Origin of the sequence: Pseudomonas sp. EL_65y_Pfl2_R95, from assembly GCF_963971045.1 — a bacterium.
Taxonomy (GTDB): Bacteria; Pseudomonadota; Gammaproteobacteria; order Pseudomonadales; family Pseudomonadaceae; genus Aquipseudomonas.
In genome coordinates this window covers 459,601-571,484 of the sequence record NZ_CAXAOV010000001.1, presented here as the reverse complement: position 1 = coordinate 571,484, position 111,884 = coordinate 459,601, and the positions used below count along the sequence as shown (strand labels likewise).

General features: G+C 55.3%; 109 protein-coding genes, 11 tRNA genes and 1 pseudogene (2 of these 121 only partly in view). 93 read left to right on the top strand and 28 right to left on the bottom strand.

Annotated features, from left to right (window positions below; all coding sequences use genetic code 11):
* From AACY09_RS02740 to AACY09_RS02720, 5 genes are all read left to right on the top strand, one after another.
* Nucleotides 1-982, top strand: the 3' portion of a protein-coding gene (locus AACY09_RS02740) for an aspartate kinase (RefSeq protein WP_339485914.1). The gene continues 254 nt to the left of window position 1, outside the view; only the last 982 of its 1,236 coding nucleotides appear in the window; the start codon falls outside the window, past its left edge; its stop codon occupies nt 980-982.
* Between the two features lie 188 nt (nt 983-1,170).
* On the top strand, nt 1,171-1,356 hold the full coding sequence (gene csrA, locus AACY09_RS02735; protein ID WP_010490393.1) for a carbon storage regulator CsrA: 186 nt from the start codon (nt 1,171-1,173) through the stop codon (nt 1,354-1,356).
* 61 nt (nt 1,357-1,417) lie between these two features.
* Nucleotides 1,418-1,508: transfer RNA gene (locus AACY09_RS02730), tRNA-Ser, on the top strand.
* A gap of 107 nt (nt 1,509-1,615) precedes the next feature.
* Nucleotides 1,616-1,692: transfer RNA gene (locus AACY09_RS02725), tRNA-Arg, on the top strand.
* Between the two features lie 73 nt (nt 1,693-1,765).
* A tRNA-Arg gene (locus AACY09_RS02720) sits at nt 1,766-1,842 on the top strand.
* 108 nt (nt 1,843-1,950) lie between these two features.
* Here the strand turns inward: AACY09_RS02720 and AACY09_RS02715 are convergent.
* Nucleotides 1,951-2,427, bottom strand: a complete 477-nt coding sequence (locus tag AACY09_RS02715; RefSeq protein WP_339485912.1) for a DUF4124 domain-containing protein — start codon at nt 2,425-2,427, stop codon at nt 1,951-1,953.
* A 439-nt stretch (nt 2,428-2,866) separates the two neighbouring features.
* Between AACY09_RS02715 and mgtE the strand changes: the two genes are divergently transcribed.
* The 4 genes from mgtE (at nt 2,867) to AACY09_RS02695 (ending at nt 7,798) form a co-directional block, all read left to right on the top strand.
* On the top strand, nt 2,867-4,309 hold the full coding sequence (gene mgtE, locus AACY09_RS02710; protein ID WP_339485911.1) for a magnesium transporter: 1,443 nt from the start codon (nt 2,867-2,869) through the stop codon (nt 4,307-4,309).
* A gap of 281 nt (nt 4,310-4,590) precedes the next feature.
* A complete protein-coding gene (locus tag AACY09_RS02705) occupies nt 4,591-4,845 on the top strand; it encodes an OadG family protein (protein WP_339485910.1) in 255 nt (84 codons plus the stop codon).
* 16 nt (nt 4,846-4,861) lie between these two features.
* Nucleotides 4,862-6,652 carry a sodium-extruding oxaloacetate decarboxylase subunit alpha gene (oadA, locus tag AACY09_RS02700; RefSeq protein WP_339485909.1) on the top strand — a complete coding sequence of 597 codons (1,791 nt, stop codon included), beginning with the start codon at nt 4,862-4,864 and terminating at the stop codon, nt 6,650-6,652.
* A 9-nt stretch (nt 6,653-6,661) separates the two neighbouring features.
* Nucleotides 6,662-7,798: a sodium ion-translocating decarboxylase subunit beta gene (locus AACY09_RS02695; RefSeq protein ID WP_339485908.1), complete on the top strand. Its 1,137-nt coding sequence runs from the start codon at nt 6,662-6,664 to the stop codon at nt 7,796-7,798.
* Nucleotides 7,799-7,874: 76 nt separating this feature from the next.
* Here AACY09_RS02695 and AACY09_RS02690 read toward each other — a convergent pair whose 3' ends face one another.
* Complete coding sequence (locus AACY09_RS02690; RefSeq protein WP_339485907.1) at nt 7,875-8,201, bottom strand: Arc family DNA-binding protein; 327 nt, start codon at nt 8,199-8,201, stop codon at nt 7,875-7,877.
* A gap of 507 nt (nt 8,202-8,708) precedes the next feature.
* Here AACY09_RS02690 and phnH point away from each other — a divergent pair.
* Complete coding sequence (gene phnH, locus AACY09_RS02685; protein WP_339485905.1) at nt 8,709-9,347, top strand: phosphonate C-P lyase system protein PhnH; 639 nt, start codon at nt 8,709-8,711, stop codon at nt 9,345-9,347.
* Nucleotides 9,348-9,470: 123 nt separating this feature from the next.
* Nucleotides 9,471-10,037 carry a phosphonate metabolism protein/1,5-bisphosphokinase (PRPP-forming) PhnN gene (gene phnN, locus AACY09_RS02680; RefSeq protein ID WP_339485904.1) on the top strand — a complete coding sequence of 189 codons (567 nt, stop codon included), beginning with the start codon at nt 9,471-9,473 and terminating at the stop codon, nt 10,035-10,037.
* Between the two features lie 3 nt (nt 10,038-10,040).
* Here the strand turns inward: phnN and AACY09_RS02675 are convergent, their stop codons facing one another.
* Nucleotides 10,041-10,508: an Lrp/AsnC family transcriptional regulator gene (locus AACY09_RS02675; protein ID WP_339485903.1), complete on the bottom strand. Its 468-nt coding sequence runs from the start codon at nt 10,506-10,508 to the stop codon at nt 10,041-10,043.
* A gap of 196 nt (nt 10,509-10,704) precedes the next feature.
* Between AACY09_RS02675 and AACY09_RS02670 the strand changes: the two are divergent.
* The 3 genes and pseudogenes from AACY09_RS02670 to AACY09_RS02660 all read left to right on the top strand — a co-directional run.
* Nucleotides 10,705-14,074, top strand: a pseudogene (locus AACY09_RS02670) (indolepyruvate ferredoxin oxidoreductase family protein); the annotation flags it as partial.
* 196 nt (nt 14,075-14,270) lie between these two features.
* Complete coding sequence (locus AACY09_RS02665) at nt 14,271-15,326, top strand: Glu/Leu/Phe/Val dehydrogenase dimerization domain-containing protein (protein ID WP_339485901.1); 1,056 nt, start codon at nt 14,271-14,273, stop codon at nt 15,324-15,326.
* Between the two features lie 130 nt (nt 15,327-15,456).
* Nucleotides 15,457-15,531: transfer RNA gene (locus AACY09_RS02660), tRNA-Arg, on the top strand.
* 82 nt (nt 15,532-15,613) lie between these two features.
* On the opposite strand, the gene sstT is transcribed toward AACY09_RS02660, so the two are convergent.
* The gene (gene sstT / locus AACY09_RS02655; protein ID WP_339485900.1) at nt 15,614-16,840 is read right to left on the bottom strand and encodes a serine/threonine transporter SstT; all 1,227 of its coding nucleotides are present in this window, start codon (nt 16,838-16,840) and stop codon (nt 15,614-15,616) included.
* Nucleotides 16,841-17,158: 318 nt separating this feature from the next.
* Between sstT and AACY09_RS02650 the strand changes: the two genes are divergently transcribed.
* Nucleotides 17,159-17,824 carry a YceH family protein gene (locus AACY09_RS02650; RefSeq protein WP_339485899.1) on the top strand — a complete coding sequence of 222 codons (666 nt, stop codon included), beginning with the start codon at nt 17,159-17,161 and terminating at the stop codon, nt 17,822-17,824.
* A gap of 85 nt (nt 17,825-17,909) precedes the next feature.
* On the opposite strand, the gene AACY09_RS02645 is transcribed toward AACY09_RS02650, so the two are convergent.
* Nucleotides 17,910-18,368, bottom strand: a complete 459-nt coding sequence (locus tag AACY09_RS02645) for a phage infection protein (protein ID WP_339485898.1) — start codon at nt 18,366-18,368, stop codon at nt 17,910-17,912.
* Between the two features lie 443 nt (nt 18,369-18,811).
* Between AACY09_RS02645 and AACY09_RS02640 the strand changes: the two genes are divergently transcribed.
* The 4 genes from AACY09_RS02640 (at nt 18,812) to AACY09_RS02625 (ending at nt 23,237) form a co-directional block, all read left to right on the top strand.
* The gene (locus AACY09_RS02640; protein ID WP_339487062.1) at nt 18,812-20,053 is read left to right on the top strand and encodes a glutamine synthetase family protein; all 1,242 of its coding nucleotides are present in this window, start codon (nt 18,812-18,814) and stop codon (nt 20,051-20,053) included.
* Nucleotides 20,054-20,401: 348 nt separating this feature from the next.
* Nucleotides 20,402-21,937, top strand: coding sequence for an MFS transporter (locus AACY09_RS02635; protein ID WP_339485897.1), 1,536 nt, complete (start codon nt 20,402-20,404; stop codon nt 21,935-21,937).
* Nucleotides 21,934-22,626: a TIGR04283 family arsenosugar biosynthesis glycosyltransferase gene (locus tag AACY09_RS02630; protein ID WP_339485896.1), complete on the top strand. Its 693-nt coding sequence runs from the start codon at nt 21,934-21,936 to the stop codon at nt 22,624-22,626. Before AACY09_RS02635 ends, AACY09_RS02630 begins: the two co-directional genes overlap by 4 nt.
* Nucleotides 22,623-23,237: a TIGR04282 family arsenosugar biosynthesis glycosyltransferase gene (locus AACY09_RS02625; RefSeq protein ID WP_339485895.1), complete on the top strand. Its 615-nt coding sequence runs from the start codon at nt 22,623-22,625 to the stop codon at nt 23,235-23,237. Before AACY09_RS02630 ends, AACY09_RS02625 begins: the two co-directional genes overlap by 4 nt.
* Nucleotides 23,238-23,299: 62 nt before the next feature.
* On the opposite strand, the gene AACY09_RS02620 is transcribed toward AACY09_RS02625, so the two are convergent.
* The 4 genes from AACY09_RS02620 to flgA form a co-directional block, all read right to left on the bottom strand.
* Entirely contained in the window at nt 23,300-24,049 is a 750-nt protein-coding gene (locus AACY09_RS02620; protein WP_339485894.1) for a flagellar brake protein, read from the bottom strand.
* A gap of 87 nt (nt 24,050-24,136) precedes the next feature.
* The gene (locus AACY09_RS02615) at nt 24,137-24,604 is read right to left on the bottom strand and encodes a flagella synthesis protein FlgN (protein WP_339485893.1); all 468 of its coding nucleotides are present in this window, start codon (nt 24,602-24,604) and stop codon (nt 24,137-24,139) included.
* A 71-nt stretch (nt 24,605-24,675) separates the two neighbouring features.
* Entirely contained in the window at nt 24,676-25,017 is a 342-nt protein-coding gene (gene flgM, locus AACY09_RS02610; RefSeq protein WP_339485892.1) for a flagellar biosynthesis anti-sigma factor FlgM, read from the bottom strand.
* A gap of 234 nt (nt 25,018-25,251) precedes the next feature.
* A complete protein-coding gene (gene flgA, locus AACY09_RS02605; protein ID WP_339485891.1) occupies nt 25,252-26,010 on the bottom strand; it encodes a flagellar basal body P-ring formation chaperone FlgA in 759 nt (252 codons plus the stop codon).
* 72 nt (nt 26,011-26,082) lie between these two features.
* Between flgA and AACY09_RS02600 the strand changes: the two genes are divergently transcribed.
* Both AACY09_RS02600 and cheR read left to right on the top strand, forming a co-directional pair.
* Nucleotides 26,083-27,018 carry a chemotaxis protein CheV gene (locus tag AACY09_RS02600; protein WP_339485890.1) on the top strand — a complete coding sequence of 312 codons (936 nt, stop codon included), beginning with the start codon at nt 26,083-26,085 and terminating at the stop codon, nt 27,016-27,018.
* A 145-nt stretch (nt 27,019-27,163) separates the two neighbouring features.
* The gene (gene cheR, locus AACY09_RS02595) at nt 27,164-27,997 is read left to right on the top strand and encodes a protein-glutamate O-methyltransferase CheR (protein WP_445323762.1); all 834 of its coding nucleotides are present in this window, start codon (nt 27,164-27,166) and stop codon (nt 27,995-27,997) included.
* A gap of 124 nt (nt 27,998-28,121) precedes the next feature.
* Here the strand turns inward: cheR and AACY09_RS02590 are convergent, their stop codons facing one another.
* Nucleotides 28,122-28,271 (bottom strand): hypothetical protein, encoded by a 150-nt coding sequence (locus tag AACY09_RS02590; protein WP_339485888.1) that lies wholly within the window; start codon nt 28,269-28,271, stop codon nt 28,122-28,124.
* Between the two features lie 228 nt (nt 28,272-28,499).
* On the opposite strand from AACY09_RS02590, the gene flgB reads away from it, so the two are divergent.
* The 51 genes from flgB to AACY09_RS02335 all read left to right on the top strand — a co-directional run bounded on the left by flgB (nt 28,500) and on the right by AACY09_RS02335 (nt 77,990).
* Nucleotides 28,500-28,907, top strand: a complete 408-nt coding sequence (gene flgB / locus AACY09_RS02585; RefSeq protein WP_339485887.1) for a flagellar basal body rod protein FlgB — start codon at nt 28,500-28,502, stop codon at nt 28,905-28,907.
* Between the two features lie 14 nt (nt 28,908-28,921).
* Nucleotides 28,922-29,365 carry a flagellar basal body rod protein FlgC gene (gene flgC / locus AACY09_RS02580; protein ID WP_339485886.1) on the top strand — a complete coding sequence of 148 codons (444 nt, stop codon included), beginning with the start codon at nt 28,922-28,924 and terminating at the stop codon, nt 29,363-29,365.
* 21 nt (nt 29,366-29,386) lie between these two features.
* Complete coding sequence (gene flgD / locus AACY09_RS02575; RefSeq protein WP_339485885.1) at nt 29,387-30,064, top strand: flagellar hook assembly protein FlgD; 678 nt, start codon at nt 29,387-29,389, stop codon at nt 30,062-30,064.
* 44 nt (nt 30,065-30,108) lie between these two features.
* A complete protein-coding gene (gene flgE, locus AACY09_RS02570; protein WP_339485884.1) occupies nt 30,109-31,416 on the top strand; it encodes a flagellar hook protein FlgE in 1,308 nt (435 codons plus the stop codon).
* Nucleotides 31,417-31,601: 185 nt separating this feature from the next.
* Nucleotides 31,602-32,342 (top strand): flagellar basal body rod protein FlgF, encoded by a 741-nt coding sequence (locus tag AACY09_RS02565; RefSeq protein ID WP_339485883.1) that lies wholly within the window; start codon nt 31,602-31,604, stop codon nt 32,340-32,342.
* Nucleotides 32,343-32,388: 46 nt separating this feature from the next.
* The gene (gene flgG, locus AACY09_RS02560; protein WP_339485882.1) at nt 32,389-33,174 is read left to right on the top strand and encodes a flagellar basal-body rod protein FlgG; all 786 of its coding nucleotides are present in this window, start codon (nt 32,389-32,391) and stop codon (nt 33,172-33,174) included.
* A gap of 61 nt (nt 33,175-33,235) precedes the next feature.
* Nucleotides 33,236-33,931 (top strand): flagellar basal body L-ring protein FlgH, encoded by a 696-nt coding sequence (gene flgH, locus AACY09_RS02555; RefSeq protein ID WP_339485881.1) that lies wholly within the window; start codon nt 33,236-33,238, stop codon nt 33,929-33,931.
* An 11-nt stretch (nt 33,932-33,942) separates the two neighbouring features.
* Entirely contained in the window at nt 33,943-35,046 is a 1,104-nt protein-coding gene (locus AACY09_RS02550) for a flagellar basal body P-ring protein FlgI (RefSeq protein WP_339485880.1), read from the top strand.
* Nucleotides 35,047-35,057: 11 nt separating this feature from the next.
* On the top strand, nt 35,058-36,281 hold the full coding sequence (gene flgJ / locus AACY09_RS02545; protein ID WP_339485878.1) for a flagellar assembly peptidoglycan hydrolase FlgJ: 1,224 nt from the start codon (nt 35,058-35,060) through the stop codon (nt 36,279-36,281).
* A gap of 8 nt (nt 36,282-36,289) precedes the next feature.
* Nucleotides 36,290-38,326, top strand: coding sequence for a flagellar hook-associated protein FlgK (gene flgK / locus AACY09_RS02540; RefSeq protein ID WP_339485877.1), 2,037 nt, complete (start codon nt 36,290-36,292; stop codon nt 38,324-38,326).
* A gap of 77 nt (nt 38,327-38,403) precedes the next feature.
* The gene (gene flgL / locus AACY09_RS02535; protein ID WP_339485876.1) at nt 38,404-39,651 is read left to right on the top strand and encodes a flagellar hook-associated protein FlgL; all 1,248 of its coding nucleotides are present in this window, start codon (nt 38,404-38,406) and stop codon (nt 39,649-39,651) included.
* A gap of 322 nt (nt 39,652-39,973) precedes the next feature.
* Nucleotides 39,974-41,140 carry a flagellin gene (locus AACY09_RS02530; RefSeq protein ID WP_339485875.1) on the top strand — a complete coding sequence of 389 codons (1,167 nt, stop codon included), beginning with the start codon at nt 39,974-39,976 and terminating at the stop codon, nt 41,138-41,140.
* Nucleotides 41,141-41,218: 78 nt separating this feature from the next.
* Nucleotides 41,219-41,593, top strand: a complete 375-nt coding sequence (locus AACY09_RS02525; RefSeq protein WP_339485874.1) for a flagellar protein FlaG — start codon at nt 41,219-41,221, stop codon at nt 41,591-41,593.
* A gap of 97 nt (nt 41,594-41,690) precedes the next feature.
* Complete coding sequence (fliD, locus tag AACY09_RS02520) at nt 41,691-43,103, top strand: flagellar filament capping protein FliD (protein ID WP_339485873.1); 1,413 nt, start codon at nt 41,691-41,693, stop codon at nt 43,101-43,103.
* A 3-nt stretch (nt 43,104-43,106) separates the two neighbouring features.
* Nucleotides 43,107-43,490: a flagellar export chaperone FliS gene (fliS, locus tag AACY09_RS02515; protein ID WP_339485872.1), complete on the top strand. Its 384-nt coding sequence runs from the start codon at nt 43,107-43,109 to the stop codon at nt 43,488-43,490.
* 224 nt (nt 43,491-43,714) lie between these two features.
* Entirely contained in the window at nt 43,715-44,092 is a 378-nt protein-coding gene (gene fliS, locus AACY09_RS02510) for a flagellar export chaperone FliS (protein ID WP_339485871.1), read from the top strand.
* Between the two features lie 16 nt (nt 44,093-44,108).
* Nucleotides 44,109-44,405, top strand: coding sequence for a flagellar protein FliT (gene fliT, locus AACY09_RS02505; RefSeq protein ID WP_339485870.1), 297 nt, complete (start codon nt 44,109-44,111; stop codon nt 44,403-44,405).
* A gap of 272 nt (nt 44,406-44,677) precedes the next feature.
* On the top strand, nt 44,678-46,150 hold the full coding sequence (locus AACY09_RS02500) for a sigma-54 dependent transcriptional regulator (protein WP_339485869.1): 1,473 nt from the start codon (nt 44,678-44,680) through the stop codon (nt 46,148-46,150).
* A gap of 198 nt (nt 46,151-46,348) precedes the next feature.
* Complete coding sequence (locus AACY09_RS02495; RefSeq protein WP_445323761.1) at nt 46,349-47,563, top strand: sensor histidine kinase; 1,215 nt, start codon at nt 46,349-46,351, stop codon at nt 47,561-47,563.
* A gap of 5 nt (nt 47,564-47,568) precedes the next feature.
* Entirely contained in the window at nt 47,569-48,984 is a 1,416-nt protein-coding gene (locus tag AACY09_RS02490; protein ID WP_339485868.1) for a sigma-54-dependent transcriptional regulator, read from the top strand.
* Between the two features lie 416 nt (nt 48,985-49,400).
* Nucleotides 49,401-49,730: a flagellar hook-basal body complex protein FliE gene (gene fliE / locus AACY09_RS02485; protein ID WP_339485867.1), complete on the top strand. Its 330-nt coding sequence runs from the start codon at nt 49,401-49,403 to the stop codon at nt 49,728-49,730.
* Nucleotides 49,731-49,746: 16 nt separating this feature from the next.
* Nucleotides 49,747-51,543 carry a flagellar basal-body MS-ring/collar protein FliF gene (fliF, locus tag AACY09_RS02480; protein WP_339485865.1) on the top strand — a complete coding sequence of 599 codons (1,797 nt, stop codon included), beginning with the start codon at nt 49,747-49,749 and terminating at the stop codon, nt 51,541-51,543.
* Nucleotides 51,536-52,552 carry a flagellar motor switch protein FliG gene (gene fliG, locus AACY09_RS02475; RefSeq protein WP_339485864.1) on the top strand — a complete coding sequence of 339 codons (1,017 nt, stop codon included), beginning with the start codon at nt 51,536-51,538 and terminating at the stop codon, nt 52,550-52,552. Before fliF ends, fliG begins: the two co-directional genes overlap by 8 nt.
* 6 nt (nt 52,553-52,558) lie before the next feature.
* The gene (gene fliH, locus AACY09_RS02470; RefSeq protein WP_339485863.1) at nt 52,559-53,359 is read left to right on the top strand and encodes a flagellar assembly protein FliH; all 801 of its coding nucleotides are present in this window, start codon (nt 52,559-52,561) and stop codon (nt 53,357-53,359) included.
* Nucleotides 53,349-54,710: a flagellar protein export ATPase FliI gene (gene fliI, locus AACY09_RS02465; protein ID WP_339485862.1), complete on the top strand. Its 1,362-nt coding sequence runs from the start codon at nt 53,349-53,351 to the stop codon at nt 54,708-54,710. Before fliH ends, fliI begins: the two co-directional genes overlap by 11 nt.
* A gap of 2 nt (nt 54,711-54,712) precedes the next feature.
* The gene (gene fliJ, locus AACY09_RS02460; protein WP_339485861.1) at nt 54,713-55,162 is read left to right on the top strand and encodes a flagellar export protein FliJ; all 450 of its coding nucleotides are present in this window, start codon (nt 54,713-54,715) and stop codon (nt 55,160-55,162) included.
* Nucleotides 55,163-55,267: 105 nt separating this feature from the next.
* Nucleotides 55,268-55,618, top strand: a complete 351-nt coding sequence (locus AACY09_RS02455) for an Hpt domain-containing protein (RefSeq protein ID WP_339485859.1) — start codon at nt 55,268-55,270, stop codon at nt 55,616-55,618.
* A gap of 112 nt (nt 55,619-55,730) precedes the next feature.
* Nucleotides 55,731-57,026, top strand: a complete 1,296-nt coding sequence (locus AACY09_RS02450) for a flagellar hook-length control protein FliK (protein ID WP_339485858.1) — start codon at nt 55,731-55,733, stop codon at nt 57,024-57,026.
* Between the two features lie 341 nt (nt 57,027-57,367).
* On the top strand, nt 57,368-57,889 hold the full coding sequence (fliL, locus tag AACY09_RS02445) for a flagellar basal body-associated protein FliL (RefSeq protein WP_339485856.1): 522 nt from the start codon (nt 57,368-57,370) through the stop codon (nt 57,887-57,889).
* Nucleotides 57,890-57,902: 13 nt separating this feature from the next.
* Complete coding sequence (gene fliM, locus AACY09_RS02440; RefSeq protein ID WP_339485855.1) at nt 57,903-58,874, top strand: flagellar motor switch protein FliM; 972 nt, start codon at nt 57,903-57,905, stop codon at nt 58,872-58,874.
* A gap of 121 nt (nt 58,875-58,995) precedes the next feature.
* Nucleotides 58,996-59,475: a flagellar motor switch protein FliN gene (fliN, locus tag AACY09_RS02435; RefSeq protein ID WP_339485854.1), complete on the top strand. Its 480-nt coding sequence runs from the start codon at nt 58,996-58,998 to the stop codon at nt 59,473-59,475.
* Between the two features lies 1 nt (nt 59,476).
* Nucleotides 59,477-59,905: a flagellar biosynthetic protein FliO gene (fliO, locus tag AACY09_RS02430; RefSeq protein WP_339485853.1), complete on the top strand. Its 429-nt coding sequence runs from the start codon at nt 59,477-59,479 to the stop codon at nt 59,903-59,905.
* Nucleotides 59,906-59,934: 29 nt separating this feature from the next.
* Nucleotides 59,935-60,660 carry a flagellar type III secretion system pore protein FliP gene (gene fliP / locus AACY09_RS02425; protein WP_339487060.1) on the top strand — a complete coding sequence of 242 codons (726 nt, stop codon included), beginning with the start codon at nt 59,935-59,937 and terminating at the stop codon, nt 60,658-60,660.
* 2 nt (nt 60,661-60,662) lie between these two features.
* Nucleotides 60,663-60,932 carry a flagellar biosynthesis protein FliQ gene (fliQ, locus tag AACY09_RS02420; RefSeq protein ID WP_339485852.1) on the top strand — a complete coding sequence of 90 codons (270 nt, stop codon included), beginning with the start codon at nt 60,663-60,665 and terminating at the stop codon, nt 60,930-60,932.
* Between the two features lie 2 nt (nt 60,933-60,934).
* The gene (fliR, locus tag AACY09_RS02415) at nt 60,935-61,711 is read left to right on the top strand and encodes a flagellar biosynthetic protein FliR (RefSeq protein WP_339485850.1); all 777 of its coding nucleotides are present in this window, start codon (nt 60,935-60,937) and stop codon (nt 61,709-61,711) included.
* Between the two features lie 9 nt (nt 61,712-61,720).
* Entirely contained in the window at nt 61,721-62,857 is a 1,137-nt protein-coding gene (gene flhB / locus AACY09_RS02410; RefSeq protein ID WP_339485848.1) for a flagellar biosynthesis protein FlhB, read from the top strand.
* Between the two features lie 129 nt (nt 62,858-62,986).
* Nucleotides 62,987-65,116 carry a flagellar biosynthesis protein FlhA gene (gene flhA / locus AACY09_RS02405; RefSeq protein WP_339485847.1) on the top strand — a complete coding sequence of 710 codons (2,130 nt, stop codon included), beginning with the start codon at nt 62,987-62,989 and terminating at the stop codon, nt 65,114-65,116.
* Nucleotides 65,117-65,170: 54 nt separating this feature from the next.
* On the top strand, nt 65,171-66,475 hold the full coding sequence (flhF, locus tag AACY09_RS02400) for a flagellar biosynthesis protein FlhF (protein ID WP_339485845.1): 1,305 nt from the start codon (nt 65,171-65,173) through the stop codon (nt 66,473-66,475).
* 113 nt (nt 66,476-66,588) lie between these two features.
* Nucleotides 66,589-67,419 carry a flagellar synthesis regulator FleN gene (gene fleN, locus AACY09_RS02395; protein ID WP_339485843.1) on the top strand — a complete coding sequence of 277 codons (831 nt, stop codon included), beginning with the start codon at nt 66,589-66,591 and terminating at the stop codon, nt 67,417-67,419.
* A complete protein-coding gene (gene fliA, locus AACY09_RS02390; RefSeq protein WP_339485842.1) occupies nt 67,416-68,162 on the top strand; it encodes an RNA polymerase sigma factor FliA in 747 nt (248 codons plus the stop codon). The genes fleN and fliA overlap by 4 nt, the downstream gene beginning before the upstream one ends.
* Nucleotides 68,163-68,291: 129 nt before the next feature.
* On the top strand, nt 68,292-68,666 hold the full coding sequence (locus tag AACY09_RS02385; RefSeq protein WP_339485840.1) for a chemotaxis response regulator CheY: 375 nt from the start codon (nt 68,292-68,294) through the stop codon (nt 68,664-68,666).
* A 19-nt stretch (nt 68,667-68,685) separates the two neighbouring features.
* Complete coding sequence (locus AACY09_RS02380; protein ID WP_339485838.1) at nt 68,686-69,474, top strand: protein phosphatase CheZ; 789 nt, start codon at nt 68,686-68,688, stop codon at nt 69,472-69,474.
* 12 nt (nt 69,475-69,486) lie between these two features.
* Nucleotides 69,487-71,688, top strand: coding sequence for a chemotaxis protein CheA (locus tag AACY09_RS02375; RefSeq protein WP_339485837.1), 2,202 nt, complete (start codon nt 69,487-69,489; stop codon nt 71,686-71,688).
* A gap of 44 nt (nt 71,689-71,732) precedes the next feature.
* Nucleotides 71,733-72,899 carry a protein-glutamate methylesterase/protein-glutamine glutaminase gene (locus tag AACY09_RS02370; RefSeq protein ID WP_339485835.1) on the top strand — a complete coding sequence of 389 codons (1,167 nt, stop codon included), beginning with the start codon at nt 71,733-71,735 and terminating at the stop codon, nt 72,897-72,899.
* A complete protein-coding gene (locus tag AACY09_RS02365) occupies nt 72,899-73,639 on the top strand; it encodes a flagellar motor protein (protein ID WP_339485833.1) in 741 nt (246 codons plus the stop codon). Before AACY09_RS02370 ends, AACY09_RS02365 begins: the two co-directional genes overlap by 1 nt.
* An 11-nt stretch (nt 73,640-73,650) precedes the next feature.
* A complete protein-coding gene (gene motD / locus AACY09_RS02360) occupies nt 73,651-74,517 on the top strand; it encodes a flagellar motor protein MotD (protein WP_339485832.1) in 867 nt (288 codons plus the stop codon).
* A 54-nt stretch (nt 74,518-74,571) separates the two neighbouring features.
* On the top strand, nt 74,572-75,360 hold the full coding sequence (locus AACY09_RS02355; RefSeq protein WP_339485830.1) for a ParA family protein: 789 nt from the start codon (nt 74,572-74,574) through the stop codon (nt 75,358-75,360).
* Nucleotides 75,361-75,447: 87 nt separating this feature from the next.
* The gene (locus AACY09_RS02350; protein ID WP_339485828.1) at nt 75,448-76,281 is read left to right on the top strand and encodes a CheW domain-containing protein; all 834 of its coding nucleotides are present in this window, start codon (nt 75,448-75,450) and stop codon (nt 76,279-76,281) included.
* A 54-nt stretch (nt 76,282-76,335) separates the two neighbouring features.
* Entirely contained in the window at nt 76,336-76,815 is a 480-nt protein-coding gene (locus tag AACY09_RS02345) for a chemotaxis protein CheW (protein ID WP_339485826.1), read from the top strand.
* The gene (locus AACY09_RS02340) at nt 76,816-77,223 is read left to right on the top strand and encodes a DUF2802 domain-containing protein (protein ID WP_339485824.1); all 408 of its coding nucleotides are present in this window, start codon (nt 76,816-76,818) and stop codon (nt 77,221-77,223) included.
* Nucleotides 77,224-77,528: 305 nt separating this feature from the next.
* Entirely contained in the window at nt 77,529-77,990 is a 462-nt protein-coding gene (locus tag AACY09_RS02335; protein ID WP_339485822.1) for a rhodanese-like domain-containing protein, read from the top strand.
* On the opposite strand, the gene AACY09_RS02330 is transcribed toward AACY09_RS02335, so the two are convergent.
* A complete protein-coding gene (locus AACY09_RS02330) occupies nt 77,987-78,295 on the bottom strand; it encodes an EscU/YscU/HrcU family type III secretion system export apparatus switch protein (RefSeq protein ID WP_339485820.1) in 309 nt (102 codons plus the stop codon). The genes AACY09_RS02335 and AACY09_RS02330 overlap by 4 nt on opposite strands.
* Entirely contained in the window at nt 78,292-79,836 is a 1,545-nt protein-coding gene (gene fliK / locus AACY09_RS02325) for a flagellar hook-length control protein FliK (RefSeq protein ID WP_339485819.1), read from the bottom strand. Before fliK ends, AACY09_RS02330 begins: the two co-directional genes overlap by 4 nt.
* 159 nt (nt 79,837-79,995) lie before the next feature.
* Between fliK and ccmA the strand changes: the two genes are divergently transcribed.
* From ccmA to AACY09_RS02275, 10 genes are all read left to right on the top strand, one after another.
* Nucleotides 79,996-80,625, top strand: a complete 630-nt coding sequence (gene ccmA / locus AACY09_RS02320; RefSeq protein WP_339487059.1) for a cytochrome c biogenesis heme-transporting ATPase CcmA — start codon at nt 79,996-79,998, stop codon at nt 80,623-80,625.
* Nucleotides 80,622-81,293 carry a heme exporter protein CcmB gene (gene ccmB, locus AACY09_RS02315; RefSeq protein WP_339485818.1) on the top strand — a complete coding sequence of 224 codons (672 nt, stop codon included), beginning with the start codon at nt 80,622-80,624 and terminating at the stop codon, nt 81,291-81,293. The genes ccmA and ccmB overlap by 4 nt, the downstream gene beginning before the upstream one ends.
* Before the next feature lie 89 nt (nt 81,294-81,382).
* A complete protein-coding gene (locus AACY09_RS02310) occupies nt 81,383-82,141 on the top strand; it encodes a heme ABC transporter permease (protein ID WP_339487058.1) in 759 nt (252 codons plus the stop codon).
* On the top strand, nt 82,138-82,314 hold the full coding sequence (gene ccmD / locus AACY09_RS02305) for a heme exporter protein CcmD (RefSeq protein ID WP_339485817.1): 177 nt from the start codon (nt 82,138-82,140) through the stop codon (nt 82,312-82,314). Before AACY09_RS02310 ends, ccmD begins: the two co-directional genes overlap by 4 nt.
* Nucleotides 82,311-82,769, top strand: coding sequence for a cytochrome c maturation protein CcmE (gene ccmE / locus AACY09_RS02300; RefSeq protein ID WP_339485816.1), 459 nt, complete (start codon nt 82,311-82,313; stop codon nt 82,767-82,769). Before ccmD ends, ccmE begins: the two co-directional genes overlap by 4 nt.
* A gap of 11 nt (nt 82,770-82,780) precedes the next feature.
* Nucleotides 82,781-84,754: a heme lyase CcmF/NrfE family subunit gene (locus tag AACY09_RS02295; RefSeq protein WP_339487057.1), complete on the top strand. Its 1,974-nt coding sequence runs from the start codon at nt 82,781-82,783 to the stop codon at nt 84,752-84,754.
* Nucleotides 84,751-85,287 carry a DsbE family thiol:disulfide interchange protein gene (locus AACY09_RS02290; RefSeq protein ID WP_339485814.1) on the top strand — a complete coding sequence of 179 codons (537 nt, stop codon included), beginning with the start codon at nt 84,751-84,753 and terminating at the stop codon, nt 85,285-85,287. Before AACY09_RS02295 ends, AACY09_RS02290 begins: the two co-directional genes overlap by 4 nt.
* Before the next feature lie 11 nt (nt 85,288-85,298).
* The gene (locus tag AACY09_RS02285; RefSeq protein WP_339487056.1) at nt 85,299-85,781 is read left to right on the top strand and encodes a cytochrome c-type biogenesis protein; all 483 of its coding nucleotides are present in this window, start codon (nt 85,299-85,301) and stop codon (nt 85,779-85,781) included.
* Nucleotides 85,781-87,007, top strand: a complete 1,227-nt coding sequence (gene ccmI / locus AACY09_RS02280; RefSeq protein WP_339485812.1) for a c-type cytochrome biogenesis protein CcmI — start codon at nt 85,781-85,783, stop codon at nt 87,005-87,007. Before AACY09_RS02285 ends, ccmI begins: the two co-directional genes overlap by 1 nt.
* Nucleotides 87,004-87,324, top strand: coding sequence for a hypothetical protein (locus AACY09_RS02275; protein ID WP_339485810.1), 321 nt, complete (start codon nt 87,004-87,006; stop codon nt 87,322-87,324). The genes ccmI and AACY09_RS02275 overlap by 4 nt, the downstream gene beginning before the upstream one ends.
* Before the next feature lie 101 nt (nt 87,325-87,425).
* Here AACY09_RS02275 and AACY09_RS02270 read toward each other — a convergent pair whose 3' ends face one another.
* From AACY09_RS02270 to AACY09_RS02255, 4 genes are all read right to left on the bottom strand, one after another.
* Nucleotides 87,426-88,280 carry a pirin family protein gene (locus AACY09_RS02270; RefSeq protein ID WP_339485808.1) on the bottom strand — a complete coding sequence of 285 codons (855 nt, stop codon included), beginning with the start codon at nt 88,278-88,280 and terminating at the stop codon, nt 87,426-87,428.
* 174 nt (nt 88,281-88,454) lie between these two features.
* The gene (locus tag AACY09_RS02265) at nt 88,455-89,234 is read right to left on the bottom strand and encodes an MlaA family lipoprotein (RefSeq protein ID WP_445323759.1); all 780 of its coding nucleotides are present in this window, start codon (nt 89,232-89,234) and stop codon (nt 88,455-88,457) included.
* Nucleotides 89,227-90,525 carry a serine/threonine protein kinase gene (locus AACY09_RS02260; RefSeq protein ID WP_339485807.1) on the bottom strand — a complete coding sequence of 433 codons (1,299 nt, stop codon included), beginning with the start codon at nt 90,523-90,525 and terminating at the stop codon, nt 89,227-89,229. Before AACY09_RS02260 ends, AACY09_RS02265 begins: the two co-directional genes overlap by 8 nt.
* Nucleotides 90,526-90,585: 60 nt before the next feature.
* Nucleotides 90,586-91,089, bottom strand: a complete 504-nt coding sequence (locus AACY09_RS02255) for a GNAT family N-acetyltransferase (RefSeq protein WP_339487054.1) — start codon at nt 91,087-91,089, stop codon at nt 90,586-90,588.
* A gap of 121 nt (nt 91,090-91,210) precedes the next feature.
* Here AACY09_RS02255 and AACY09_RS02250 point away from each other — a divergent pair, with 121 nt between their 5' ends.
* A complete protein-coding gene (locus tag AACY09_RS02250) occupies nt 91,211-91,603 on the top strand; it encodes a hypothetical protein (RefSeq protein WP_339485805.1) in 393 nt (130 codons plus the stop codon).
* 106 nt (nt 91,604-91,709) lie between these two features.
* Here the strand turns inward: AACY09_RS02250 and AACY09_RS02245 are convergent, their stop codons facing one another.
* Nucleotides 91,710-93,269, bottom strand: a complete 1,560-nt coding sequence (locus AACY09_RS02245) for a glycoside hydrolase family 17 protein (protein WP_339485803.1) — start codon at nt 93,267-93,269, stop codon at nt 91,710-91,712.
* A gap of 207 nt (nt 93,270-93,476) precedes the next feature.
* Between AACY09_RS02245 and AACY09_RS02240 the strand changes: the two genes are divergently transcribed.
* Nucleotides 93,477-93,788 carry a ComEA family DNA-binding protein gene (locus AACY09_RS02240; protein ID WP_339485802.1) on the top strand — a complete coding sequence of 104 codons (312 nt, stop codon included), beginning with the start codon at nt 93,477-93,479 and terminating at the stop codon, nt 93,786-93,788.
* Nucleotides 93,789-93,921: 133 nt separating this feature from the next.
* On the opposite strand, the gene AACY09_RS02235 is transcribed toward AACY09_RS02240, so the two are convergent.
* The 4 genes from AACY09_RS02235 to AACY09_RS02220 form a co-directional block, all read right to left on the bottom strand.
* Nucleotides 93,922-93,997 (bottom strand) — tRNA-Lys (locus AACY09_RS02235).
* Between the two features lie 6 nt (nt 93,998-94,003).
* Nucleotides 94,004-94,080 (bottom strand) — tRNA-Pro (locus AACY09_RS02230).
* A 19-nt stretch (nt 94,081-94,099) separates the two neighbouring features.
* Nucleotides 94,100-94,175 (bottom strand) — tRNA-Asn (locus AACY09_RS02225).
* A 65-nt stretch (nt 94,176-94,240) separates the two neighbouring features.
* The gene (locus AACY09_RS02220) at nt 94,241-95,437 is read right to left on the bottom strand and encodes an amino acid aminotransferase (protein ID WP_339485801.1); all 1,197 of its coding nucleotides are present in this window, start codon (nt 95,435-95,437) and stop codon (nt 94,241-94,243) included.
* 173 nt (nt 95,438-95,610) lie between these two features.
* On the opposite strand from AACY09_RS02220, the gene uvrB reads away from it, so the two are divergent.
* On the top strand, nt 95,611-97,626 hold the full coding sequence (gene uvrB / locus AACY09_RS02215) for an excinuclease ABC subunit UvrB (protein ID WP_339485800.1): 2,016 nt from the start codon (nt 95,611-95,613) through the stop codon (nt 97,624-97,626).
* Nucleotides 97,627-97,783: 157 nt separating this feature from the next.
* On the opposite strand, the gene AACY09_RS02210 is transcribed toward uvrB, so the two are convergent.
* The 3 genes from AACY09_RS02210 to AACY09_RS02200 all read right to left on the bottom strand — a co-directional run bounded on the left by AACY09_RS02210 (nt 97,784) and on the right by AACY09_RS02200 (nt 101,360).
* Nucleotides 97,784-98,683 carry an EamA family transporter gene (locus AACY09_RS02210; protein ID WP_339485798.1) on the bottom strand — a complete coding sequence of 300 codons (900 nt, stop codon included), beginning with the start codon at nt 98,681-98,683 and terminating at the stop codon, nt 97,784-97,786.
* A gap of 81 nt (nt 98,684-98,764) precedes the next feature.
* Complete coding sequence (locus AACY09_RS02205; protein ID WP_339485797.1) at nt 98,765-100,321, bottom strand: MDR family MFS transporter; 1,557 nt, start codon at nt 100,319-100,321, stop codon at nt 98,765-98,767.
* Nucleotides 100,311-101,360, bottom strand: a complete 1,050-nt coding sequence (locus tag AACY09_RS02200; protein WP_339485795.1) for an HlyD family secretion protein — start codon at nt 101,358-101,360, stop codon at nt 100,311-100,313. The genes AACY09_RS02205 and AACY09_RS02200 overlap by 11 nt, the downstream gene beginning before the upstream one ends.
* A 107-nt stretch (nt 101,361-101,467) precedes the next feature.
* On the opposite strand from AACY09_RS02200, the gene AACY09_RS02195 reads away from it, so the two are divergent.
* The 7 genes from AACY09_RS02195 (at nt 101,468) to AACY09_RS02165 (ending at nt 105,390) form a co-directional block, all read left to right on the top strand.
* Nucleotides 101,468-102,388 carry a LysR family transcriptional regulator gene (locus AACY09_RS02195; protein ID WP_339485793.1) on the top strand — a complete coding sequence of 307 codons (921 nt, stop codon included), beginning with the start codon at nt 101,468-101,470 and terminating at the stop codon, nt 102,386-102,388.
* Between the two features lie 77 nt (nt 102,389-102,465).
* On the top strand, nt 102,466-103,947 hold the full coding sequence (gltX, locus tag AACY09_RS02190; protein WP_339485792.1) for a glutamate--tRNA ligase: 1,482 nt from the start codon (nt 102,466-102,468) through the stop codon (nt 103,945-103,947).
* A 144-nt stretch (nt 103,948-104,091) separates the two neighbouring features.
* A tRNA-Ala gene (locus AACY09_RS02185) sits at nt 104,092-104,167 on the top strand.
* 70 nt (nt 104,168-104,237) lie between these two features.
* A tRNA-Glu gene (locus tag AACY09_RS02180) sits at nt 104,238-104,313 on the top strand.
* A 51-nt stretch (nt 104,314-104,364) separates the two neighbouring features.
* Nucleotides 104,365-104,440, top strand: a tRNA-Ala gene (locus AACY09_RS02175).
* 75 nt (nt 104,441-104,515) lie between these two features.
* A tRNA-Glu gene (locus AACY09_RS02170) sits at nt 104,516-104,591 on the top strand.
* A 349-nt stretch (nt 104,592-104,940) separates the two neighbouring features.
* A complete protein-coding gene (locus tag AACY09_RS02165; protein WP_339485790.1) occupies nt 104,941-105,390 on the top strand; it encodes an acyl-CoA thioesterase in 450 nt (149 codons plus the stop codon).
* On the opposite strand, the gene AACY09_RS02160 is transcribed toward AACY09_RS02165, so the two are convergent.
* Nucleotides 105,387-105,797 carry a hypothetical protein gene (locus tag AACY09_RS02160; protein ID WP_339485789.1) on the bottom strand — a complete coding sequence of 137 codons (411 nt, stop codon included), beginning with the start codon at nt 105,795-105,797 and terminating at the stop codon, nt 105,387-105,389. The genes AACY09_RS02165 and AACY09_RS02160 overlap by 4 nt on opposite strands.
* Before the next feature lie 143 nt (nt 105,798-105,940).
* On the opposite strand from AACY09_RS02160, the gene AACY09_RS02155 reads away from it, so the two are divergent.
* On the top strand, nt 105,941-106,912 hold the full coding sequence (locus AACY09_RS02155; protein WP_339485788.1) for a tRNA dihydrouridine synthase: 972 nt from the start codon (nt 105,941-105,943) through the stop codon (nt 106,910-106,912).
* 220 nt (nt 106,913-107,132) lie between these two features.
* Here the strand turns inward: AACY09_RS02155 and AACY09_RS02150 are convergent, their stop codons facing one another.
* From AACY09_RS02150 to AACY09_RS02140, 3 genes are all read right to left on the bottom strand, one after another.
* Complete coding sequence (locus AACY09_RS02150; protein WP_339485787.1) at nt 107,133-107,879, bottom strand: SDR family oxidoreductase; 747 nt, start codon at nt 107,877-107,879, stop codon at nt 107,133-107,135.
* Between the two features lie 25 nt (nt 107,880-107,904).
* Nucleotides 107,905-111,576, bottom strand: a complete 3,672-nt coding sequence (locus AACY09_RS02145) for a PAS domain S-box protein (RefSeq protein WP_339485786.1) — start codon at nt 111,574-111,576, stop codon at nt 107,905-107,907.
* 85 nt (nt 111,577-111,661) lie between these two features.
* Nucleotides 111,662-111,884 carry the 3' end of a LysR family transcriptional regulator gene (locus tag AACY09_RS02140; protein ID WP_339485785.1) on the bottom strand. It continues 671 nt past the right edge of the window, so only the last 223 of its 894 coding nucleotides appear in the window; the start codon falls outside the window, past its right edge; the stop codon is at nt 111,662-111,664.

The following is a 111,884-nucleotide window of genomic DNA, read 5'->3' as shown; positions in this document are numbered from 1 at the left end:
GATTAAGCGCGGCGTTCCGGCCATTTCGTACACCGGTAATCAGGTACGAATCTTGACCGATAGCGCGCATAATAAAGCGCGAATTCTACAGATCGACGACCACAAGTTGCGCACAGACTTGAAAGAAGGGCGTGTGGTTGTGGTTGCTGGTTTCCAGGGTGTGGATGAGCACGGCAACATCACGACTTTGGGTCGTGGCGGTTCGGACACCACAGGTGTGGCCTTGGCTGCAGCGCTGAAAGCTGACGAATGCCAGATCTACACCGATGTTGATGGTGTTTACACCACCGACCCAAGGGTTGTCGCCAAGGCTCAGCGTCTGGACAAGATTACCTTTGAAGAAATGCTTGAAATGGCCAGCTTGGGTTCAAAGGTGCTGCAGATTCGCGCCGTTGAGTTCGCGGGCAAGTACAACGTTCCGCTGCGCGTTCTGCACAGCTTTCAAGAGGGGCCAGGCACCCTCATTACCATTGATGAAGAGGAAACCATGGAACAGCCGATCATCTCCGGCATCGCTTTCAACCGCGACGAAGCCAAGCTGACAATCCGTGGAGTACCGGATGTTCCGGGCGTTGCTTTCAAGATTCTCGGGCCGATCAGTGCGGCAAACATTGAAGTGGATATGATCGTGCAGAACATTGCGCACGATAACACCACCGACTTTACGTTCACTGTTCACCGCAACGATTATCAAAGTGCTCAGCAGGTGTTGGAAAACACTTCTCGTGAACTTGGGGCGCGTGAGGTGGTGGGTGACACCAACATCGCCAAGGTTTCGATCGTTGGCGTGGGTATGCGTTCGCATGCGGGGGTTGCCAGCCAGATGTTTGAGGCCTTGGCCAAAGAAAATATCAACATCCAGATGATTTCGACTTCTGAGATCAAGGTGTCAGTCGTCATCGAAGAGAAGTATCTGGAGTTGGCGGTACGTGCATTGCACACAGCTTTTGATTTAGATGCCCCGGCTCGCCAGGGCGACTAAATTGCACTATTCAAAAGGCGCTGCGTAAAACCAGCGCCTTTTGTCTTTTTTGACCGCGAGGGCAGGAACTTTCTTTCCTGCATTACTGGTCAATACTTGGGTGAAGGCTTTACTTGTAATTCGTAGTCGCCGACACCATTTTATATTTGCAGACTGTTGTCCCGTTAAATTTCCATGAGGTGAAAGGAATGCTGATTCTGACTCGTAGGGTCGGAGAGACCCTAATGGTGGGTGATGAAGTCACCGTCACCGTACTTGGCGTCAAAGGTAATCAGGTGCGCATTGGGGTTAACGCCCCTAAAGAAGTAGCCGTGCACCGGGAAGAAATTTACCAGCGAATCCAAAAAGAGAAAGACGAAGAACCAAGCCATTAATTTAATTGAAATTTTGGCTTTGCAAACGGGGAAAACATGGTTATCATGCGCCCCGTGTTGCGGAGAGGTGGCCGAGTGGCCGAAGGCGCTCCCCTGCTAAGGGAGTACATCTCAAAAGGGTGTCGGGGGTTCGAATCCCCCCTTCTCCGCCATATTTTGCAGTATAGGGTTGGTCATCGTTGGTTTGATAAGTTGTTGAAATTATTAAATTTAGCGGTTGAAATAAGTTGTAGATTCCCTATAATGCGCACGCTTTAGTGCACTCATAGCTCAGCTGGATAGAGTACTCGGCTACGAACCGAGCGGTCGGAGGTTCGAATCCTCCTGAGTGCACCATATTCATAGACGTCTTGCTTGAGTAAGACGCCTAGTTTAACCAGAGGTGAACTGGTCTAAAAAAGCACTAAATGCACTCATAGCTCAGCTGGATAGAGTACTCGGCTACGAACCGAGCGGTCGGAGGTTCGAATCCTCCTGAGTGCACCATATAGCGGTAAAGAAAAGGGCCTGCAGCGATGCAGGCCCTTTTTTGTTGCGCGTGTTTTTTGGTTCACCCAGCCGAGTCGGGTTTAAAGGTCGGCGCTTGCCGCACATTTACCGACCGCTGACGCAGCCGGCTTGATCGAAGCTGACTTTGCTCTTGTTGCCCTGTAAATCCTGATAGTAGTACGTGACCCGGCCATTGCTGCGAGCAACCCTGTTAGGCGAGCCCAGCGCGCTTTCTACATCGGTCTGGGTCATTCCGGCCAGTATCTGTTTTTTTATGATCGCACTGCGCCGCTGACGGCCTGTTACGCGATTACCGCAACCGTCTTGGCGCTCACCTACAACCGTTGCCGGTGCTTGGCTTGGTTCGTGGCGGGGTTTAGGCGTTGCCATTGGAGTTGGAGCGCCACTGCTCGGGGTCAAATTTCGCGGGTTCTCGCGCTGTTGCCTATGATCAGTAGGGCAGCCATGGCTGGTGAAGGTTAGATTGCCTTGGGCGTCCTCGCAGCGAAAAACAGTGGCTGCAAAAATACCCGGTGGCGGTGTAAGCAGTGTGCACAGAGCTAAGGTTGCCAGGTAGCGCATGGGGTCGTCCTCCTTGACGGCGCGCAATGCGCGTGAATTGCTGGGTTGTTTGGTCCTGCTAGTGCCTTGCTGGGCAGGTCGTGCGTCGCATTGCTGGGCCTATGCTATTTACCCTGAACAAGGCTCGGCTCGGCAGCCTAACGAATGGGCAGGGCGGGTGAGTCAGAAGCGGGCGATGCAGGTTTAGTGGGGGTGATTGGATACATGTTGACGAGCTTTAGCCGTCTTGAGGTTTTCCCTGTAACCATTTGTTCTTGGAAACTTTTGTAACGTGCAATGCGTCTTAGCAGTGTTATCATCGTTGCGTCAGCCTCGCCGAGGCTTGTGGAATACCACCATGGACTTACCCAGTAGTTACACCGAATTTCGATTGTGCAATCACGGACTGACTGATTGATCCCCTTTGGCGTGCACCGTCGCTGGGGATGGAGTGCGCCACATGACTGAAGTAGAAGCTAAAAAGCCACAAGAAAGCCTGCAGGATCGCCTGGCTCAGGTGGTTGAGCTGTTGCATAAGCAAAAGCTTGTTGAAGACCTGGCGCATCGCCAAGAAGGCCATCACCGGGACCTGGTTGAAAACCTGGTACACCGGCAAAACCTCGCAGAGCTCCAGCGTAAACTCGATGAGTTGCACTCGGCTGACGTTGCTCACATCCTTGAAGCCTTGCCGCTGCCGGACCGTCTGACCATTTGGCAGTTGGTGAAAGCCGAGCGTGACGGCGATATCCTCCTTGAAGTGTCTGACGCGGTTCGTGAAACCTTGCTCGCAGACATGGAGGATCACGAGATCCTTGCAGCGGCAATGGAGATGGACGCCGACGAACTGGCTGACCTGGCCTCTGAGTTGCCGCGTGACATCGTTCACGAGCTGATGGAAACCCTCGATGCACAACAGCGTGAGCGCGTACGCTCCGCTTTGTCCTATGAAGAGGAGCAAGTCGGTGCGTTGATGGACTTCGAGATGGTGACTATCCGTGAGGACGTGTCCCTTGAAGTTGTTTTGCGTTACCTGCGCCGCCTGAAAGAACTGCCAGGGCACACCGATAAACTATTCGTAGTCGACCACGACGGTGTGCTCAAAGGTGTTTTGCCGGTTAAGCGTTTGCTGGTCAATGACCCGGAAAAAATAGTTCGTGACGTAATGGCGACGGACCCGGTGAGCTTTCACCCGGACGAAGATGCCTATGATGCCGCGCAAGCATTTGAACGTTACGACCTTATTTCGACCCCGGTGGTGGATAAGAACGGCAAGCTGATTGGCCGTTTGACCATCGATGAAATGGTCGACCTGATCCGTGAGGAAAGCGAAAGCGAAGTCCTCAACATGGCGGGTCTGCGAGAAGAGGAAGATATCTTTGCCTCGGTTTGGAAATCACTGCGCAACCGTTGGGCATGGCTGGCGATCAACCTGATTACTGCTTTTATGGCGTCTCGGGTTATCGGTCTTTTTGAAGGTTCCATTGAGAAGCTTGTGGCGCTGGCGGCATTGATGCCGATTGTTGCGGGTATCGGCGGTAACTCTGGGAACCAAACCATCACCATGATTGTGCGGGCCATGGCGCTGGACCAGGTCAGCACTGGCAATACCTCACGCTTGCTGCGTAAAGAGTTGGCCGTGTCGCTGATCAATGGTGTGGTCTGGGGCGGGGTGATTGGTATCGTGGCGTGGATTCTCTATGACAGTTATTCGCTGGGCATAGTGATGACGGCTGCAATGACCCTGAACTTGTTGCTGGCTGCCTTGATGGGCGTGCTGATTCCAATGACCTTGGTGCGCATGGGGCGCGACCCTGCGTTGGGCGCAAGCGTGATGATTACTGCTGTGACTGACAGTGGTGGTTTCTTTATCTTCCTTGGCTTGGCTTCACTCTTTCTTATCTAGGGCCTGTTCTGGTCCTGGTCTTTCATTCGGGGTCCGGCCGGACCTCGAAGCCGCTACGTCCCTGGCACTTCTGTTTCGCCATACTCCGCATCCTTGGTCCTGGTTCTGTGGTTCCTGCATTGGCTGGGCTTCGAGCTGGCAGCTTATGGGCGCCTATTTGCCAATACTAAGTGGTTTGCTCAAGCGCTTGTTTCAAGCTAAGGTTCGGCAACTTTGCTGGGCGTTAGAGTGGGTGCCTGTGCAGGCAAGATGGGCGTAATTTGTTGCTAAAAGGACTGATCATGGCTTCAACTAATCTTGTGCTCGAGGGTGTCGAGCTCATGCTGTTTGGGATGGGCTCAGTGTTTGTTTTCCTGACGCTGCTGGTGTTTTCAATCCGCATAATGGCGCGGCTGTTAGCGCGCTTTGGTCCAGTGCCCGAACCTGCTGAAGTGAAGGCTCCGGTTGCCTCGCTCAGTGCTGCTCAACAGCCACCAGTGGAAGTACTGGAAGCCATTCAGGCTGCTATCCATCAGCATCGCGCACGCCGCGCTTGACCCAGGGAGTTTAGGGATGTCGGTTAACAATACTGTGAGTCAACGTGTGTTAGGTATTACCGATGTGGTGTTGCGTGATGGGCATCAGTCGATCTTGGCAACACGCATGCGCCTTGAGGACATGCTGCCGATCGCGGCCAAGCTCGACAAGGTTGGTTTCTGGTCGGTTGAGTCGTGGGGTGGCGCAACCTTTGATGCCTGTATCCGTTATCTGGGTGAAGACCCGTGGGAGCGCATTCGCCAGCTCAAGCAGGCCATGCCCAATACGCGCCAGCAAATGCTTTTGCGTGGACAGAACTTGCTCGGCTATCGCCACTATGCCGACGATGTAGTCGAGAAATTTGTCGAGCGTGCTGCGGTCAACGGGGTTGATGTATTTCGCGTGTTTGATGCGATGAATGATCCGCGCAACCTGGCAACGGCGCTCAACGCTGTTAAGCGGCAAGGCAAGCACGCGCAAGGCACCATTTCCTATACCACCAGCCCAGTGCATACCTTGGATAAATGGTTGGACCTGTCCAAGCAGATTGAAGACATGGGCGCCGACTCCATTGCCATCAAGGACATGGCTGGCATTCTTACACCCTATACCGCGTTTGAGCTGGTGACCCGGATGAAAGCCAGTCTGTCGATCCCTATTCATATGCAGTGTCATGCCACTGCTGGCCTGTCCAGTGTGGCCATTCTCAAGGCTGTTGAAGCTGGGATCGATAACGTCGATACCTCTATCTCATCCTTGTCGATGACCTATGGCCATTCGCCAACCGAGTCAGTGGTGGCGATGTTTCAAGGAACTGAGCGCGATACCGGGCTCGACTTGTCGTTGCTTGAAGAAATCGCGGCCTACTTTCGAGAGGTGCGGAAAAAATACGCCAAGTTTGAAGGCAGCCTGAAAGGTATCGATTCGCGAATTCTGGTCGCACAGGTACCGGGCGGCATGTTGACGAACATGGAGAGCCAGCTCAAGGAGCAGGGTGCTCAAGACAAGTTTGACCAAGTGTTGGCCGAGATCCCGCGAGTGCGCGAGGATCTGGGCTTTATCCCGCTGGTTACACCGACGTCGCAAATTGTCGGTACCCAGGCGGTGATCAATATCCTGACGGGCGAGCGCTACAAATCGATCACCAAAGAAGCAGCCGGCATTCTCAAAGGCGAATACGGTTCGGCTCCAGCACCCTTTAATCAGCAGTTGCAGGCCCGTGTTCTCGACGGTGCGCAGGCGATTACCTGTCGTCCTGCTGATCTGATCGAGGATGAAATGGACAAGCTCAGTGCAGAACTTGCAGCCCTTGCCAAGGAGCAAGGCTTTGCCTTGGCGGAGGATGCGGTTGACGACGTGCTGACCTATGCATTGTTCCCGCAGATTGGCCTGAAATTTCTGCAGAATCGGGGTGATCCAGCCGCATTCGAGCCGGTGCCTGATGGCCAGCCATTGGTGCAAGCTGAGCCCGGCAAGGCTGCGGTATACACCGTTGCGGTCAAGGGCCAAAACTACTTGGTCGAGGTCAATGAGGGCGGCGATATTACCGGTCTCAAGTCACTTAGCGACGCTCCGGGCACAAGTGCTCCGCCAGCCACTGCGCCTGCAGTTGACGGTGAGCCTCAAGTCGCTCCTTTGGCGGGTAATATTTTCAAGGTCTTGGTTAAGCCGGGTGATGTGGTTGAGGCGGGTCAGTTAGTGATCATCCTTGAGGCCATGAAGATGGAAACCGAGATTCGTGCATTCAAGGCGGGCACCATCGGTGCAGTCAATATCAAGGTCGGTGACTCCGTAGCAGTGGGCGATAGCTTGCTGACTATCGGCTAGGGGAGACTTATGGAAAAGCTCCATAAATTATGGCAAAGCACGGGTTTGTATCATCTGGAGGCGGGTCAGGCCCTGATGATAGTGATTTGCCTGCTGCTGATTTATCTGGCGATCAGGAAGGGCTTTGAGCCTCTGCTGTTGATTCCCATTGGTTTTGGTGGATTGCTGGCGAATATCCCTGTGGCTGGTATGGCTGAAGGCAGTGGGATTTTGCACCTGTTCTACGAAGTTGGCCTGCCAACCAGTGTGTTCCCGCTGCTGATTTTTATGGGCGTCGGGGCCATGACTGATTTTGGCCCGATGCTGGCGAACCCCAAAACCTTGTTTCTCGGTGCTGCAGCGCAGTTTGGTATTTTTGCAACGCTGATTGGCGCGCTGGCGTTAGCGTCGCTGGGCATTCCTGGGCTTGAATTTACCCTGCGCGAAGCCGCGTCCATTGCGATTATCGGCGGGGCAGATGGCCCTACCTCAATTTTCGTAACCTCCAAGCTGGCGCCAGACTTGTTGGGTCCGATTGCCGTCGCTGCCTATTCCTACATGGCTTTGGTGCCGCTGATTCAGCCGCCGATCATGCGCGCGCTGACTACTAAAGAGGAGCGCGCAATCGTCATGCAGCAACTGCGGCCTGTGGGGCAGGCAGAGAAGATCATCTTTCCGTTGATCCTGTGTTTGCTGGTGGGCATGTTATTGCCGGATGCGGCCCCGCTGGTGGGTATGTTTGCCTTTGGTAACCTGTTGCGTGAAGCGGGCGTGGTTGAACGCTTAGCGGATACATCGCGCAATGCGCTGATTAACATTGTCACCATCTGCTTGGGGCTGACCGTAGGTTCCAAGCTATCGTCTGAATCCTTTCTGCAGCTTAAGACCCTGGGCATTTTGTCCTTGGGTATGCTGGCTTTTTGCGGGGGAACAGCGGCGGGGGTGCTGATGGCCAAAGCCATGAACCTGTTTAGCAGCAACAAGATCAATCCGCTTATTGGTTCGGCTGGGGTTTCGGCAGTGCCAATGGCTGCACGGGTGTCAAACAAGGTAGGTTTGGAGGCTAATCCGCAGAACTTCCTGTTGATGCACGCCATGGGGCCAAACGTGGCAGGGGTGATCGGTTCCGCAGTGGCGGCGGGTGTATTGCTCAGTTTTGTGGGTTAGGCTGGCGACGGCACTATCTTGCCCAATAAAAAAACCGGCTGATGCCGGTTTTTTTATTGGGTTGCTTAGGTGCTGCTTATGCTTGTTCAGCCGCCATTTCAGCGTCGTGGGCAATCAGTGCCACAAGGGCGTTTTGTTGCCGGCGAGTGAGTTGGCGAAAACGCTGAAGTAGTTCGCGTTCATGCAGCGACAGTTCTGGGCTGTCGAGGCGCACATTGAGTTCAGCATCCAAACTGCCTTCCTGGAGCATGCTCTGCTCTAGGCGGGCAATAATCTCGGAATTCATGCTGCGATGGTGATTGCGCGCTACATCCGCAATACGCTCGCGCATACCGTCAGGTAGACGAACAACAAATTTGTCAGCGGTGCGGCTGGAGTAGGTAGCTTGTGTCATAGGTCGCATACTTTAGAAACCGGTTAGTCAGAGAGTCGATGCGTGCTTTGCGCTGCATAATTGTCACCGGTTAAGACCATCATTCTGCCTAGCCGTTCAGCTAGAAATGTAATCCATATCATTTAAGATGCAGTGGAAACTTAGGTGACTTTTTGACGCCAATTATATGTCGCTATTTTCAACCAATCTGCAAATTATTGCCAGTGAAGCATTAGTTTATTGAGCTTTGCTCGGCATAAAAAAATAATCGCCCCACTTTTCGCCTGTGAACACTGACTAAAACAGGTTTTTTGTCGGCTATTGAGGGGTCATTTCATTGACACCTGCGACTGTTAGTTTTGCTCGAAACATCGGCGATTACCTGCACGAATTGTGCATTTACCAATAGTTCTATTTTGACATCATTTTGGCTTTTGGCGAGTGCAGGCCAGCTAAAAGCAGCGGGCTACTGACCAGCGGTGTATTGCGGCTCAAATCAAACTGGCTAGTGTTAAAGGTGAAGAGGGAGGCAGGCTGATGAGTGCAGCACTCGGTGCGATCTTTGCGCAGCACGAATTTAACGCTCCATTGCAGAAAATGCCGGCCAGTTACCTGGCGCTTGCGCGACAGGCGATGGCTTCGCCTGGGCAGATTCAATACCTTGGCTGGGAACATCAACAGGCGCCTTTGGATGAGGCGACATTTGCCTTGTGCCTGGCCTTGTTGGATGAGTGTTCACGGGTGTGGCTGGGGCCGAGCATGGATACGCCAAGCGTGCGGGCGGCTTTAGCCCTGCATTGCGGCTGTTCAATTGTTGAGCGGCGGCAAGTGGCATGTTTTGCCTTATTGGGAGGCGCCGAGCTGGATGATTTGGCGGACTTCGACACGGGGTCTGATGGCTGCCCGGGCAATGCCTGCACCTTGATTATTCAGATAGGCAGTCTTTCCAGCGGGCCAGTATTGCGTTGGCGTGGTCCAGGGATCAGGCAGGCAACGTGCAAGGGGCTAGTTGACGTCCGGCGCGTAAGCTTGCCGCTGACGAAGACGTTCTGGCAGCAGCGCAGTGCTCGGAACCATTTCCCTCAGGGGCTGGATATATATTTTTCTGCCGGTCAGCAGGTGCTGGCTTTGCCACGTAGCGCTCATGTACTGGGTGATGAGGCCGATACGGGTTAGGAGGCTGATACGCCAGGCGTGGTGTTAAATCGTCCGGACGGTCGCTGTAGGGGTGTTGGTTGGGTCTGACAAGGCCTATCATTCCCACTCGGTAGTCAGTGTTTTTAGCATTAAGGTGTTTTGATGGCGGGTAGGTTGATCTATCTCATTGGCCCTTCTGGGTCTGGCAAGGACAGCCTATTAAATGCTGCACGCGAACAACTGGCGGAAATGGGTTGTCGCATTGCACGACGAGTAATCACCCGCTCTGCTGAGGCGCTGGGTGAGGATGCAGTATCGCTGTCGCCCACTGCTTTCGATGAGCAGAAGTGGGTCGGCGCATTTGCCATGAGTTGGCAGGCGAATGGTCTGGCTTATGGCATCCCTCGGCAAATAAATAGTTGGTTGGCTGCTGGCGATAATGTGTTGGTCAACGGCTCGCGCGCCTATTTAGCTGAGGCCCGGGCGCGGTACCCGGATATGCTCGCGGTATTGCTCAGGGTTGATGAGGCAGTATTGCGTGAGCGTCTGCTGGCCCGTGGCCGCGAAACAGAGCCGGAGATTGAACTGCGATTGGCGCGCAATGCGCAATTCAGCAATAAGGTGGCAGCCAGCGATGAGCAATTCGTGGTGTTGGACAACTCCAGCAATTTCGAGCAAACGGTTGCCGACTTGATCAATCTGATTGGGCCTAAGCGCGCCTGCGCCTAGCGCTTAATCCAAGGGTAATTCGGTGGTGCGCTTGACTTCGCTCATGGCGATATTGGAGTGCGCCTCCTGGACATGAGGGCGTTGCAGCAAGTGGTCGCGTAGAAAGCGCTCGTAGCTGGCAATGTCTTTGGCCACGACCTTGAGTAAATAGTCGGATCCACCGGCCATGGTGTGACACTCCAGCACCTGTGGGTAGCCGACAATAGCTTTTTCAAACTCTTCCAGATTGTTGCGCCCATGGGCCGATAGTTTGATATCGACAAACACCGTGGTGCTGAAGCCCAGTTGTTTATGGCTGAGCAGGGCGACTTTACGTTCAATCAAGCCTTCTTCTTGCATGCGGTGAATGCGCCGCCAGCAGGGTGACTGTGACAGCTCAACCTTTTCTGCGATCTCGGCCGCGGACAGGTCGGCATTGTGTTGCAGCAAGCGCAAAATCTTGCGGTCGATGGGGCTCAATTTATCCTGCATGAATAATCCAATTTAATTGTTTTTATTGAATAGCTCATGCTCAGTATTGCTGTATTTATGCCAATTTAGAAATAAAAAATCAGTACCGACGAGTCATATTCTTAGGCAGATGTCAGGGCGGTGATCCCGTGCTGATTAATAGGGTGGCAATAACCGATGCCGCCCAGCTTGCCAAAATAATAAAAGGAGCGCCCACATGTCTCTGGCCGAAATCCGCCTGGATGACAAGTATCGCCTTGCTACGGGTCATCTGTACCTGACCGGCACCCAGGCCCTGACGCGACTGCCCATGCTGCAAAAGCAGCGTGATGTCGCCCAAGGCTTGAATACCGCCTGCTTTATCTCCGGCTACCGAGGCTCGCCATTGGGCAACCTGGATAAAAGCCTGTGGGAAGCCAAACAGTTTCTCAAAGACAATCACATCCACTTCCAGCCGGGGGTCAACGAAGAGTTGGCTGCAACCTCGGTCTGGGGCAGTCAGCAGACCAACCTGTTTCCCGGTGCGCGCTACGACGGCGTATTCGCTATGTGGTACGGCAAGGGCCCCGGTGTCGACCGTTGTGGTGATGTGTTCAAACACGGTAACTCTGCAGGCGTGTCCAAGCACGGTGGTGTGTTGCTGTTGGCCGGTGATGACCACGGCTGCAAATCATCCAGTATTGCCAACCAGAGTGAGCATGCGTTTATTGCCGCGTCTATCCCGGTAATGAACCCGTCCAATGTTCAGGAAATTCTCGACTACGGCATCATCGGCTGGGAGCTTTCACGCTACAGCGGGTGCTGGGTTGCACTGAAAACTATTGCTGAGAACGTCGATTCATCTGCGGTGGTTGATGTCGATCCGCTGCGCATCGAGGTCAAGTACCCGACTGATTTTGAATTGCCAGAAGATGGCGTGCATATACGCTGGCCGGACCCGCCGCTGGTGCAGGAAAAGCGCCTGAATATCTACAAAATATACGCGGCCCGGGCCTTTGCCCTGGCCAACAACCTGAATCAGGTGAAGCTCGACTCACCTAACCCGCGCTTGGGCATTATCACTACCGGCAAATCCTACCTGGATGTGCGGCAGGCGCTTGAAGATCTTGGGTTGGATGAGACCTTGTGCGCCCAAGTCGGTCTGCGGGTGTTTAAGGTGGGCATGAGCTGGCCACTGGAGCCGGTTTCGGTGCACCAGTTTGCCGAAGGTCTCGATGAAATTCTGGTGGTGGAAGAGAAGCGCGGCATCATTGAAGACCAACTGACCGGGCAACTTTATAACTGGCCGGTGGGCAAGCGTCCCCGGGTGGTCGGCGAGTTTGATGAAAGCGGTAAATCGCTGCTGCCAAATCTCAGTGAACTGACCCCGGCGATGATTGCGCGTGCCATCGCCAAGCGGCTTGAGCCGATTTACAGCAGCGAGCAAATTCAATCGCGCTTGGCATTTTTGGCTGCCAAAGAAGCGTCGCTTGCCGCGCCGAAACACACCACAGTTCGCACGCCGCATTTCTGTTCCGGCTGCCCGCACAATACTTCGACCAAGCTGCCAGAAGGCAGTCGCGCTCAGGGCGGGATCGGCTGCCATTACATGACTCAGTGGATGGACCGCAGCACTGACACCTTTACGCAGATGGGCGGTGAAGGTGCGACGTGGATCGGTCAGGCGCCATTCACTGATACGCCGCATATTTTTCAGAACCTGGGTGACGGCACGTATTTCCATTCCGGGCAGCTGGCGTTGCGTGCCGCTGTCGCTTCCGGGGTCAATATCACCTATAAGATTCTCTACAACGATGCGGTGGCCATGACCGGTGGCCAGCCAATTGATGGCGAATTACGTGTCGATCAGCTCAGTCAGCAAGTCTTTGCTGAAGGGGTCAAGCGCATTGCCCTGGTCAGTGATGAGCCTGACAAGTACCCCAGTCGTGCGGGCTTTGCGCCGATCGTCAGCTTTCACCATCGCCTCGATCTGGATGCCGTGCAGCGCGAGCTGCGTGAATTCAAAGGCGTGTCGGTGATCATCTATGACCAAACCTGTGCCACTGAAAAGCGCCGCCGGCGCAAACGCGGCAAGTTGGTCGATCCGCAAAAGCGTGCCTTTATCAACCCGGCTGTCTGCGAAGGCTGTGGCGACTGCAGTGTTAAATCCAATTGCCTGGCAGTCTTGCCGTTGGAAACTGAATTGGGGCGCAAGCGTGAAATTGACCAAAACGCCTGCAACAAGGATTTCAGTTGCGTGGAAGGCTTCTGCCCGAGCTTTGTAACCGTGCATGGCGGCAATTTGCGCAAGCCCGAAGCGGTGGGGGTAAATGCGCTGTTTATCGCATTGCCTGAGCCACGTCAGCCGAATTTGCAGCGGCCATGGAATATCCTTTTGCCCGGTGTCGGGGGCAGTGGCGTGACAACCGTTGGTGCGTTGCTGGGCATGGCGGCGCACATCGAAGGTAAAGGTTGCAGCGTGCTGGATCAGGCTGGCCTGGCGCAAAAATTTGGCCCGGTGGTGACCCATATCCGGATCGCCGCCAAGCAGGACGATATCTTCGCCGTGCGCATTGCCGCTGGTGAAGCCGATTTGTTGCTGGGTTGCGATCTGGTGGTGTCTGCCAGTGAAGATGCGTTGGCCAAGCTTAATGATCAAATCGCCCATGCGGTGATCAATAGCCATGAAGCGGCAACCGCTGAATTTACCCGCAACCCCGATGCTCAGGTGCCCGGCGCGCAGATGCGCGAAGCATTGATTGAAACGGTGGGCGCGGCCAAGACCCACTTTGTCGATGCCACTCGCCTGGCGACCCGCTTGCTCGGGGACACCATTGCCACCAACCTGTTTATGCTCGGTTATGCCTACCAAAAAGGCTTTGTGCCGGTGTCGGCTGATGCAATCAGCAAGGCCATTGAGCTTAATGGTATTGCGGTTGAACTCAATCAGCAGGCGTTTTTGTGGGGGCGGCGCGCTGCACACGACATTGCCGCGGTGGAGAAGTTGGCCAAGCCAGTGCTTAGCCAAGCCCCGCGCAGTGAGACTCTGGAGGAGATTGTCGGGTTTCGGGTTGGCTATTTGACTCAATACCAGAGTGCTAAATATGCGCAGCGTTATCGCACGCTGGTCGAGCAGGTGACCAAGATCGATAGCCGGCCAGATCAGCGCTTAAGCAAAGCGGTTGCGCGTTATTACTTCAAGCTTTTGGCTTACAAAGACGAGTACGAAGTGGCGCGACTGTATAGCGACGGCGAATTCATCAAGCAGCTGCAGGCGCAGTTTGAAGGTGACTACAAATTGCAGTTCTACCTGGCGCCATCTTGGTTGAGTGATCGCTCATCCACCAGCGGTGAGCCACGTAAACGAAGCTTTGGCCCATGGATGCTCAAAGCCTTTGCCGTGCTGGCTAAGTTCAAGGTTCTGCGCGGCACGGCACTGGACCCATTTGGCTACAGTGCTGAACGCAAGATGGAGCATCAACTGCTAGCGGAGTACGAGCAGCGTGTGGCTTTCATCATCACTAATCTGCAGGCGGGCAACTATGACAGTGCAGCTGCGCTGGCAGAAGTGCCTGAGCAGATTCGTGGCTATGGCCATATCAAGGAGCATGCAGTTGCGCAGGCGCAGTCACTCGCTAGCGAATTGCAGGCGCGGATGCTGGTCAGTGAAATTTCCGCCGTCAAACTCTACGAGCCAGCCGCCTAACCGGGCAGTTGTGTCTCCCTGTCGAGGACGTGACTCACGATGCTGCGCTCCTCACTATCAAACTAGCCGGCCGTTGATGAACGGCTGGGGGATTAACAATGTCAGTATTTTCACATGTCGATTTCGATGACCATCAGCAAGTGGTATTTGGCCATGATAAAGCCAGCGGTTTGAAGGCGATTATCGCCATTCATAACCGTAATTTGGGGCCTGCGCTGGGTGGTTGCAGGATGTGGCCATACGCCGATGATCAAGCTGCGCTGCGTGATGTACTCCGGCTGTCCCGGGGAATGACCTACAAGTCCGCCTTGGCGAACCTGCCTTTGGGCGGCGGTAAAGCGGTGATCATTGGCGATCCGCACAGCGGGAAAAGCACCGCGCTGTTTCAGGCCATGGGCGACTTTGTCGATAGCTTGGGCGGTCGCTATATTACGGCTGCAGACTCTGGTACCGGTGTTGCTGAGATGCAGATCATGGCCGAGCGCACCCGGCATGTAGCGGGCGCCGGTATGCGCGAAACCCTTGAGGGCGGCCGACGTAGCGGCGACCCATCACCGGCCACGGCCTATGGTGTGTTTGTCGGGATAAAGGTGGCGGTCAAGCAACGCTTGGGACGAGATGATCTCAATGGTTTGCGTGTCGCGATTCAAGGTGTGGGTCAGGTTGGCTATAGCCTGGCCAAGCATTTGCGCGATGCCGGGGCGCAGGTGTGGGTTTGCGATATCGTTGAAGCCAATGTTCGCCGCGCCGTCGAGCAGCTAGGCGCCAAAGCGGTGGCGCAAAATGACATCTATGGGCTGGATGTTGATGTGTTTGCGCCCTGTGCCATGGGCGGCATTATCAACTTGCACGTCTTGGACAGTTTGCGCGCCCCGATTATTGCCGGTGCGGCGAATAATCAATTGGCAGATGCTCAGTTGGCGCAAGAACTCCGTGACAAGGGCGTTCTGTATGCGCCGGATTACGCGATCAATGCAGGCGGAATAATCGATATCTACTTTGAACGCAGCGGTGGCAGCGCCCATGAGTTGAAAGCGCATATAGAAGGCATCGGCGCCACCCTGGAGCAGATATTCAAGCGTGCCGAAGCTGAAGGGAAAACCACAACAGCGGTTGCAGATGAGCTGGCCGAGGAGCGTTTTGGTGGTCGGTAACCGGGCTTTCGCTGCGCTTGTTTAGCACAAGCAGGCGCGGCTCAAGCATGACAAATCGATCGGGGCTGGGTAAGATGCCGGCCGGTCACTATCAACCGTGCAGCAATGCAGGTGGTTGTGGGGCCGCTCTGTCTCCTTAGTTTAATGGATAGAACAAGCCCCTCCTAAGGGCTAGATACTGGTTCGACTCCAGTAGGGGACGCCAAATAAAAAAGGCTTACGCAGTGCGTAAGCCTTTTTCGTGTAGGGTGGATGACGCTCTGTTCATCCACCATTCAAAACGTGCTTTAACCAGCTTTGCGCTCCTGACCCATGCACGCGGCTGCGGTGAACAGTGCATCGGTTGAAGAGTTAAGCGCAGTCTCTGCAGAATCCTGAACGATGCCGATGATAAAGCCGACGGCGACCACCTGCATGGCCACATCATTAGGAATCCCGAACAGGCTGCAGGCCAGTGGGATCAACAGCAGCGAACCGCCGGCCACTCCCGAGGCGCCACAGGCGCTGATAGATGCCAGCAGGCTCAGAAGGATTGCCGTTGGCAGATCAACCGGAATGCCCAAGGTGTGCACCGCCGCGAGCGTCAGCACGGTAATAGTGATGGCTGCGCCCGCCATATTGATGGTTGCACCCAGCGGGATGGACACCGAATAGGTTTCTTCGTGCAGGCCAAGGCGTTGGCACAGCTGCAGGTTGACCGGAATGTTAGCGGCCGAGCTGCGGGTGAAAAACGCCGTGATCCCGCTTTCACGCAGGCAAGTGAATACCAGCGGGTAGGGGTTGCGGCGGATCTTCCAATAGACGATGACTGGGTTGACCACCAAGGCAACGAACAGCATGCAGCCAACCAGCACCAGCAGCAGGTGAAGATAGTCGAGCAGCGCGCTCATGCCGGTTTTGGCCAAGGTTGCCGCAACGAGTCCAAAGATACCCAGGGGGGCCAAGCGAATCACCATTTTGACAATGCTGGTGACTGCATTAGACAGGTCGCTGAGCACCTGCTTGCTGGCGGGTGCAGCATGGCGGAAGGCAAAACCCAAACCGATTGCCCAAGCCAGAATGCCAATGAAGTTGCCTTTGAGCAGCGCATTGATCGGATTGTCGACGATATTCATCAGCAGCGTGCTGAGTACTTCGCTGATGCCGCCCGGTGGCGACAGCTCGGCACTATTGCTCACCAGTGTCAGACTGGATGGGAAAGCAAAGCTGGCGATCACAGCAATGATGGCTGCAGTAAAAGTGCCCAATAGATAAAGGAGCAGAATTGGGCGGATGTGGGTTTGCTGACCCTGTTGATGGTTGGCGATGGATGCCGCCACCAAAATGAATACCAGCACGGGCGCCACGGCTTTGAGTGCAGATACGAATACATCGCCCAGCAGCGCAACTTTAAGGGCAAGGTTTGGCAGGAAGAAAGCAAGCGCGATACCAGCAATCAGGCCAATAATGATTTGGCTAACCAGGCTGGTGCGGTTAAGTAGGCGTAGCAAAGGATTTTGTTGGACATCAGTCATAGCATGCGTCTCGTATTGTCTGCGAGTGAGCTGCGCGCATTAAACCTAGTGCGGATAGCTTGAAACGGGCCGTTTAGAGGCCTCTTTATTGTTTCATTAGGTTTAGAGCGGCAGCGTCCAGCGGTTCGCCCGGTGACTGCTTAGGTGAGTAAGCAGCTCTGGCCTTAAAAATCAGCGGCGGACTCTAGCACAATGAGGGCAAAAGGGCGTCTGTCGGCGTTTCCCTGGCAGATAAAGGGTTGTGCTTTTGTAGATGTCGATGGCCGCCTGCTTCTCCTCAGGTTAGGCTGGGTCAACACTGGTTTGAGAGTCGTCGCTATGAATGATGAAGATCTTGAGGCTGAAGGCGCTGAACAAGCGGGTCTGCAGCTGACGGTTAATGAATTGCGTGTGCTGGGTTGTCTGGTCGAGAAGCAGGCAACCACCCCAGAAGTTTACCCACTGACCCAGAACGCTTTAGTTCTGGCCTGTAACCAGAAAACCAATCGCGAACCTTTGATGAACATGACTCAAGGTGAAGTGGGGCAGGCGTTACGCAGTTTGGAAGCGCATCAGCTGGCGCGTTTGGTCATCGGCAGTCGCGCGGATCGCTGGGAGCAGCGTGCTGACAAAACCCTTGAGTTAGTAGCACCGCAGCTTGCGTTAATGGCGCTGTTAATGCTTCGCGGTCCGCAAACCATCAATGAACTGCTGACGCGCAGTCTGCGCTTGCACGCTTTTGATGATGCTGAGCAGGTGCAATATAACCTTGAGCGCTTGATCGGGCGTCAACTGGTCTGCCACGTGCCAAAGCAGTCTGGGCAGCGTGAAGACCGTTATATGCATTTGCTGGGAGATGCCGCTCAGTTACAAGCTTCTATTGAAGCGAGTGCGGCAGGGCAGGACAGCAGAAGCGCGGCGAAGGAGGTTAATGAAGAACGTTTGCAGGCGCTTGAACTTAAAATTGCCGAGCTTGAGCAGCGACTGGAACGATTGGAGGGCTGACAGCTCTGCATAGAGTAGCCGGGTCTTGAAAATACAAAGGCGCCTTGATAGGCGCCTTTTGATTTTTGCGGTGAAGCATCGGTTATTAGCTGATGCGGCCAATTGCAGTGTTGTCTGAACCATCTTCGGCAAGGCGGTTAACGTTGGTGCGATCGAAGCCGTCTTCAGCTACGCGGTTAACGTTGGTGCGGTCGGAGCCATCTTCAGCTACGCGGTTAACGTTGGTGCGATCGAAGCCGTCTTCAGCTACGCGGTTGACGCCAGTGCGGTCTGAACCGTCTTCGGCAAGGCGGTTAACGCTGGTGCGATCGAAGCCATCTTCAGCTAGGCGGTTGACGCCAGTGCGGTCTGAACCGTCTTCGGCAACGCGGTTAACGCTGGTGCGATCGAAGCCATCTTCAGCTACGCGATTAACACCGGTGCGATCTGCGCCATCGGCAGCGATTGGCGTGATGTTGATTGGCTGTTGAGCGGTTTCTGGGAGAGCGAAAGCGCTAGCGGATAAGGTAACCAGGATCAGGCTGGCGAGAATTTGCTTTTTCATGTGTTGCTCCTTGAAAGGTCAGTCAGTGGGTATGGGTTCCATGTTACTCACAAAAAATCGATTAAAAAGTCGAGTCGGTGAATGATAAATATCGACGCGCTTAATAGTTGATTTAACTAGTTGATATGTATTGTTTTTAATGGATATTCACAAGGGTTTAAGGGGCTCTCTATGATGCAGTTAGCCTGAATCTATTAAATCTATTTAGTCGATGTAATAGCAGGCTATCTAAATTTATAGCGGATTTGTCGCACTCCGATGCTTGATATTTCGAACATGTGATGCTTATTTTGTCCGCCTAGCCGTCGCAGACGGACAATGCCAATAACAAGGAACGCAACATGAGCAGTACACGTCGTCCAGAGCTGCAAGCGCTACTTCAAGGGGTAGATGCAATTGAGTGTGTGACCCCAGATCTCAATGGTGTGCCGCGTGGCAAGGTGATGACCGCCGCTGGCTTTCTTGAGGGGCGCCGCTTGCAACTGGCGCGCGGAGTACTGTTGCAGTGCATGATGGGCGGCTACCCGGAGGCGAAGTTCTACGGCAGTGATGACAGCGATCTCGCTCTCATTGCCGAACCTACGCAGATCCATCGCTTGCCTTGGAGTGAATCGCCGCGTGCGCTGGCTATCTGTGATGCGGATGAGTTTGACGGGCAAAGCTCAGGGCTTTCCACGCGAGGCTTGCTTAAGCAAGTGATCGCTCGTTATGCCGCGCGGGGCTGGCAGCCCATTGTTGCAACTGAACTTGAGTTCTTTGTATTTGCGCCCAATACCGATCCAATGCAGGCCTTTAAGCCACCGGTTGGCCTGGATGGCCGCCGTGAAGATGGTTGCTCCGCGTTCAGTGTCAGCTCGAACAATGGCCTGAGGCCGTTTTTCAGTGAAGTGTATGAATGTATGGAAGCCTTGGGTTTGCCACGCGATACCTTTATGCATGAGATGGGCGTCAGCCAATTCGAGATTAACCTCCTGCATGGTGACCCTCTGTTATTGGCGGACCAGACCTTTATCTTTAAGCACATGCTCAAAGAGGTCGCGCTCAAGCACGGCCTGACCGTGGTGTGCATGGCCAAACCGTTGGCGCACACTCCAGGCAGTTCGATGCATATTCACCAGAGCGTGGTCGAGCAGGGCAGTGGCAAAAACATTTTCACAGCAGCAGATGATCAGCCGACGCCGGCGTTCTACAACTTTATTGGCGGTCAGCAGGCATTGTTGGCTGACTTCACCTTGCTGTTCGCACCGCACGTAAACTCTTATCAGCGCCTCTGCCACCCTTATGCATCCCCTAACAATGCCTGCTGGTCAGAGGATAACCGTGCAGCCGGCTTGCGCATCCCCGCGAGCTCGCCGGTGGCGCGTCGGGTTGAGAACCGTTTACCTGGTGCGGATGCCAACCCTTATCTGGCGTTGGCTGCCAGCCTGGCCGCAGGTTTGTACGGTATTGAGCACGAGTTGCAGCCGAGCGATCCGATTCAAGGTGACTTTGATGTTCCACAGGAATTGACCTTGCCCTGCACCATGCATGCGGCTATTGAAAAGTTGCGCGCAAGCGCAGTGGCTGTTGAGTTATTTGGGGCTGAGTTTATCGAAGGCTATATCGCCACCAAGTCGATGGAGCTGACCAGTTTCTTTGATGAGATTTCCCCTTGGGAGCGTCGCGTTCTGGCGGCACATGCCTAGGGCGTAATACAATTCCAGTCAGGCGCTGCCTGTGATGTTGGCGGCGCCTGATACCCCGGCCTGTGCTGGGTGTTGAACAATAAAGACTCATCCCCTCTTGCAACAAATGTTGCATTGAGCTCTCTAAACCAAAGGTTTCCAGCCTATGCTGGTACTAATGGTTACTTAGCATCTTTTTGGTGCGTCTAAAGTTTTGCATGAACACCGACCTTGCAGCTGTCGTTGCAGGTGAGGGCATGCATTGGTCTTGCCTGATCGTCGCCTAACTCAAGAGCGGCGACATTTAGCTTTGGATTATGACGCTGACCAATTTGGTCAACGAGATGTTCCAGGAGAGTTTCACTGCCCATGACGATGATCCTCAAGTCATTTAGTTCGTTGTATTTCGCCACCTTGTTGATGCTGCTCGGTTCGGGTTTGCTGAGTACCTATTTGGGTTTGCGCCTTGCGCAGACCGCCGATGGTCTGTGGGTGGGTGCCTTGATGACCGCCAACTACCTGGGCCTGGTGCTCGGGGGCAAGCTCGGGCATCGGCTGATTGCCAGAGTTGGCCATATTCGCGCCTACGTGGCCTGTGCCGGTATTGTCACTGCGGCCGTGCTCGGCCATGGTATGACCACCTTGCTGCCTGTTTGGCTGGTGCTGCGCTTGGTCGTTGGCTTGTGCATGATGTGCCAATACATGGTGATCGAGAGCTGGCTGAATGAGCAGGCCGGCCCGGCTCAGCGGGGCAAGGTGTTCGCCGGTTACATGGGCGCCTCCTATCTGGGATTGATTCTGGGTCAGTTAGTGTTGGTGTTACACCCTGAGCTCAGTGTCGAGTTGCTGATGATGGTTGCGCTGTGTTTTGCCCTGTGCCTGGTCCCTGTTGCGCTGACCCACAAACTTCACCCGGCCGGCTTGCACCCTGCGCCTTTAGAAATGCGCTTCTTTCTCAAACGGGTTCCATTGTCATTGCTGACCATCGGGGTCGCGGGTCTGTTGGTAGGGTCTTTTTATGGCCTGGGGCCGTTGTACGGATCACGTATGGGCTTGACTACCGAACAGGTCGGCCTGTTTATGGGTTGTTGCATCCTCGCCGGTTTGCTGGTGCAGGTGCCGCTCGGTTGGCTGTCTGACCGGGCAGACCGGGTCAAGTTGATCCGAGGCTGTGCGGGCCTGTTGAGCCTGATGGCACTGCCGCTTGCAGTCCTGCCGGACATCCCCATCGAGTTATTGTTCGTCTGCGGGTTTGCAGTAAGCATTATGTTGTTCAGCCTCTATCCGCTGGCTGTAGCGTTTGCCAATGACCACGTCGAAAGTGAGCGCCGTGTATCGCTGACAGTGATGTTGCTGGTGGTATTTGGTGTAGGTGCGGCGATCGGGCCTATGCTGGTTGGCTTTTTGATGCGCTTCTTCGGCGCCAATATGCTTTACGCATTTTTTGCTTTAAGTGGTGTGGTGCTGGTTGGCTTTGTGCGTACGGCCAAGGTTAGTCATGTGCATCAGGTTGATGAGGCGCCGTTGCATCACGTTGCGATGCCGGAGGGTATGGCCAGTTCGCCACTGGTTGCCGCGCTTGATCCACGTAACGAAGAGCAGTACGTGCAAGAGCAGATGTGCGATGAACACGACGCTGAGTGCGAGGAGCAGCTAGCCGCCCAGGCGATGGAGGCCAGCGCTGCTGAGACCGAACTGGCAACCATTGCGGCGGCGGTGGTCACGGCTTCGGCATTCGCCGCTGCAGCTGTCGCAGCGGATGCTGATCTTGACACCGCAGCCTACACCGATGGAGCTGAGCAGGCGGCGCCAGGCCGTGCTGATGTTGAACAGCGCGATGCTCAAGAGTCTGTGGTCAATGGTCCAGATCAGCCAGACTCCCCAGGCAGGGATGGCAGTGCGTGAGGCCGTTACTTAGCGTCATTATTCCTGCGCGTAACGAGGCGCAGACCTTGCCTCTGCTGTTGCATGACCTGAGTGCATTACGCGCAGCCGGTGCGGAACTCATAGTGGTTGATGGCGCAAGTGACGATGCGACTTGTGACGTCGCAGCGGCATATGTCGATCAGTTGCTGTCGAGCAAGCCCGGACGTGCGCTGCAGATGAATACAGGGGCTGCGGCAGCACGTGGGGATTACCTGTGGTTTGTTCACGCCGATACGCGGATCAGTGCCGGATCAATCCAGTGCCTGCTCGATACCTTGCTTGAGCGGCCGCTCTGGGGGCGCTTTGATGTGCGCTTGTCGGGGCAGGGCATGGTGTTGCGCTTGATTGGCACAATGATCAACCTGCGCTCGCGGGTAAGTGCGATTGCAACTGGTGATCAAGGTATTTTTGTTGCCCGCGCAACGTTCGAGTCGCTTGAGGGCTACGCCAGCATCGCCTTGATGGAGGACGTTGAGCTATGCACCCGGCTCAAGGTGCTCGCCCGGCCTAGGTGTTTGCGTCCGGCTTTGCTGACATCGAGTCGGCGTTGGGAGCAAAATGGAGTCTTGCGCACAGTTGTATTAATGTGGCGCTTACGGCTTGCGTATTATGTTGGCGTGAGCCCGGAGTCATTGGCACGCGAGTATCGTCGAGGGCCACCGTTATGAGCTTAGCTGTTTCCTTGCACATGTTGGCGCGCGCGCCGCGTCCCGGTCAGGTTAAAACCAGGTTGATCCCCGCGCTTGGCGCCGATGGTGCGTGCGATCTGCAGCGGCTTTTGGTTGAGCGGGCATTGCGCCTTCCTGCCGAAGGTTTCGCGCAGCGCTTTTTGTGGCTTGATGATGGCCCGGATTTGGAATTGCAGGGGTTGGCCGAGCAGCACGGCTGGACGGTTGTTGAGCAGCCAGCAGGCGATCTTGGTGAGCGCATGCGCTGCATTACCGCGTTGGGCCTGGTGGAAAGCGATGCGGTAATGTTGATTGGCAATGATTGCCCGGCACTTAATGCTGATTATCTGGCGCAAGCCTGTGCGGCTCTGGTTGAGGCGCCTGCCGTGCTGGGGCCGGCCGAGGATGGCGGTTATGTGCTGCTGGGCCTACGCCAGAACAGCTCGCGCTTGTTCAGCAATATAGCCTGGGGCACTGCAGAAGTGCTGCGCCTGACATTGGCGCGGCTGGCGGAGTTGGATTGGCATTACAAGCTTTTGCCAGTGCTCTGGGACGTCGACCGTCCGGAGGATCTGCAGCGTCTGGCATCCTTGGGTATCGACGTCGACTGAGGAGCCTCCGCCAAATTTCCACTGCGGGAAGTCCCTCGTCAAAAAAACTTAATGTGTATCCGCTATTGAAAGGTGTCGCTTTCATGGCGCTTGGCTTCGCGCTGCAACTGATACACAAAGCGCTCAACCTGACGTTGCACCAGCCCGCTCATGCGATAAAAACGCACGCCGAGCGTGGTGATATCGAGCTTGTCGTTGTAGTGCAGATGACGCAGTTCAATCGGTGCCGTCATTGCCCCGAAAGGCAATTGAGCGATCAGCTCTTCGTAAACCATGCCCGGCTTTAGGCTGTGGCTGGCATCGCCGGCGAGGCGGATTTTGCAGCCGGTCGCAGAAATATCGAGCATCTCGCCGCTAAGTGGCTTCGCCAATTTCTCACCTTTCAGGGTGATTGCTACCAGTTCGCTAAGCTTTAACGGGGCGCGGAAAGCACTGCGGCGCTGGTGATAAAGCACCTCAGTGGGGAATGCGCAAAAATAGCAGCGCAAGCCGTTATGTTCGCTGATTTGCGCTGAGTCCAGGCATTTCCAGGCCACGCGCACACCATCACGAGACGACTCAATGCTGAAGGGCTCGGCATTTTTCAGGAAGCGCTCACCGTCATTGGGCACCAGTTCGTCAAAAATCAGCCTGCCTTTCTCGGGGTCAACCTCAATCAAGAAGCTTTGAAAACGCTGATTTCGCTCGTCGAAGCTAATCACTAGCGGATCATGGTTCTGTTCGAGTTGACGCAGGGTGGAAGTGATCTCCATAGGTGCTTTGAGCACTTTTGGCGGTTGTGGGCCGTCTTCCTCGGCAAAAGGGCTGGACACAGTCCTGTTTACTCCAAATCCAAACTGATTTTTGTGGCGCTAGCATAATGTTAAAATGACATTATGTGTACGCGGTTTGCAGCGTTTTTAAGCTTGGCTCAGAGGGCGCTGGTTGGCTCCGCGCGAAGCACTGCCACTGCTGTCGTAGAGGCTTGGAGTGTCATTGCCGTTGAGTATGCTGAGCATGCTGCGGGTAGAGGTTTGATTTGAGCGGATCAGGCGGCCGTTGCGCAGGTTGCCGTTTTGGCAGCTTTCCAGCAACTGACTCAGCTTGTTGCTCTGCTCGAGCAGGTCTGCACCGAGAGGACTGCGTGCGGCAAGCGCCTGTAAACCGGCAAGGTCGGCACTCAGTTGCAGGTTATTCAGGAGTTGTGCGCGCTGCTGTGCGTGCTGGCCGAGCTGGCTAAGCAGCGGTTGCTTGGCACTGAGTATGTGCTGCAGGCTGTCGAGATCGCGCTCGCCCAGCGCTTGATGCTCGCTGTCGATCAGCTCAAGCAGTTGCTCACTGATGCCGATATCGTTATTGAACAGCTGAAGCATTGATGAGTCTTGCATCGTAGGCTCTTGGAAGTTAGGCGTCCAACATTCCAGCGCCGCCGCTAAAGCCTGCTATCACAGGCTTAAGACTAGCGCTGGGACTCGAAATTGAGCAGTTTGCTGGCTGTACGCTGGGCATCAACTTTATAAGTGCCGTCAGCAATAGCCTGCTTGATCTGTGCAACGCGTTCTTTATCCACGGTTGGCAGCTCGTTTAGTTTATCGCCAATGCTCTGCAGTTGCTGAGCTTCTTGGCTAAGGTGAACCTGTTCACCGCTTTTGCTCGACTCTGCAGGGGTATTGCTTACGCCTGCAGACGTGGATGTTTTGTCATCCAGTCCTGAGCTGCGAGCACCTGACTGGGCGCCGCTGGTCCGCCCGGAGTTAGCCGGGGTAGGTGCGTTGCTTGGTCGATTGAAGTCGATGACCATGGTAGTAAACCTCTGATTTGTTTGGACGCTTACCTGTCTGTCGGCCGTGCGTGGTAAAACTTTAGCGATCTTCGGAAAAAATATTACACGGCTAAACTAAAGCCGGTTGACTCAAGTTATATCGGCAGCTTAGCCAATCATTTGAGCGCCAAGCGCTGCAATAAGTTCTGAATGGCTTAGCCCCTTCGCCACAGTGTAGGAAAACCTCCCCGTAAGAACAATCAAGATTCATGCCTACATGGCCACTTCAACTTGCCCCGGACCGGTTACCCTTGCCTTGATAATACGCTGTGAGCGCTGGTTACGAACATTGATTTGTCTGCCTAAAGCGCCATCCGATAAGGCTTCACCAGGCATTTTTACATTGATCGTCCCGGTTTTTGCGCTGATTACCACTTGGTCACCACGGCGAATAACCTCCGCTTGTTCTACGTAGACCGGCGTTAACTCTTGGTCTGGGCGCACTGGGCGTGTCAGTTTTTTGCCGATTGCCTGCTCCACCGAGGTCAAATAGCCATGGTTGAGCAGGCCGACGTCACGTTCCGCCAATGTAACGTCGAACTCACTGATCACGCTGGCGCGTTTTAGCGGGCGGGTTGCCGTCACCACGTCACGATAAAGACGAACCTGTCCTGGGACAAAAATTGTCCAGGGCGATGTGCCGTCGCAGCGAACCCGCAAGGTGACACGACCAATGGGCTCTGCCGGGCTTTCCAGGGTGGTAGTCAATTCTTTGTCGCACAACGGCAGACGCAAGCGCGGATCAAGGCGGTTGATTTCAATCTCATGCCGGCCACTGATATCGCTGCGTTGTAAATAGTCGGACACTGATGCCTCAAGAAAAGTCTGGGCGGCGCCGATAAGCTGTTCAGGCAGGGTTGAATTGGCCGCAGCAGTTGAGCTGAAGCAAAGGGTTGCGGGTAATAGCCAGGCCAGTATGAAATGATGGCTTTTTGCCCAAATCTGTCGATATAACGTCGTATCTGCAATCATATGTATTAGCGTGCAAGGCCCGTGCCGCCTGCTAACCTCAGTTTTACGGGCGCATAAAATAAGGAGAACGGCATGGCTGGTGTTATGGACTCGGTGAATCAACGCACCCAGTTAGTCGGACAAAATCGTTTAGAACTGTTGTTGTTTCGCCTCGACGGCAAGCAGCTGTACGGGATTAACGTATTTAAGGTTAAAGAGGTGCTGCAATGCCCGCGCCTGACCGTCATGCCAAAATCCAGTTCGGTGGTACGTGGGGTCGCTAATATCCGTGGCGGGACTATTCCAATAATCGACTTGTCACTGGCGACGGGTTGTAAGCCGCTGGCTGATTTGAAAAGCAGCTTTGTCATCATCACTGAGTACAACACCAAGACTCAGGGTTTTTTAGTCAGCGCTGTAGAGCGCATCGTTAATATGAACTGGGAAGAAATCCTGCCGCCACCGAAAGGTACGGGGCGCGATCATTACCTGACGGCGGTAACCCATCTTGATCAGCAGATGGTTGAAATTATCGACGTAGAAAAGGTTCTGGCTGAAGTTTCACCGACCTCTGAAGCGATTTCCGAGGGTGTGGTAGATGCGGCCACCCAGGGTAAAGCGGTTAAACAGCATGTGTTGATTGTGGATGACTCCTCGGTGGCCCGTAAGCAGGTGTCGCGTTGCCTACAGACCATTGGGGTTGAGGTGACGGCGCTTAATGATGGGCGTGAGGCGTTGGAGTATCTGCGTAAGATGGCGGATGAAGGGCGACGTCCAGCCGATGAATTGCTGATGATTATTTCTGACATTGAAATGCCAGAAATGGATGGCTATACCCTGACCACCGCTATTCGCAGTGATGCGCGCATGCAGGGCCTGCACCTGTTGCTGCATACGTCACTCTCGGGTGTGTTCAATCAGGCAATGGTCAAGAAGGTTGGGGCGGATGATTTTCTCGCCAAGTTCCGGCCAGATGATTTAGCCTCAAGGGTAGTTGAGCGGATCAATCAGGTTGATCGCGGTGAGTAAGCATCGCCAGCCAATGCGACAAGCGGCAAGGTCGTCACTGTGTCTTTACGTTGTGACAGGACATCACAAGCCCGCCTGAGCTTGTTTATGGGCCGGGTTTATGGGGCTGGTGCCGCATAGATCATCACTATTATTTTACGGGGCAATGCGAGTGACGTCAGGAAATTTGGATTTCGAACAGTTCCGGAGCTTCCTCGAAAAAGCCTGTGGAATCTTGCTCGGTACTAACAAGCAGTATCTGGTCTCCAGTCGGCTTAATAAGCTGATGGAACAGAACAGTATCAAGAGCCTCGGCGAGTTGGTTCAGCGTATGCAGGCCATGCCGCGTAGCGGTTTGCGTGAGCAAGTGGTTGATGCCATGACCACCAACGAAACCCTGTGGTTTCGTGATACCTATCCTTTTGAAGTGATGAAAAAGCGCGTGCTGCCTGAATTGCTCAAGGCTAATGCCGGTCAGCGCTTGCGTATCTGGTCGGCCGCGTGCTCGTCGGGGCAAGAACCTTATTCGCTGTCGATGACCATCGATGAGTTCGAGAAGAGCAACCTAGGCCAGTTGCGTGGGGGCGTGCAGATCGTAGCCACCGACTTGTCACCGACCATGCTGGTCAACTGCAAGTCGGGTGAGTACGACAGCCTGGCAATTGGTCGTGGCCTCTCGCAGGAGCGTTTGCAGCGCTACTTTGAGCCCAAGGCGCCAGGTCGCTGGGTGGTTAAAATGCCGATCAAAAGCCGTGTTGAGTTTCGTCCGCTCAACCTGCTGGAGAGTTATGCCAGCCTCGGCAAGTTTGATGTGGTGTTCTGCCGTAACGTGCTGATTTATTTTTCCGCAGAGGTCAAGAAGGACATTCTGACCCGTATTCACGCGACGTTGAAGCCGGGTGGCTATCTGTTTTTAGGCGCCTCCGAGGCGCTCAATGCCCTGCCTGATTTGTATCAGATGGTGCAGTGCAGTCCGGGCATCATTTATAAGGTTAAATAAGCCTGTTGGCGGCACATTCGGTGAGTGGCCAACGCGAAGATTGTCCACCATGGCCCGCGCATGCAATCCGAGTATTCGAGATCGTAACGGTGGATGAAAAGAGCGTCATCCGCCCTACGGGACGTTAGCTGCACGGCCGCCATTGGTGGCTCTTGTAGGGTGTGACAACGCGAAGCTTGTCCACCATAGGCTCGCGCATGCAATCCGAGTATTCGAGATCGTAACGGTGGATGAAAAAACGTCGTCCACCGTGAGCGTCAATCACCTCACGCATCCTATGCCCCTCCTAGAGTGGACAGCGCATATTGCCGCTTTGCCGGGCGGCAACGGCAAAAGAACAGCGAATGGCATTGCCGCAAGCGGAAATGCATTGCCGCTTTAGCCTGAAAATCGAATCTGTATATGCGTAAGTTATTGTATATAAACGATTAAATTAATTGGCACAGGGTTTGCTTTGTCTCTTGCACAGAAACGGCTTCGGCAATCGGCAAGGGCACAAACCATGAGTATCAGCTTCGCAAGCGCACTCGGCATTCACCAACAAGCACTGGGCTTTCGCGCTCAGCGTGCTGAAGTGTTGGCCAATAACATGGCTAACGCAGACACGCCTAACTACAAAGCGCGTGATCTGGATTTTGCCTCTGTGCTTGCCGAGCAAAGTGCCAAGGCCAAGGGCGGCACCTTTGGTTTGAACCTTACCAACTCACACCACATCAGTGCTGAAGGTATGGCCACCGCTGAAGCCGAGCTTAAGTATCGCACTCCAATGAGCCCTTCGCTGGATCAGAACACTGTTGATACTCAGCTGGAGCAGTCGAACTATGCGCAAAACGCTATCGATTTCCAAGCGAGCTTCACCTTACTCAATAGCAAATTCAAAGGGCTGATCAGCGCCCTGCGCGGCGACTAACGGAGACTGATGCCATGTCACTAGCCAGTGTATTCAATATCGCCGGGACCGGTATGAGCGCGCAAAGCACTCGCCTCAATACCATTTCCAGCAACATCGCCAACGCCGAGTCGGTGTCGTCGAATATTGACCAGACCTACCGCGCACGTCACCCGGTTTTCGCCACCATGTTTCAGCAGGCCCAAGGTGATGGCAGCGGCTCGCTGTTTGCCGAGCAGGATGCAGCAGGCAGTGGTGTTCAGGTGTTGGGCATCGTTGAAGATCAGAGCTCGTTGATGCCGCGTTATGAGCCGAACCATCCGGCAGCTGATGAGAATGGCTATGTGTATTACCCCAACGTCAATGTGGTTGAAGAAATGGCTGACATGATCTCTGCCAGCCGGGCTTTCCAGACCAACGTTGAAATGATGAATACCGCTAAACAAATGTTGCAGAAGGTGCTGACCCTGGGTCAGTAAGCCATCAATGAGGAACGCTAAATGAGCGTCGATAGCACCAGTGGCGTTGGCAGTTCGGTCCTTGATCAACTGCAGATTAAATCGTCCAGTACCGGTACAGACAAAGAACTCGGTAAAGACGAGTTTTTGAATCTGTTGGTCGCCCAATTGAATAACCAGAACCCGCTTGAGCCGCAAGGCAACGGCGAGTTCATCGCTCAGTTGGCCCAGTTCAGCCAGGTTGAAGGTATTCAGCAGTTGAACGGCAGCGTCGACACCTTGTTGTCGGGCTATCAGTCGTCGCAGGCCTTGCAGGCATCGTCTCTGGTTGGGCGCAAGGTGATTGTGCCGACCGACAGCGCAGTGGTTGATACCAGCGAAAGCTTTAAAGCCAGCTTGGTTTTGCCAACCAGTAGCAGCAACGTCTACGTCAATGTTAAAGACAGCGCAGGCTCTACGGTTAGCCGAGTCAACCTGGGTGAGCAGGAAGCAGGCAACGTCAGCTTTATCTGGGATGGCAAGGACTCTAGCGGCAATACAATGCCGCCAGGCACTTACGCCTTTGAGGCGGAAGCGACCTATGCCGGTGAAACTAAAGGTCTCTACACCATGCTTCCAGCCAACGTTGACAGTGTCACTTTGGGCGGCAGCGAACTCATGCTGAATTTAGCGGGACTGGGCAGCGTGCCGCTTTCCCAGGTTCAGGTAATCGGTCAGTAATCAACACGATTTAATGGCCGGCTGTTCCGGCAAAGGAGTATTCCATGGCGTTCAATATCGGGCTTAGCGGTCTGCGCGCAGCGACCAGCGATCTCAACGTTACCGGTAATAACATTGCCAACGCAGGTACTGCCGGCTTCAAACAGTCGCGTGCCGAATTTGCTGATGTATATGCCGCCTCTGTGCTGGGCTCCGGAAAAAACGCACAGGGCAGCGGGGTATTGCTCAGTGACGTTTCGCAGTTGTTCAATCAGGGCAACGTCAACTACACGCAGAACTCGTTGGATTTGGCGATTAACGGCAACGGGTTTTTCCGCACCAGTAATAATGGTGATATCAGCTACACCCGTGCTGGTTATTTCGGCACCGACCGGGCGGGCAACATCGTCAATAACTTCGGCTACAAACTGCAAGGTTATGCGGTCGATGGCAACGGCAATCTGCAAAATGGCGTCATCTCGGACCTTAAGGTTGAGAGTGCCAGCCAGGCGCCGAAGCCAACGAGCACCATCACTCAGCCGTTCAACCTCAATTCGACTAACGAAGTGCCGACGACCACCCCGTTTGATCCCAATGATCCAACCTCGTTTAACTCGTCGACGTCGGTGAATATTTTCGATTCACAGGGTAACTCCCACGCGTTCACGCAGTACTTCATTAAAACGGGTGCAAACAACTGGCAAATGAATGTGCTGGTGGATGGGCGCAACCCGGCGACGCCGACTTCGACTACGCCTTATTCGGCAAACCTGACCTTTAATGCTGCAGGTCAACTTGATACTGCTGCACTGACGTCGACAGATTTTACTGTCGCGGCCAACGGCACCATTAATATGACCAACTGGGTTCCGGCGGCTTCTGATGGGGGCACGCCACCGGTTTGGAGTGGCAATGGCGCGACAGCGAATGCAACGGGCGTCAATTTTGACTTCCGCGGTACGACCCAGTATTCGAGCCTGTTTGCGGTCAACAGTGTTGATCAAAATGGCTACACCACCGGTGAGCTTGCTGGGCTTGAAATTGATGACACCGGCGTGATTTTCGCGCGCTACACCAATGGTCAGTCAAAAGTTCAGGGCCAAGTGGTATTGGCTAACTTCGCCAACATGCAAGGGCTGACCCCGGTCGGTAAAACTGCATGGGTGCAGTCGTTTGAATCAGGTGAGCCGGTCATTGGTGCGCCAAACAGCGGTACCTTGGGTGCCTTGCAGTCGGGTGCGCTGGAAGATTCTAACGTCGAGTTGTCCGATCAGCTGGTTAACTTGATTGTTGCCCAGCGCAACTACCAGGCGAATGCAAAAACCATCGAGACTGAAAGTGCGGTGACGCAGACGATTATCAACCTGCGTTGATGCTGGCTTTGCCGCTGGCGGCAATGCCTCGCCGTTGGCGAGACCAGAAAGCTCCTTCGGGAGCTTTTTGTTTATAAAAATATTATATATATCAATGGCTTGAGTATTTATTCCGGGAGTGGCACAGGCTTTGCAATATTGCCTGTATAGAGCACAAGGCGGCACGCCTATCTCGGAGAGTTACCATGGATAAAATGCTTTACGTCGCCATGACTGGGGCCCAGAACAACACACTGGCTCAGCGCGCGCACGCCAACAACTTGGCGAACATTTCAACCAACGGCTTTCGCCGTGACTTTGAGCAGGCGCGAGCGATTTCGTCGTTCGGTGATGTCTATCCGTCGCGCGTTTACGCCATGAGTGAGCGTCCGGGGACTGACTTTACCCCGGGTTCCATGCAGGAAACCGGACGTGATCTCGACGTTGCCATTGGCGGTCATGGCTGGCTTGCCGTGCAGGCGCCTGATGGCACTGAAGCCTATGTGCGCACCGCTAGCCTGAATGTTGACGCTTTGGGCGTGTTGCGCACAGGCAATGGTTTGCCGGTTATGGGCAATGCCGGGCCAGTCGCTGTACCGCCAGAGCAGGGCATTGATATTGGTCAGGACGGCACTATCAGTATTCGTGCCCTCGGCGAGGCGCCAAATGTGTTGGCGGAAGTCGACCGCCTGAAGCTGGTCAATCCAGACCCTAAGCAGTTGGAAAAGGGCGCCGACGGCATGATGCGCCTCAAGGGTGGCCAGCCTGTGCAGGCGGATGCGAGCGTGCGGCTGACTTCAGGTTTCCTGGAATCGAGCAACGTCAACGCGGTGGAAGAGATGACCGCAATCATGTCGTTGTCCCGCCAATTCGAGCTGCAAGTAAAGATGATGCGTACTGCCGAAGACAATTCGTCGGCCATGGCGCGGGTTTTGCAACTTAGCTAATTATCAGCACGCGGCGACGTGAAAACGTCACCCGAGGAGAACGAATATGCTTCCGGCACTGTGGGTCAGCAAAACCGGTTTGTCCGCTCAGGACATGAACCTGACCACCATTTCCAACAACTTGGCCAACGTGTCGACCACGGGCTTCAAGCGCGATCGCGCTGAGTTTGAGGATCTGCTTTATCAGATCCGTCGCCAGCCAGGCGGCCAGTCGAGCCAAGACAGTGAGCTGCCGTCAGGCTTGCAGCTGGGTACGGGTGTGCGGATTGTTGGCACCCAGAAGATTTTCACTGCGGGGAGCTTGCAGACCACAGAGCAGCCGCTGGATTTAGCCGTCAATGGTCGTGGTTTCTTCCAGGTGTTGATGCCAGACGGCACGGTGTCGTACACCCGTGACGGTAGCTTCCATCTGGACTCGGACGGTCAGGTGGTGACCTCCAATGGCTTTCCGTTGGAACCGGCCATTGTCCTGCCTAACGAAGTTAAAACCTTCACCGTAGGTGAAGACGGTACGGTTTCTATCACCACGGCGGGTACTGCTCAGCCGCAAGTGATTGGCAACCTGCAAACCGCGGATTTTATTAACCCGGCTGGCCTTGAGGCCATCGGCAGCAACCTGTTTCTCGAGACCGCTTCCAGCGGTGCACCGCAAGTCGGCACACCGGGTTTGAACGGCCTAGGTACAACGTTGCAAAACACCTTGGAAAACTCCAACGTCAGCGTGGTTGAGGAATTGGTGAATATGATCACTACCCAACGCGCCTACGAGATGAACTCGAAAGTCATCTCAACCGCTGACCAGATGTTGTCCTTTATTACTCAGAATCTTTGATGGTTTTGGCCACGCGTCGCGCGGGCCTCTGCGTTAACTGTCACACCGCGAGGGTGGATCTATGAATCGGCTAGTTATTGTTTCCTCACTATTAGGCGCTGTATTGCTGAGCGGTTGCGTCGCGCCTGTAGCCAAGCCGAATGATCCGTACTACTCGCCAGTGTTGCCGCGTACACCGCTGCCTGCTGCGCAGAACAACGGTTCTATCTATCAAAGCGGCTTTGATAACAACCTGTTTACCGACCGCAAGGCGTATCGGGTCGGTGACATCATCACCATCACTTTGAATGAGAAAACCCAGGCCAGTAAAAATGCCGGCTCGCAGATTTCCAAAGACAGTAAAACCAGCCTTGGCCTGACCTCTTTGTTCGGTGGCGGGGTTACGGCTGACAGTCCGTTTTCAGGCGGTAATCTTTCGCTGGACGCTTCCTACAGCGGTAACCGTGACACCCAAGGCGACAGCAAGGCGGCCCAGGGCAATAGCTTGACCGGTTCGGTCACTGTGACCGTGGCTGAAGTGCTGCCTAACGGCATTCTTTCGGTACGCGGTGAAAAGTGGATGACGCTTAATACCGGTGATGAGTTGGTACGGATTGCCGGCCTGGTGCGTGCTGATGATGTTGCCACCGACAACACCGTGCCTTCTACCCGTATCGCCGATGCGCGCATCACCTACTCAGGAACAGGTGCCTTTGCCGATGCCAGTCAGCCTGGCTGGTTTGATCGTTTCTTCCTTAGCCCGCTGTTCCCGTTTTGAGGGCTGCAAACATGCGTCCATGCAAATATCTGCTAGTGCTCGCGCTGCTGCTTTCAAGCGCAGTAGCACAGGCTGAACGTCTCAAGGATTTGGCCAGCATTCAAGGCGTGCGCAGTAACCAGTTGATTGGTTATGGCCTGGTTGTGGGCTTGAGCGGCAGTGGTGACCAAACCACCCAAACGCCATTCACCGTACAGACCTTTAATAACATGCTGGCCCAGTTCGGGATCAAGGTGCCGGTGGGCGGCAACGTCCAGTTAAAGAACGTCGCGGCGGTTTCGATTCACGCCGATTTGCCAGCGTTTGCCAAGCCGGGTCAGACCATTGATATCACTGTCTCATCCATTGGTAACGCCAAAAGCCTGCGCGGCGGCAGCCTGTTGATGGCACCCATGAAAGGGGTTGACGGCAACGTCTACGCCATCGCTCAGGGTAACTTGGTGGTGGGCGGCTTTGACGCCGAGGGCGGTGACGGCTCGCGCATTACCGTCAATATTCCTTCGGCAGGACGTATTCCTTCGGGTGCCACCGTTGAGCGTTCGGTGCCAAGTGGTTTCGACCAAGGCAACAGCCTGACGCTCAATCTCAATCGTCCTGACTTCACCACCGCCAAGCACATTGTTGATCAGATCAACGAGCTGCTGGGCCCAGGCGTGGCTCAGGCAATTGATGCCGGCTCGGTACGAGTCAGTGCGCCGCTGGACCCTAATCAGCGGGTCGATTACCTGTCGATTCTTGAGAACCTCGAGGTGCAAGCCGGTCAAGCGGTTGCCAAGGTGATTATCAACTCGCGCACCGGCACCATCGTCATCGGCCAGAACGTGCGCGTGCAGCCCGCTGCGGTGACTCACGGCAGCCTGACCGTGACCATTACCGAAGACCCAATCGTCAGCCAGCCGGGCGCCTTGTCCGGCGGCCAGACGGCTGTGGTTCCACGCTCACGGGTGGATGCAACGCAAGAGGCCAAGCCGATGTTCCGCTTTGGTCCGGGCACCACGCTGGATGAAATCGTCCGTGCGGTAAACCAGGTTGGCGCTGCGCCTTCCGACCTTATGGCCATCCTCGAAGCGCTGAAACAAGCCGGCGCTTTGCAGGCTGACTTGATCGTTATTTAAGGGACGGATCGATGGATTCTCGACTCTCAGCAGGACTTGCCAGCGCTGGCACCAGCTCACTTGATACCGGCGCCGCCACTGACCTCAACCGACTGAATAAATTTAAAGTCGGCGGTGACAGCGAAGCCAACATTGGCAAAGTTGCCAAAGAGTTCGAGTCGCTGTTTCTCAATGAAATGCTCAAAGCCATGCGCTCCGCTAATGAAGGGTTTAGCGAAGGCAATTTCATGAACAGTGAAGAGGGTAAAACCTATCAGGGCATGTATGACCAGCAATTGGCTGTGACCATGTCCAATAACAAAAACGGCATTGGGCTGGCGGATGTTTTGGCGCGCCAGATGAGCAAAATGAAAAGCCACAGTGATCGGCCTAATCCCTTTGCCCAGCCGGATAACAGCATCACCAGTACAGGCAGTGCGACCAGCGGGGCTGCGCCTGCGGTTTCAGCGAGCGGCGCTGTTGCGGTGAAATCGGTGGCTTCAGTTGATAGCAGCCGCGATGACTCCAGCTTGATCAACAAGCGTCGTCTTTCATTGCCGGGCAAGCTCACAGACCGTTTGCTGGCGGGCATTACCCCGACCACTGACACCGCAGGTGCTCAAGTCTTAGCGAACAAGGACTGGATCCCGGCCATTGCCCATGCAGCGCCAACCGATAAGGGCCTAAGCATCAATGGCAGTGATGCTGTGACCGGCAGCCGGCTGAGTGGCAAAGGGGCTAAAGGCGGTGCGGCCTTTACGTCACCTGCAGATTTTATTGCGACCATGCTGCCCATGGCAGAAAAAGCGGCCGCCAAGATTGGCGTAGAGGCTCGCTATCTGGTGGCTCAGGCAGCGCTCGAAACCGGTTGGGGCAAATCAATTATTCGCCAGCAAGACGGTAGCGTCAGTCACAACCTGTTTGGCATTAAAAGCCATAACACCTGGGGCGGCGAAACAGCTCAGGTGATGACCACCGAATACAAAGGCGGCCAAGCGGTGAAAGAAGCGGCATCATTTCGCTCTTATGATTCATTTGCGCAAAGCTTTGAAGATTACGTCAGCTTCCTGCAAAACAATGGTCGCTACGACAAGGCACTGGGCAGCACGCAAAACCCAGAGCAATTCGTTAAAGAGTTGCAGAAAGCCGGGTACGCCACTGACCCGCAATACGCCCGCAAAATCTCGCAGATCGCCCGGAAGATGGCCGTCTATCAAACTGTCGCCGCCGTCGATACGACGCCAACGCGTGGATGAGCTGAATAATGGCTGACTTACTCAATATCGGTTTGTCTGGGCTGTCGTCAAACAAGACGCAGTTGTCGGTTACCGGGCATAACATCACCAACGTCAACACCCCGGGCTACTCGCGCCAGGATGCAGTGCAGGGCACGCGCGTTCCGCAGTTCAGCGGTGCGGGTTTTATTGGCTCGGGGACCACGCTGGTTGATATTCGCCGTACCTACAGCGAGTTTCTGACCACCCAGGTGCGCACCAGCACCTCGTTGAGCAGCGATGTCGAATCCTACAAAAGCCAGATTGAGCAACTCGACTCTCTGTTAGCGGGTTCAACCACTGGTATTACCCCTTCGCTGCAGGAGTTTTTCTCGGCGCTGCAAACCGCGGCGGAAGACCCTTCCAATGGACCCGCACGGCAGTTGGTGCTGTCCCAGGCTGAAGGCCTGAGTCGGCGTTTCAATACGGTTTATGACCGGGTTGATGAACAAAACTCCTTTATCAATAAGCAAATGTCAGCGGTGACCGATCAGGTCAATCGGCTGGCCGGCTCCATTGCCAGCCTGAACGACGCCATTGCCAAATCGGCGGCCACCGGGCAGGCGCCCAATGACCTACTCGATGCACGTGAAGAGGCCATTCGTCAGCTGTCGACCTTTGTCGGGGTTACCGTTGTGCCGCAAGACAACAACACCCTGAACGTATTTGTTGGCAGTGGCCAACCCTTGATTGTTGGCAGTACCGCCAGCCGTCTGGAGGCTGTGCCTGGCAAGGGTGATCCAAATCGGGTTGAGATCGAATTTGTCAGTGGCGCTTCACGCCAGGGCATCACCACGCAATTAAGCGGCGGCGAGCTGGGCGGTTTGCTTCGCTACCGTTCCGAAACCCTTGATCCAACGCTTAACTCGCTTGGTCGGCTGGCGTTGTCGGTGAGCGATCAGATCAACACACAGCTGGGTGAGGGGGTTGATCTCAAGGGGCAGGTGGGTTCGGCGTTGTTCGGTGACTTCAATGCACCTGAGTTGGCGGCGCTGCGGGTTAAAAGTTATGCCAGCAACACCACGAATGCACAGCCGATCCTGAACATTACCGATACCTCCATTTTGACCACCAGCGATTATCGTTTGCAGTTTGACGGCACCAACTACACCGCCAGACGCTTGAGTGACAATCAAACACTGGCCGTGACCGAGAACCCACCGGGCACCTTGAGTTTCGCTGACAGCGGTGGCCGTGATCAGGGCTTTCAGATTGTCGTAGGCACACCAGCGCCAGCTGCAGGCGATACGTTCGAGTTGCAGCCAACCCGGCGCGGTGCGACCTCTATTTCCACCGTGCTCGATCAGGCAGATCAGCTTGGCTTTGCCGCCCCGGTCCGCGCGGTCAATGGCGCACTGGATGCCAACGGCAATATCACCGGCAGCAACCGCGGCACGGGCACCATTTCACAACCCGATCTAACCGCATCGGGGTCCAGTCCCATTGACTTGGCTGCAATCAAAGCCGCCTTGCCTGTGGGATTGACCTACAACGGTGCCGGCGGTTTCGAAAGCCCTCCGGGTACGCCGGTCCCAGGCTTAACCCTGGTTGGCGGCGGTGCCTTTGTGCCGGGGCAAAAGAATACGTATGAGCTGGATATGGGCGGCGGCAATGTCGTGACCTTCAGCGTCAGCGGTCGTCCAGAAAATGGCGATACCTTCAGCATCGACTTCAATACGGGTGGCGTTTCGGATAACCGTAACGCGCTAAAACTGGTTGATTTACAGAACCAACAAACCATCGGCATCGACCCAACTGTCACTGGATCTACCGGGCTGAATTTTACCGATGGCTATGGCGATTTGGTCGAGCGGGTGGGCACCTTGACTGCCCAGGCACGCCAAGATAGCGACGCGACCAGTTCTATCCTTAAGCAAGCCACCGACAACCGAGACTCCTTGTCGGGTGTGAGTCTGGATGAAGAGGCGGCCAACCTGATCAAGTTCGAGCAGTACTACAACGCTTCTGCACAAGTGATTCAAGTTGCGCGCTCTTTGTTCGATACCCTGATCGGCGCGTTTAGATAATTCGGTGCGGGCTCAGTGCTAATAACAGCCTGAGCCATTTGATTCGCGAACAGCCAATCGTTTAATGAGGCCCAGGCATGCGTATTTCCACCATTCAAGCGTTTAATAATGGCGTGTCCGGCCTGCAGCGCAACTATTCGGATGTGACCCGCACTCAGGAGCAGATCAGCTCCGGTAACCGGATTCTGTCGCCAGCCGATGATCCGGTGGCCTCGGTACGTCTGCTGCAACTTGAGCAGCAACAGAATGTGCTCAATCAGTATGGCTCGAACCTGACGGCGGCAAAGAACAGCCTGAACCAGGAAGAGAGCACGCTTAACTCGGTCAACACCATCTTGCAACGGGTGCGTGAGCTTTCACTTTCGGCCGGTAACGGAACGTTGAGTCAAGAAGATCGGCAGTCGATTTCTGCAGAGCTTGGTCAGCGCGAAGACGAATTGTTAGGCCTGATGAATTCGCGCAATGCTCGCGGCGAATACTTATTCTCAGGTTTTCAGGGCAAGACTCAGCCCTTTGTACAGAATCCAGATGGAACCTATTCCTACACCGGGGATGACGGCCAGCGTAAATTGCAAATCGCCAGCTCTCTGGAGTTACCGATTAGCGACAGCGGTAAAGCGGTGTTTCAGGATGTGGTCAATGGCGGGCGCTTGAGTTTGACCGATAACTCAGTGCCGCCGGCGCCAGCCAACAGTGTCAGTGGTTTGCTGGTTGAAGATGACGTCGCCTTTGCCAATTTCCCGGCGGGGGGCATTCAGCTCGATTTCGATGCCACCGATCCGCTTAATTACACCATCACCACATTGCCTGCGCCGGGTACGACGACAACCGGGCGTTTGGATGATGAAAACGACACCCAAATTCATTTTTCCGGCACGACCTTTTTTGTTAACGGCACGCCACCAGCTTCGTCCAGTTTCACCATTGAGGGGCCGGACGCTAATCCGGCATCGCCGCCACAAAGCAGTGTTGGGATTCTCAACACCATTGTCAGCCTGCGCCAGTCTCTTGAGGGTGCACCCAATACACCTGAGGGCAACCGCCAGGTTCGTGATGCGATAGCGCTAGCGGTGACTAACCTGGATAACAGCATCGGCACGGTGGATAAAGCCCGAGGCAATATCGGTGCGCGGCTTAACACTATTGAGTCAACCCAGACCGATAATGAGAACGTCACCTTGGTTAATAAAGGTGTGCAGGCAGATCTGCGTGAGCTGGATTACGCCGAAGCCCTGTCACGGCTTTCATTCCAGTCCATCGTGCTCGATGCGGCGCAGCAGAGCTATGTGAAGATCAGCAGCCTTAATTTGTTTAATAAGCTATAGGGTGGTCGCCGCTTTTTCGGCCACCATTCGCGGCCACAACCTATTTAAGAATGTGCAGCGCCGCGGTGGCCAAGCTTCGCGTTGACCACCCTAAGAATGGTCTGTGTTTTGTTTCTGATTTGATGGTTTTTATTTGCTTAAGTTGTTGTTTTTTAAAGGTTAATAAAATAATTAGAAATGCCTTGAAAATAAATCTAAAGCTTGTGCCAGTAACGCCGATACAAATTACGAATGCGAAGTAACTGGGTGCCGGAGCAAGGCTCAAGCCCACAGCTCGCAACACCCAGATACCTAAGACACTAGCCTATTGGAGGCAAACATCATGGCCCTTACAGTCAATACCAACATTGCGTCCTTGAACACTCAGCGCAACCTGAACTCGTCTTCCAATTCGCTGGCTAACTCCTTGCAGCGTTTGTCTACCGGTTCGCGTATCAACTCTGCTAAAGACGACGCCGCTGGCCTGCAAATCTCTAACCGTCTGACCAGCCAAATCAACGGCTTGGGTGTTGCGGTGAAGAACGCCAACGACGGCATCTCTCTGGCGCAAACCGCTGAAGGTGCGCTGCAACAGTCGACCAACTTGCTGCAGCGTATGCGTGACCTGTCTCTGCAATCAGCTAACGGCTCGAACAGCGACTCAGAACGCGATGCACTGAACTCTGAAGTGACCCAGTTGAAAAAAGAACTGGACCGTATCAGCAACACCACCACCTTTGGTGGTCGCAAGCTGCTCGACGGTACTTTCGGTACTACCAGCTTCCAAGTGGGTTCTGCTGCTAACGAAATGATCAGCGTCGGCATTGATGAGATGAGCTCTGACTCTTTGACTGGCGATTATTTCGAAGGCGATATCGCTGCCGCAGCTGGTGCCGCTACTGATGACGGTACGCTTGATGTCACCATCACGTTGGCAAGCGGTGATGTGACCGTAGTAAGTGCCGCAATTAAGAAAGGCGATGATGCTGCCGCTATTGGCGGTAAAGTGGCTGCGGCAATCAACGACTCCAACATTGGTGTGGGTGCGTTCGCTGACGATACTGGCGCGATCTCTTTCCTCTCGAAAGCTGATGCTGATGGTGCAGACATCCTGACCAGCATCGCTGTTGCAGCAGGTACTGATGACCCGGGTGCCATTACTGGTACTGTAACTGCCGGTACAGCAGCGACGGCTAACAAGATTAGCGATCTGGATATTTCGACTGCAAAAGGCTCGCAAGCTGCTGTACTGATCATCGATGATGCTCTGAAGCAGATCGACTCTCAGCGTGCGGACCTCGGTGCGGTGCAGAACCGTTTCGACAACACCATCGCTAACTTGCAGAACATCGGTGAGAACGTATCGGCTGCTCGTGGCCGTATCCAAGACACCGACTACGCTGCTGAAACTGCTAACCTCAGCAAGAACCAAGTGCTGCAACAGGCTGGTACTGCGATTCTGGCCCAGGCTAACCAACTGCCACAGGCTGTTCTCAGCCTCCTGCAGTAATAGTTACAGGTTAGGCAAACATCGCGGGGGGAAGTGCTTTAGCGCTTCTCCCCGTCTTGCCATTCAGAGGATTTAACGATGGACGTAGCAACCAGCAATACGTTGTCGTTGGTAAATAGCGCCGCAAAAGCGCCTCTGCAAGCCACAGGCAATCGCCTAGATGCGGCGGTCAAGGTTGACCCCGTTGCGGTCACTGAACAACAACTGGTCGAGCAAGAACCCGAGTCTTCAACTCAAGCCGTTGAAGAGGCCGCTTCATCGATTCAGGGGTATATGCAGTCTATCCGCCGTGACCTGAATTTTGCAGTGGATGATTCTTCTGGCCGCGTTGTGGTCCAAGTAACAGATTCGGCTTCAGGCGATGTCATTCGCCAGATGCCATCTGAAGATGCACTCAAGCTTGCCGAAAGCCTTGAGGCGGTTCGCAGCTTGTTGTTCAAGGCTGAAGCATAAAGGCCGCATCTCTATCTGATTGTGGGTAGGCGGCATGATTTTTGTAAGGGGTTGCCACTAGATAATTTAGCGTCAAACCCATGACGAGGTGGAGAACATGGTCGGTATATCAGGTCTTGGCAGTTCCGGTTTGGACATCGACGCTGTTGTCGGTGCGTTGGTCAATGCCGAGAAAGCCCCCAAGGAAGCACAGCTTAAGCGCCTTGAAGATACGTCCACTGCCAAGTTCACAGCGCTGGGTACACTTAAGAGCGCTTTGAGCGAGTTCCAGACTGCCTTGGCAGCTCTGAATGATCCTAAGCTGTTCGAGAACCGCACAGCCACTTCGTCCAATACCGGTTCGTTGACGGCATCTGCCAGCAAGAGCGCGTTACCTGGCAGCTACTCGATTGAAGTTCTCCGTCTTGCCAGCTCGAGCAAAGTCGCTACAGCGTCTGTTCCGGGCGACTTCACCAGTGGTTCGGGTGACGAAACCATCTCGGTTAAGCTCGGTGCTGACGGTGATGTGACTGATGTGAAGATCGCGCCAGGTTCAGACCTCGCCAGCACTCGCGACCAGCTCAATGCTGCATTAAAAGAGCAGGGCATCAGCGCAAACATTGTCAGTAACCCAAGTACGGGTGAGTCTCGCTTGGTATTCAGCTCGACGACCACCGGAGCTGGCAACGACGTCATTGTCAGTGGTACTGGCAACCTTAGCGTGCTCAACGCGGACGGCGCCCAGGCATTAGACAATGCGAACGCGAGCAGTGCGGGTTATATCTCTCAAGCTGCTGACGCTGAATTTAGTATTGATGGGCTGGTGCTTAACAGTAAGACCAACAGCGTAACCGGTGCCATTCCAGACGTGACGCTAGAGCTGGTAGCCAAGACTGACGCGGGCAAGCCACTGACACTGAAGGTAGGTGAAGACACCACTGGCGTCACCGATAACATCAAAAAATTTGTTGATGCTTACAACAAGTTAATTACCACCAGCAATCAGCTCACCAGCGTGGTGAGTGTGGGCGAAGGCAACGAGCCGCTAGTGGGCGGCTTGGTGGGTGATTCAAGTGTGCGTAACCTGCTAAGCGCCATACGTAATGAGTTGGTTGACCCTGCCGCTCAATCAGGCATTCGAGTGCTCGCCGACATAGGGATTTCGACCCAGAAAGACGGCACCCTGGCGATTGATGACGATAAGCTGAAGGGCGCGCTGGAAAACAACTTCGATTCCGTTGGTAAGTTTTTTACCGGGGAAACTGGCTTAACCAGTCGACTGGATAAGAGTGTTGATGGCTTTTCCAAGGGTGGCGGGGTGCTTGAGCAACGCATCAGTGGGCTGCAATTAACCTTAGATGATGTGAAGCAACAGCGAGTTGACCTTAATCGCCGCATCCTATCGGTTCAGGACCGGCTTTATAAGCAATTCAACGCGATGGATGCCTTGGTCAGCCAGCTTAGCCAGACCAGCGACCGTTTGACCCAGTCGCTTGAAGCGCTGCCAGGGTTCGTCAAAAAGGACAAGTAAGTCATGAGCCAACAACCGATTGATATGTACAAGCAAGTTGCGGTCAGCCAAGAGGTTAGCCAATACCGTGCGGTGCAGATGCTACTTGAGGGTGCTATAGCCCGGTTGCGTATAGCGCGTCAGGCCCAGGCCGATAACAAGCCAGGCACGCGCGGTGAGGCTGTCAGCAGCACGCTCAGTATTATCGGTGCCCTTCAAGGCAGCCTGGATATGGAGCTGGGTGGTGAGTTGGCGCAAAATCTCGATTCGCTATACGACTATATGACCCGCCGTCTGGCAGGCGTCGCTGTGGATAAAACCCCGCGTTCCCTCGATGAAGTTGAAGCGCTGCTCGGCGAGATTAAATCCGCTTGGGACGCCATCGCTCCCGAAGTCGAAACTGCCTAAATAATTTGCTCCGCAAATGGTGGTCGAAAAAGCGTCAACCCCGTAAGCGTCGGTTGTTCGGGTTTTGCGGCGATAAAAAATTGGCGAAATCATGGGTCGACCACCCGCAGTAGAGCCTGAGCGGTATACGGATTTAGGTTCAATCAAATAACTAAGAATCGTTAAAGCTTCTCGTAAATGCGCCGATAGCTAAGCATCAGGCACAGATATAAGCGAGAGCGACAATGTACGCGATGGCAGCGATGAAGCAGTACCAAGCCGTTAATACTCAGGCGCAGGCTGTAGATGCGAGCCCGCATCGGTTGATTCAGATGCTCATGGAAGGTGGTTTGACCCGTATCGCTCAAGCGCGTGGCGCCATGGAGCGTGGTCAGGTTGCGCTCAAGGGTGAATTGATCGGTAAAGCCATTGGCATTGTTGGCGGCTTGCGTGACGGTCTGGATTTGCAGCAGGGCGGTGAACTGGCGGCAAACCTCGACAGTCTGTATGAATACATGTCGGCGCGGTTGTTTGAAGCCAACGTTAAAAACCAAGCTGAGCCGCTTGAAGAAGTGGCTGGCCTGTTGCGTAATATTAAATCCGGTTGGGACGCGATCGGTTAAGAGCGTGGAGTAAGTTATGAATTCATCAGTACAGCGTCTTCAAGACACCGGCAGCGCACTGCGCAGCGCCTTGGCAACTCAGGACTGGACTGCAATTGGCAGCCTGGATCTGCAGTGTCGCGCAGCGGTTGATGAAGCCATGCTGGATGTCAGCGATGACGAAGAAACCCTGCGCGCCCGTATGACTGAATTGCTCGATTTGTATCGTGAATTGGTAAATGTCTGCCAGGCCGAGCAAAAGCGTCTGGCCGGTGAGTTGGTGCAGCTGAACCAAGCCCACAGTGGTGCCAAGGTTTATCAGTTATTCGGCTAAATCCCCGTCTTCCGATGTTCCGCCACACGCCTTGTGTGGCGTGGCTTCAGCTGCTTTGACAGTCGTTCAAAGCATTTTTCTTAGTGGCTCCCTTCAATTGTGTGTTCCCATTGAACGATTAAGCGTCAATATTGGCGTTGGTCGGACAATGCAAATAAAACACGCCATAAAATTGACATCTGCCGAGTTAATTGATTTAACTTAATGGCTATATGCTGGCGGTACAGATAGTGGGCCAGCCGATTTTTCACTCCCGGACATGAAATAAAACTATGTGGCGTGAAACCAAAATTTTGTTGATCGATGACAACATTGAGCGTCGCCGCGATTTAACGGTGATTTTAAATTTTTTAGGTGAAGAGCATTTAGCCTGTGACAGCGCTTCATGGAAAGCCACAGTGGCTGACCTTGAATCGAGCCGCGCAGTGCTGTGCGTCATGCTCGGTGACGTGCAAAGCAGCGGGGAGCTGCTTGAGCAGGTCAAGCAGTTGGTGAGTTGGGATGAGTTCTTGCCGGTGCTGCTGATCGATGAGTCAGCACCCGCAGAGTGGCCCGAGGACAATCGCCGCAGCGTGCTGGCGAGCCTTGAGATGCCGCCCAGCTACAACAAGCTCTTGGATTCGCTGCACCGTGCTCAGGTCTACCGTGAAATGTATGACCAGGCTCGTGCCCGTGGTCGTCAGCGTGAAACCAATTTATTCCGCAGCCTGGTCGGAACCAGTCGTGCCATTCAGCAAGTGCGGCAGATGATGCAGCAAGTGGCTGACACCGAAGCCAGCGTGCTGATTCTTGGCGAGTCGGGCACCGGCAAGGAGGTGGTCGCGCGCAACCTGCATTATCACTCCAAGCGCCGTGAAGGCCCATTTGTACCGGTTAATTGCGGGGCGATTCCGGCTGAGCTTTTGGAAAGTGAACTCTTTGGTCATGAGAAGGGCGCCTTTACCGGTGCGATCACCAGCCGGGCCGGGCGTTTTGAGTTGGCTAACGGCGGCACCCTGTTTCTCGATGAAATTGGCGACATGCCATTGCCGATGCAGGTCAAACTCCTGCGCGTACTGCAGGAGCGCACCTTCGAACGCGTGGGCAGCAATAAAACCCAAACAGCTGACGTGCGCATTATTGCGGCGACCCACAAAGACCTTGAAAGCATGATCGAGGCAGGCACCTTCCGTGAAGACCTGTATTACCGGTTAAATGTATTTCCGATCGAGATGGCGCCGCTGCGGGAGCGGATCGAAGACATTCCGCTGCTAATGAATGAACTGATCTCGCGGATGGAGCATGAAAAACGCGGTTCAATTCGTTTTAACTCGGCGGCGATCATGTCGCTGTGTCGCCATGACTGGGCGGGTAATGTGCGTGAACTGGCCAACCTGGTCGAGCGCATGGCGATTATGCATCCCTATGGAGTGATCGGGCTCGGTGAGCTGCCGAAGAAATTTCGCCATGTCGACGATGAAGACGAGCACCTGCATGAAACCATACTCGATGAGTTTGAAGAGCGCGCCGCTATCTTCGCTGGCCTGCCAGGCCCGGAAACTGCGCCGCAACTCCCGGCTGAAGGCATCGACCTTAAAGATTACTTGGGTAACCTTGAGCAGGGTTTGATTCAACAGGCGCTGGATGAGTCCAATGGCGTCGTTGCTCGGGCAGCTGAACGCCTGCGTATTCGGCGCACGACCTTGGTTGAGAAAATGCGCAAATACAATATGACCCGTCGTGACGATGAGGGCATGGACGAGTAGCTTGCGGCAATATTGATGCGCCGCCAGTGATAAGTCATTCGCTTGGCGCGACCCCCCGAAATAAGGCCGAAGGATTGACGCTATCTTCGGCCTTATTTTTTATCTGATTGATATTAAACGATATTTTTTTCGGCACGGGTATTGCTAACACTCATGCAACTGACTGTCTTATGACGGCGCGCTGCGCGAGATAGAACAATGACTAGCCCTGCCAAAATTGCTGAAAACACCACGAAGATGCCCGCCGAACCGGCCGAACAAGCCGGTCGTGAGAGTCTGGAACAGGCATTTGAGATGTTTAATCAGATGTCCAACCAGCTCAGCGAGTCCTATAGCCTGCTTGAGTCGCGGGTCACTGAGCTCAAAGGCCAGCTGGCATTGGTCAGTGCGCAGCGTATGCAGGAATTGGCTGAGAAAGAACGCTTGGCCCTGCGCCTGCAAAGCTTGCTCGATCTGCTGCCCGGCGGGGTGATAGTGATCGACGGCCAAGGTGTCGTGCGCGAGGCAAACCCGGTGGCGCGCAACCTGTTAGGCAAACCGCTTGCAGGCATGCTCTGGCGTGAAGTTATCGCCCGCAGCTTTGCCCCGCGTGAAGACGATGGTCATGAAGTCTCGCTCAAGGATGGCAGGCGTCTGGCGATTGCCACCCGTTCACTGCATGGCGAACCGGGTCAACTGGTGCTACTCACTGACCTGACAGAAACTCGTCGCCTGCAAGACCAACTGTCCCGGCATGAGCGCTTGTCAGCGTTGGGCCGAATGGTTGCTTCATTGGCTCACCAGATCCGTACACCGCTTTCTGCCGCCTTGCTGTATGCCAGTCACTTGACTGAACAAGTGCTACCCGCGGAACAGCAGCAGCGCTTTGCCGGGCGCTTGAAAGAACGCCTGCATGAGCTTGAACACCAAGTGCGCGACATGTTGATTTTTGCCCGTGGCGACTTACCACTGCCGGATCGCATCAGCCCGAAAGCCTTATTCTCTGCCTTGCGCGCAGCGGGCGAAACCCATGTGCAGGGCATGCAGGTGCGCTGGCAATGCGACAGTTACAGCGGCGAATTGCTGTGCAACCGCGACACCTTGGTTGGCACTGCACTGAATTTGGTTGAGAACGCTATTCAAGCCTGTGGGCGCGAAGCCCGTTTGAAAATACATCTGTACAGCCGCGCCAACACCTTGCGCCTATGCATCAGTGATGACGGTCCTGGTATTGACGCTCAGACCCTGGCGCGTTTGGGCGAGCCGTTCTTTACCACTAAAACCACAGGCACCGGCCTGGGGCTTGCGGTGGTCAAGGCTGTGGCCAAAGCCCACCAGGGTGAGCTGAAGTTGCTGTCCAAGCCAGGGCGCGGTACCAGCGCATTATTGATATTGCCGTTGATTTGCACGGCACCCACGATTGTTCAGGAGTAGCCCGCATGGCCGCTAAAATTCTATTGGTCGAAGACGACCGCGCGCTACGTGAAGCATTGGCCGATACCTTGAGCATTGGCGGTCATGATTACCAGGCGGTGGACTGTGCCGAAGCGGCGCTGCGGGTGCTGGAGCAGCAATCCTTTGGCTTGGTGATCACTGACGTCAATATGCCGGGTATGGACGGCCATCAATTGCTTGCGGCTATTCGCCAGCGGTTGCCGCAGATGCCGGTGCTGTTGATGACCGCCTTTGGTGCTGTTGAACGCGCCGTGGATGCCATGCGTCAAGGCGCCGCCGATTACTTGGTTAAACCTTTTGAGCCCAAAGCGCTGCTGGCCTTGGTTGATCTGCACGCGCGCGGGGTTATTGCCCATGATGACCCACAAGGCCCGGTTGCGGTTGAGCCCGCCAGCGTACAACTGCTCGATCTGGCTGCCCGCGTGGCGCGCAGCGACTCGACGGTGTTGATCACTGGCGAGTCGGGCACCGGCAAGGAAGTGTTGGCCCGCTATATCCATGATCAATCGCCCCGCGCGAACAAGCCATTTATTGCGATCAACTGCGCAGCGATTCCGGACAACATGCTCGAAGCCACCTTGTTTGGCCATGAGAAGGGTTCGTTTACCGGTGCCGTGACCAGTGCGCCGGGCAAGTTTGAATTGGCCAACGGCGGCACTATTTTGCTCGATGAAATTTCTGAAATGCCGTTGGCATTACAGGCGAAATTGTTGCGTGTGTTGCAGGAGCGTGAGGTCGAGCGCGTTGGCGGGCGTAAGCCGATTGAGCTGGACATTCGCGTACTGGCGACCAGCAACCGCGATATGGTCGGTGATGTGGCGGCGGGGCGTTTTCGCGAAGATCTGTACTACCGGCTTTCGGTGTTTCCGCTGGCGTGGACGCCACTGCGTGAGCGGCCTGCGGATATCGTGCCTTTGGCTGAGCGATTGCTGGCCAAGCACGTCAAAAAAATGAACCACGCCCCGGTGCGATTTTCCGCTCAGGCCCAAGCCTGTTTGTTGGCGCACGCCTGGCCGGGCAACGTCCGGGAGTTGGATAACGCGGTGCAGCGCGCATTGATTTTGCAGCAAGGTGGCAAGGTTGAGCCGCATGATCTATGTCTCGCGGCGCCAGTGGGCACCAGTTCTTTGGCGCCGATTGCCGTACGGTCTGCGCCTGTGACACAGACAGTGTCAGGCGAGGTGCTGATCGAAGAGGTGACCGCGCAAGAATCCGGGGCTTTGGGCGAAGATCTTCGTCGCCGCGAGTTTCAGGTGATTATTGATACCTTGCGCACCGAGCGTGGCCGCCGCAAAGAGGCAGCAGAGCGCTTGGGCATCAGCCCGCGGACCTTGCGCTACAAGCTGGCGCAGATGCGCGATGCCGGCATGGATGTTGAGGCCTACCTTTACGCCAGTTAAGCGCCAACCATTAGCACGCATTTACGGGTGCCAACGGCGCCCTTTGTAGGGGGCGTCAACGCGAAGCTTGGCCACCGAGATGTTGCAAGTTCTTGAATTTTCGAGACCGCAATGGTGGATGAAAAAGGTGTCATCCACCCCACGGGCCGTTACCCGTTCGTACGAAAACGGTGGCTCTTGTAGGGTGTGACAACGCGAAGCTTGTCCACTATGGCCCGTGCGAAAGAAACCGAGTATTCGAAGCCGCAATGGTGGATGAAAAAAGCGTCGACCATCCGAGAGCGTCACCCGCGTTCGCGCAATCACGCTATCTGATCAGAATAATTCCCCCGTCCTGCGTAACTGGCATCCTTGTTGCAAATACCTAGTCATAGCGCCGCGAAGCGTCAAAAAGAAAGCGGCCAGTGGAGGAAGGTATGAGCCAAGGCATTGAATTTAATCGACTGATGTTGGAAATGCGTTCCATGCAGGCGGAAGCCATGGCGCGTCCAAAACCTGTGTCAGCGACACCCGAGCCGGGTGCCCCGAGCTTTTCTGACATGCTCGGTCAGGCCGTTGGCAAGGTGAATGAAACCCAGCAGGCGTCCAGCCAATTGGCCACAGCGTTTGAAATGGGTAAGAGCGGCGTTGATCTGACTGACGTGATGGTGGCGTCGCAGAAGGCCAGCGTTTCATTCCAGGCCATGACCCAGGTGCGCAATAAACTGGTTCAGGCTTATCAAGACATCATGCAGATGCCGGTTTAAAGGCGGAATTTGAATCATGGCTGACGCACTCTCGGCAAATATGCCGGCTACCACTGGCGGTTCTGACGGCTCGAAAAAGCCGTTGTTCGGGCTTACATTTCTGGAAAACCTTTCCGAAATGACCATGCTTCGTCAGGTCGGCCTTATGGTCGGTTTGGCGGCCAGCGTGGCGATCGGTTTTGCTGTGGTCTTGTGGTCGCAGCAGCCAGACTATCGCCCGCTTTACGGCAGCCTCGATGGCATGGATGCATCGCAAGTGATGCAAACCCTGTCGGCGGCGGATATTGCTTACACCGTTGAGCCAAACTCAGGCGCCTTATTGGTTAAGGCCGATGACATGGCGCGTGCGCGCATGCGTCTGGCGGCAGCGGGTGTGGCGCCGAGCGACAAAACCTTGGGTTTTGAAATTCTTGACCAAGAGCAAGGCCTTGGCACTAGCCAGTTTATGGAAGCCACGCGCTATCGCCGTGGTCTTGAAGGTGAGTTGGCGCGTACGGTTTCCAGTCTTAACAACGTCAAGGCCGCACGCGTGCATCTGGCCATCCCGAAAAGCTCGGTGTTTGTGCGCGATGACCGCAAGCCCACCGCCTCGGTGCTGGTTGAGCTGTATTCGGGGCGGGGCCTTGAGCCAAGCCAGGTGATGGCGATCGTCAATTTAGTGGCGACCAGCGTACCCGAGCTGGATAAGTCGCACGTGACCGTGGTGGATCAGAAAGGCAACCTGCTCAGTGATCAGCAAGAGAACTCAGCATTGACCATGGCGGGCAAACAATTCGACTACAGCCGTCGCCTTGAAAGCCTGATGACCCAGCGCGTACACAATATTCTGCAACCGGTTCTAGGCTCAGGCCGTTATAAAGCCGAGGTTTCGGCTGATGTCGATTTCAGCGCCGTTGAGTCCACATCAGAGATGTTCAACCCTGATCAGCCGGCACTGCGCAGCGAGCAGAAAACCGATGAACAGCGTAGCAGCAGTCTACCGCCGCAAGGTGTACCGGGCGCGTTGAGTAATCAGCCGCCGACGCCGACCAATGCGCCGCAGCAGGCAAACGCGCCAGCCGCTGCAGGACCAGCCGGTCCAGTCGCTGCCGGCCAGCCATTGCTCGACGCCAATGGTCAGCAAGTGATGGATCCGACGACCGGCCAGCCGATGCTGGCGCCATTCCCGGCTGACAAGCGTGAACAAGCGACCCGCAACTATGAGCTGGACCGTTCGATCAGCCATACCAAGCAACAGCAAGGTCGCCTGCGCCGGTTATCTGTCGCGGTGGTGGTGGACGATCAACTTAAAGTTGATCCGGCAACGGGAGAAACCACCCAAGTGCCGTGGAGCAGCGATGAGTTGGCGCGCTTTACCCGCCTGGTGCAAGATTCAGTGGGATTTGATGCAAGCCGTGGTGACAGCGTCAGCGTCATCAACACACCCTTCAGTGCGGTTACTGGTGAGGAAATTGTAGATATTCCGTTCTACACCCAGCCATGGTTCTGGGACACGGTTAAGCAAGTCCTGGGCGTACTGTTTATTCTGGTGCTGGTCTTTGGTGTGCTGCGTCCGGTGTTGAACAACATTACGGGCGGCGGAAAAAGTCGTGAAATGTCGGTGGCCGGTGGCCCCGACGGCGATGTAGAGTTAGGTGACATGGCCGGCGGTTTGGCGGCTGATCGGGTTAGCCTCGGCGGTCCGCAAAGCATCTTGTTGCCAAGCCCCAGCGAAGGCTATGACGCTCAGCTCAACGCAATTAAAAGTCTGGTTGCCGAAGATCCGGGCCGGGTTGCTCAGGTAGTTAAAGAGTGGATCAACGACGATGAGTGAAGGTCGCGCGAACGCCAAGTTAGATAAGGTCGAGAAGGCCGCCATACTGCTGCTGTCCTTGGGTGAAACCGATGCGGCGCAGGTGCTGCGTCACCTCGGGCCGAAGGAAGTGCAGAAGGTCGGCGTGGCCATGGCTGGCATGCGCAATATCAACCGTGACCAAGTTGAATTGGTCATGGGTGAGTTTGTCGATATTGTCGGCGACCAGACCAGCTTGGGTGTTGGCGCCGATGGCTACATTCGCAAAATGCTCACCCAGGCCCTCGGTGAAGACAAAGCCGGCAACTTGATCGATCGGATTTTGCTCGGTGGCAGCACCAGTGGCCTCGACAGCCTCAAATGGATGGAACCGCGCGCAGTGGCTGATGTGATTCGCTACGAGCACCCGCAGATTCAAGCCATTGTGGTGGCTTATCTCGACCCGGACCAAGCGGGCGAGGTGCTCAGCCACTTCGACCATAAAGTGCGTCTGGATATCGTCTTGCGGGTGTCTTCGTTGAACACTGTGCAGCCGGCTGCCCTGAAAGAATTGAACCTGATTCTGGAGAAACAATTCTCCGGTAACTCCAACACCAGTCGCGCCAGCCTGGGCGGGATCAAGCGTGCGGCAGATATCATGAACTTCCTCGACAGCTCGGTTGAAGGGCAGTTGATGGACTCGATTCGTGAAGTCGATGAAGACCTGTCATCGCAGATCGAAGACTTGATGTTTGTGTTTGATAACCTCTCCGATGTGGATGATCGCGGTATTCAAGCGCTGCTGCGTGAAGTGTCTTCTGATGTGCTGGTGCTCGCACTTAAGGGTGCAGACGAGGCGATCAAGGAGAAAGTCTTCAAGAACATGTCCAAGCGAGCGGCTGAGTTGCTGCGCGACGACCTCGAAGCCAAGGGCCCTGTGCGCGTCAGTGATGTTGAGACTGCGCAGAAAGAGATTCTCACCATCGCCCGCCGCATGGCCGAAGCCGGGGAAATTGTCCTTGGCGGCAAGGGCGGCGAAGAAATGGTGTAAGCCAAGATGGCTAAGGAAGTACAAAGCGAGCTTATTCGCGCCGGCGATATCAATGCACTGGATGTCTGGTCATTGCCCAGCTTCGATCAGCATGTGGAACCAGCTGAGGACGCCGTCACGGCGTCTGATCAGCAGCCAAGTGCCGAAACTGCAAATGCCCCGGCCGAGAGCGAAGACGTCACCCTGGAAGATCTCAAGCCGCTGACACTGGATGAGCTGGAAGCGATTCGTCAGGAGGCCTATAACGAAGGTTTATTAACCGGCGAGCGCGATGGCTATCACGCCGGTCAGCTTAAGGCCAAGCAAGAAGCCGACGCCGCTTTAGCCAGCAAGCTTGAAGGGCTTGAGCGGATTATGGAACAGCTGTTTGAGCCCATCGCCGAGCAGGACCAGCAAATTGAAGCGGCCATGATCGACTTGGTCAGCCGCATCACGCGCGAGGTGATTCAGCGCGAGCTGGATCGCGACTCCAGCCAGATTCGCCAGGTGTTGCGCGAAGCGTTAAAGCTATTGCCGATTGGTGATGACAAGGTGCGTATTCACCTTAATCCGCAAGACTACGACATCATCAAGACCCTGCGTGACCGCCACGAAGAAAACTGGAAAATTCTAGAGGATGAGTCATTGCTCCCCGGTGGTTGCCGGGTCGAGTGTGCCAACAGCCGGATTGATGCGACCGTTGAAACCCGTATATCCCAAGCCCTCAAGCAGCTGTTTGAACAGCAGCGCGAACAGGCAGTGCATCCCTTGGAAGCCGACATTCAGATCCCGCTCGAAAGCCCGGAAAAGCCCGCCAGTGAAGCTTGAACGCGTCAGTTTTGCCAAGCGTCTGAGCGGCTACAGCGAGACGATTGAGCTGCCGGCCTCGCCTGTGGTCGAAGGTCGTTTGCTGCGCGTTGTCGGCCTGACCCTCGAGGCCGAAGGCTTGCGCGCCTCGTTGGGCAGCCGATGCATGGTGATCAACGAGGGCAGCTATCATCCCTTGCAGGTTGAAGCCGAGGTCATGGGCTTTGCCAATGGCAAAATTTTCCTGATGCCGGTCGGTAGCTTGTCGGGTATTGCACCGGGGGCGCGGGTTGTACCTTTACCCGACACCGGACGCTTGCCCATGGGTATGTCGATGCTCGGCCGTGTGCTTGATGGCACTGGCGCTGCACTCGACGGCAAAGGGCGAATGAAGGCCGAAGACTGGGTGCCGATGGATGGCCCGCAAATCAACCCCATGAAACGCCACCCGATTGATCAGCCGTTGGATGTGGGCATACGTTCGATCAACGGTTTGCTGACGGTGGGGCGCGGACAGCGCTTGGGCTTGTTTGCCGGTACTGGCGTGGGTAAAAGCGTGCTGCTAGGCATGATGACACGCTTTACCGAGGCCGAGATTATTGTGGTCGGGCTCATTGGTGAGCGGGGCCGGGAAGTTAAGGAATTTATCGAGGAGATCCTCGGTGAAGAGGGCATTAAACGCTCCGTGGTGGTGGCCTCGCCTGCGGATGATGCGCCTCTGATGCGTTTGCGGGCGGCAACCTATTGCACCCGAATTGCCGAATACTTTCGTGACAAGGGCAAAAATGTATTGCTGCTGATGGATTCATTGACCCGTTTTGCTCAGGCTCAGCGGGAAATTGCCTTGGCAATTGGTGAGCCACCCGCCACTAAAGGCTATCCGCCTTCAGTGTTTGCCAAGTTGCCAAAACTGGTCGAACGCGCAGGCAATGCGGAGGAGGGCGGCGGCTCCATCACCGCCTTCTATACCGTGTTGAGCGAGGGCGATGACCAGCAAGACCCGATTGCCGATGCGGCGCGTGGTGTGCTCGACGGCCACATTGTGCTGAGCCGGCGCCTGGCTGAAGAGGGGCATTATCCGGCTATTGATATCGAAGCTTCGATCAGCCGGGTCATGCCGCAAGTGGTGACCCGCGAGCATCAACAGCAAGCGCAACGGTTCAAGCAACTGTGGTCGCGCTACCAACAGAGTCGTGACCTGATCAGTGTTGGCGCTTATGTGCCAGGTGGCGATGCAGACACCGATCTGGCCATCGCCAAACGCCCGCAAATGATGGCTTATTTGCGCCAGGCGCTGGATGAAAGCGTGAGCCTCGAACACAGCGTCGCGCAGCTTGTAAGCACATTCAATCCGCCCAGTAACAACACCTAGGCATGAGTAAAGGTCGCGCTAAACAACTGGCGCCGGTGGTCGATATGGCCGAGCGCGCTGAGCGTGAAGCCGCCGTGCAACTGGGGCGTGCACAAGCCCAGCAAGGCCAGGCGGAGGTTAAGCTGGGCGAGCTTGAGCGTTACCGAGCCGATTACCAGCAACAGTGGATGACGGAAGGGCAGCGCGGCGTTTCCGGGCAATGGTTAATCAACTATCAGCGCTTTCTTTCCCAGCTCGAAACGGCCATCACCCAGCAGCAGCAAAGCCTTTATTGGCACCGCAGCAACGTCGACAAACTTCGCCAGGTTTGGCAGCAGCGGTACGCGCGTCTCGAAGGCTTACGCAAGTTGATCCAGCGTTATCAGGATGAAGCACGACAACTTGAGGACAAGCGCGAGCAGAAAATGCTTGATGAATTGTCGCAGCGCTTAGCGGGTCGTGAGCCCTTTTAAACTGCCGTCTGGCTGAAACGATTAAAAAGCCTTTGGTCTTCTGCGACGGCGACGTTAGTGTGTGCCCAGCTTTTTTTAGCAATTGCGGGTCAGGGAGTGTCGCGCGTGGTTATTCATGTTGATAAGGCAGTAATTGCAGGACTGAAGGACATTATGGGTGACGAGTATGCGATATTGCTCGAAGCGTATTTGACCGACTCTGACCAGCGCTTACGCTTGGCCCAACAGGCGGTTGCAGAGCATGATAGTACAGCTTTGCGTGAGGCTGTTCACAGCTTCAAAGGAAGTTGCGGTAATGTCGGTGCGCTTGAGTTGGCGCACTTATGCCAAGCGCTGGAGTGCGCGGCTGACCAGCAAAATCAATCGGTAATCGAGGGTTTGTTGGCCCAGATCAAAACCGAAATGATGACCGTCAAAGCAGTTTTTGTGCATGAGATTCATGCGTCTAAAATCTGATGAAAGCGGCCTTGGTTAAACACCGCTTAACCTCTTCTTATCTGATCGCTGCACAACTTGGCCTGGCTCTTGCTATCTCTCCAATACGAACCAATCCGTACGGAGAGTGCCGATGTCCGGTGCAGCTGACTTACTGCTCAAACCAGCAGTTGATTTAAAGCCCAAGGTTGCGGCGGCCAAGCCTCAAGCAAAACCGGCTGAACCCCGTGGCCGCGAGGCTTCCAGCTTTGCTGAGGTTTACGCCAATGAGCGTCAGGCCAAGCCGGCTGAGCGCACGAATGGCGCAGCAAAGGCGGCCAATGAGCAAAAGGCCAAGGCAACTGACGATGCCAGTGCCCAGGCCAATGGCGATGCTCAGCCGCAAACGGTTGCCGATAGCGGCAATTCTTTGCCGACTGACCCCGCTGCCTCACAGGGCGACGGCGAAGCTGAAGGCCAGGATGCCCAGGCCGATACTCCGCCATCAACCGAAGACAGCGATGACCTGTTCGGTTTGCAGTTAAACGCAGACCAACTGGCGGGAATGACGGCCGTCACGGCTAACTTTAAAAGCTCAGGCCCGGCGAGCATGACCGATGCCAGCTTCGATGCGGATCTGGACGCGATGAATCAGATGCCTGCAGTGAAGATGGCGCTGGACATCGGCAAGGCGCAAGCGGCGGCAAATGCTGAGCAGAAATCACCGGGTGCGCTCGCAGCACAGGCTGCTGGCAACCCTGATCAGAGTTTTGCCAGTGCCATGAGTGTCATGGGTTCCAAGTTGCAGGCCGCCGAGAAAAGCTTATCGGGGGAGTTCAACTTAACCGATCTGACCGCAGATGCACTGGATAGCCTGAAGGAAAGTTCTGCTGATACGCCGCCCGAGAATTTCGTCAGCAAGCTCAATTCCCTCAGCCAGGCGATCACTCAGCAAACAGCGTTGACCCCGAAAATTCCAGTGGTGGGCACGCCGATCGCCATGCAGCAGAGTGGTTGGACTGAGGCCGTTGTCGACCGGGTAATGTATCTGTCGAGCCAAAACCTTAAATCCGCAGAAATTCAGTTGGATCCAGCTGATCTGGGCCGTTTGGACGTGCGTATTCATATGAGCAACGATCAGACGCAGATTTCGTTCGCCAGTGCCAACGCCGCGGTGCGCGATAGCCTAGAAGGGCAAATGCATCGTTTGCGTGAAATGTTCGTTCAGCAGGGCATTAACTTGCAGGATGTCAGCGTGTCAGATCCAAGCCAGGGTCGTGGCTGGCAAGGCCAGGGGCAGAATCAGCAACAGGCGGATAGCGACAGAAATCGTGGTTCGTCAGGCTCATCGCTCAATGGCGGTCATGAAGAGGAGTTGTCGATAACCAGCGTCGAGCAGCGCACAACGCTGCAAGGTATACCCCGCAGCATGGTTGATTATTACGCTTAAACAGCATGTTGTTTAAGCGCAGTGGCGGCCGGTCTAGGGTGGTCAACGCGAAGCTTGGCCACCATGGTCTTGCAGATTTTTGAGGCTTTGTCGCAGCCAAAATGGTGGCTGAAAAGAGCGTTAACCACGCGACCAAAGCTCCAACCCTGTGATGCATCGCATGGGTCGCAGAGCGTCAACTGTCCAAAAACACGTTATCCTCCCTATTATTCGCCTGACGTTGTAAAGCGTCGGGCGAATCTGTTTATGCAGTTATCAAAACCAATAAAGCTAATGTGGCATAACACTTGCTCAAACAGGCTTTAATAGTAGCTAACCTGAATTTGTGACGGATTATTGGCATGGCGAAGAAAGATAAGCCGCAAGACCCGGCTACGGACGGCAAGTCGGGCGGTAAACTAAAAATCATTATTCTGGCTGTTGTCGCCTTGCTGTTGGTGGTGAGTCTGTCGGTTGCAGGTACCTGGTTTTTCCTCGGCAAGCAGGATGACAAACCAGAAGAAGCGGCTGAAACAAAGCAAGATGAGGGGGCGCCGGTTAAGCAGGCGGCCATTTATGAAGAGCTGACACCCGCGTTTGTGGTCAACTTCACCCAGAACGGTCGTGCCCGCTACATGCAAGTCAGCGTTGCCTTGATGTCACGTGATCAAGCGGCATTGGATGCCCTTAAAGTGCATATGCCGGTACTGCGTAATCGTTTGGTTATGCTGTTCTCGGGACAAGATTTCAATAATTTAGTGACCCCGGTCGGCAAGGAAATGCTACGCCAGCAGGCGACTGCCAGCGTGCAGGAATTGGCGCAAAAAGAAGTCGGCAAGACCGTGGTCGAACAAGTGTTATTTACCAACCTCGTGTTGCAGTAGTCGGGAGCCATAAATGGCCGTGCAAGACCTGCTTTCCCAGGATGAAATTGATGCCTTGTTACATGGCGTCGATGACGGAGCGGTTGAAACTGAGGACGCTGGGGTTCCAGGTAGCGTCAAACAATATGACCTGACCAGCCAGGATCGCATCGTTCGTGGGCGTATGCCGACGTTGGAGATGATCAACGAGCGTTTTGCCCGTTATACCCGCATCAGTATGTTCAACCTGTTGCGCCGCTCGGCGGATGTTTCAGTGGGCGGTGTACAGGTAATGAAGTTTGGCGAATACGTGCATTCGTTGTACGTGCCAACCAGCCTTAACCTGGTAAAGATGAGACCGTTACGCGGCACGAGCCTGTTTATCCTCGACGCTAAACTGGTGTTCAAGCTGGTGGATAACTTTTTTGGCGGCGACGGCCGCCACGCCAAGATCGAAGGCCGTGAGTTCACCCCAACCGAACTGCGCGTGGTGCGCATGGTGCTCGATCAGTGCTTTGTCGACCTTAAAGAAGCTTGGCACGCGGTCATGGACATCAACTTCGATTACGTCAATTCCGAGGTTAACCCTGCCTTGGCCAACATCGTTAGCCCAAGTGAAGTGGTGGTGGTATCGACCTTCCACATCGAGCTGGACGGCGGCGGCGGGGACCTGCACATAACCATGCCTTATTCGATGATTGAACCGATCAGGGAAATGCTCGATGCAGGCTTTCAATCCGATGTCGGCGACCACGATGAACGCTGGATTAATGCACTGCGTGAAGATGTGCTGGATGTCCGCGTGCCGTTGTCAGCAACCGTTGTCCGGCGGCAGTTAAAGCTACGTGACATCTTGCACATGCAGCCCGGGGATGTGATCCCGGTTGAGTTGCCAGACGAAGTGATCATGCGTGCCAGTGGCGTGCCGTCATTCAAGGTCAAGTTGGGTGCCCACAAAGGCAACTTGGCGCTGCAAGTGCTGGACCCCATTAACCGTGGCCGTTAGCGAGTTTCTGCGCACTGCATGCAACAGATAACGACTAGAGGCGCCAGGCACCTGCCAATGCATGCCAGCGCCAGGGCTTACCCAAGCCCATCCACTGTTTTACGCCATCCGAGGAAAGACCATGGCAGATGAAAATGACGCAACTTCACCCGAAGAGCAGGCACTGGCCGACGAGTGGGCCGCTGCGCTGTCCGAGTCGGGCGATGCAAATCAGGATGACATTGATGCCATGCTCGCTGGTGTAGGCGAGGCTGCTGGCAGCTCGGCACCTGCAGCTTCGCGGGCTGAGATGGAAGAATTTGGCGGTGTGCCGAAAAGCAATTTGCCGGTCAACCTCGAAGGCCCCAACCTCGATGTGATTCTGGATATCCCAGTTTCAATCTCCATGGAAGTGGGCAATACCGATATCACCATCCGCAACCTGCTCCAGCTTAATCAAGGTTCGGTGATCGAATTGGATCGCCTCGCCGGTGAGCCGTTGGATGTGCTGGTTAACGGCACCTTGATCGCCCACGGCGAAGTGGTTGTGGTTAACGAAAAGTTCGGTATCCGTCTGACTGACGTGATCAGCCCGAGCGAACGTATCAAGAAGCTGCGCTGAGATGAAACCTCTTGTGTTGCTGCTCGCTCTGCCGCTAACCGCGCTGGCCGCCGAACCTGCTGTCCAGGCGGTAACACCGATGGCCAGCAGCGGTGTCGCCGGGCAATTGACCCAGTTATTGCTGGGTTTGCTGCTGGTGATAGGTCTGATTTTTTTGCTGGCTTGGCTGATGCGCAGGGTGCAGCAGATTACCCCGCGTGGTGGTCAGGCAATCAAGATTATCTCCAGCCAGGCATTGGGCACGCGCGACCGTCTGGTGCTGGTGCAGGTCGGTAATGAGCAGGTGCTGCTGGGCCTGACGCCGGGGCGAATTACCCCCTTGCATGTTCTTAAAGAGCCGGTGGACAGCAGCGAAAGCAAGCCTGCACCTACAGAGTTTTCCCAACGGCTGATGGAGTTGTTGGGTAAAGACAATAAGGACAAGTCTTGATGAGCGCGGTGCGCCTGTTGTTGCTTTCAATGTTTATGCTGGTGGCGCCAATGGCGCTGGGAGCGGATGATCCGCTGTCGATTTCGGCAATCACCCTGAGCACCAATGCCCAGGGGCAGCAGGAGTATTCGGTCAGTCTGCAGATTTTGCTGATTATGACCGCGCTGAGTTTTATCCCGGCGTTCCTGATGTTAATGACCAGCTTTACCCGGATCATCATCGTCTTTTCGATTTTGCGTCAGGCGCTTGGCTTGCAGCAGACGCCCTCAAACCAGATTCTGGTCGGGCTGGCGTTGTTTCTGACCCTGTTCATCATGGCCCCGGTGTTTGATCAGATAAACAAAGACGCGCTGCAGCCCTACCTCAATGAACAATTGCCCGCGCAAGAGGCTATTCTCAAGGCCGAAGGTCCTATCAAGAACTTTATGCTCGCGCAAACCCGCGAAAGTGACCTCGAATTGTTTATGCGCTTGTCCAAACGCACGGACATTGCCAGCCCCGAGGAGGCGCCTCTGACCATCCTCGTGCCGGCGTTTGTGACGTCCGAGCTGAAGACTGCATTTCAAATCGGCTTTATGATCTTTATCCCGTTCTTGATTATCGACCTGGTGGTGTCAAGTATCTTGATGGCAATGGGGATGATGATGCTCTCGCCACTGATTATCTCGCTGCCGTTCAAGATAATGTTATTCGTCTTGATTGATGGTTGGGCGCTGATCATGGGTACGCTTGCCGCCAGTTTCGGAGGAATATAAGCATGACTCCAGAGGTTGCAGTTGATCTGTTCCGCGAAGCCTTGTGGCTCACTGCAGTGATTGTTGCCACTATTGTGGTGCCGAGCTTGTTGGTCGGACTGTTGGTGGCGATGTTTCAGGCCGCCACCCAGATCAACGAACAAACCCTGAGCTTCTTGCCGCGCTTGATGGTGATTTTTCTCACACTGATTATCTGTGGCCCTTGGTTGGTGCGTGAGTTGATGGATTACACACGCACGCTAATCATGAACATTCCCTCGCTTATCGGCTGACCATGCTTGAGCTCACTGATGCGCAGATCGGGGCTTGGGTGGGCAGTTATCTGCTGCCGCTGTTTCGCATCGCTGCTTTATTGATGACCATGCCGGTCTTCGGCACCAAGCTGGTTCCAGTGCGGGTGCGCTTGTACCTGTCGCTGGCGATTTGTCTGGTGCTGCTACCAAACCTGCCGGCGATGCCGGAGGTTGATGCACTGAGCCTGCAAACCTTGATTTTGATCGCTCAGGAAGTGCTGATCGGGGTGATGCTGGGCTTTGTCTTGCAGCTTTTTTTCCATGCGTTTGTGATTGCCGGGCAAATTGTCTCGATGCAGATGGGCTTGGGTTTTGCCTCGATGGTGGACCCCACCAACGGGATTTCAGTCCCGGTGATTGGCCAGTTTTTCACCATGTTGGTGACCATGCTTTTTTTAGCCATGAACGGCCATCTGGTGGTGTTTGAAGTGCTGTCGGAAAGCTTTGTGACCTTGCCGGTGGGTGGCGGTTTTCTGACGGATCAGTATTGGCAGATCGCGACCAAGCTTGGCTGGGTGTTTGGTGCCGCATTGATTCTGGTCTTGCCGGCAATCACTGCCTTGCTGGTGATCAACCTGGCCTTCGGCGTCATGACCCGCGCCTCGCCGCAGTTCAATATCTTTACCATTGGCTTCCCGCTCACGGTAGTGCTTGGCTTGGTGATTATCTGGATTGGTCTGGCCGATATCCTGGCTCAGTATCAGGAGTTCGCCAGTGAAGCCTTGTTGTTCCTGCGTGAAATGGCCCAGGCAAGATGAGGTCGAACCATGGCTGAATCTGAAAGCGGCGCCGATAAAAGCGAGGAACCCACGGAGAAACGCCTGCGTGAGTCCCGTGAAAAGGGACAGATAGCGCGCTCGCGTGAACTCAACACCTTGGCAATCATGCTTGCCGGTACGGGCGGTTTGCTGGCCACCGGTGGTGCGTTGGGGACTGCCATGCTCAATGTCATGCGCGGCAGTTTTTCATTGTCTCGCGAAGTCATTCTCGATGAGCGCAATATGGGCATCTGGCTGATGGCGGCGGGGCAAATCGCGTTTGAGGCGCTGGTACCGCTATTTATGGCCCTGTTGATTGCCTCTATTGTCGGGCCAATTGCCTTGGGTGGCTGGTTGTTCTCGGCGCAGGCGATGGCGCCGAAGTTTAGCCGGATGAACCCGGCTGCCGGGCTCAAACGCATGTTCTCGACCAAGGCGCTGGTTGAGTTGGTCAAGGCGCTGGCCAAGTTTTCAGTGATCTTGATTATCGCGCTGGTGGTCTTGTCAGCCGACCGTGATGCGCTATTGGCCATTTCCCGTGAGCCGCTGGAAAACGCCATCATGCATGCCTCTCAAGTGGTGGGTTGGAGTGCCTTGTGGATTGCCTGCGGCTTGATTCTGATTGCCGCAGTGGATGTGCCGTTCCAGATCTGGGACAACAAGCAAAAATTGATGATGACCAAGCAAGAAGTGCGCGACGAGTACAAGGACAGCGAGGGCAAGCCTGAGGTCAAGCAGCGTATTCGCCAGTTGCAGCGCGAAATGACGGAGCGGCGCATGATGCAGGCCGTGCCCCAGGCCGACGTGGTCATTACCAACCCGACGCACTTTGCGGTGGCCTTGAAGTACGATCCCACCAAGGGAAATGCCCCGGTGATGCTGGCCAAGGGCGGCGACTTCACTGCCCTGAAAATTCGTGAGATCGCTCAGGAACACAATGTCATGCTGTTGGAATCTCCGGCGCTGGCGCGGGCGGTGTTCTACTCAACTGACATTGATCAGGAAATCCCTGCCGGCCTGTACCTCGCTGTGGCGCAGGTGCTGGCCTATGTTTACCAGCTGCGTCAGTACCAAGCCGGTAAAGGCAAGCGCCCGGACAGCCTAAAAGACCTGCCAATTCCTCCTGATTTGCGCCGCGACGATTAATCGGGCGCCCGCACCTAAACCGTCGGTTTCAATGAATTTTCAGTTGTAAGGCAAAGTTGGACGGGATCTTGCAAAACCCTAGCTAAAGGCGCCTCCGCGTCAAAAGATTGAACCAGCTGGGGTAAAGATGTGGCGGTAGATCACTCTCAAATCATCGGTAACGTGCGCAGTAATCTTTCGGGATTGCGTCAGGGCAACCTGGGCATTCCGTTACTGCTATTGGTCATGCTTGGCATGGTCATGTTGCCGATCCCGCCATTTCTCCTGGACGTGCTGTTTACCTTCAGCATTGCCCTGTCAATTGTGGTGCTGTTGGTCGGTATTTATGCCTTGCGACCGCTGGACTTCGCGGTATTCCCGACCATCTTGCTGGCGGCAACTCTGTTGCGCCTAGCGCTTAACGTTGCCTCAACGCGGGTGGTGCTGCTCCACGGTCATGACGGTCATGCGGCCGCGGGGCAGGTGATCCAGGCTTTCGGTGAAGTGGTGATCGGCGGTAACTACGTGGTGGGGATCGTGGTCTTCGCGATCTTGATGATCATCAACTTCGTGGTCGTCACCAAAGGTGCTGGGCGCATCTCGGAAGTGAGTGCACGTTTCACCCTCGACGCCATGCCCGGCAAACAAATGGCCATCGATGCCGATCTTAACGCCGGTTTGATTGAGCAAGCAGAAGCCAAGAAGCGGCGTTCAGAAGTGTCCCAGGAAGCGGATTTCTACGGCTCGATGGACGGTGCCAGTAAATTCGTCCGTGGTGATGCGATTGCAGGCCTGCTGATTCTGTTTATCAACCTGATTGGCGGCGTCGCCATCGGTATTTTCCAGCACGGTTTGAGTTTTGCTGACGCTGGCAAGGTTTATACCTTGCTGACCATTGGTGACGGTCTGGTTGCCCAGATTCCATCGCTGCTGCTGTCTACCGCAGCGGCAATTATGGTGACCCGGGTTTCCAGCTCGGAAGACATGGGCGCGCAAGTCAATCGCCAGATGTTCGCCTCGCCGCGTGCTTTGGCGGTGGCTGCCGCCATCATGATCGCCATGGGCCTGGTGCCGGGCATGCCGCACTTTTCCTTCATCAGCTTGGGTTTGGTGGCGGCGGGCGCGGCTTACTGGATTGCCAACAAGCAGCGCGTGGTCAAAGAAGATGAAGTCAAAGAAGTTCAGCGCCAGCAAGAACAACTGCCTGCGCAGCGTGCTCAAGACGTTAAAGAGCTGGGCTGGGATGACGTAACCCCGGTGGACATGGTCGGCCTGGAGGTGGGCTATCGGCTTATCCCTCTGGTTGATCGCAACCAAGGCGGCCAGTTGCTCGCGCGGATTAAGGGCGTGCGCAAAAAGCTGTCGCAGGAGATGGGCTTTTTGATGCCATCGGTGCATATCCGCGACAACCTGGATTTACAGCCCAATGCTTATCGCTTGACCTTGATGGGCGTCAGCGTGGCTGAAGCAGAAGTGTACCCGGACCGTGAGTTGGCGATTAACCCAGGGCAAGTATTTGGCACCCTTAACGGGGTTGCCGCCAAAGATCCGGCGTTCGGTCTCGAAGCGGTCTGGATCGAGGTCAACCAGCGTGATCAGGCCCAATCATTGGGCTACACCGTGGTTGATGCGAGCACGGTCGTTGCCACGCACCTCAATCAAGTGTTGCATAAGCATGCCCATGAGCTGCTGGGCCACGAAGAAGTCCAGCAGCTTATGCAGTTGTTGGCGAAAAGCTCGCCAAAGCTGGCTGAAGAGCTGGTGCCGGGGCTGGTGTCGCTGTCGACTCTGCTCAAGGTCTTGCAAGCGCTGCTGCAGGAGCAAGTACCGGTGCGCGATATCCGCACTATCGCCGAAGCCATCGCTAACGTGGCACCAAAGAGTCAAGATCCCGCCGCTATGGTTGCTGCGGTGCGAGTGTCGTTATCCCGCGCAATCGTGCAAAGCATCGTGGGACTAGAGCCCGAGCTGCCTGTGATCACCTTGGAGCCAAGGTTGGAACAGATATTGCTAAATAGCGTACAGAAGGCCGGGCAAGGTTCAGAAGAAGGCATCCTTCTTGAACCCGGTATGGCTGAAAAGCTGCAACGTTCATTGATTGACGCAGCGCAGCGCCAGGAAATGCTTGGCAAGCCAGTGATCCTGCTGGTGGCGGGGCCGGTCCGGGCGATGCTGTCGCGGTTTGCACGAATGGCGGTCGCCAATGCCTATGTGTTGGCGTACCAGGAAATACCGGATAACAAGCAAGTCACCATCGTTGCGACGGTGGGTCAGAATTAAGTGGGGCCAATCGCACAGATGAAGTCCGGCCACCACAACACCGAGGTCACAGGTATGCAGGTTAAACGTTTTTTTGCTGCCGATATGCGTCAGGCCATGAAGCTGGTTCGTGAAGAGCTGGGTGCTGATGCGTCGATCATCGGAAATCGCCGTGTGGCCGGCGGTGTTGAGCTGACCGCCGCATTGGATTACCAAGTGCCTGCGGCCCCGGTGCGCCAGCCGAATCCCGCATTGGAAAGCGAGCTGCGTAATACCCAGTCAAAAATCGCTGCAGCCCATGCCGAGCTGAGCTTGCGCATTGAGCCAGAGGTGGCAAAAGACCTGCAGTTATTTGCAGAGCTGGCCGAGCAGCGGCCTGAAAGCCCGTTGGACGTCGCGGTTCGGGCCTCAACCCACGCTGCAGCCGCCGCAGTTGAGCAAAGCACTATCGATGCCATGCGTTCTGAGCTCTCGGGGCTGCGTGAGTTGATTGAAGTTCAACTCGGTTCGATCGCCTGGGGGCAAATGCAAACCCGTCGCCCGCAGCAAGCTAACTTGTGGCGGCGCCTGCAGCGCATGGGCCTGCCGGCCGATGTGGCCCGTCCGTTGCTGGAGCGTGTCAGCGAAATTGCCGAGCCGCGTCAAGCCTGGCGCATGTTGTTGGCACACTTGGCGCACTCGATTCAGGTGCCCAAGCAAGAGCCGCTTGAAGAGGGCGGTGTAATCGCTTTGGTGGGTCCTGCTGGCATGGGCAAGACCACCACTATTGCCAAGCTCGCCGCCCGTTACGTACTCAAGTATGGCGCACAGAATGTCGCGCTGGTGAGCCTGGACAGCTACCGCATTGGTGCCCAGGAGCAACTGAAAACCCTGGGTCGCATTCTGAATGTGCCGGTGACCCTTGTTGATCCAAGCCAGTCGCTGACGCAGGTCATTACGCCATTGATGCGCAAACGGGTGGTTTTAATTGATACTGCAGGCCTGCCCGCCAATGATCCGGCACTGCGTATGCAGCTGGAAGCTCTGGCGAGTCGCTCGATTAATGCGAAAAATTACCTGGTTATGGCCGCAACCAGTCAAAATCAGGTACTCAAATCGGCTTACCATAGTTACAAGCGCTGTGGGCTTATGGGCTGTATTCTGACTAAACTGGACGAAGCCGCGAGTATGGGTGAAGTTTTGGGCTTGGCGATCAGTCAACGTTTGCCAGTGGCTTATGTGACCGATGGCCCGCGTATTCCAGATGATTTGCAATTGCCGCGAAGCCACCAGTTGGTGAGTCGCGCGGTAGGCCTTCAAGCGCAGGAAGAGCCAAGTGAAGACACCATGGCTGAAGTCTTTGCCGGCTTTTACCAGCAACCGGCTAAGCGGGCTAGTTGATGCAATACCCGATGATTTTTAGCACAGCCTGTTTACGAACGGCGTGTGTTCATTTTAGTCGGAGCACAATGGATAATGTGCTCCTGACCCGCGTGAGCAAGGAGCGTAATTAAATGGCTGTTCACCCAGTTCAAGTAATCGCTGTCACTGGCGGTAAAGGCGGGGTTGGCAAAACCAACGTGTCAGTCAATTTGGCCATGGCTTTGGCTGAAGAGGGACGGCGCGTGATGTTGATGGATGCCGACTTGGGTCTGGCAAACATCGACGTGCTCCTCGGACTTACCCCTAAGCGTACGCTGGCGGACGTCATCAGTGGCGAATGCGATATGCGTGACGTTGTGATTCAGGGGCCTTGCGGTATCCGTATTGTGCCAGCTGCTTCCGGCACCCAAAGCATGGTGCAACTAACTCCGATGCAGCACGCTGGATTGATTCAGGCGTTCAGCGACATCAGTGAAAACATTGATGTGCTGATTGTTGACACCGCAGCCGGCATCGGCGATTCGGTGGTCAGCTTTGTGCGCGCGGCGCAGGAAGTATTGGTGGTGGTTTGTGATGAGCCCACCTCAATCACTGATGCCTATGCATTAATAAAGCTGTTAAATCGCGACTACGGCATGAATCGTTTTCGGGTGTTGGCCAACATGGCGCATACCCCGCAAGAGGGTCGAAACCTGTTTGCTAAGCTAAGCAAGGTAACGGATCGTTTTCTTGATGTTGCGCTGCAATATGTTGGCACCGTGCCTTATGACGAGTCGGTGCGCAAAGCGGTACAGAAACAGCGTGCAGTTTTTGAAGCATTTCCACGTTCAAAAAGCTCCGTGGCGTTTCGAGCAATTGCCCAGAAGGTCTGCACATGGCCTTTACCCGCCAATCCGCGCGGGCATCTGGAGTTTTTTGTCGAGCGTCTGGTGCAACAACCTGCTACTGACACGCCGGCATGACAGCGGCGTCTGGACTTCGAATGTATAGCAAAGCGCAAGGTAAAGACTTGCAACATCAGCTGATCGAGCGTTATGCGCCACTGGTTAAGCGAATTGCCTATCATCTTTTGGCGCGCTTGCCAGCGAATGTTCAGGTCGATGATTTGATTCAGGCGGGCATGATTGGCTTGCTCGAAGCTTCAAAGAAATACGACGGCGCCAAAGGTGCCAGTTTTGAGACCTTTGCCGGCATTCGCATCCGCGGCTCAATGCTCGACGAGGTGCGAAAGGGCGATTGGGCGCCGCGTTCTGTGCATCGCAATAGCCGCATGGTCAGTGATGCAATTCGATTAATTGAAGCAAAAACCGGTCGTGACGCTAAAGATCACGAAGTTGCGGCCGAACTCCAATTGAGTCTCGAAGATTACTACGGCATTCTTGGCGACACTTTAGGTAGCCGCTTATTCAGTTTTGACGACCTGCTTGAGGACGGTGAAAGCGGCGGCTTGCAGGAAGATGCCAGTCACAGTCAATCCGGGCCTTCACGGGAATTTGAGGAAGAGCGCTTTCAGGCAGCCCTTGCTGATGCAATTGGTAACCTGCCGGAACGTGAGCAGTTGGTCATTTCGTTGTACTACGACGAAGAGCTCAACCTCAAGGAAATCGGCGAAGTGCTGGGGGTAAGTGAGTCTCGGGTTAGCCAGTTGCATAGCCAATGCGCCGCACGTTTGCGTGCGCGTCTAGGTGAATGGCGAGCTAAATAAAATTGTAATCAGATACTGAAAAACCTTGTATAGCAAGGCGCAAGCAGTGCGCGCCGAGCTTACGATTAGGGGTGCATTCAGGATGCTGGGTGCACTGGGGAATGTACGGAGGTCGACTTGGACAAGAACATGAAAATCCTCATCGTTGATGACTTTTCAACGATGCGCCGCATTATTAAAAACCTCCTGCGTGACCTGGGGTTTACGAACACCGCTGAAGCCGATGACGGCACAACCGCATTGCCGATGCTGCAAAGCGGCAGCTTCGATTTTCTGGTGACCGACTGGAACATGCCGGGCATGACCGGTATTGAACTGTTGCGCGCCGTGCGTGCAGATGATCGTCTGAAACAACTGCCGGTACTGATGGTGACTGCCGAAGCCAAACGTGACCAGATCATCGAGGCTGCTCAAGCCGGGGTGAATGGTTACGTGGTGAAGCCATTCACTGCTCAGGTGCTCAAAGAAAAAATCGAGAAGATATTTGAGCGTGTAAACGGCTGATGTCTGCGCTGAGGTTGTTATGGAACACGATGATTCGCAAGTGGGTGACTTTGAGTCGACCCTGAAAAGTAATGCCCACCAGTTGCTTGAAAGCCTTGAGCGCGGCAATTTCAGTGAGGCGGTCCAAGTCATCAATGAGCTTAACAAAGTGCGCGACCGTGGCCTTTACCACGAAGTCGGCAAGCTGACGCGCGAGTTGCACAGTGCGATCGTCAACTTCCAGCTGGACCCGCGCCTGCCTTATGCCACTGAAGCCTCGCAAATTACTGACGCCACCGAACGTCTCAATTATGTGGTGACCATGACCGAAGATGCGGCCAACCGGACCATGGATCTGGTTGAGCAAAGTGCACCTCTGGTTAACGATATCCGCACTGACGCACAAAGTTTGAAGGCCGACTGGGGGCGCTTTATGCGCCGTGAGATGGGCGCTGAAGACTTCCGTGAATTGGCCAAGCGGGTTGAGTTGTTCTTGGCTAACAGCGAGCGCGACAGTGGCAAGTTATCCGGACACCTGAACGATATTTTGTTGGCTCAGGATTACCAGGATTTAACCGGTCAGGTGATCAAGCGTGTGACTCAACTGGTAACTGAAGTTGAGAGCAACCTGCTCAAATTGATGCTGATGGCGACTCAGGTTGACCGCTATGCCGGCATTGAGCATGACCCGGAAACGTTGCGTGCAGAAAAACAACAAGAAAAAAATCCATCTCAGGGTGAAGGTCCGCAGATTCATGCCGATAAGCTTGATGACGTCGCATCTAGTCAAGATGACGTCGACGATCTGTTGTCCAGTCTGGGATTTTAGGAGCACGTCCATATGAGCTTCGGCGCCGATGAAGAAATTCTCCAGGACTTCCTGGTAGAGGCCGGCGAGATACTCGAACAGTTGTCCGAGCAGTTGGTTGAGCTGGAAAGCCGCCCGGATGACATGAATCTGCTCAATGCGATTTTTCGGGGATTTCACACAGTAAAAGGCGGTGCCGGGTTTCTCCAGCTTAATGAGCTGGTGGAGTGCTGCCACATTGCTGAAAACGTCTTCGATATATTACGTAAGGGTGAGCGCCGGGTAGATTCGGAGCTGATGGACGTTGTCCTCGAAGCGCTTGACGCGGTTAACGGCATGTTCAACGACGTGCGTGAAGGTGCCACGCCAACGGCTGCGACGCCTGAGCTGCTGGCGGCCTTGGCCCAACTCGCCGAGCCTACACCAGCGGCCCAAGACTCTGGCGCTGCGGTTCCGGTGGAGACTGTATCCGCTGCGGCCGTGGCCACTGCAGAAACGGCCCCTGACGATATTACTGACAGTGAATTTGAGCAGTTGCTCGATGCACTCGATGGAACCCCTCCGCAGGTTGATGCACCTGCTGCCAGTGATGAGATCACTGATGATGAGTTTGAGTCGTTGCTCGACCAGTTACACGGCAAAGGTCAGTTTGCCGGTGAGCAGACGTCGGCTGCCCAAGAGTCTGCCGCAGGGGTGCCTGCCACAGGTTCGCCTGCCGCAACTCACAGCAGTGATGAAATTAGCGATGACGAATTTGAAGCCTTGCTCGATCAGTTGCATGGCAAAGGCCAGTTTGTAGCTCCTGAGGTCGTTGCACCTGCCGCCGCTGTTGAGGCTGTCGCAAGCGCTCCGGCGCCCACTGCGGGCGGCGATGACATCAGCGACGATGAGTTCGAAGCTCTGCTCGATGAGCTGCACGGTAAAGGCAAATTTGCCGAATCTGCGGTCAAGCCTGCCGTTGAGCCAGTAGCGCAGCCGGTCAAAGCCAGTGCGCCCCTGGTAAAGGCTACACCGGCGAAAGCCCCTGCACCTGCCCCTGTGGCTGAAAAAGCGGCTCAAGCCAGCGAGGCGGAAACTACGGTTCGGGTTGATACGGCGCGGCTTGACGAGATCATGAATATGGTCGGTGAGCTGGTTCTGGTGCGTAACCGTCTGGTTCGCCTGGGTGCAAGCAGCAACGATGAAGCCATGGGCAAGGCGGTTTCCAATCTGGATGTGGTCACTGCAGATTTGCAAACCGCGGTGATGAAGACCCGCATGCAGCCAATCAAGAAAGTATTTGGCCGCTTCCCGCGCTTGGTTCGTGATCTGGCGCGTAACCTGAAAAAAGAGATCAGCCTGGAACTGGTCGGTGAAGAAACCGATCTGGATAAAAACCTGGTTGAGGCGCTGGCTGATCCATTGGTGCACTTGGTGCGCAATGCGGTTGACCACGGCATTGAATCTCCTGAAGAGCGTGAGGCTGCGGGCAAGTCGCGTGGCGGTAAGGTGGTGTTGTCGGCCGAGCAAGAAGGTGATCATATTTTGCTGATGATCACTGACGACGGCAAAGGTATGGATGCCGACGTGCTGCGGGCCAAAGCGGTAGAGAAGGGTTTGTTGGAGAAAGACGCCGCCGATCGCCTGAATGAATTTGAATGCTACAACCTGATTTTTGCCCCGGGTTTCTCGACCAAAACCGAGATATCCGATGTGTCCGGCCGTGGCGTTGGCATGGACGTGGTGAAGACCAAGATATCTCAGCTCAATGGCACGGTTAACGTGTTCTCGGTCAAAGGCCAGGGCTCGAAGATCGTCATTAAAGTGCCGCTGACGCTGGCGATTATGCCGACCTTGATGGTCATGCTGGCGGATCAGGCTTTTGCATTCCCCTTGGTTAACGTCAACGAGATTTTTCACCTCGATTTGTCGCGAACCAACGTGGTGGATGGTCAGGAAGTGGTAGTGGTGCGTGAGAAGGCCTTGCCATTGTTCTACCTCAAGCGCTGGTTGGTGAAAGGCGCCGCCCATGAAGAGCAGCATGAAGGCCATGTGGTGATTCTCACGGTTGGCAGTCAGCGTATTGGCTTTGTGGTTGATCAGTTGGTGGGTCAGGAAGAAGTGGTGATCAAACCGCTCGGCAAGATGTTGCAAGGCACGCCTGGCATGTCGGGTGCGACCATCACCGGGGACGGGCGTATTGCACTGATTCTCGATGTGCCGAGCATGCTCAAACACTACGCACGCCGCATGTGACTGTCGCCTGCGCAGCGTTCACGCTGCGCAGTAAAGGAGCTCTAATGGCTGTAAAAGTATTGGTAGTGGATGATTCCGGCTTCTTTCGCCGTCGAGTCTCTGAAATCCTGTCCTCTGACCCGAATATTCAGGTCATCGGCACGGCAACCAATGGCCGCGAGGCGATCGATCAGGCGCAAAGTCTCAAGCCAGATGTGATCACCATGGATTACGAGATGCCGATGATGGATGGCATCACGGCCGTGCGTAACATCATGCAGCGCTGCCCAACCCCGGTTCTGATGTTTTCTTCGCTGACGCATGAAGGCGCGCGGGTTACCCTGGATGCGCTGGATGCCGGTGCTGTGGATTTTCTGCCGAAGAATTTCGAGGACATTTCGCGCAACCCGGACAAGGTCCGCCAGTTGCTCTGCGAGAAAGTCCACAACATCGCCCGCAGTAACAGGCGCAACCTCAGTTCGATGACGCCTGCCGCAGCCCCGGCAAGCACAGCGCCTACAGCTGCAAGCGTGTTACCCAGGCGAGCCACTACGCCGTTAACCGCTGCCACGCGAGCAACTACAGAATCAGCGCGACCTGCGACGGCTCATGCCGGTAGCACTGCTGGCAGCCAAGGCCACGCAAGCAGCAGCGCTGCACCCAAACATAAAGCCTACAAGTTGGTTGCCATTGGCACCTCGACGGGCGGCCCGGTGGCATTGCAACGGGTGCTCAGTCAACTGCCAGCCAATTTTCCGGCGCCCATTGTGCTGATCCAACATATGCCGGCGGCGTTCACCAAAGCCTTTGCCGAGCGCCTGGACAAACTCTGCCGAATCAACGTCAAGGAAGCCGAGGATGGCGATCTGCTGCGCCCGGGCTTGGCGTTGCTAGCACCCGGCGGCAAGCAAATGATGATTGATGCTCGTGGTTCAGTGCGGATTCTGCCGGGCGATGAGCGCCTTAATTACAAGCCTTGTGTCGACATTACCTTTGGCTCGGCCGCGCGAACCTATCAGGATAAAGTGCTCGCGGTTGTACTCACCGGTATGGGCGCCGATGGCCGCGAAGGAGCGCGACTGCTCAAGCAGAGCGGCAGCCAGGTCTGGGCGCAGGATGAAGCCAGTTGCGTGATTTATGGCATGCCCATGGCCGTGGTAAAAGCCAACCTGGCTGATGCTGTTTATTCGCTCGATGACATCGGCCGCCATATCAGTCAGGCGTGCATCTGATGGATGTTCTGAGCCTGATCGGGATCATCCTGGCCTTTGTCGCTATTTTGGGCGGCAATTACCTTGAGGGCGGCCATGTAGGCGCGCTGCTCAATGGTCCTGCAGCGCTTATCGTGATTGGTGGCACCTTGGGCGCGGCGTTCCTGCAGGCGCCGATGAATGTCTTCAAGCGCTCGCTGGTGATTGTTCGCTGGATTCTCTTTCCGCCGCGTATCGACCTGGCAGGCGGCATCGATCGCGTGGTTAATTGGAGCCTTGTTGCGCGTAAGGAAGGTCTGCTCGGGCTTGAGTCACTGGCTGATCTGGAGCCCGACGCCTATGCACGCAAGGGCTTGCAGTTGCTGGTGGATGGCGCTGAGACCGAATCTATTCGCAGCGTACTTGAAGTGGATTTGTATACCAAAGAAAGCCACGACATTCAGGCCGCCAAGGTATTTGAAAGCATGGGCGGCTATGCGCCAACCATTGGCATCATCGGTGCGGTGATGGGCTTGATCCACGTAATGAGCAATCTGGCCGACCCGAGCATGCTCGGAAATGGCATTGCCGTGGCCTTTGTAGCAACCATTTACGGCGTCAGCTTTGCCAACTTGCTGCTGTTGCCAATCGGCAACAAACTCAAAGCAATTGCTCTGCGCCAGACGCGTTATCGCGAGATGATTCTTGAAGGCATATTGTCGATTGCCGAAGGCGAGAATCCGCGCTCCATTGAACTGAAGCTGCAAGGTTTCATGGATTAGTGGAGTGAAATATGGCACGCCGTCGACATCAGGAAGAACATGAAAATCATGAGCGCTGGTTAGTTTCCTACGCGGATTTCATTACCCTGCTGTTCGCGTTTTTTGTGGTGATGTACTCGATCTCATCGATTAATGAAGGCAAATACAAAGTGCTTTCAGAAACCCTCACCGGCGTATTCAATCAGCCTGATCGTTCGATCAAGCCCATTCCAATCGGCGAAGAGCGACCAAGAACCACCGAGCCTGACCGCTCGATGGTCGACGAAGAAACGGTGCAAGCACCAGAAGATTCCCTGCAAAGTATCTCTGCCAGTGTCAAAGCCGCTTTTGGTGATCTGATTGCCAGCGACCAACTGAAGGTGCGCGGCAATGAACTCTGGATCGAAATTGAGCTGAGCTCCAGCCTGTTGTTTTCCAGTGGCGATGCGCTGCCCAGTGATGCGGCGTTCGGTATTATCGAAACGGTTGCCAAAATTCTGGCACCCTATGGCAACCCCGTTCATGTTGAAGGTTTCACCGATAACCAGCCGATTCATACCACGCAGTTCCCGAGTAACTGGGAACTGTCTGCCTCACGGGCCGCGAGTATTGTGCGGATGCTGGCGATTGATGGGGTTAACCCATCGCGTATGGCGTCCGTGGGCTATGGCGAGTTTCAGCCCGTGGCTGATAACGCCACCAGCGAAGGTCGGGCGCGAAACCGTCGAGTGGTTTTGGTAATCTCGCGTAACCTTGATGTGCGCCGCAGTGTAAGTGGAGTAGGCAGTGCGCGGGCACAGCCTGATAAGGCCTTGCGTAGCGCTGGCACGCAACCTGCAACATCAGCTGAAGTTCAGACGCCGCAATCCGGCGCCGTCAAATCACCGTCGCCGAACTGATCAGGCGGCATTAGATCCAGCGCAAGTAATCCTTGCCGCGGGCGGAAGAGCAGAATGAGAGTTTGGGCAGTAGCCAATCAAAAAGGTGGTGTCGGTAAAACCACTTCATCCATCGCCTTGGCAGGTCTCTTGGCCGATGCCGGTAAGCGTGTGGTTGTGGTCGATCTCGATCCGCACGGCTCAATGACCAGCTATTTCGGTCATGATCCCGACAGTCTCGCCCACAGTGCCTATGATTTGTTTTTGCATCAGGGCGTGGTGCCACAAGGGTTGCCTAAACAATTGCTGTTGCCCACCAGCCATGAGCAGATCGCCCTGCTGCCATCGAGCACCGCCCTGGCGACGCTTGAGCGCCAATCGCCAGGCCAGAATGGGCTGGGTCTGGTTGTCTCCAAGGCATTGGCACAACTTTGGGGTGAATATGACTACGCAATTATCGACAGCCCGCCATTGCTCGGCGTGTTGATGGTCAATGCATTGGCCGCCAGTCAGCAGTTGGTGATCCCGGTGCAGACAGAGTTTCTCGCCGTTAAGGGCCTGGAACGCATGGTCAGTACGCTGGCCATGATCAACCGTTCCCGTAAGCAGGCACTGCCTTACACCATTGTGCCGACCTTGTTTGACCGCCGTACGCAGGCTTCGATGTCGACCTTGCGCTTATTGCGCAACAGTTACCCAGACCATTTGTGGCAGGCTTACATCCCCGTCGATACGCGCCTGCGTGACGCCAGCCGGGCAGGGCAGACGCCTTCTCAATTCGATGCAAAGAGTCGCGGAACCCTGGCCTACCGAGCGCTGCTTAAACATTTACTCGCCTCTCAGATGTCTGCTCAGGTGGCTTGATATGTCGCCACTTTTTGCAAACTGCCGCTCAAGTCCGGATACACTGCTGCCGATAAAGGCTACAGATTCTTTCTGCGGATATTCACTATGACTGGTCATGCCACCACCCGGCCCCAACTGGCGCTGCAGTCCTATTTGGACAGCTTGCTTCAGGATGCATCGCTGGAATTGGCCGCGAGCGTCAGTCTGGATGAATTTGAAGCCGCCGTCCGCGAAGAGCAAGAGCGCGACGCCAGCCCGGCCCCTCAACCCTTACTGACCTTGGAGCCATTAGCTCAGGCGGTTGTTGAAGTGGCCACCGTGCAGCCTTCTGAACCTGTGGCGTTGCTGGAATTGCCCGAAGCCTTGGCCCCAGAGCAGCCGGTAGCGGTTGTTGAGCCTATCGCTGAACTGTACCGCCCTTCATCCAGTGCGCCTTTTGCGCCCATGCTGGCTGAGGATGGGCGTCCGCAGTGGGCGCAGGAACCCTTTGAGTGCTTGCTGTTTGATGTTGCAGGTTTGACCCTGGCTGTGCCGCTGGTGTGTCTTGGCTCGATTTACCCGCTTGAGGGCCATGACCTGACGCCGCTGTTTGGTCAGCCAGACTGGTTCCTCGGTATTTTGCCGTGTCAGGCCGGCAACCTTAAGGTGCTCGACACTGCACGCTGGGTGATGCCGGATCGTTACCGTGAGGATTTTCGTCAGGGTCTGCAGTTTGTAATTTCAGTTCAGGGTTACGAGTGGGGGCTGGCGGTGCATCAAGTGAGCCGCTCGATTCGCTTGGACCCGAATGAAATCAAATGGCGCAGCCAACGCTCGCAGCGGCCATGGTTGGCCGGCACCGTGATTGAGCATATGTGTGCCTTGCTGGATGTATCGGCATTGGCTGAATTGATTACCAGTGGCGCCGCCAAGCGGCTGGTCAACGGTCAAATCCATTAACTATTTTTGTAAGCGAGTAACCGCTCGCAAGCGTTTATCCAAGAGGCTAGGACTATGAATAAAAACTCTGCTCAAGGCGCCGAGGATCCAATCCTGCAATGGGTGACCTTCCGCCTGGATAACGAAAGTTACGGCATCAATGTGATGCAGGTACAGGAAGTGCTGCGTTATTCGGAAATTGCTCCAGTTCCGGGTGCGCCAAGTTATGTGCTGGGTATTATCAACCTGCGTGGTAACGTGGTTACAGTTATCGACACCCGTCAGCGCTTTGGCCTGGAACCTGCGGATATTACCGATAACACCCGAGTGGTCATTATCGAAGCAGACAAGCAAGTGGTCGGTATTCTGGTCGACAGTGTTGCTGAAGTGGTTTACCTGCGTCAGTCTGAAGTTGAGACTGCGCCTAATGTGGGTAACGATGAATCCGCCAAGTTTATTCAGGGTGTGTGCAATAAAAATGGCGAACTGCTGATTCTGGTTGAATTGGACAAGATGATGTCAGAAGAAGAGTGGTCGGAGCTGGAGTCAATTTGAATGGTGCTTGAAGCCGCACTGGTGGTATTGGCCCTGATCAGCGTCGCGCTGATAGGTGCCTGTGTGTGGCTGCATTCTCAGCTCAAGAGCACGGTTGCCCTGCAACTCGAACGTGATGCCGCACGGGATCTACGACTCAAAGAGCTGAGCAAACGCCTGGACACTTACCTCACCGGCAGTATTCGTATGGGTGAGGAGTTGCATGAGCTGCGCCAAACAGTGGCGCCGCTGCCCGATAAACTTAGCCAAATGGAACAGCGCGACCCGGCTAACTTGTCCTTTACCCAAGCTGCTCGTCTCGTCGGTTTAGGCGCCAGTGTTGATGACCTCACACAGTCTTGCGGCCTCAGCAAGGCAGAGGCCGAACTGGTCAGCAAGCTGCATCAAGCCAAACCCAATCGGGTCTAGGCTGGCGGATTCGCTTAGTGGTTGAATCACGGTGGCCAAGCTGCGCAAACCCCGCCCTACGATCACGCGATTGCCTGCCCCTCCCGGGTGGATGACGCTTTTTTCATCCACCATTGCGGTCCCGGATATTAGGGTTATATGCGCAGACCCCGGCGGCCAAGCTTCGCGTTACCACACCTCCACGCAACCGCACTTTCTATAGCATCACAAGTTCTTAAAGCGCTGCATCGCCGCGTAAAACGTTCCTAGCCCTGCTTTTTTAGCTACCTAAACTCAAGGTACCGGATAAACACTGGGGAACTGTTATGGCTAGATTACTGGCGGTATTGGTGGTGTTTGGCTTGAGTTGTCCGGTTATGGCACAAGAGGTGCCAGAAACCGTGTCAGGGGCGAGCACCGTTAATGTTCTGCAGGCGCGAGTTCTGTATGAGCAAGGCGCGATGTTTGTTGATGTACGGCCGCAGCGCGAGTGGTCCTGGGGGCATATAAGCGGCGCTATCCATCTGGATGGGAACACGCGCTTTGCCGAGCTCTCCAATGCGCCCATCCCACGGGGGACAGCATTGGTCGTGTATTGCGACAGTGATGTGAGTCCGAGCAGTGCCGAGGCGGTGCGCAAGGCCGTGAGTTGGGGCTACCAGCAAGTGTATTTTTTCCGCGATGGCTATTTCGCCTGGCAATTGCTCGACTTCCCGCTGGACAAAGGCGCAAGTGATGATTCGCCGCTTTACGCCATGTCAGGCAGACTCAAGCGCGCAGTTGATTAAAACTGTTGGTCAGTATCTGTTTGCCCGGCATTAAAACCGGCTGGGCATTTGCCTTTTAGATGCCAGGCGAAGGCGATAATCTCGGCAATGCAGCGGTACAGCTCTTCAGGAATACTGTCGCCCAGTTCCAGGCGGGCCAGCAGGCGGACCAATTCGGCATTCTCATAAATCGGCACTTCATACTCACGGGCGATGGCTAAAATGGCTTCGGCCAATTCATCGTCGCCCTTGGCACTGAGCGTCGGAGCCTGTTGGCCGTCATAGCTCAAGGCGATGGCTTGGCGGGGCGCGGTCTGCCTGGTCATGCGGTTTCATCTACCCAGCGTTGTTGCAGGGCCGTTTTGGGGCCTTGCGGTGGTGTGCCTTGGGCACAGGACAGTGCACTGACCTGGAGTCCGGCATCAACCAGACGCTGACGTAGATTCACCAGCTCGCTGTCGATTAGCTTGGCGGTACTGGGCTGTTCGGCCCACAGCGTGCTCGACAGGCAGCCGCGCGCGAGTTGCGTTTGCACCTGCACCGGCCCAAGGGGTTCCAGGTCAAACGCCAGGTCAATGCGCCAAAGCATTTCTTTTTGCTCCTGAGCGGCGGATTTCTGTGGCTCGTCGCGCTGGATCTTTAGCTGTACCGGCACCAGCTCTTGCTGGTTGCGCATTGGTAGTTCCAACTGCCAGGTCGTGAGGATATTGCCATCAGGCCCCACTTGAGTCTGCGCCAGGCTGGACAGTTGGTGGGTTTGCAGGCGTGACACAGCCGCAGCGGCGAGTTTGAGCAGGGTTTCAAGGTCGCCGTCTTCACTGAGCGCTTGCAACAGTTTGGCGGGCAGGGGGAAATTGAGCGCCTGCTGCTTGCTGCTGTTCTGATTGATACTGCCCAACAGATTGCGCGCCAATGCGGGTAATGACTGGGCCATTATCGAGCTGGCCATTGCGCCGGGCAATGCAGTCTGTGTGGGTAGGTTGAGTTGTAGCTGGCTGATCAGCTTGAGCAAGTTGGCTTTTAGATCAGTTGGCAAGGCGTTGGCCTGCGGGCTGAGCAGTTTGCTTTCAAGAAATGCCCCGCTGTTTTCCAGTGCTTTGCTCAAACCTTTGGCATCGCTCAGTTGTTGGCCATCCGGCATGGCACCGATTAACTTGTCGATGCTGGTGCGCACGCTGCTGGGTATATCGCCACGCTCGCCCAAACCCTGCAAGGCTTTGAATAATCCTTGAAGTGAGCCTTGGCTGCTGTGTTGGTTTTGGAGCTGCTGAGTCAGTGCGAGCTGATCAAGGCGCCCACTCAAAGGCAGTAGGTTAAGTGCCTGATTGCCTTGCACCTGAGCGCTAAGCAGGCTACCCGGCTGTAAAGTAAGAGGCGTCTCGATCGCCAGCTTGCTGCCGGCCAATGAGGTATTGAGCAGGCTGAGCACCACTTTAAAGATTACCTGCTGGGCTTTGCCTTGGGCGATTTGTTCGCTACTGAGGACTTTGCCTTGGATCAGCGTGCCCACCGGTATCTGTTTAAGGTCAATGCTTTGCAGCGGTTTGTCGCCACCGGCTTGCAATGCGACCAACAATTTGGTGTCAGTCAAGGCGGTAATGGTCAGGGCGCTGCCTTGGGCGATAGGCTTATTGCTGCTGGCTTCCAAGGTGGTCTGACTGCCATTGTTCAAGGTCAGCCTGAGCATAAGCTGAAAGCTCTGTGCGACTTGCTTAAGGCTGACTACCTCGGCCGTGGTGCTTTCACCTTTTGCCAGCAGCCCTTCAAGAGGCTGTAGCAGTTTGACTGCCATGTCGCTCGCCACCGAGTTTGGGCGGTTGCTCGCAGGTGTGGCAGGTAATGGCCGGCTGCTGCTAATTTCACTCATGTACGAGTTACACCCTGTCGAAAAGCCAACTGCGGGGAGGTGGACGAGCCATGTATAATGCCGCCGCTATCGCGCTCGCCACGCACCTTAGGCCCACATGCTTGACTATATAGCGGCTGGAATGCTGCCATCTTGAATCATTTATTAGGTATTAATGCGGTGATCAGCCCAATTCTTGAAGCCAAGTCGCTCGCCTGTGAGCGTGATTGGCGCATGCTTTTTGAGCATCTTGAACTGTCTCTGGTTCCCGGCGAAATGCTTCAGGTTGCAGGCCCCAACGGTAGTGGAAAAACCAGTTTACTGCGACTTTTAGCGGGGCTGATGCAGCCCACCTCGGGTGAAGTCAAGTTGTATGGCAGCGCATTGAATGATCATCGCGCTGAACCCAGGTTGCTCTGGATCGGCCATGCCGCCGGAATCAAGGGCCTGCTGACAGCTGAAGAGAACCTGACTTGGCTCTGCGCCTTGCAGAAGCCGGTTGAGCGGGCGCAAATTCTCCAGGCGCTGGAGGCAGTCGGTCTGCGTGGTTATGAAGATGTGCCGTGTCATTCCTTGTCAGCCGGTCAACAGCGTCGAGTCGGTTTGGCGCGGTTGTATTTGCCGGGCCCCGATTTATGGATTCTCGATGAGCCCTTTACCGCACTGGATATTGCCGCTGTGGCCCAGCTTGAGGCGCATTTGGCTGCGCATTGCGAGAAAGGCGGTCTGGTGGTCATGACCACGCATCACGCTTTGTCGGTTAAACCCCAAGGTTATCGTGTACTTGATTTGGGGCTACGCGGCGTATGAGTAACGTATTTACCCTGTTGGTGGCGCGAGAAGCCCGCTTGCTGTTTCGGCGTCCGGCCGAACTGGCGAATCCTCTGGTTTTCTTTGCCATTGTCATCGCCTTGTTCCCGTTGGCGGTCGGACCTGAAGCTCAATTGTTGCAAACCCTTTCACCCGGGTTGGTCTGGGTTGCGGCGCTATTGGCCGTGCTGCTCTCGCTGGACGGGCTTTTTCGCAGTGATTTTGAAGATGGCTCCCTCGAGCAGTGGGTCCTTTCGCCGCACCCCTTGGCTCTTCTGGTTTTGGCCAAGGTGCTGGCACACTGGGCGTTTTCAGGCTTGGCACTGGTCATTCTATCCCCGGTGCTGGCACTTATGTTGGGGCTGCCGACTCATTGCATACCTGTTTTACTGATCTCGCTGCTGCTAGGGACCCCGATCTTAAGCTTGTTGGGTGCTGTAGGCGCAGCATTGACGGTGGGGCTCAAGCGCGGTGGTTTGTTGCTGGCTTTACTGATTTTGCCCTTGTATATCCCGGTGCTGATTCTCGGCAGCGGCGCGTTACAGGCGAGCTTGCAAGGGTTGCCAGCTGTCGGGCAGTTGTTGTGGATGGCCTGCTTGACCACCCTGGCGGTGACCTTCAGCCCCTTTGCTATCGCCGCTGGCCTGCGTATAAGCGTGGCTGAATAGATGGTGTAGCAATAAAGACGAGCTACCACTAAAGACAAGTTGCCTCCGTGCAGAGTACGCGGTGGTTGACAGAAGAACTGATGAGTAACCTGATGAACTGGACATGGTTTCACAAGCTGGGTTCGCCCAAGTGGTTTTATGAGATCAGTGGTCGCTGGCTGCCGTGGCTGACTGTGGCCGCTGCAGTGCTGCTGGTCACAGGTGTTGTCTGGGGCTTGGTATTTGCGCCGCCTGAGCGTTACCAGGGCGATAGCTATCGGATTATCTACATTCATGTGCCTGCGGCATTTCTCGCTCAGGCTTGCTACCTGACAATGGCGCTGGCTGGCGCGGTTGGCTTGATCTGGAAAATGAAGATCGCCGATGTCGCCTTGCAACAAGCCGCACCTGTAGGGGCTTGGCTGTGCTTTATCGCGCTGGTAACCGGGGCGATCTGGGGCAAGCCAACCTGGGGCACGTACTGGGTCTGGGATGCCCGCCTGACGTCAATGCTGATTCTGCTGTTCTTGTATTTTGGGGTGATCGCCCTGGGCCAAGCCATCAGCAACCGTGACAGTGCTGCCAAAGCCTGTGCGGTGCTTGCATTGGTCGGCGCGGTCAATATTCCGATTATTCAGAAATCGGTTGAGTGGTGGAGCACCTTGCACCAGCCGGCCACCTTCAAGATTACCGGCAAGGCCAGCATGAGCGCAGAAATGTGGATGCCGCTGCTGCTTTCGGTACTGGGTTTCTACTGCCTGTTCATTGTGCTGGTGCTGGGGCGCATGCGCCTCGAAGTCCTTAAACGCGAGTCGCGTAGCGCTTGGGCCAAGGCTGAAGTTATCCGACAGCTGGAGGCGCGCTCATGAGCTTCGCATCATTCAGTGATTTTATCGCCATGGGCGGCCATGGCGCCTATGTCTGGTCAGCCTACGCCATCACTTTCGCGGTGCTGGGGCTGAACATTGCCATGCCTATTCTCGCCAAACGGCGCTATCTGCAAGACGAGGCGCGTCGTTTGCGCCGGGAGAGCAACTCGTGAACGCGGTTCGTAAAAAACGCCTGTATATCATCCTCGCCTTAGTCGCCGGTGTGGCCATTGCGGTCGGTCTGGCGCTGTCGGCACTGCAAGAGAACATCAACCTGTTCTATACGCCGACCCAGATCGCCAATGGCGAAGCGCCACAGGATGCCAAGATCCGCGCGGGCGGCATGGTCACTGAAGGTTCGGTCAAGCGTTCGGCGGACTCGTTGCAAGTTGAATTCGTGGTCACCGATTTCGCCAAGAGCGTCACCATTCGTTATCGCGGCATTCTTCCGGATCTGTTCCGTGAAGGGCAGGGCATCGTCGCGCTCGGCAAGCTCAATGCCGATGGCGTGTTGATCGCCGACCAAGTATTGGCCAAGCATGATGAGAAATACATGCCGCCTGAAGTCACTAAAGCGCTTAAAGAAAGCGGCAAGCTTAAGCCTGAAGGTAAGGAGGGCGGCGCATGAGTGCCATGTTGATGGTTCCAGAACTCGGCCATTTGGCGATGATTCTGGCATTGTGTATGGCCCTTGTGCAGGCCACCTTGCCATTGATTGGCGCGTGGCGCGGTGATCGTCAGTGGATGAGCCTCGCGCAGCCTGCGGCCTGGGGGCAGTTTGCCTTTTTGGTGTTTGCCTTTGCCTGCTTGACCTACGCCTTTATGGTCGACGATTTCTCTGTGCGGTACGTCGCCAGCAACTCCAACAGTGCCTTGCCGTGGTACTACAAGTTCAGTGCCGTTTGGGGCGCACACGAAGGCTCATTGCTGCTTTGGGCGCTGATTCTCGGCGGCTGGACATTTGCAGTATCGATCTTCTCCCGGCAGTTGCCGGAAGAAATGTTGGCCCGCGTACTTGGCGTAATGGGCATTATCAGCGTCGGCTTCTTGCTGTTCCTGATTGTGACTTCAAACCCCTTCGCCCGTTTGCTGCCGAATATGCCCGCTGACGGCAATGACCTTAATCCTCTGCTGCAGGATTTTGGTTTGATCATCCATCCGCCAATGCTCTACATGGGCTATGTCGGCTTCTCCGTTGCGTTTTCCTTTGCCATCGCTGCGCTGCTTGGCGGCAAGCTGGATGCGGCCTGGGCACGCTGGTCGCGCCCCTGGACCATTGTCGCCTGGGCGTTTCTCGGTATAGGTATCGCGCTGGGCTCCTGGTGGGCTTACTACGAGCTTGGCTGGGGCGGCTGGTGGTTCTGGGACCCAGTAGAAAATGCTTCGTTTATGCCGTGGTTGGTCGGCACGGCGTTGATTCACTCGCTGGCGGTCACTGAAAAACGCGGCGTATTCAAAAGCTGGACGGTATTGCTGGCGATTGCCGCCTTCTCCTTGAGCTTGCTCGGTACCTTCCTGGTTCGCTCCGGTGTGCTGACATCGGTGCACGCATTCGCCAGTGATCCTGAGCGTGGCGTCTTTATTCTGGCGTTCCTGTTGCTGGTGGTTGGCGGCTCGCTGACCCTGTTCGCGATACGGGCCCCGGTGGTTAAAAGCAAAGTGGGTTTCGCCCTCTGGTCCCGCGAAACCTTGTTGCTGGCCAATAACCTGATTCTGGTGGTTGCCGCGTCGATGATCCTGCTGGGTACGCTGTATCCGCTGGTATTGGATGCCTTGACCGGGGCAAAGCTGTCGGTAGGGCCGCCGTACTTCAACGCGCTGTTTGTGCCGCTGATGGGCCTGCTGATGGTGGTTGTCGCCGTAGGTGTGCTGGTGCGTTGGAAAAATACCCCGGTTAAATGGCTGGTGAGCATGCTTATGCCAGTGCTGCTCGGCAGCGTCGCGGTAGGTGCTATCGCCGCCTTTGCCTTTGGTGACTTCAACTGGGGCGTAATGGCGGTGTGCATGTTGGCCGCGTGGGTGGTATTGGCCGGTGTGCGTGACATCTTTGACAAGACCCGCAATAAAGGTTTGTTCAAGGGCATGCGCGAACTGACCCGCAGTTATTGGGGCATGCAGTTGGCGCACTTCGGTATGGCTGTATGCGCATTGGGCGTGGTGTTGACCAGTGTCGGCAACCTTGAGCGTGATATGCGCATGGCACCGGGCGATATGGTCAAGGTGGGGGCCTACGAGTTTGTCTTTGAGGGCGCCAAGCACCGCGAAGGGCCGAACTTCAGTGCCGACCGTGGGACCATGCGGGTACTGGACGACGGTAAGCAGATTGCCGTGCTGCACCCGGAAAAACGTTTCTATGCCGTGCAGCAGTCGATGATGACTGAGGCGGCGATTGATGCAGGCTTCACCCGCGATGTGTTCGTCGCCTTGGGTGAACCGCTGGAAGATGGCGCCTGGGCTGTGCGCGTGCATATCAAGCCATTCGTGCGTTGGATCTGGTTGGGCGCATTGCTGATGGGCCTGGGTGGCTTGCTGGCGGCGCTGGATAAACGCTATCGCGTGAAGGTGCGCACACGCGTGCGTGAGGCTTTGGGCGCGGCGGGGGCTCCGGCATGAAACGACTGATACTGCTGTTGCCCTTGGCGTTGTTTCTGGCCATTGCCGTGGTGCTCTATCGCGGCATGTTTCTCGACCCGTCCGAGCTGCCTTCGGCGTTGATCGACAAACCCTTTCCAGCCTTCTCATTGCCTTCGGTGCAAGAGGGTCAAACCATCAGCCTTGCCGATATCAAAGGCAAGCCCGCCCTGGTTAACGTCTGGGCAACCTGGTGCATTTCGTGTCGGGTAGAGCACCCGGTGCTGAATAAAATCGCCAAGTTGGGCGTGAATATCTACGGCATCAACTACAAAGATGAAAATGCGGCTGCGCAGAAGTGGCTCAAGGAATTCCATAACCCGTACCAACTCAACATCAGTGATGCGAAAGGCACGCTGGGGCTTGATCTGGGGGTGTATGGCGCTCCGGAAACCTTCTTGATCGATAAAGACGGCATCATCCGCCACAAATTTGTTGGGGTGATTGATGAAAACGTCTGGCGCGATCAGCTGGCGCCGCTGTATCAGGCCATGGTCGATGAGGCCAGGCCATGATGGGATTAACCCTGCGCCGCGCTTTCGCCGCCTTGTTATTGGGTTTGACGCTGATCAGCGTTGCCCATGCCGCGATTGATACCTACGAGTTCAAAACCGAGGGCGAGCGTCAGCGTTATCGCCATCTGACGGAAGAGCTGCGTTGCCCTAAATGCCAGAACCAGAACATTGCCGATTCTGACGCGCCGATTGCTTTGGATTTGCGCGCGCAGATTTATAAAAAGATTGAAGGCGGGGAGACCGATCAGCAAATCATTGATTACCTGGTCGCCCGTTATGGCAACTTTGTGTTGTACAAGCCGCCTGTTACCGCACGCACAGTGCTGTTGTGGTATGGCCCGGCTGGCTTGTTAATCGGTGGTTTTGTCCTGTTGGGGGTGATTGTGCTGCGCAAGCGTCGGCAAAAGTCCGAGCAGTACGAGGGCCTCTCAACAGATGAGCAGCAACGTCTGGCTGCCTTACTAAATCAAGCGCCTGTGGATAAGAACGACTGATGATTGAATTTTGGTTATGTGCCGGCCTGCTCATATTGGCCGCCTTGGGTTTTTTGCTGATTCCTGTTGTGCGTGCGCGTAAATTTCAGGCTGAAGAAGACCGTACTGCGTTGAACGTGACGCTTTACCAGGAACGTATCAAGGAGCTGGAAACCCAGCATGCCGCGGGTATTTTGACCGCCGAGCAATTGCGCGATGGCCGCGATGAGGCTTCCCGCGAGCTGCTGTCTGATACCGAGAACAGCAAGGCCAAGGCTAGCGTCCTAGGGCGCAAGGTGCCGCTGATCATGGCGTTGTTGATGCCACTGCTGGGCTATGGCTTGTATATGCACTGGGGCGCGATTGACAAGGTCGAGCAGACCCTTGCCTTTGCTGATCAGCCACAAACCATCGAGGCCATGACTGAGCGTCTTGAGGCCGCCGTCAAAGACAAGCCTGATTCAGCCGAGGCGTGGTATTTCTTGGGGCGCACCTATATGGCTCAAGAACGCGCAGCCGAGGCGGCTCAGGCCTTCGAGAAAGCGGTTCATCTGGCAGGGCGGGACCCAGCTTTGCTTGGGCAGTGGGCGCAGGCGATTTATTTTGCTGGCAATAAGCAATGGTCGCCGCAGCTGCAAAGCCTGACCGATGAAGCCTTGAAAGCGGACCCTGAAGAGGTCACCAGTCTGGGCTTGCTGGGTATTGCCGCTTTCGAACAAGGTCGTTTTCAAGATGCTGTCGATTCATGGGAAAAACTGGTTGCCGTGTTGCCAGAGAATGACCCGTCGCGTCAGGCCATACAGGGCGGTATCGAGCGGGCTCGGGGTGAGCTTGATCCAGATGCGGCACCTGTCAGCCCTGAAGCGCCAGTAGCAGATAAAGCGGCCGTCAGCGATGATCATCAACTCAAGGTCAAAGTTGAATTGGCTGCAGCACTGAAAGATAAGGTCAAGCCTGGCGATAGCGTGTTTATCTTCGCTCGCGCGGTATCCGGCCCGCCAATGCCGCTGGCTGTGAAGCGCTTGACCGTGGCAGATTTGCCAGTCGAAGTCAGCCTGTCTGATGCGGATGCAATGATGCCGCAGTTGAAAATCTCCGGTTTTGATCAAGTCCAGTTGGTGGCGCGTATTTCACGTAGCGGTAATGCCACTCAAGGTGAATGGGTAGCGCAACCCAAAGCCGTTGCCAGCAACAGCGATGATATTCAGCAGCTAACCATCGACACGGCCGAGGCTAAAGCGCAATGAAACACTGGCTTGGCTGTGCCGGCTTAACAGCCCTGCTGGTGCTGTCTGGCTGCTCTATCCAGGGCCCCGGCACGCAGATCAGCGATTTACCGGTCAAGCAGTCACACCCACGCTATGCGCCACCTCCGGGCGGTCAAAGCCACTGGGTACCTGCCTTGGGTGTGTATTCGGTGGATGGCGTCAGCGATCTGTACTACCGCGAGCGCACCTATTATCGCTGGAGCAATGGCTGGAGCTGGGGGCTGAGTGCCAATGGCCCTTGGCAAGCCGCCGACAGCAGCGAAGTGCCGCCGGGCTTGTTTCACTACTACAAGTAGAGAGGACGGCGGGTCTGCCATCCACCGCTGCGGTCTCGATTATTAGCGGTGTTTGCGCGATTTGCGGTGGCCAAGCTTCGCGCTTATCAAGGGTTGATCGCCTACGCCAACACCCCGTCGCGGAAATCGCGCAGCGCCTGTTCGATTTCCTCGCGGCTGTTCATCACGAAAGGGCCATACTGGACGATTGGCTCGCCAATGGGTTTACCCGCGATCAACAGCACCCTGGCCCCATTGCGGCTGCTCAACTGTAAATCGCCATGCTCAGACAATCGCACAAGCCGGCCCGTCGGGACAGTGTCTGCGCTCACATCTGGCAATTGCAGGCTGCCCTCATAGACATAGAGCAGCACACGATGGCCGTTGGGTAAAACAGGTTGAACCTGACTGCCTGCGGGCAGCTGCAGGTCAAAATACTGGGGCTCGGTATCAGGGCGTTGCACCGCACCGGCTTGTTCGATATCGCCCTCGCTGAAGTGACCGGCAATCACTACCACCTTGACCCCCTGCGCCGTGGTGACCTGCGGAATTTCACTGGCGGGGATATCACGGTAATCCGGGTCGTCGAGCTTGCTTTTGCCCGGCAGGTTCAGCCACAGCTGGAAGCCGCGCATGGCACCGTCTTGCTGTTCTGGCATCTCACTGTGAATGACCCCGCGGGCGGCCGTCATCCACTGCACGCTGCCGCTTTCCAGCAGGCCGACATTGCCCATGTGATCTTCGTGGCGCATGCGACCTTCGATCATATAGGTAATGGTTTCAAAGCCGCGGTGGGGGTGGGGCGGAAAACCTGCGATGTAATCGTCGGGATTTTCCGTGGCGAACTCATCGAGCATTAGAAACGGATCAAAACGCTCCAGGCCACCGCCGCCGATGACCCGGTTGAGTTTGACCCCTGCGCCATCGGATGCCGGTTGGCCCGGTTGAACAGAGAGAATTTTACGCAAGGTTTTCATCAAGCACCTCCACAGTCGTATTGGCGCTATGTTAATCCGCTTGGATTGATTGATGGTTGCTAAATACTTAAGTGAATAATCGATTTACTCGATTGGTTGCGGGCTTTGGCTGGTTTTCCACGCATAAAAAAACGCCCAGCTCAGCTGGGCGTTTTCAATTACGCAGCACTAAGGTTACTCGTTGATTTGCAGCTTTCGCGCCTCAGTGTAGAAGTAGCGAATTTTTTCGTACTCGAACGGTGAGTTGAGTTGGCCGTAACGGAAGTTAACCGTTGAACGGGTATCGATGGCCCACAGGGTACTGACTTCCAATTGTGGAGAGTCAAAGCTAAAGGCAAAGAAGTCGAGGAAATCCAGGGTCGCCAGGCCTTCAAAGTCGACAACCAGTCCCGTGCCATCGCGCAGGGTCGAAGGACCCAGAATCGGCACCATCAAATAAGGACCCGCCGGGACGCCGTAAAACCCCAAGGTTTGGCCGAAGTCTTCACGTTGCTTGGGAATGCCCATTTTGGTTGCCGGGTCCCAGACGCCAAGCACGCCAAGGGTGGTATTGAGCAGCAAGCGCGCGGTGATATCCATCGATCGCTTGCCCTTGAACTGCAGCAGGCTGTTGGCCAAGTTGGTGATATCGCCGATGTTCGCGAAGAAATTGCTGACCCCACTTTCAACAAAGTCGGGCGTGACCCAGCGATAACCGTCAACCACCGGGATAAACACCCACTCATCGAAGCGATAGTTGAAATGGTAGATGCGCCGGTTCATTGACTCCCATGGGTCATAAACATCCAGGGCTTCAAAGCTCGACTGTTCGAACACGTGCTGATCAAGGCCAGGGTTGAACTCGAGTTTCTGCAGCGGGTTCTTGAAACCATCGTCACCAATTGGCGGCGTGGTATCGGCCCACGCGAAGTTTGCACTGAACAACAGGGCAAGCAGGAGGATTTTCTTAGTCACGGAAGAACTCCAGCATAGCGTCGCTGTTGACGCGGTAATTTAGGTTGCCGCAGTGCCCGCCAAGGGGGTAGACGGTCAGGCGGTCGCCCATGGTGCGGCGCAAAAAGCCAAGATCGCCTGGGCCGAGAATAATGTCATCGGCGTTGTGCATGACCGCGATTTTCTTGCTGGTTTTCAGGTAATCCTCGAGTGCGTAGAGGCTGACCTTGTTCACCAGTTGATCGAGGCTGCCGCCGTCATAGCGAGCACGCCACATCGGAATCAATTGCTCGCGCATGTAGCAGTCAAAATCACACTGCAATGCACGGCGCAGATAGGGTGTCATGTCAGTATTGGCTTTGATCACTGTGCCAGGTGGGGTAATTAGCCCACGGCGGTTCAGTAAATCGGAGGTGTAGGCGATGTCCGACGAGGAAAAGCGGAACGCAGTACCGATCAACATTGCCATCTGTTCGTTGGTTAAATGTTCCTTCGACATTTGGAAGTCATAAAGCATGGCCTCGTTCATGTCGATATAGCCTTTCTGTTCGAAATAGCGCGACAGCTTCTGGAGGATCAGGTCGAAGAAATTATTGTTGGTGTTAATCCCCGCAACCTTGGTCTGCACCAGCTTGTTGAGGTTGCTGATGGATGTGTAGAGGTTTACGGGTGGATTAAGCAGCAATACGCGCTTGAAATTAAAGCTGCGTCGCTCTTCGTCAATTTTGCTGACGAAGGCGGCGTTGAGCGCGCCAAGGCTATAGCCTGTCAGGTAGTAATCGCTGATCTCAAGGTCTGGATGCTGTGCCCGAACAGCTTGCATGGCGCGGTACAGATCATCAGCATCGTCTTCTGACAAGCCTGGCGTTGCATGGCGCGAAGCCGACGCCATAAAGTCATAGCTGGTTGGCGAAGACAGTTGCACGACATGGTAGCCAGCGCCGTAGAACAGTTTCTTCAGATATTCCGGGGTGGTGCTTGAGTAACTGGCACCGGTACCGGCAATGATGAATATCAAGGGTGCTTTTCCGTCTTGCTCAGCCAGACGGTATTTCATTTTGGTGACTGCCCAGAGATTATCGGGCAGTTCGTACTCACGCTCTGGGTGCAGCAGGACCTTGTAGTCGGCCTGATTGATATCGCTATCGTCAGGCAGGGCCGGGCGCAATTCGGGTGGCGTTGTGGCGATGGTCGCCTCAAACGGATTGGTAATCGGGTAGCCATAGCTTGCGATGTCTACATCTGCCGCCCACAGTGGAGCACTGAGGGTTAGGCCGCAGACGAGCGCAGCAAGGCGACGGGTAAGCGACATGGTTAAAGTCCCTTTAGAAGTAGACGTAATATTGAAGTACCGATTTATGACAACCGTAACCTAAGCAAGTGCGAAGGCTTTAGTATCTTTTGCCAGATTCTGCAGTGCATCGCCGGTTAGACGGAACTGCGTCCAGTCTTCCAGTGCGTTGGCGCCGAGTTGTTTATAAAAACCAATTGCCGGCTCATTCCAATCAAGCACAGACCATTCCAGACGTCCGCAGCCCCGGGCGACGGCCAGTTTTGCCAGGGTGCCCAATAATGCTTTGCCGAGACCGGAACCGCGAGTATCGGCACGTACGTACAAATCCTCTAGATAAATGCCGGGTTTTCCGAGAAATGTCGAGAAGTTATGAAAAAAAAGTGCGAAGCCGCAGGCATGGCCGTCAAGCTCGCCGATAAGTACTTCCGCATAAGGGCGCGGACCAAATAGATGGTTAGCGAACTCTTGAGGGTCAGCAGTGATCTGATCACTGAGTTTTTCGTATTCAGCCAATTCGGCAACAAGCCCCAGAATTAAGGGCATGTCGGCACGTGTGGCTGAGCGAACGTTGATGTTGCTCATAAAACTTCCTTTTTGGCTCAGCGTGTCAAGCATGCCGATATGAGTGGCGATGATCAACAGAACTTGCATCCATTAGCAGTACGATTATTCTGAGCGCCGCTTATTATATTTGGAGTGTCACATGCCTCGCCCTCGGTCCCTGGCCATCCTTGTTATTTTGGTTTTGCTGAGTTTGGCTGCTTGCTATGGGCTGCGTTATGGCTTGATGGAAGGGGATGAGTGGGTTGGCACCTGTGCGGAGACACCTGCTGTGTTTGCCTGTGGCGTGCGCTCGATGTTGGGTTTGTTGATTCACTTGGGCGTTATCGCCTGGGCTGCAATTGCCTTCGCGGGGCTTGGCTTTGTGCTCTCAGGTCGTCTTGGTTGGTGGCTGGCCGTTCCGGGACTGCTAGTGGGTTTGGCCGGGGTAGTGCTGTACAGCGCAAGTATTTCGGTCTTTGCTGTGGTACTGGCCGTGTTGCGCTTGGTGCGTGCGCCGAATGCATCAGCCAGAGCTGCTTTTCCGCAGGAGTAGCGCGCGTCCAGAGTAGGGAGGACGCGTTTTTCGCCCTCCCTTAATTGTCGGCTTATACCTAAGGCGTGGTGGGCACGTTTCACATTGCCCGCCAGTCGAGCGCTTTTTATGCTGCTGTCTGCCGTTGTTGCAGGCTGCGCCACAGGGCTGCTGCGAGTAGGGCGCTGACTAGTGCCCAGCCGATTGCCTGCACGTTGCCCAGGGTTTCTTCAAACAGTTGCAGAGGAATGCCTGCCGCGATTAATACCAGTAGCGCCAGTGTTTCTCGGCGAAAGCCTGCCACCGGGCGCCACAGATAAATCACCGCCGGCAACAGCAGTGCAGCGCTCGGAAAGCTGCGGTAGCGTGCATCGGTAACCAGTGCCAGCATCATCACTGCACCGGCGAAGCCTGTAGCAATCAACCACCAGTGGCGGCGGCTATCCAGCCAGTTAAACAGCGCCTTGCGCCAATCTGTGCGCTGACTCAGGGCCAGACTGATATGCACAAGCACAATCATATTCAGCGCCAGTAGCGCGCCTGCCCACAACCACTCGCCGAAATAGCGGCTGGTAATCAAACTCAGTTCAGCCCACAGGCCCATGCAGGCAGCACCTGCGGCGATCAATAACGGCTGCAATATGGCCGGGCGCACAGCATGTGGGCGCCAGGCCAGTAACATTATGAGGCTATACAGGAGTGCGCTGAAACCCAGCCAGACTGGCCAGTCTGGCAGATTTGAAACGTTGCCGGCGAGTACCGACTTGTCATTGCGATCGGCGTCGAATAAGCCCCAATAGCCACCTACAGCGCCTTCACTGGTGCGTTTCCACGGTTGATCAAAGGCTTCGATCAGGTTATAGCGCCAGCCGTTTTCTTCCGCCATGGTAACGAAGCCGCGGATAAACTTGGCTTGGTTGACCCGGCTCGGCCTGGCGGTTTCCCGTTGGCGCCCTTCGCTTGGCCAGCCGGTCTCACCGATGAGAATATCCTTGGGTGCGAATTTCTTGGCAAAGACGGCGTGTACCTTGGCCACCTGCGCCAGTGCGGTGTCGATACCCGCAGGATTGTCTTCCCAGTAGGGCAGGAGGTGAATGGTCACAAAGTCCACCGCCGGAGCAATTTCAGGGTGCTTTAACCAAAACTCCCAGACATCGGCATAGGTCACCGGTTGTTTAATGCCGGCCTTAACCTGAGTGATTAATTTGACTAGCTGCTTGGAGGTGACCTCTTTGCGCAGCAAGGTTTCGTTGCCAACGATCACCGCTTTGATCACATCGGGGTGGGCATTGGCCGCTTTGATTGCGCCGCTGATCTCCATTTGAGTCTCTGTCGGACTGCGGCTGACCCAGGCGCCAATCATCAGGGTCAGGCCATGCTTCTTGGCCAGATCAGGCAATGCTTCAAGCCCCGTCACTGAGTAGGTGCGCAGGCAGTTAAAGCGTTTAGCGAGCAGCCCGAGATCGATATCCATGCGCTCATTGCTGATGCGCAAAGGCTGCTGAAAAGGCGATTGGTCTTTGCCGAAGGGTGTGTAGGAGGCGCACTGCATCTTGTGCGAGGCGCTGGCCACATCAGGCAGGTCTACAGGTCTACCAAGTCCATACCAAAGCCCGGTTAAAAGGACTAAGCCCAAGACAGAACTGAGCAGGTAAGCGGTGAGGGAACAGCGATGGATGGCAGGCATAGTCAGGCGCACAGAGGAAGACGCTGGCAATGGTAACGGATACACGCGCACTTCGGCACAAGCAAATGCAACAACTCAAGTACAGGGTTGCGCAGAGTTTGGTCTTTGGTTCGGTTTGATCTGCGCAGGCGCGGCGCTAGGGTCGAGTCATTGCACCTCCGTGCAGTTCGGGCGAGGAGCCCGGTTACCTGAATAGGATGTTCAATTATGCGAGTTTTTATCTTTTCAGCGCTATTGGCCGTGGTCTGCACTCTTGCGCCATTTACCCTCAGCGCAGCAGAGTCAGCGGCAGCAGGGGAGGCTGTGGTTGAGCAGGCTCAAACCACGATCAATTTGAATACGGCTGATGCAGCAACCTTGCAGCAAGGGCTGTCCGGTATCGGTGAGGCGAAGGCTGAGGCCATCGTTGCCTATCGTCAAAGCGCTGGAGCCTTTGCCTCGGTGGATGAGTTGCTTGAGGTCAAAGGGATTGGCGCCGCCATTCTTGAGAAAAACCGCAGCAAACTCAGGGTTAAATAGCGGCTTAGATTGGTTTTGCTTGTGGGGTAAATCGCAGGCATAAAAAAAGCGCCTTATCGGCGCTTTTTTCAATGGAGCAGAGCGAATGACTCTGTTCCTGAGATTCAACTCTTATCAACAGCAAGAGCGAAAATGGTGGGTCGTGTGGGATTCGAACCTACGACCAATTGGTTAAAAGCCAACTGCTCTACCAACTGAGCTAACGACCCAAATAATGGTCGGGGTAGGGGGATTCGAACTCCCGACATCCTGCTCCCAAAGCAGGCGCGCTACCGGACTGCGCTATACCCCGACACGTGTTGCATGTTGCTTGGCTCCACGACCTGGACTCGAACCAGGGACCCAATGATTAACAGTCATTTGCTCTACCAACTGAGCTATCGCGGAACAACGACGCGTATCCTACTGATTATTAAGGGGAAGTCAAGCCTCTGACTGCCCCTTTTTAATATTTAAAGCACTTTGGCGATTGCTTCGGTCACGGCCGGCAAGTTGCGGGTGTTAAGCGCGGCTACGCAAATGCGTCCTGTGCCTACTGCATAAATGCCAAATTCGCTCTTCAGGCGCTCGACCTGCTCAGTGGTCAAGCCTGAATAGGAGAACATCCCGCGTTGTTGGGTGACGAAACTAAAGTCGCGTTTAGCGCCCAGCGCCGTCAATTGTTCAACCATCGCCATGCGCATATTGCGAATGCGGTCGCGCATCTCGCCCAGCTCTTGTTCCCACATCGCCCGCAATTCCGGGGTGTTGAGTACAGTGGCGACGACGCTGGCACCGTGTGTCGGTGGGTTGGAGTAGTTGGTGCGAATGACTCGCTTGACTTGCGACAGCACCCGGCCAGTCTCGTCGTTTGAGCTGGTGACGATAGACAGTGCACCGACGCGTTCACCGTAGAGCGAGAAAGATTTGGAGAATGAGCTTGAAACGAAGAAGGTCAGCCCCGATTGTGCAAAGAGACGAACAGCGGCTGCGTCTTCTTCAATACCGTCGCCAAAACCCTGATAAGCGATATCCAGGAAAGGCACGTGCTCGCGTTCACGAAGAATCTCAAGAATCGCTTGCCAGTCTTCAATGTTCAGGTCGACGCCCGTTGGGTTGTGGCAGCATGCATGCAATACAACAACCGAACGGCTCGGCAGGTTTTTCAGGTCTTCGAGCATGCCGCCCCGGTTAACACCGTTGCTGAATGCATCGTAATAGCGGTAGCTGCGGACTGGGAAACCGGCAGCTTCAAACAAGGCGCGGTGGTTTTCCCAGCTTGGGTCGCTAATTGCAACGCAAGCATCAGGCAGCAGGCGTTTGATGAAGTCCGCGCCTACTTTGAGTGCGCCGGTGCCGCCTAAGGCCTGAGTGGTGATAACGCGGCCTTCGCTTACCAAGCGGGAGTTGTTGCCAAACAAAAGGGTCTGTACAGCCTGATCGTAGGCGGCAATGCCTTCAATTGGCAGGTAGCCACGGGGTGCGTGGGCTTCAATGCGTGCTTTTTCCGCCTCGGCCACTGCGCGTAGAAGAGGAATACGGCCATCTTCGTTGGTGTATACGCCAACACCAAGGTTAACCTTATGGGCACGGGTATCTGCGTTGAATGCTTCGTTGAGGCCCAGGATCGGATCGCGCGGAGCCATTTCGACGGCGGTGAACAGACTCATGAGTGTGGCAGCTCTGTTTTGAGGGAGTGAGTGTCAGGCATCCGGATTAGGGGATGCGTCAGTGGGCCGTTAGTATAGCGGGCTGGATCAGGTGCTGCGACAGCGCATGCACGCTTTTCGTAAGGTTTGACGTGCTCCGATGGAGCGGGTCACATCGTTTGTTGAGGTTAGTTATGTCTGATTTTGAACTGGTTACCCGTTTTCAGCCTGCTGGTGATCAGCCCGAGGCGATCCGGCAGATGGTGGAAGGGCTGGAAGCTGGGCTTTCGCACCAGACATTGTTGGGTGTGACGGGGTCAGGCAAGACCTTCAGCATTGCCAACGTGATTGCCCAAATCAACCGGCCGACACTGGTGCTGGCGCCGAATAAAACTCTGGCCGCCCAGCTCTATGGCGAGTTCAAGACATTCTTTCCCAACAACGCGGTCGAGTATTTCGTTTCCTACTACGACTACTATCAGCCGGAAGCCTATGTGCCGTCGTCTGATACCTTTATTGAAAAAGACGCCTCGATCAACGATCACATCGAACAGATGCGGCTCTCTGCGACCAAGGCTCTGCTAGAGCGGCCTGACGCAATCATCGTCACCACGGTGTCATGCATTTACGGTTTGGGCAGTCCCGAGCTCTATTTGAAGATGGTGTTGCACGTCGATCGCGGTGACAAGATGGATCAGCGTGCCTTGCTGAGACGTTTAGCTGATCTGCAGTACACCCGTAATGACATGGACTTTGCCCGATCCACTTTCCGTGTGCGCGGCGATGTGATTGATATCTTCCCGGCCGAATCCGACCTTGAAGCCATTCGCATCGAGTTGTTTGACGACGAAGTGGAGAGCATTTCAGCCTTTGACCCGCTCACGGGGGAGGTCATCCGCAAGCTGCCGCGCTTTACCTTTTATCCAAAGAGTCACTACGTAACCCCGCGTGAAACGCTGCTTGAGGCGGTCGAGAAGATCAAAGTCGAGTTGGTAGAGCGTCTGGAATATCTGCGTGGCGCTGGTAAGTTGGTCGAAGCGCAACGCTTGGAGCAGCGCACCCGTTTCGACCTGGAGATGATCATCGAACTGGGCTATTGCAACGGCATCGAGAACTACTCGCGCTACCTGTCGGGGCGAGACTCCGGTGATGCGCCGCCGACCCTGTACGATTATCTGCCTGACCAAGCCTTGCTGATTATCGATGAGTCCCACGTCAGTGTCCCGCAAGTGGGCGCGATGTATAAAGGTGACCGTTCCCGCAAAGAAACCTTGGTTGAGTACGGTTTTCGTCTGCCCTCGGCATTGGATAACCGGCCGATGCGCTTTGAAGAGTGGGAAAATGCCAGCCCGCAGACCATCTTTGTTTCCGCTACGCCCGGGCCTTATGAGGCTGAGCACGCCGGCCGGGTAATTGAGCAGGTGGTGCGGCCAACTGGTTTGGTTGATCCGCAGATCGAAGTGCGCCCAGCGCTGACTCAAGTCGACGACTTGCTGTCTGAAATCCACAAGCGCGTGGCGATTGAAGAGCGGGTGCTGGTCACCACCCTGACCAAGCGCATGGCTGAGGATTTAACCGATTATCTGGCTGATCATGGTGTCCGTGTGCGTTATCTGCACTCGGATATCGACACGGTTGAGCGGGTGGAGATTATCCGTGACCTGCGTATCGGTGCCTTTGATGTGTTGGTCGGCATCAACTTGCTGCGTGAGGGCCTGGATATGCCTGAGGTTTCGTTAGTGGCGATCCTCGATGCTGACAAAGAAGGCTTCTTGCGCTCCGAACGCTCATTGATTCAGACCATTGGCCGCGCCGCCCGTAACCTTAACGGCCGGGCGATTCTCTACGCCGACCGCATGACTGGGTCGATGGAGCGGGCCATCGGTGAAACCGAGCGCCGGCGCGACAAGCAGATCGCCTATAACCTGGAGCACGGCATCGAACCCAAAGGGGTGTTCAAGGATGTTAAGGACATTCTTGAAGGTGCAGTGGTGCCGGGCTCTCGCAGCAACAAGCGCAAGGGCATGGCCAAGGCGGCTGAAGAGCAAGCGCGGTATGAGAATGAGCTACGTTCACCGAGTGAAATCACCAAGCGTATCCGCCAGCTCGAAGAGAAAATGTACCAGTTGGCCCGTGATCTGGAATTTGAAGCCGCGGCGCAAATGCGTGACGAAGTGCAGAAGCTACGCGAGCGGCTGCTTAAAGTCTGACTCGCCTATTGGGCCACCACCGTGTTCTCACGTATTCGGGGTATTTACGCGAGATACGGTGGCCAAGCTGCGCGTTGACACACCCTGCGACGGCCAATACTTGCGCTGGTGGCCGACGCTTTTTTACCTCACCGGCCGTCGCATTCGTGCAGGTGTCTCAACGTCGCCCGAAGATAATCAGCACAACCCCGCCAAGGGTTATCGCGCAAGCCGACATGGCTAAGGCGCTCAGGTGCTCATCCAGCAGCAGGTAGCCAAGCAACAAGGCCACAACGGGATTGATAAAGGCAAAAGTCGAAACAACGCTTGGGCGCACTTCACGCAGCAGCCAGAAATAGGCGGGATACACACCAAGGCTAACCGGTAGCACCAGATAGGCCATCCACAGCCAAGATTGTTGGCTCAGCGAGCTGAGGTCGAGATTCTGCCAATCACCATGCAGAGCGCCGAAGACCGCCAGGAGCAGGGCGCCGATCAGCATTTGCAGGCTCAGGCCCAGCCAGCTGGAGCTAAATGGCGGGCGTTGGCGCAATAACCAAGCGCCTGTGGCCCAGATCAATGTGGCGATGACCACCGTCGCACCGGCAAACAATTGGGCCGAGGTGGCGCTGCTGTCGAGGCCATTGCTCATCAACAGGACAATGCCGCTACAGGCAATGACCAGCCCCAATAACACCCACAGCGGTGGCCGTTCACCGAGCAGCCACTCCAGCGCAACACTCCATAAAGGCAATGTGGTGTAGAGCATCGCCACCATGCCGGTCGGCAGAAATTGGTTGGCGTAGATTAATGCACCTTGGCCCACGGCTATTAGGGACAGTCCGCCAATAAATACCCCGCCGATATCGCTCCGTTTAAACTTGAGTTTGCCACTGGCCAGCACCCAGAGCAGGGCCAAGCCCCCCGCCAGCGTAAAACGTAAGGTGCCAAGGACAAACGGAGGCAGTTCACGAAGCAGGAAGTGATTGGCCAGGTAAGTCGTGCCCCAGCCAATGTAAATAACGCTGAATGCGCCAATCAGCAGCAATGTGCGGGCGCGGGAGTCAGTTGTGGACATGTTCAACCTGGTAAAGCGCACGCTGCGGCTCAGCGTGCAGGTGGGTGTTTAGGCGCTTTACGCACCGGCTTGACCGGGATTTTAATGAGCCCCAGCTGCACCCGCGGTTGTGTTCGCAGGCAGTTTCTTGGTCAATAGGACCGCAGTCATGCTGATGCACAACGCAATGCCAATCCAATGGAAGGCGTCATTGTAAGCCATGATCATCGCTTGCTCGTGGGTGATCTGGCTTATTTTTGCCAGAGCCGCTTGCTCGCTGCCGAGCTTTTCGGTGAGCAACGCCATGCGCTCTGCAACTTGCGGGTTGCTGGGCACTAGGGATTCGCGCAGGTAGTCAAAATAGATCTTGGCCCGGCTGTCGAGCAAGGTGGCCAGCAAGGCAATGCCAATTGCACCGCCGAGGTTTCGCAGAATATTGAACAGGCTGGAGGCAGAGCCAGCGTCTTGGGCGGCAATATACGAGGTGGCGATCAAAGAGACCGTGACCATCACCATCGGCTGACCCAAGGCGCGAATAATCTGAATATGGTTGAACTGCTCGCCGGCAAAATCAGGATTGAGCACCCCGGACAAAATGCTCGCCGTGCCAAACAGGCCAAACCCCAGGGCGCACAGCCATTTGGGTGAAATCACCTTCATCAGCAGCGGGACCAGCGGGATGATAAATAGCTGAGGCACGCCCATCCACATGATCACCTCGCCGATTTGCAGGGAGTTGTAGCCCTGAATCTGCGCCAGATACAGGGGCAACACATAGATGGAGCCGTACAGGCCCATGCCCAAGCCGACACTGGAAATACTGGAGAGTCCGAAGTTGCGCTCGCCGAGAATTCGCAGATTGATCAGCGGATTGCTCCGCGAAAACTGCAAAATCACAAACAAGATCAAGCTGATGCTGGCAATGCTGCCGAGCCCGGCAATCAGGTTGGATTCCAGCCAGTCTTTGCGATGACCTTCCTCGAGAAACACCTGTAGGCAGCCGAGGCCAATGCCGAGCGTGACAATCCCGGCGTAGTCGGTGCTTTTCAGTAACTCCCAGTGAGGCGCTTTCTTTTCAAGGCCATAAAGCAGGCCGGCAATCATCAATAAGCCGGGTGGGATATTGATGTAGAAAATATATTCCCAGCCAAAATTTTCGGTCAGCCAGCCGCCCAGCGTCGGGCCGATAGAGGGAGCGAATGTGGCTGTCATGGCAAACAGGGCCATACCTTTGGCGCGATGATGTTCCGGTAGCTTGATCAGGGTCAGGGTGAATGCCAGCGGAATCAAGGCGCCGCCAGTGAAGCCCTGCATGGCGCGGAATACAATCATGCTGTCGAGGCTCCAGGCCATCGAGCAGAGCAGCGATGAAATCAAGAAGCCAATTGACACCCAGACCGCCAGGCGCCGGGCAGACAAGAGCTGCACCAGCCAGGCGGTGAGGGGAATCATGATGATTTCCGCGACCAGATAAGAGGTGGAAATCCACGAGCCTTCTTCAAGGGTCGCGGAAAGCGCGCCTTGGATATCCTTGAGCGATGAGTTGGTGATCTGAATGTCGAGCACCGCCATAAAGGCGCCCAGCATCACACTCATTACTGCAATCCAGTCTCGCCTGCTCGGTTCGCCTTCCGGTCGTACCAGTTGATCACCCGCCATGACTTTGGTCGTCGCTGATGTCGATCACTACTTCAACTGACATGCCGGGGCGAATCAGCCCCTGCAGCGGGTTGTCCTTATCGAACATCAATTTGACCGGGATGCGCTGGACCACCTTGGTGAAGTTGCCGGTGGCATTGTCGGGTGGAAGTAAACTGAACTGCGCCCCGGAGGCGGCGAACAAACTGTCGACTTTGCCTTTGATCGGGGTGTCGGGGAAGCTGTCGAAGGTCAGTTCGGCGCTCTGGCCTGCACGCATGTGGCCGATTTGAGTTTCTTTGAAGTTGGCCTGAACCCAGATGTCCTGATCGGGCACCAGCGACATTAAATATGCGCCGGTCTGGACGTATTGGCCGTTGCGTGCAGCACGCTGTCCGACGAAGCCGCTGATAGGTGCGCGGATTTCAGTGCGACTGATATTGAGTTTGGCTTGGTCGATATCCGCGCGTGCACTGGCAATTTGCGCATTAAGGCTTTTGCTTTCAGCCTGGAGGGTATCGATCTGCTGTTTTTGCGCTTGCAGATCAGCTTCGGCCTTGGCTACCTGGGCGCGGGCAACGCTGCTGTCGGCATCAAGGGTGGTGACGCGTTCTTCCGAAATATAGCCGGACTGGCGCAAGGTTTTTGCGCGTTTCATATCGATTTTTGCACGACTGAGTGTCGCTTGGCTGGCCGATACATCCGCTTTGCTGGCAGCGATCATGCTGTCTTGCTGGCTCAGGGTGCTTTGTGTTTGAGCAAGTTGCGCTTCGCGAGTGGCCAATGTGGCCTCGGCGCGCTGCAAGGCCAATTTAAAGTCACTGTTCTCCAGCTCGACGAGCAGTTCACCTTGCTCGACATGCTGATTGTCCTGCACCAAGACTTTCTCCACGCGGGCGCTGAGTTGGCTGGATACACGGGTGATCTCGCCCTGAACATAGGCATTGTCTGTGTCTTCATGGAAGCGGCCGACCCACCACCAGTGGGCGAGAAAGGCTGCTGCGACCAGCGCAAGGATGGCTAGAAAGACAAACAAACGACGTTTCAATTGGGCAGGCATGGAGGCTGACTCAAAGCGGAGACAATAATGCCTGAGAATCTAACAGTGTTCCTTATCAGCCTCTAGCCGTTAGACTTCATAAACTTTGTTGCTTATAGGGAACAATCATGGGGTTAGATGACGCGCTGATTTTCACCCGGGTGGTGGAGCATCACAGCTTCACCCAGGCGGCCAACAGCTTGAACATGCAGAAATCTACGGTGAGCCGGCGTATCGCCTTGCTTGAAGACCGTCTGGGTGTGCGCTTGCTTAACCGAACCACGCGCAAATTGCGCCTGACCGAAGTGGGCGCTGCTTATTACGAGCGTTGTCGGCAAATCATGCTCGACTTTGCCGAGGCCGAGCAAGCGGTCATGCAGTTGCAGCAAGAGCCCTCCGGTTTGCTGCGCATTACCTCCTCTGTTGAGTTCGGTCAGCAATTTCTTGGGCGCGTGCTGGGTGAGTTTATGCGTCAGTATCCGGGTATCAACGCCGAAGTAGAGCTGACTTCACGCAGCGTTGATCCCGTTGAGGAGGGCGTCGACATCGTTATTCTGGTCGGCCAGCCGCAAGACTCAACGCTGGTGGCGCGGAAATTGTTTGAAGCTCGCTGCAGGCTTTGTGCAACGCCTGACTATCTGGCCCAGCATGGCATTCCCGGTAGCGTCGAGGATTTGGCCAAGCACCGGGCAATAACCGTTCATGGCGACGGTTCGCGCTATTGGCCATTGCTTGATGCCAATATTGCCTGCGAGAGGGTGTTGTCATGTAACAACATTACCTTTGCTCGTGAAGCTGCATTGGCAGGCGCTGGGATTGCCGCGCTACCTAATATGATTTGTGAGGTGGCGATCCATGAAGGTCGGCTGATTGAGCTGCTGCCTGAGGCTGCATTGCCGATTGTTGAAATCTATGCGATTTACCCGTCACGGCGCTTTCAGGCGATGAAAGTTAAGACCTTTCTCGACTTCTTAATGAAGAGTCTGGCCGAGCAACAAGCGCGTGAACTGGAGCCAGCCATCGCAGGCCTGCTAATATTGGCAACCTGATCATCGCTTGAAGAATCTACACGCTGTCTGATTCAGCTGATTCCATTGCGTCTCGCACCGCTTGCATGAGAGCAACCATGAAAACTGTTCGTACCCGTATCGCGCCGTCGCCTACCGGCGATCCGCACGTAGGCACCGCTTATATCGCTTTGTTCAACATGTGTTTTGCGCGCCAGCACGGCGGTGAATTCATTCTGCGCATTGAAGACACCGACCAACTGCGTTCAACCCGTGAGTCGGAACAGCAGATTTTCGATGCGTTGCGCTGGTTGGGTATCGAGTGGAGTGAAGGTCCTGACGTAGGCGGCCCGCACGGCCCGTATCGGCAGAGCGAGCGGGGTGACATCTATAAGAAGTACACCCATGAACTGGTCGATAAAGGTCATGCGTTCCATTGCTTCTGCACCTCTGAGCGGCTGGACAAGCTGCGCGCCGAGCAAATGGAAGCCAAGCAAACGCCGCGTTATGACGGCCTGTGCATGAATTTGCCTGCCGGTGAAGTCGAGCAGCGGGTGGCGGCTGGCGAACCCAATGTTGTGCGCATGAAAGTGCCAACTGAAGGCGTCTGCGTAGTGCCGGATATGCTCCGTGGCGATGTTGAGATCCCATGGGATCGCATGGACATGCAAGTGTTGATGAAGACTGACGGACTGCCCACCTACTTTCTGGCCAACGTAGTCGACGATCATTTGATGGGTATCACCCACGTATTGCGCGGCGAAGAGTGGCTGCCGTCGGCGCCGAAGCTGATTTTGCTGTACGAGTATTTCGGCTGGGAGCAACCCGAGCTGTGCTACATGCCGTTGTTGCGCAACCCAGACAAAAGCAAGCTGTCGAAGCGCAAGAATCCGACCTCCATTACCTTTTATGAGCGCATGGGCTACTTGCCGCAAGCCATGCTCAATTATCTGGGGCGCATGGGTTGGTCGATGCCTGATGAACGGGAAAAATTTACCCTCGATGAGATGGTTGAGCACTTCGATATCAAGCGTGTATCCCTGGGTGGGCCGATTTTCGATCTGGAAAAACTGTCTTGGCTTAATGGCCAGTGGATGCGTGAACTGAGCGTTGAAGACTTTATCAGTGGCGCTCAGAACTGGGCATTCAACAGTGATTACGTCAAACAGATCGCGCCTCACGTGCAAGGTCGGGTCGAAACCTTCAGCCAAATTGCACCGCTGGCCGGGTTTTTCTTCGCCGGTGGCGTTAACCCGGATGCGGCGTTGTTCGAGCACAAAAAGCTTTCGAATGACCAAGTCCGGCAGATGATGCAGTTGATCTTGTGGAAGCTTGAAGCCTTGCGTCAGTGGCAAAAAGACAATATCACCGGCTGCATTCAGGCGGTGGTTGAGCATCTGGAGCTGAAATTGCGCGACGCTATGCCGCTGATGTTTGCGGCTATTACCGGCCAGGCCAGCTCGGTTTCGGTGCTCGATGCCATGGAAATAATCGGCCCTGATCTCACGCGTTTCCGGCTGCGACAGGCAATCGAGTTGATCGGTGGCGTGTCGAAAAAGGAAAACAAAGAGTGGGAGAAACTGTTTAACGCAATCAACTAATTACCCGGCGATCTTCAGGCGTTTTGCTAAATGCCGACAGGCTAGGGTAAGTAGTTGTTCTGTCAGCATAAAGAATGTCTGTATGGGTAGAATTTTGTTGACAGAGAACGGGGTCGCACTTAATATGCGCCCCGTCCTTGAGATGGGGCTATAGCTCAGCTGGGAGAGCGCTTGCATGGCATGCAAGAGGTCGACGGTTCGATCCCGTCTAGCTCCACCAATCTCTTTAAAGCCGAAAGGCTTGCCACGGCCGGTTCATTGAACGGGTCGAGTTGTTAGAAGGGTTTTGCGTCCCCTTCGTCTAGTGGCCTAGGACACCGCCCTTTCACGGCGGTAACAGGGGTTCGAGTCCCCTAGGGGACGCCATTATTCAAAAAGCAGTACCGTTGGTGCTGTGAGCCGAGAGGCGATAAATCTGGGGGTATAGCTCAGCTGGGAGAGCGCTTGCATGGCATGCAAGAGGTCAACGGTTCGATCCCGTTTATCTCCACCAATTTTGCAGTAGCACGTTTGTGTTTTAAATCTGCCACGGGCCAGCAATTTGCTGGCCTTGTTTTTCGAAGGATTCGTCCCCTTCGTCTAGTGGCCTAGGACACCGCCCTTTCACGGCGGTAACAGGGGTTCGAGTCCCCTAGGGGACGCCATTTTACCCGCTTGTCGGGTTTTAAAAGGGCCATTCTGCAAGGAATGGCCCTTTTGTTTGCCTGCGATTTGATGTTTTTCGATGGTCGACGCTCTTTCGGCCACCATTGCGGTCGTTAATATCTGGGTGCGTTTGTGCGTTTGTGCGTTTGTGCGGTTCGCGGTGGTCAAGCTTCGCGTTGACGAATCCCGCGAATTGTCTGCGCCTGTTAAGCTGGATCAACCGCGAAGGTTGTTTCAGGACTTGGGCTCTGGCAGTGTGCAAGGCTCAAATGGTGAGATTACCTCGCCTGACCAAGACTATTGACCCGCTGCTCGTGGATTGCCTGTGGCGGGTGTGGAGTTGTCTAGATGAACTGGGATTTGGCCAATCCATTTGTAATCGACATCAGTGTCGGCGCGGATGATATCGACGGTCTTGGGCATGCCAATAATGCCGTCTATGTTAGCTGGCTGGAGCGCTGTGCGTGGCGCCACTCGCAATTTCTAGGCTTGGATCTGGTCGAGTATCGGCGCTTGGATCGGGCCATGGCCGTGACGCGTCATGAAATTGACTACTTGGCCAGCGCCTATGAAGATCAAGATCTGCAGATGGCAACCTGGATTGTCGAGTCTGATCAACGCTTGAAAATGGATCGCCGCTTCCAATTGATTCGCCCTGAAGATGGCGTGACCTTGTTGCGCGCGAAAACCACCTTCGTTTGCATTGAGCTTTCAACCGGCAAGCCTAAGCGCATGCCTGCAGAGTTTATCGAAGGCTACGGCAAGGCGTTACAACCGCCATTCCCGATGGAGCTTTAGTCATTTGATGCTTGTACGGGGTCTGGCAGCGGCGAGAGGAAGATATTGTCTTGGCTGACCATGACCTGGAAGTGGCGAGTCTCTCCGGGTCTGACCAGCATCGACTGCTGGCTGTGCAGGTTCATAGAGCCGCAATAGCCCGCCGGTGAAAGTGCTAGCTCAACATTGAATTTCCCGGCCGGGATGCCCAACTCCACTGACTCGCCCAAGGAAAGCGATAGTGGGGCCTGGCCAGCGATCAGGATCTCGACATCACATGCGGTGGGCGCATCGCGATCGCGGCTGATGATCACCTTCGCCGCATACTCCTGGACTTTTTCAAAATGAATTTCCGGTTGTTGGACTGGCGCTGCCTGACTCAGGCAACTGCTCAACAGCCCAGCGCATAGCAGAAGAGTGCGTCGCATCTTGATCCTTGATTGGTCGCGTCTTGGCCCAGTGTACTCAAATGCATGGAGTTTGTACTGGAGTACCTTATCCGGCTGGGGATCATTCCAACTGCGGCCAATAGCAGCGTAAACTGCGCAACGTTTTTTTCGAGAGTAACTGTATGCAAATCGCTCTGGCGCCCATGGAGGGTTTGGTCGACCACATTCTTCGGGATGTGCTGACCGGTATTGGCGGTATTGACTGGTGCGTGACTGAATTTATTCGTGTCACCGAACGCGTTCTGCCCGCCTCTGCGTATCGCAAGCTTGCCCCTGAGCTGTTTACCGCGGCCCAAACGCGCGCGGGCACCCAGTTGCGCGTGCAGTTGCTCGGATCTGATCCGCAGTGCCTGGCCGATAATGCTGCATTTGCCTGTACCTTGGGCGCACCGGTTATCGACCTGAATTTTGGCTGCCCGGCGAAAACCGTGAACAAGTCGCGCGGGGGAGCGGTGCTGCTTAAAGAGCCTGAGTTGCTGCACCAGATTCTCCGCGAAGTCAGACGTACGACGCCGGCGGAAATCCCGGTAACCGCAAAAATGCGCCTCGGTTTTGATGATAAAGGGGCGGCAGTCGAGTGCGCGCAAGCATTGGCCGAAGGCGGTGCGCAGCAAATTGTGGTGCACGCCCGAACCAAGGTCGAAGGCTACAAGCCGCCCGCGCATTGGGAATGGGTAGCGCTGATTAAAGAGGCGGTGAATGTTCCGGTATTTGCCAATGGCGATGTCTGGTCTGTGGCCGACTGGCAGCGCTGTCGTGAAGTCAGTGGTGTGGATGACGTCATGATTGGCAGGGGCTTGGTCAGTCTGCCGGATCTGGCTCGGCAAATTGCCATGTTCAAGGCTGGCGAACCCGTGGTGGCCATGACATGGCAAGAGTTTCAGCCGCAACTAAAAGATTTCTGGTTGCAGGCGCGCAAGAAACTCTCGCCACGCTTTGCGCCGGGGCGTCTCAAGCAGTGGCTGGCGATGCTCACGCGTAATTATCCAGAGGCGGTGTTGTTGTTCAATCAACTGCGTCGCGAGAGTGATTGCCTGCGCATTGATGCCATCCTCGGGGTTGATCTGCCCCTTAATGCAGAACTGGCCAGCTAGGCCGTTTCGGATTCGGGCTTGTCGCCCTTAGATTCGAATCCGGTGTTGACGCTCTTTTCATCCACCATTCGGCCACGGCAACTGTTCGATAGTGTGCAACGCCATGGTGGCCAAGCTTCGCGTTGACACACCCTACAAGAGCCACCATTTGCCGTCGCGAATATTCGCGCTATTGATTGCGTCATGGGCGCCAAGCGTCGCGCCCCCACGACCTACGAGACTAGCGTCCGCCACTGATATCAAGTAACGCGCCGCTGGCGTATGAGGCTTTATCACTCGCCAGCCAGATAATGGCTTCTGCCACTTCTTCGGCATTTCCACCCCGGCCCATTGGCACGCTAGGGCTGACGCGGGCCACACGTCCCGGCTCACCGCCGCTGGCGTGAATCTCGGTATCAATCACCCCGGGTCGTACCGCGTTAACCCTAATGCCTTGGCCCGCGACTTCCTTGGCCAGGCCCACTGTCATGCTGTCGATTGCGCCTTTTGCGGCTGCATAATCAATGTACTCGCCGGGGGCGCCGAGTTTGGCGGCAATCGAGGATATGTTAATGATGGCGCCGCCGTTGCCGCCATTATCCCGAGACATGCGCTTTACCGCTTCGCGCGCGCAGGCGAAGCTGCCAAATACGTTGGTGGCAAATACCCGTTGCAGGCGAGCGCTGTCCATCTGGTCCAGGCGCATCTGTGGTTCAAGGATGCCGGCGTTGTTCACCAGCACGTCGAGTCGGCCGAAATAGCGGTCTATGGCTTTGAATAGCTGCTCGACTTCAGTGTCGACGGCAATATTGGCTTGCAGCGCAATGGCATCACCGCCGGCGGCTTTAATCTCGGCAACCAGCGCTTCAGCCGAGGCGCTTTGCTGGTGATAGTTAATGCAGACGGCGTAGCCTTCAGTCATTGCCAGGCGTGCGGTGGCCGCGCCAATGCCTCGGCTGCCACCGGTAATAAGCATGACTTTGCGCATGAAACTCTCTCCTCGTGTTGGCGGTTTAACTACGTCTTTGCTGGTCTGTCGAGGCTTGCAGCAAGGCCTTGAATTCGTTGAGTGGCACCGGTTTGCTGAACAGGTAGCCCTGATAGAGGAAACAACCCTGGCTGCCCAGAAAGTCGAGTTGCTCTTGTTGTTCAACACCCTCGGCAATCACGGTCAGGCCGAGGCTGTTGGCCATGGCTACGATAGCGCGGATTATTTCAGCATCGTTGGGGTCGGTGGTGGCGTCGCGGATAAAGGATTGATCGATCTTGAGTACATCCACTGGCAGGCGCTTGAGGTAGGTCAGTGAGCTGTAGCCCGTACCAAAGTCATCCATGGCGAAGCTCACGCCACTATCGCGCAACTGATTCATCTTTATGATGGTGTCGTCAATGTTCTGGATGATGATGCTTTCGGTCACTTCGAGCTTGAGCCGAGGCAGATGTTTGGCCTGCATGCAGTTTTGTACCAGATCCACAAAGTCTTCCTGACGAAACTGGCGCGGACTGATGTTCACGCAAAGGCTGAAATCATCGTTTTCCAATAAACCTTCGGCCAATAATTGTGAATACACGCGGCAGGCTTCAGTGAGTACCCAGCCGCCCACTTCAAGGATCATGCCGCTTTCCTCAAGAATGTGAATAAACAGCCCCGGGGATTGGGCCCCAAGAGTAGGGTGCTCCCAGCGCAGTAGGGCTTCAGCGCCAATGATTTTATGGCTTCGCGCATCGACTTGAGGTTGGAAATACAGTTCGAATTCGCCACGGGCATAGGCCAGGCGTAGGTCATTTTCCAGGCGTAAGCGCTCGCTCGCTGCTTCTTGCATTGAGTTTCGAAACAGCTGGATGGTGTTGCGACCTGAGTCCTTGGCGCGGTACAGGGCAATATCGGCGCGCTTGAGCAAGTCCGCCGGGGTATCGCCATGATCGGGGATCAGGGCAATGCCAATGCTGGGCGTGACTTGCAGTCGATGGCCGTCGAGTAGCATTGGCTCTGCCAGTAATTTGCGCAGCTGGTTGGATATTTCACTGACCTGCTGAGTGACATCCTCAGTGCTGCCTTCCAGCCCGGAAATCAAGATAACAAACTCATCGCCGCCCAGACGCGCGACAGTGTCTTCTTGACGCACACTGGCTTCCAGTCGTGCGGTAATCAGGCGCAGCACATTGTCGCCAACCGGGTGGCCGAGTGAGTCGTTGATGTGCTTGAAGTGATCCAAATCGATAAACAGCAACGCGCCGCGCAAATCGTGGCGTTTAAGCAGTGCTATCTGCTGGGTCAGGCGGTCCATCAATAAGCTGCGGTTGGGCAGATTGGTCAACGGGTCGTGATAGGCCATGTGCTGAACTTGGGCCTGAGCACTTTTCAGTTCACTGACGTCGCGGGCTGTTAGCAGCAGGCAGGGGATTTGATTGAGCTCGATATTTTCGACTGAGACTTCAACGGTTTTCTGCGTACCATCGCGATGTTTGCCGCGCATTTCCATGTGATGTACATGGCCATTGTGGGCAAGCTGGTCAAGCATGCGCTGACGTTCCTCGGCGTTGGCCCAGATGTTGACCTCGTAAGCCGTTTTGCCGATGACATCCTCGGCGCTATAACCGGTGAGCTTGCAAAAACCTTCATTGACTTCAATGTAGCGCGCGCTGTCGCGTTCAGTGATGGTGATTGCATCCGGGCTTGAGTGGAACGCCTTGGCAAATTTCTCCTGACTGGCGCGCAGCGCTGCTTCCGACAGTTCACGCTGGGTGATGTCGCGAAAGGTGGTGGTGATGCATAGGCGGCGATCAACGCGAATAAACCGGGTGGAAATCGCGCAGGTCAGAACGGCGCCCGAGTGATGGTAAAAGCAGGCCACCTCTTCATCCAATGATTGAGTCCTGTCGAGCTTTTCATAAAGACGTTCCCGATCATTCAGGTCCTTCCAGAAGCGGATATCCAAGCTGCTGCGGTTGATGATGTCGCCATCTTCCCAGCCAAAGGTCTTGATGAATTTGGGGTTTACATCAATAAACACACCGTCACTCACACGGGTGACGCAGATGGGGTCAGGGCTGGCCTGAAACAGCGTGGCGAATTTTTCTTCCGAGGCGGCCAGGCGCTGTTCCCGGTGGACGCGCTCGGTAATGTTAACCAGGACTCCGGTCATGCGTAGCGGTGAACCATCTGTGTCGAAGTACAGTTTGGCGGTGCTTTCAATGTACTGGGTTCCCCCGTCGGCGCGGTGTGCGCGGTAGATGACCTGATAGGTTTTGCGTAAACCGGTCAGCAGCTCTTTATAGGCCTTTAGCAACATGCGTTGGTCTTCGAGTGGCACGGTTTGCAGAAAGGTCGCTAATTCACCGTGGTAAGGCGTGGCTGCCAAGCCATGTAATATCGAGGTGCGCTCGGAGCCATAGAGCAGGTTGCTGGGGATGTGCCAATCCCAGGTGCCCAAGTCAGCCGAGTCGAGCGCCAAGTTCAAGCGCTCTTGGCTCTCGTTGACAATGAGTGCCTGGGCGCGCTGTTTTGAAATGTCTCGCACGCTGAGGATCAGGCAGGCATGGCCTTCGAGATTGATCTCGCCGCCAAATAATAGGTTGGTGCTAATGCTGCCGTCGCGGCTGTGCAAGCGCACTTCGAGTTCATTGAGCTGATCGTGCTTCAATGCATCAAGCATCCGCTGGCGATCATTGGGATCAGACCAGATTCCCAGCTCGATAGAGGTACGCCCCACTGCCTCGGCTTTACTCCAGCCGAACTGGCGTTCAAAGCTGGGGTTTATCTCAATAAACCTGCCGGAGCTTAGGCTGGTGATCACCACCGCATCCGGGCTGTATTGGAACGCCTTTGAGAATTTTTCTTCGCTGCTGCGCAAGGCTTCTTCGGCGAGTTTCTGCTGGCTGGTATCGGTAAAGGAGCTGAGCATAAACGCTTGGCTCTCCAGCTCGAGGTACTGGCTGGACAGCACGCCATCAAGAATTGCGCCGCTGCGGGTGCGTAACTGGACTTGCTGGACAATGGGGTCGCGCACATCGACGATTGCTCGCTTCAAATAAAGCTGTTCGGCTTCGTGGACCCAAATACTCAGTGCGTCGCAACTGCTGCCGATGGCCTCTGCAGCGGACCAGCCAAAGCTGTGCTCAAAGTGCTGATTGACTTCAATCAGGCAATCATCTGCCAGGCGAACCAGCATCACGATGTCAGGGTTGAGTTGGAAAAGGCTGGCAAAGCGTTGTTCAGAATTGATCAGCGCTTCGGAGCGCTGTTTTTGCACGCTGTAGTCGCGCACCACGCCATACATGCGGGGCCGGTTTTGGCTGTCAGCCATTAGGCTGCCGTTGACTTCAATCCAGTGCAGGCTGCCATCCGGCCAGATCACTCTATGGCGCATGGGGCGTAGGTCGGGGCTGCCGTCGATAATCTTGTTGAACAAGGACACTACGTGGGCATGATCCTCAGGCGGCACCAGATCCAAGTACTCAATTCGTTGGTTGAGTGGTCGGCTTGCATCAAGCCCATACAGCGCTTGGGCGCCGCGTGACCAGCTGACTTGCCCACTGTCTATGTCCCAAAGCCAGGCCCCCAGTTTGGCGCCGTTGAGCGCCGCCAATAGACGCGGTGCATCATCCCATGCCTGTTCGAATGCGGCGGGATCCAGCGCAGGGATGTAGGGCAGGGTTAGCGTGCGGTCACGATTTTTCGCCATTGGTGGCTCTATAGGTGATCGGGGTTGTCAGTACTGGGTGTCGATTACTGACATCTATCTAATAGTTATAGCTTCACGTTAGTCGTTATCGAGTGGCCTGTGCAAGGTCATCGCGTTGAGCATCGAGTAATTGCATAAATGCCCGTGCAGCATTGGAAAGTGTGCGTTCGCTGTGTGAGATATAGCCTAGCTGACGGCTGAGTTGGATGCCCGGCAGCGCGAGGCGGGAGACCTGCTCATCAAGCATGGTGCGTGGGAGTACGCTCCAGGCGAGGCCAATTGAAACCATCATTTTGATGGTTTCAAGG

What these genes read in the sequence shown, in the direction of transcription:
- AACY09_RS02165 (WP_339485790.1), top strand. Translation starts at nt 104,941, where the DNA reads ATGAACTGGGATTTGGCCAATCCATTTGTAATCGACATCAGTGTCGGC.
- fliF (WP_339485865.1), top strand. Translation starts at nt 49,747, where the DNA reads ATGGCTGACGCACTCTCGGCAAATATGCCGGCTACCACTGGCGGTTCT.
- AACY09_RS02350 (WP_339485828.1), top strand. Translation starts at nt 75,448, where the DNA reads ATGACTGGTCATGCCACCACCCGGCCCCAACTGGCGCTGCAGTCCTAT.
- flgD (WP_339485885.1), top strand. Translation starts at nt 29,387, where the DNA reads ATGAGCGTCGATAGCACCAGTGGCGTTGGCAGTTCGGTCCTTGATCAA.
- AACY09_RS02385 (WP_339485840.1), top strand. Translation starts at nt 68,292, where the DNA reads ATGAAAATCCTCATCGTTGATGACTTTTCAACGATGCGCCGCATTATT.
- AACY09_RS02695 (WP_339485908.1), top strand. Translation starts at nt 6,662, where the DNA reads ATGGAAAAGCTCCATAAATTATGGCAAAGCACGGGTTTGTATCATCTG.
- phnH (WP_339485905.1), top strand. Translation starts at nt 8,709, where the DNA reads ATGAGTGCAGCACTCGGTGCGATCTTTGCGCAGCACGAATTTAACGCT.
- AACY09_RS02210 (WP_339485798.1), bottom strand. Translation starts at nt 98,683, where the DNA reads ATGTCCACAACTGACTCCCGCGCCCGCACATTGCTGCTGATTGGCGCA.
- flgA (WP_339485891.1), bottom strand. Translation starts at nt 26,010, where the DNA reads ATGATTGCAGATACGACGTTATATCGACAGATTTGGGCAAAAAGCCAT.
- AACY09_RS02690 (WP_339485907.1), bottom strand. Translation starts at nt 8,201, where the DNA reads ATGCGACCTATGACACAAGCTACCTACTCCAGCCGCACCGCTGACAAA.
- fliP (WP_339487060.1), top strand. Translation starts at nt 59,935, where the DNA reads ATGTTTATGCTGGTGGCGCCAATGGCGCTGGGAGCGGATGATCCGCTG.
- motD (WP_339485832.1), top strand. Translation starts at nt 73,651, where the DNA reads ATGGCACGCCGTCGACATCAGGAAGAACATGAAAATCATGAGCGCTGG.
- AACY09_RS02220 (WP_339485801.1), bottom strand. Translation starts at nt 95,437, where the DNA reads ATGAGTCTGTTCACCGCCGTCGAAATGGCTCCGCGCGATCCGATCCTG.
- fliS (WP_339485872.1), top strand. Translation starts at nt 43,107, where the DNA reads ATGAGCCAACAACCGATTGATATGTACAAGCAAGTTGCGGTCAGCCAA.
- flgC (WP_339485886.1), top strand. Translation starts at nt 28,922, where the DNA reads ATGTCACTAGCCAGTGTATTCAATATCGCCGGGACCGGTATGAGCGCG.
- uvrB (WP_339485800.1), top strand. Translation starts at nt 95,611, where the DNA reads ATGTCTGATTTTGAACTGGTTACCCGTTTTCAGCCTGCTGGTGATCAG.
- AACY09_RS02340 (WP_339485824.1), top strand. Translation starts at nt 76,816, where the DNA reads ATGGTGCTTGAAGCCGCACTGGTGGTATTGGCCCTGATCAGCGTCGCG.
- fliG (WP_339485864.1), top strand. Translation starts at nt 51,536, where the DNA reads ATGAGTGAAGGTCGCGCGAACGCCAAGTTAGATAAGGTCGAGAAGGCC.
- AACY09_RS02160 (WP_339485789.1), bottom strand. Translation starts at nt 105,797, where the DNA reads ATGCGACGCACTCTTCTGCTATGCGCTGGGCTGTTGAGCAGTTGCCTG.
- phnN (WP_339485904.1), top strand. Translation starts at nt 9,471, where the DNA reads ATGGCGGGTAGGTTGATCTATCTCATTGGCCCTTCTGGGTCTGGCAAG.
- flhB (WP_339485848.1), top strand. Translation starts at nt 61,721, where the DNA reads ATGGCTGAATCTGAAAGCGGCGCCGATAAAAGCGAGGAACCCACGGAG.
- fliQ (WP_339485852.1), top strand. Translation starts at nt 60,663, where the DNA reads ATGACTCCAGAGGTTGCAGTTGATCTGTTCCGCGAAGCCTTGTGGCTC.
- AACY09_RS02365 (WP_339485833.1), top strand. Translation starts at nt 72,899, where the DNA reads ATGGATGTTCTGAGCCTGATCGGGATCATCCTGGCCTTTGTCGCTATT.
- AACY09_RS02640 (WP_339487062.1), top strand. Translation starts at nt 18,812, where the DNA reads ATGACCGCCGCTGGCTTTCTTGAGGGGCGCCGCTTGCAACTGGCGCGC.
- fliJ (WP_339485861.1), top strand. Translation starts at nt 54,713, where the DNA reads ATGAGTAAAGGTCGCGCTAAACAACTGGCGCCGGTGGTCGATATGGCC.
- AACY09_RS02635 (WP_339485897.1), top strand. Translation starts at nt 20,402, where the DNA reads ATGACGATGATCCTCAAGTCATTTAGTTCGTTGTATTTCGCCACCTTG.
- fliM (WP_339485855.1), top strand. Translation starts at nt 57,903, where the DNA reads ATGGCCGTGCAAGACCTGCTTTCCCAGGATGAAATTGATGCCTTGTTA.
- mgtE (WP_339485911.1), top strand. Translation starts at nt 2,867, where the DNA reads ATGACTGAAGTAGAAGCTAAAAAGCCACAAGAAAGCCTGCAGGATCGC.
- AACY09_RS02255 (WP_339487054.1), bottom strand. Translation starts at nt 91,089, where the DNA reads ATGAGCAACATCAACGTTCGCTCAGCCACACGTGCCGACATGCCCTTA.
- fliT (WP_339485870.1), top strand. Translation starts at nt 44,109, where the DNA reads ATGAATTCATCAGTACAGCGTCTTCAAGACACCGGCAGCGCACTGCGC.
- AACY09_RS02565 (WP_339485883.1), top strand. Translation starts at nt 31,602, where the DNA reads ATGGATAAAATGCTTTACGTCGCCATGACTGGGGCCCAGAACAACACA.
- flhF (WP_339485845.1), top strand. Translation starts at nt 65,171, where the DNA reads ATGCAGGTTAAACGTTTTTTTGCTGCCGATATGCGTCAGGCCATGAAG.
- ccmB (WP_339485818.1), top strand. Translation starts at nt 80,622, where the DNA reads ATGAGTAACGTATTTACCCTGTTGGTGGCGCGAGAAGCCCGCTTGCTG.
- oadA (WP_339485909.1), top strand. Translation starts at nt 4,862, where the DNA reads ATGTCGGTTAACAATACTGTGAGTCAACGTGTGTTAGGTATTACCGAT.
- AACY09_RS02650 (WP_339485899.1), top strand. Translation starts at nt 17,159, where the DNA reads ATGAATGATGAAGATCTTGAGGCTGAAGGCGCTGAACAAGCGGGTCTG.
- AACY09_RS02200 (WP_339485795.1), bottom strand. Translation starts at nt 101,360, where the DNA reads ATGCCTGCCCAATTGAAACGTCGTTTGTTTGTCTTTCTAGCCATCCTT.
- AACY09_RS02525 (WP_339485874.1), top strand. Translation starts at nt 41,219, where the DNA reads ATGGACGTAGCAACCAGCAATACGTTGTCGTTGGTAAATAGCGCCGCA.
- fliD (WP_339485873.1), top strand. Translation starts at nt 41,691, where the DNA reads ATGGTCGGTATATCAGGTCTTGGCAGTTCCGGTTTGGACATCGACGCT.
- AACY09_RS02355 (WP_339485830.1), top strand. Translation starts at nt 74,572, where the DNA reads ATGAGAGTTTGGGCAGTAGCCAATCAAAAAGGTGGTGTCGGTAAAACC.
- AACY09_RS02495 (WP_445323761.1), top strand. Translation starts at nt 46,349, where the DNA reads ATGACTAGCCCTGCCAAAATTGCTGAAAACACCACGAAGATGCCCGCC.
- sstT (WP_339485900.1), bottom strand. Translation starts at nt 16,840, where the DNA reads ATGACTGATGTCCAACAAAATCCTTTGCTACGCCTACTTAACCGCACC.
- AACY09_RS02600 (WP_339485890.1), top strand. Translation starts at nt 26,083, where the DNA reads ATGGCTGGTGTTATGGACTCGGTGAATCAACGCACCCAGTTAGTCGGA.
- AACY09_RS02345 (WP_339485826.1), top strand. Translation starts at nt 76,336, where the DNA reads ATGAATAAAAACTCTGCTCAAGGCGCCGAGGATCCAATCCTGCAATGG.
- cheR (WP_445323762.1), top strand. Translation starts at nt 27,164, where the DNA reads ATGCGAGTGACGTCAGGAAATTTGGATTTCGAACAGTTCCGGAGCTTC.
- AACY09_RS02330 (WP_339485820.1), bottom strand. Translation starts at nt 78,295, where the DNA reads ATGACCAGGCAGACCGCGCCCCGCCAAGCCATCGCCTTGAGCTATGAC.
- AACY09_RS02250 (WP_339485805.1), top strand. Translation starts at nt 91,211, where the DNA reads ATGCCTCGCCCTCGGTCCCTGGCCATCCTTGTTATTTTGGTTTTGCTG.
- fliO (WP_339485853.1), top strand. Translation starts at nt 59,477, where the DNA reads ATGAAACCTCTTGTGTTGCTGCTCGCTCTGCCGCTAACCGCGCTGGCC.
- AACY09_RS02335 (WP_339485822.1), top strand. Translation starts at nt 77,529, where the DNA reads ATGGCTAGATTACTGGCGGTATTGGTGGTGTTTGGCTTGAGTTGTCCG.
- ccmD (WP_339485817.1), top strand. Translation starts at nt 82,138, where the DNA reads ATGAGCTTCGCATCATTCAGTGATTTTATCGCCATGGGCGGCCATGGC.
- gltX (WP_339485792.1), top strand. Translation starts at nt 102,466, where the DNA reads ATGAAAACTGTTCGTACCCGTATCGCGCCGTCGCCTACCGGCGATCCG.
- flgH (WP_339485881.1), top strand. Translation starts at nt 33,236, where the DNA reads ATGAATCGGCTAGTTATTGTTTCCTCACTATTAGGCGCTGTATTGCTG.
- AACY09_RS02275 (WP_339485810.1), top strand. Translation starts at nt 87,004, where the DNA reads ATGAAACACTGGCTTGGCTGTGCCGGCTTAACAGCCCTGCTGGTGCTG.
- fliA (WP_339485842.1), top strand. Translation starts at nt 67,416, where the DNA reads ATGACAGCGGCGTCTGGACTTCGAATGTATAGCAAAGCGCAAGGTAAA.
- AACY09_RS02150 (WP_339485787.1), bottom strand. Translation starts at nt 107,879, where the DNA reads ATGCGCAAAGTCATGCTTATTACCGGTGGCAGCCGAGGCATTGGCGCG.
- AACY09_RS02625 (WP_339485895.1), top strand. Translation starts at nt 22,623, where the DNA reads ATGAGCTTAGCTGTTTCCTTGCACATGTTGGCGCGCGCGCCGCGTCCC.
- AACY09_RS02295 (WP_339487057.1), top strand. Translation starts at nt 82,781, where the DNA reads ATGGTTCCAGAACTCGGCCATTTGGCGATGATTCTGGCATTGTGTATG.
- fliS (WP_339485871.1), top strand. Translation starts at nt 43,715, where the DNA reads ATGTACGCGATGGCAGCGATGAAGCAGTACCAAGCCGTTAATACTCAG.
- flgJ (WP_339485878.1), top strand. Translation starts at nt 35,058, where the DNA reads ATGGATTCTCGACTCTCAGCAGGACTTGCCAGCGCTGGCACCAGCTCA.
- fliN (WP_339485854.1), top strand. Translation starts at nt 58,996, where the DNA reads ATGGCAGATGAAAATGACGCAACTTCACCCGAAGAGCAGGCACTGGCC.
- AACY09_RS02375 (WP_339485837.1), top strand. Translation starts at nt 69,487, where the DNA reads ATGAGCTTCGGCGCCGATGAAGAAATTCTCCAGGACTTCCTGGTAGAG.
- AACY09_RS02370 (WP_339485835.1), top strand. Translation starts at nt 71,733, where the DNA reads ATGGCTGTAAAAGTATTGGTAGTGGATGATTCCGGCTTCTTTCGCCGT.
- AACY09_RS02705 (WP_339485910.1), top strand. Translation starts at nt 4,591, where the DNA reads ATGGCTTCAACTAATCTTGTGCTCGAGGGTGTCGAGCTCATGCTGTTT.
- flgE (WP_339485884.1), top strand. Translation starts at nt 30,109, where the DNA reads ATGGCGTTCAATATCGGGCTTAGCGGTCTGCGCGCAGCGACCAGCGAT.
- AACY09_RS02205 (WP_339485797.1), bottom strand. Translation starts at nt 100,321, where the DNA reads ATGGCGGGTGATCAACTGGTACGACCGGAAGGCGAACCGAGCAGGCGA.
- fliE (WP_339485867.1), top strand. Translation starts at nt 49,401, where the DNA reads ATGAGCCAAGGCATTGAATTTAATCGACTGATGTTGGAAATGCGTTCC.
- flgB (WP_339485887.1), top strand. Translation starts at nt 28,500, where the DNA reads ATGAGTATCAGCTTCGCAAGCGCACTCGGCATTCACCAACAAGCACTG.
- AACY09_RS02665 (WP_339485901.1), top strand. Translation starts at nt 14,271, where the DNA reads ATGTCAGTATTTTCACATGTCGATTTCGATGACCATCAGCAAGTGGTA.
- AACY09_RS02155 (WP_339485788.1), top strand. Translation starts at nt 105,941, where the DNA reads ATGCAAATCGCTCTGGCGCCCATGGAGGGTTTGGTCGACCACATTCTT.
- AACY09_RS02500 (WP_339485869.1), top strand. Translation starts at nt 44,678, where the DNA reads ATGTGGCGTGAAACCAAAATTTTGTTGATCGATGACAACATTGAGCGT.
- flgL (WP_339485876.1), top strand. Translation starts at nt 38,404, where the DNA reads ATGCGTATTTCCACCATTCAAGCGTTTAATAATGGCGTGTCCGGCCTG.
- flgK (WP_339485877.1), top strand. Translation starts at nt 36,290, where the DNA reads ATGGCTGACTTACTCAATATCGGTTTGTCTGGGCTGTCGTCAAACAAG.
- AACY09_RS02145 (WP_339485786.1), bottom strand. Translation starts at nt 111,576, where the DNA reads ATGGCGAAAAATCGTGACCGCACGCTAACCCTGCCCTACATCCCTGCG.
- AACY09_RS02530 (WP_339485875.1), top strand. Translation starts at nt 39,974, where the DNA reads ATGGCCCTTACAGTCAATACCAACATTGCGTCCTTGAACACTCAGCGC.
- AACY09_RS02380 (WP_339485838.1), top strand. Translation starts at nt 68,686, where the DNA reads ATGGAACACGATGATTCGCAAGTGGGTGACTTTGAGTCGACCCTGAAA.
- AACY09_RS02715 (WP_339485912.1), bottom strand. Translation starts at nt 2,427, where the DNA reads ATGCGCTACCTGGCAACCTTAGCTCTGTGCACACTGCTTACACCGCCA.
- AACY09_RS02260 (WP_339485807.1), bottom strand. Translation starts at nt 90,525, where the DNA reads ATGTCGCTTACCCGTCGCCTTGCTGCGCTCGTCTGCGGCCTAACCCTC.
- AACY09_RS02270 (WP_339485808.1), bottom strand. Translation starts at nt 88,280, where the DNA reads ATGAAAACCTTGCGTAAAATTCTCTCTGTTCAACCGGGCCAACCGGCA.
- AACY09_RS02675 (WP_339485903.1), bottom strand. Translation starts at nt 10,508, where the DNA reads ATGCAGGATAAATTGAGCCCCATCGACCGCAAGATTTTGCGCTTGCTG.
- csrA (WP_010490393.1), top strand. Translation starts at nt 1,171, where the DNA reads ATGCTGATTCTGACTCGTAGGGTCGGAGAGACCCTAATGGTGGGTGAT.
- AACY09_RS02550 (WP_339485880.1), top strand. Translation starts at nt 33,943, where the DNA reads ATGCGTCCATGCAAATATCTGCTAGTGCTCGCGCTGCTGCTTTCAAGC.
- fliH (WP_339485863.1), top strand. Translation starts at nt 52,559, where the DNA reads ATGGCTAAGGAAGTACAAAGCGAGCTTATTCGCGCCGGCGATATCAAT.
- AACY09_RS02615 (WP_339485893.1), bottom strand. Translation starts at nt 24,604, where the DNA reads ATGCAAGACTCATCAATGCTTCAGCTGTTCAATAACGATATCGGCATC.
- AACY09_RS02195 (WP_339485793.1), top strand. Translation starts at nt 101,468, where the DNA reads ATGGGGTTAGATGACGCGCTGATTTTCACCCGGGTGGTGGAGCATCAC.
- AACY09_RS02240 (WP_339485802.1), top strand. Translation starts at nt 93,477, where the DNA reads ATGCGAGTTTTTATCTTTTCAGCGCTATTGGCCGTGGTCTGCACTCTT.
- fliR (WP_339485850.1), top strand. Translation starts at nt 60,935, where the DNA reads ATGCTTGAGCTCACTGATGCGCAGATCGGGGCTTGGGTGGGCAGTTAT.
- fleN (WP_339485843.1), top strand. Translation starts at nt 66,589, where the DNA reads ATGGCTGTTCACCCAGTTCAAGTAATCGCTGTCACTGGCGGTAAAGGC.
- flgM (WP_339485892.1), bottom strand. Translation starts at nt 25,017, where the DNA reads ATGGTCATCGACTTCAATCGACCAAGCAACGCACCTACCCCGGCTAAC.
- AACY09_RS02590 (WP_339485888.1), bottom strand. Translation starts at nt 28,271, where the DNA reads ATGCGTGAGGTGATTGACGCTCACGGTGGACGACGTTTTTTCATCCAC.
- ccmI (WP_339485812.1), top strand. Translation starts at nt 85,781, where the DNA reads ATGATTGAATTTTGGTTATGTGCCGGCCTGCTCATATTGGCCGCCTTG.
- AACY09_RS02645 (WP_339485898.1), bottom strand. Translation starts at nt 18,368, where the DNA reads ATGAAAAAGCAAATTCTCGCCAGCCTGATCCTGGTTACCTTATCCGCT.
- AACY09_RS02290 (WP_339485814.1), top strand. Translation starts at nt 84,751, where the DNA reads ATGAAACGACTGATACTGCTGTTGCCCTTGGCGTTGTTTCTGGCCATT.
- AACY09_RS02245 (WP_339485803.1), bottom strand. Translation starts at nt 93,269, where the DNA reads ATGCCTGCCATCCATCGCTGTTCCCTCACCGCTTACCTGCTCAGTTCT.
- AACY09_RS02450 (WP_339485858.1), top strand. Translation starts at nt 55,731, where the DNA reads ATGTCCGGTGCAGCTGACTTACTGCTCAAACCAGCAGTTGATTTAAAG.
- AACY09_RS02490 (WP_339485868.1), top strand. Translation starts at nt 47,569, where the DNA reads ATGGCCGCTAAAATTCTATTGGTCGAAGACGACCGCGCGCTACGTGAA.
- fliK (WP_339485819.1), bottom strand. Translation starts at nt 79,836, where the DNA reads ATGAGTGAAATTAGCAGCAGCCGGCCATTACCTGCCACACCTGCGAGC.
- flgG (WP_339485882.1), top strand. Translation starts at nt 32,389, where the DNA reads ATGCTTCCGGCACTGTGGGTCAGCAAAACCGGTTTGTCCGCTCAGGAC.
- fliL (WP_339485856.1), top strand. Translation starts at nt 57,368, where the DNA reads ATGGCGAAGAAAGATAAGCCGCAAGACCCGGCTACGGACGGCAAGTCG.